Source organism: Xanthomonas sp. NCPPB 1128 (assembly GCF_001043115.1).
GTDB lineage: Bacteria > Pseudomonadota > Gammaproteobacteria > Xanthomonadales > Xanthomonadaceae > Xanthomonas_A.
This window is the reverse complement of record NZ_LFME01000007.1, coordinates 1-110159: the sequence shown is the minus strand read 5'-3', so window position 1 is coordinate 110159 and position 110159 is coordinate 1. Positions and strand designations below refer to the sequence as shown.

Below are 110159 nucleotides of genomic sequence, written 5' to 3'. Positions count from 1 at the left end.
TGCAGGGTGTTCGCCGCAGCGAGGACCTTGGAGCCGTCGGCGGTGAAGACCTGCGCGTACAGGTGCTGGCCGGTGCGCAGCACCGACAGGCGGGCGACGCCGAGCTCACGGATGTGGGCGCGGGTCGACTTGGCGCGACGCAGGCGGGCGATGTTCTTGTTGATGCTCATGGTATGTGTCCTAGGGAAGCTGAAGGAGAACAGGCTTTTGCATTGAAGAGTCCGGCCATGGATGGCCGGGCTCCTCGCAGAAGGACCTGCATTACGCCTTCTTGGCTTCCTTGCGAATGATGGCTTCACCGGCGTACTTCACACCCTTGCCCTTGTAGGGCTCCGGCGGACGGAAACCGCGGATCTTGGCGGCGACTTCGCCGACGCGCTGCTTGTCGGCGCCCTGCACCAGGATCTCGGTCTGCGTCGGCGCGGTCAGGGTGATGCCCTCCGGCGCGACGAACACGATCGGGTGCGAGAAACCGAGCGCCAGGCTCAGGTCCTTGCCCTGCATCGTGGCGCGGTAGCCGACGCCCACCAGCTCGAGCTTGCGCTCGAAGCCCGCGGACACGCCCTGCACCATGTTCGCCAGGATGGCGCGGACGGTGCCGGTGATGGCGATGTGCGACGGATCGTTCGCCGACAGCGTGGCGACTCCGTTTTCCTGCTTGATTTCGACGCCGGCCGGCTTCGGCAGCGACAGGGTGCCCTTCGGGCCCTTGACGCTGACCTGATCGGCCTGGACGGTGAGTTCGACGCCCTTCGGGAGGGAGATCGGCTTCTTGGCTACGCGGGACATGTGAGTGCTCCTTCCCTTAGGCCACGAAGCACAGGACTTCGCCACCGACGCCGGCCTGACGGGCCTGCGCATCGGTCATGATGCCCTTGGACGTGGAAATGATGGCAACGCCCAGACCGCCGAGAACCTTCGGCAGCTCGGTCTTGCCGCGATACTGACGCAGGCCCGAACGCGACACGCGCTTGAGCGTATCGATGACCGGACGGCCCTCGAAATACTTCAGCACGATTTCCAGTTCGGACTTGTTGTTCTCGATCGCGTTGACGCGCAGATCGCTGATGTAGCCTTCGGCCTTCAGCACTTCCGCGATCGCAACCTTGATCTTGGAGGACGGCATCTTCACCGTCGGCTTGCCAACCGCGGCCGCATTCTTGATGCGGACCAGCAGGTCGGCGATGGGATCAGTCATGCTCATGGTGTCTACCTTTGAGTGCACCGATATCCGCTTTCGCGAAAATCTTGTGTGGTGGAACGGTGGAATGACGCAAGGGGTGAAGCGCGCAGCCGCCGGAGGAACCCGCGGCGGCTGCCATACCCGTCCCTGCCGCGAGGCAAGGAGCGGGAGTATACGACAAAAAGTCCGACTTGCGTCGGACTCGTTGTCTGAACGACACGTGGGCGGCTAAGCCACCCTGCCCGGCCCCGCGAACGGGACCGGCGCCGCTGGAATTACCAGCTAGCCTTGCGCAGGCCCGGAACGTCGCCGTTCATGGTCGCCTTGCGCAGCATGTTGCGGCCCAGGCCGAACTTGCCGTACACGCCACGCGGGCGGCCGGACAGTTCGCAACGGGTGCGCTGGCGGCTCGGCGACGAATCGCGCGGCAGCTTCTGCAGCTTGGTCACGGCCTCGGCCTTCTCGTCGTACGAGGCGGTGCCGGAGGCGATGATCTTCTTCAGCGCATCACGCTTGTCGGCGAACTTCTTCGCCAGCTTCTTGCGCTTGATGTCGCGGTTGACCATGGAGGTCTTTGCCATCTGTAAATCCTCGGGATTCGAGATTGGGGATTTGAGATCTGCGGAACCCGGGGTGGCGGGCATGACGCCCATCCATCCCGAATCCCGAATCCCGAATCCCGGCGTCAATCAGTTACGGAACGGGAACTTGAACGCTTCGAGCAGCGCCTTGGCTTCGGCGTCGGTCTTGGCGGTGGTGGTGATGGCGATATCCATACCGCGGATCGCGTCGACAGCGTCGAAGTCGATTTCCGGGAAGATGATCTGCTCCTTCACGCCCATGTTGAAGTTGCCGCGGCCGTCGAACGAACGCCCCGAGACACCACGGAAGTCGCGCACGCGCGGCAGCGAGATGTTGATCAGGCGATCCAGGAACTCGTACATCTTGGCGCGACGCAGCGTGGTCTTGCAGCCGATCGGCCAGCCATCGCGGATCTTGAACGAAGCCACCGAGATGCGCGACTTGGTCACCACCGGCTTCTGGCCGGAGACCTTGGCCATGTCGGCGACGGCGTTTTCCAGGATCTTCTTGTTCGTCGCGGCCTCGCCCACGCCCATGTTCAGCGTGACCTTGACCAGCTTCGGCACTTCCATCGGATTGGTGTAACCGAACTTCTTCATCAGAGCCGGTACCACTTCTTCCTTGTAGATCTTTTCGAGACGGGAAGTCATTGTGTCATTCCTCAGGCGTCGAGCGCCTCACCGCTGGAGCGGAACACACGCAGTTTGCGTCCATCCTCCAGCACCTTGAAGCCAACGCGGTCGCCCTTGCCCGTCGCCGGGTTGAGGATCGCCACGTTGGAAATATGGATCGACGCTTCGCGCTCGACCACGCCGCCGGCGACGCCCGCCTGCGGGTTCGGCTTGGTGTGGCGCTTGACGATGTTCGCGTTGGAGACGACCACGCGGTCGCCGTCGACGCGGACGACTTCGCCCTGCTTGCCCTTGTCCTTGCCGGTGGTGACGACGACCTGGTCGCCCTTCTTGATACGGTTAGCCATGTGTATGTCCTCCGCTCACAGCACTTCGGGAGCGAGCGAGACGATCTTCATGAACTTCTCGGAACGCAGCTCGCGGGTCACAGGCCCGAAGATGCGCGTACCGATCGGCTCCTGCTTGTTGTTGAGCAACACCGCGGCGTTGCCATCGAAGCGGATCAACGAACCGTCCGGACGACGCACACCCTTGCGGGTACGCACGACGACGGCGTCGTAGACTTCGCCCTTCTTGACCTTGCCGCGCGGGATAGCGTCCTTGACGGTGACCTTGATGATGTCGCCAATGTGCGCGTAGCGGCGCTTGGAGCCGCCGAGCACCTTGATGCACATCACTTCCTTGGCACCGGAATTGTCGGCGACGTCGAGGTAGCTCTGCATCTGGATCATGATTCAGATCTCCCTTATTCGGCCGCGCGGGTGACGATTTCCACCACCCGCCAGTTCTTGGTCTTGGACATCGGCGCAATCTCGGTCACGCGCACGACATCGCCTTCGTTGCAGGCGTTGTCGGCGTCGTGGGCGTGGAGCTTGGTCGAGCGCTTGATGTACTTGCCGTACAGCGCATGCTTGACCTGACGCTCCACCAGCACGGTGACGGTCTTGTCCATCTTGTTGCTGACCACACGGCCTTCGACCGTGCGCAGCGTCTTGCTTTCGTTATTGTCGCTCATCGCGGCCATCCTTACTTCGTGCTGCCGAGCAGGTGCTTGACGCGAGCGATCTCGCGGCGCACCCGGCGGGTTTCGTGAGTCTTCGGCAGCTGCCCGGTGACCTGCTGCATGCGCAGGGCGAACTGCTCCTTGCGCAGATCGGTCAGGTGGGCCTTCAGATCGTCGGCCGACTTCTCGCGGAGTTGTTTGATGTCCATCAGCGTACCGTCCGGGTCACGAAGGTGGTGGTCACCGAAAGCTTGGCAGCGGCCAGGCGGAACGCCTCGCGCGCGACATCTTCGCCGACGCCTTCGATTTCATAGATCATGCGACCGGGCTGGATCTGCGCGACCCAGTACTCGACGTTACCCTTACCGGAGCCCATTCGCACTTCGATCGGCTTCTTGGTGATCGGCTTGTCCGGGAACACGCGGATCCACATCTTGCCGCCGCGCTTGACGTAGCGGCTGATCGAGCGGCGCGCCGCTTCGATCTGGCGCGCGGTCAGCTGACCGTGCGCCGTGGCCTTCAGCCCGTACTCGCCGAAGCTGACGGCGTTTCCGCTCCACGCCAGGCCGTCGTTACGACCCTTGTGCATCTTGCGGTATTTGGTTCGCTTGGGTTGCAACATTGCCGTTACCTCGCTTCACGGGCCGGACGCGACGGACGGTCGCCACGGTCGCCGCGATCGTTACGATCGTTGCGCGGGGAATCGTCCTGCTTTTCCTGGCCAACCTGGGAGAAATCGAAGATCTCGCCCTTGTAGATCCAGACCTTGATGCCGATGATGCCGTAGGTCGTCTTGGCTTCAGCGAAGCCATAGTCGATGTCGGCACGCAGCGTGTGCAGCGGCACGCGGCCCTCGCGGTACCACTCGGAACGGGCGATTTCCGCACCGTTCAGACGGCCGGCGACGTTGACCTTGATGCCCAGGGCACCCAGGCGCATCGCGTTGCCGACCGAGCGCTTCATCGCGCGGCGGAACATGATGCGACGCTCCAGCTGCTGCGCGATCGACTCGGCAACCAGCTGCGCGTCCAGCTCCGGCTTGCGCACTTCGGTGACGTTGATGTGGGCGGGGACACCCATCATCTCGCTCACTTCCTTGCGCAGCTTCTCGATGTCCTCACCGCGCTTGCCGATCACCACGCCCGGACGGGCGGTGTGGATCGTCACGCGCGCGGTCTTGGCCGGACGCTCGATCAGGATCTTGCTGATGCCCGCCTGCGCCAGCTTCTTGCGCAGCATTTCGCGGACCTTGAGGTCGGCTGCCAGGTAACCGGCGAACTCGGCCTTGTTGGCGTACCACTTGGAATTCCAGTCCTTGGCGATACCCAGGCGGATTCCGATCGGATGAACTTTATGACCCATCGTCTTTTCCTTTCCGCTTACTTGGCGGCGCCCACAACCACAGTGATGTGGCTGGTGCGCTTGAGGATGCGGGTACCGCGGCCTTTCGCCCGCGCCATGAAACGCTTCAGGGTCGGACCTTCATCAACCATGATGGTCTTGACCTTCAGCTCGTCGACATCCGCGCCTTGATTGTTCTCGGCATTGGCGATCGCCGACTCCACCACCTTCTTGATCAGGTGGGCAGCCTTCTTGTCCGAGAACTTCAGCAGGTTGACCGCCCGCTCGGCGGAAAGACCGCGCACCTGGTCAGCGACCAGGCGGGCCTTCTGCGGGGAGATGCGCGCGGTGCGCAGGATTGCTTTCGCTTCCATCGTCATCTCTCCTTACCGGCTCGACTTCTTGTCGCCACCGTGACCCTTGAAGGTCCGGGTGACGGCAAATTCGCCGAGCTTGTGGCCGACCATGTTCTCGTTGACCAGCACCGGAACGTGGTTCTTGCCGTTATGCACGGCGATGGTGAAACCCACCATCTCCGGCAGGATCATCGAACGTCGCGACCAGGTCTTGATCGGACGCTTGCTGCCGGCCGCGGCCTCCACCTTCTTGACGAGGTGGTGATCGACGAACGGGCCCTTCTTGAGTGAACGTGCCATGGTCGATTAGCCCCTACGATCGCGGACGATGAATTGTTCGGTGCGCTTGTTATGGCGCGTCTTGTAACCCTTGGTCGGGACACCCCACGGGGTGACCGGATGCGGATTACCCTGACCGGCCTTCGCCTCGCCACCACCGTGCGGGTGGTCGACCGGGTTCATGGCCGCACCGCGAACGGTCGGACGCACGCCGCGCCAGCGCTTCGCGCCCGCCTTGCCCAGCTTCTCGAGGTTGTGCTCGTCGTTACCGACTTCGCCGATGGTGGCGCGGCACTCGGACGGCACCTTGCGCATTTCGCCGGAGCGCAGACGCAGGGTGGCGTAGATGCCTTCACGCGCGACCAGCTGCACTGCGGCGCCGGCGGCACGCGCGATCTGCGCGCCCTTGCCCGGCTTCAGCTCGATCCCGTGGACGGTGGTACCGACCGGGATGTTGCGCAGCGGCAGGGTGTTGCCGGTCTTGATCGGCGCATCCGAACCCGCGATCACCTGGTCGCCGGCCTTCAGGCCCTTCGGCGCGATGATGTAGCGGCGCTCGCCGTCGGCGTAGCACAGCAGGGCGATATGGGCGGTGCGGTTGGGATCGTATTCGATCCGCTCCACGCGCGCCGGGATACCTTCCTTGTTGCGCTTGAAGTCGATGACGCGGTAGTGCTGCTTGTGGCCACCGCCGACGTGGCGGGTGGTGATGCGGCCGTGGTGGTTACGACCACCGGACTTGCTCTGCTTTTCCACCAGTGCAGCGTGCGGGGCGCCCTTGTGCAGATCGGGCGTGACCACGCGCACGGCCGAACGACGGCCTGCGGAGGTGGGCTTGAATTTCATCAATGGCATGGGATGTACCTCAGGCCTTGGCCGTTACGTCGATGGACTGGCCTTCGGCCAGACGCACGTACGCCTTGCGCCAATCGCCGCGACGACCGCTGCGCGAACGGAAGGACTTGTTCTTGCCCTTGACGTTCAACACGTTGACCGACTCGACCTTGACGTCGAACAGCTGCTCGACCGCGGCCTTGACATCGGCCTTGGTGGCTTCGTTCGAAATCTCGAAGACGTACTGATTGGAGAGTTCCTGCAGGCGCGCGGTCTTTTCGGAGACACGCGGAGCGCGCAGCACGCTGAAGATTTTTTCGTTGCTGCTCATGCCAGCCACTCCTCGACCTTCTTGACCGCATCGGCGGTGATCACGACCGTGTCGGCCCCGACCAGCGACACCGGATCCAGGCCCTGCACGTCGCGCACTTCCACGTAGGGAAGGTTGCGGGCGGACAGGTACAGATGCTCGGACGCTTCTTCGGTCACGATCAGCGGGCGCTTGCCCACTTCCAGACCCTTCAGCTTCTCGATCAGGCCCTTGGTCTTGCTGGCCTCGACGTCGAACGCGTCGACGACCATCAGGCGGCCCTGGCGGTTCAGTTCCGAGAGGATCGCGCAGATGGCCGCGCGGTACATCTTGCGGTTGACCTTCTGCTCGAAGCTGCGCGGCTTGGCCGCGAAGGTCACGCCACCGCCGACGAAGATCGGAGCGGTCAGCGCGCCGTGGCGAGCGCCACCGCCCTTCTGCTTCTTCGACTTCTTGGTGGTGCCGTTGACTTCCGAACGCGTCTTCTGCGCCTTGGTGCCGGCGCGGCCGGCGTTGCGATAGGCGACGACGACCTGGTGGACCAGATCCTCGCTGAAATCGCGGCCGAACACGGCGTCGGAGACCGAGACCTTGTTGTTGCTACCCGTGATAACGAGTTCCATCGTCATCTCTCCTTATGCCTTGCTAGCCGGACGCACGATCACGTCGCCACCGGCAGCGCCAGGCACAGCGCCGCGAATGGCGATCAGGCCACGCTCGACGTCGACCTTGACCACTTCCAGATTCTGCGTGCTCTGCTGCACCGCGCCCATGTGGCCGGACATCTTCTTGCCCGGGAAAACGCGACCCGGGGTCTGGCGCTGACCCAGCGAACCCGGCGCGCGATGCGACAGCGAGTTACCGTGGGTGGCGTCGCCCATGCGGAAGTTGTGCCGCTTGATGGTGCCCTGGAAGCCCTTACCCTTGGTGACGCCCTGCACATCGACCTTCTGGCCGACGGCGAAGATGTCCGCCTTGATTTCGCCGCCGACGGCGAACTCGCTCAGCTGCGCGTCCTCGACGCGGAACTCCCACAGGCCGCGACCCGCTTCGACCTTCGCCTTGGCGAAATGGCCGGACGCCGGCTTGTTGACCAGCGCGGCGCGACGGGCGCCCACGGTGATCTGCACGGCGCTGTAGCCGTCGGCTTCGACGGTCTTGAGCTGGGTGATGCGGTTCGGGGTCGCTTCGATCAGGGTGACCGGGATGGAGCGGCCGTCTTCGGTGAAGACGCGGCTCATGCCGGCCTTGCGGCCCACGAAGCCCAACGAATACTTCTTCGTCATGGTCGTAGTCCTCAGGTCAACTTGATCTGGACATCGACGCCAGCCGCGAGCTCGAGCTTCATCAGCGCGTCCACGGTCTTGTCGTTGGGGTCGACGATGTCGAGCACGCGCTTGTGCGTGCGGGTCTCGTACTGGTCGCGCGCGTCCTTGTCGACGTGCGGGGAAACGAGGATGGTGTAGCGTTCGATCTTGGTCGGCAGCGGGATCGGGCCACGCACTTGCGCGCCGGTCCGCTTGGCCGTCTCGACGATCTCGCTGGCCGAACGGTCGATCAAACGATGATCGAACGCCTTCAGCCGAATCCGGATCTTTTGGTCCGCCATGACGGTGGGTTCCTTCGTTAAAAGAGCGACGGGCAAGGCCTCTGGGATACCTGCCCCGGTTGTTTCCTGATGTCGTACCGCAGAGCATCCGGCTCGGCGGGGGCATTCCTTCCGCCCCAAAAACTGGGGCAGACCAGTCGACCCGGCCTGCCCAGACGGAAAAGTATAATGCGCAGCTAGAGCAGCGTCAACAACCCGAGGCTGTTGAGTGCTCCATGCGACGCGACCTTCCCGGTCCTGCGAACACGAGCGGCGTCCTGCCTCTCTTTTCGCTGTCTTGCCGGCGCCCTACCCAGGAACGCCGAGCCGCGCATTATAGCGGCGACTTCACGCCTCCGCAACACCTCGCAACAATAAATCGCAAGAACGCTTGCCATGCCCGGAAACGGCGAAGGGCCGGCTTGCGCCGACCCTTCGCGATGCCGGCGACCGACGTCGCTGGCGATTCCAGCTGGCGGCCTTGGCCGCCGGAGGGCATTACTTGATGATCTTGGCCACCACGCCGGCGCCGACGGTACGGCCGCCTTCGCGAATCGCGAAGCGCAGGCCTTCGTCCATCGCCACCGGGTTGATCAGCGTCACCACCATCTTGACGTTGTCGCCCGGCATCACCATTTCCACGCCTTCCGGCAGCTGCACCGCACCGGTGATGTCGGTGGTGCGGAAGTAGAACTGCGGACGGTAGCCCTTGAAGAACGGGGTGTGACGGCCGCCCTCGTCCTTCGACAGCACGTACACTTCGGCTTCGAAGTCGGTGTGCGGCTTGATCGAACCCGGCTTGCACAGCACCTGGCCGCGCTCCACGTCGTCACGCTTGGTGCCGCGCAGCAGCAGGCCCGCGTTGTCGCCCGCCTGGCCCTGGTCCAGCAGCTTGCGGAACATTTCCACGCCGGTCACGGTGGTCTTCTGCGTCGCACGGATGCCGACGATTTCGATTTCGTCGCCCACCTTGATGATGCCGCGCTCGATACGACCGGTCACCACGGTGCCGCGGCCGGAGATCGAGAACACGTCTTCCACCGGCATCAGGAACGGCTTGTCCACGTCGCGCTGCGGCTCCGGGATGAACGAGTCCAGCGCGTCCACCAGCTTCAGGATCGCCGGCACGCCGATCTCGCTCTGGTCGCCTTCCAGCGCCAGACGGGCCGAACCATGGATGATCGGGGTGTCGTCGCCCGGGAAGTCGTACTTGCTCAGCAGCTCGCGCACTTCCATCTCGACCAGCTCGAGCAGCTCGGCGTCGTCGACCATGTCGGCCTTGTTCAGGAACACCACGATGTGCGGCACGCCGACCTGGCGCGACAGCAGGATGTGCTCGCGGGTCTGCGGCATCGGGCCGTCAGCGGCCGAGCACACCAGGATCGCGCCGTCCATCTGCGCCGCACCGGTGATCATGTTCTTGACGTAGTCCGCGTGACCCGGGCAATCCACGTGCGCGTAGTGGCGCGTCGGGGATTCGTATTCCACGTGGGCGGTCGAGATCGTGATGCCGCGCGCCTTCTCTTCCGGCGCCGCGTCGATCGCGTCGTACGCCTTGAACTCGCCGCCGAAGCGCTCTGCGCCGATCTTGGTCAGCGCCGCGGTCAGCGTGGTCTTGCCGTGGTCGACGTGACCGATGGTGCCGACGTTGACGTGCGGCTTGGTGCGCTCGAACTTACCCTTTGCCATGTCTTCTCTACCTCGTGATTCGTATTGGGGGAACAGAGAGCGGGATGCGGCGCGGACCGGGTCCGCCGCACGCATCCCGTCGCTCTAGTCTCAGCTCTTCTTGATGACCGCTTCGGCGATGTTGGCCGGCGCTTCCGCGTAGTGGTCGAACTCCATCGAGAAGGTGGCGCGACCCTGCGACATCGAGCGCAGCGTGGTGGCGTAGCCGAACATTTCGCCCAGCGGCACCATCGCGTTGATCACCTTGCCCGACGGGCTGTCGTCCTGGCCCTGCAGGATGCCGCGACGACGGCTGACGTCGCCCATCACATCGCCCAGGTAGTCTTCCGGCGTCACCACCTCGACCTTCATGATCGGCTCCAGCAGCACCGGGTTGGCCTTGTTGAAGCCTTCCTTGAAGCCCATCGAGCCGGCGATCTTGAACGCCATTTCCGAGGAGTCGACGTCATGGTACGAACCGTCGATCAGGCGCACCTTGACGTCCACGATTGGGTAGCCGGCCATCACGCCGTTGGCCACCGCTTCCTGGATGCCCTTGTCCACCGCCGGGATGTATTCCTTCGGCACCACGCCGCCGACGATCGCGTTCTCGAAGGTGTAGCCCTGGCCACGTTCCTGCGGCTCGATCTCAAGCACGACATGACCGTACTGGCCCTTACCGCCGGACTGACGCACGAACTTGCCTTCCTGCTTGACCGCCTTGCGGATGGTCTCGCGGTAGGCCACCTGCGGCTTGCCGACGTTGGCTTCGACGTTGAACTCGCGCTTCATGCGGTCGACCATGATTTCCAGGTGCAACTCGCCCATGCCGCGGATGATGGTCTGGCCGGACTCTTCGTCGGTGTTGACGCGGAACGAGGGATCTTCCTGCGCCAGACGGCTCAGCGCGATACCCATCTTTTCCTGGTCCGACTTGGTCTTCGGCTCGACCGCCATCGAGATCACCGGCTCCGGGAACACCATGCGCTCCAGGATGATGATGTTGTCCTGCGCGCACAGCGTGTCGCCGGTGGTGACGTCCTTCAGGCCCACCGCCGCGGCGATGTCGCCCGCGCGCACTTCCTTGATCTCTTCGCGGTTGTTGGAGTGCATCTGCAGGATGCGACCCACGCGTTCCTTCTTCGACTTGACCGGGTTGTACACCTGGTCGCCGGAGTTCAGCGTGCCCGAGTAGACGCGGAAGAAGGTCAGCGAGCCGACGAACGGATCGGTCATGATCTTGAACGCCAGCGCGGAGAACGGCGCGGTGTCGGTAGCCGGACGGCTGTCTTCCTGGTCGTCCTCGTCGATGCCCTTGACCGGCGGACGGTCGCTGGGCGACGGCAGCATCTGGATCACGCCGTCGAGCATGGCCTGCACACCCTTGTTCTTGAACGCGGTGCCGCAGTACACCGGCACCACTTCCACCTTCAGGGTGCGCTCGCGCAGACCGCCCAGGATCTCAGCCTCGGACAGGTCGCCCTCGTTGAGGTACTTGTCCATCAGCTCTTCGTTGGCTTCGGCCGCGGCCTCGACCATGAACGCACGCGCCTCGGTGGCCTTGTCGACCAAGTGCGCAGGAATGTCGCGGTACTCGAACACGGTGCCCTGCGAGGCGGTATCCCAATGGATCGCCTTCATCTTGACCAGGTCGACCACGCCCTCGAAGCCGTCTTCGGCGCCGATCGGCACCTGCATCGGCACCGGGTACGCACCCAGACGCGACTTCAGCTGCTCGACCACCTTGTCGAAGTTGGCGCCGGTGCGGTCCATCTTGTTGACGAAGGCAAGGCGCGGCACCGCGTACTTGTTGGCCTGGCGCCACACGGTCTCGGACTGCGGCTGCACGCCGCCGACCGCGCACAGCACGAACACCGCGCCGTCGAGCACGCGCAGCGAACGCTCGACTTCGATGGTGAAGTCGACGTGCCCAGGGGTATCGATGATGTTGAAGCGGTGCTGCGGCAGCGACTTGTCCATACCGGTCCAGAACGCGGTGGTCGCGGCGGAGGTGATGGTGATGCCGCGCTCCTGCTCCTGCTCCATCCAGTCCATCGTCGCGGCACCGTCATGCACCTCGCCGATCTTGTGGCTGACGCCGGTGTAGAACAGGATGCGTTCGGAGGTGGTGGTCTTGCCGGCATCGATGTGGGCCATGATGCCGAAGTTGCGGTAACGCTCGATGGGAGTGGTACGGGCCACAGGGAGCCTCTCAAATTTCTTGGATTTCGGATGGCCGAACGCCGCCTTGCGGCGGCCTTCGGATTTGTGCCGCGCGCGACGGCGCAGCTAGCAGCACTTCTAGATAGTGCTGACGGGCCCCGTTTCCAAGGCCCGGAAGGTCACCAGCGGTAGTGCGCGAACGCCTTGTTCGCTTCCGCCATGCGGTGAGTCTCTTCGCGCTTCTTGATGGCGCCGCCACGGTTTTCCGAGGCATCGACCAGCTCGGCCGCGAGCTTGCGCGGCATCGAGTTCTCGCCGCGCTTGCGCGCCGAGTCGATCAGCCAACGCATCGCCAGCGCCATGCGACGGGAGGAACGCACCTCGACCGGCACCTGGTAGGTGGCACCGCCGACGCGGCGCGACTTGACCTCGACCGCCGGAGCGACGTTGTCCAGCGCCTTCTGCACCAGCTCGACGGCGTTGGGGTTCTTCTCACCGATGACGTCCATCGCGCCGTAGACGATCTTTTCGGCGACCGACTTCTTGCCGCTCAGCATCACCATGTTGATGAAGCGGGCAATGGTTTCGCTCCCGTGCTTGGGATCCGGGAGGACGGCGCGCTGCGGCGTATTACCTTTACGAGACATGTGGACTTCCCCTTACTTCTTCGGGCGCTTGGCGCCGTACTTGGAACGACCCTGGCGACGCTTGGCGACGCCGGCGGCATCGAGCGAACCGCGCACGGTGTGGTAGCGCACGCCCGGCAGGTCCTTGACGCGACCGCCGCGGATCAGGACCACGGAGTGCTCCTGCAGGTTGTGGCCTTCGCCGCCGATGTAGCTGATGACCTCTTCCTGATTGGTCAGGCGCACCTTGGCGACCTTACGCAGGGCCGAGTTCGGCTTCTTCGGGGTGGTGGTGTACACGCGCGTGCAGACGCCACGGCGCTGCGGGCACTTGTCCAGCGCCGGAGAGGCGCTCTTGTAGGTGGTCGCCTGCCGCGGCTTGCGGACCAGCTGGTTGATCGTCGCCATCAGTGGATTCTTCTGATTGAGGCCGTCGGGCCTGGATGCGTGAAAACGAAGGCAGGCCGAAGGACGGCCTGCCGAGACAGGAAAGTATAGCGGGCAAGTCAAAGCGCCGTCAACACAACGGACTTCACTTGCTGGCCCATCCGGGGCCGGAATACGGGGCGCTTCCGCTGCGCCCCCTTTCGCTTGGTAGACCGGCCCCGCGAGCGCGGGACCGGTCCGGCTTGCTGCTTACTCTTCGCTGCCGGCAGCCGTCGGCGCGGGAGCTTCGACCGCCTGCTCGGCGCTGCCGCCGGACAGGGTCTGCATTTCCGACTCGGTCAGGCCGCTGGCATTGCGGCGGCGCGTGTTGTGGTACGCCAGACCGGTACCGGCCGGGATCAGGCGACCCACGATCACGTTTTCCTTCAGGCCGCGCAGCGTATCGCTGGTGCCACGAACCGCCGCCTCGGTGAGGACGCGGGTGGTCTCCTGGAACGATGCGGCCGAGATGAACGACTCGGTGGCCAGCGAGGCCTTGGTGATGCCCAGCAGCACCGGGTCGTACTTGGCCGGCAGTTCGTTGCGGGTCGCCAGGCGGGCGTTCTCCTCGATGACGCGCTGGCGCTCGGCCTGCTCGCCGTTGAGGAACTTGCTGTTGCCCTGGTCGGTGATCTCGACCTTGCGCAGCATCTGCCGGGTGATGACCTCGATGTGCTTGTCGTTGATCTTCACGCCCTGCAGGCGGTACACGTCCTGGATTTCCTTGACCAGGTACGCGGCCAGCGGCTCGACGCCCAGCAGGCGCAGGATGTCCTGCGGGCTCGGCTCGCCGTCCACCACGGTTTCGCCCTTGGCCACGTGCTCGCCTTCGAACACGATGATCTGGCGGTACTTCGGGATCAGCTCTTCGTGCTCCGACCCGTCGGTGTCCTTGATGATCAGGCGCTGCTTGCCCTTGGTGTCCTTGCCGAAGCTGATGATGCCCGAACGCTCGGCCAGGATCGCCGGATCCTTCGGCTTGCGCGCTTCGAACAGGTCGGCCACGCGCGGCAGACCACCGGTGATGTCGCGGGTCTTGGACGCTTCCTGCGGGATCTTGGCGACCACGTCGCCCACGCCGACCGGCGCGCCGTCCTGCAGGTTGACGATCGAGCGCGGCGGCAGCAGGTACTGCGCCGGCAGATCGGTGCCCGGGATGGTCAGGTCGTTGCCCTTGCCGTCGACGATGCGCACGATCGGGCGCAGGTCCTTGGCCTGGGTGCCGCGACGCTTCGGATCGGTGATCTCGCGCGAGGCCAGGCCGGTCAGTTCGTCGGTCTTCTCGATGACGGTGACGCCGTCGATGAAGTCGATGAAGCGGATGAAACCGGCCACTTCCGACACGATCGGGTGATTGTGCGGATCCCAGTTCGCCACCGACTGGCCGGCCTTGACGGCATCGCCGTCCTTGGCGGTGATGGTGGCACCGTACGGCAGCTTGTAGCGCTCGCGCTCGCGGCCGTGGCCGTCGAGCACCGACAGTTCGCCCGAGCGCGACACCGCCACCAGCGAACCGTTGGCGTGCTCGACCGACTTCAAGTTGTTGAACTTGATCGAACCGGTGGTCTTGACCGTGATGTTGTCCACCGCCGCCGCACGCGAGGCCGCGCCGCCGATGTGGAAGGTACGCATGGTCAGCTGGGTACCCGGCTCGCCGATCGACTGCGCGGCGATGACGCCGACCGCTTCGCCGATGTTGACCAGGTGGCCACGGGCCAGGTCGCGGCCGTAGCAGCGCGCGCACACGCCGAACGCCGATTCGCAGGTGATGGTCGAGCGGACCTTGACCGACTGCACGCCGGCCTCTTCCAGCTTGGCCACCCACTGCTCGTCGAGCAGGGTGTTGCGGGTGACGATCGGATCCTCGTCGTTGCCCGGCAGGAACACGTCCTCGGCCACCACGCGGCCAAGCACGCGGTCGCGCAGCGGCTCGACCACGTCGCCGCCTTCCACGATCGGGGTCATGGTCAGGCCGTCGGTGGTGCCGCAATCGGGCTCGGTGATCACCACGTCCTGCGCCACGTCGACCAGGCGACGGGTCAGGTAACCGGAGTTGGCGGTCTTCAGCGCGGTATCGGCCAGACCCTTACGGGCACCGTGGGTGGAGTTGAAGTACTCCTGCACGTTCAGGCCTTCGCGGAAGTTCGCCTTGATCGGCGTCTCGATGATCGAGCCGTCCGGGCGGGCCATCAGGCCGCGCATGCCGGCCAGCTGACGGATCTGCGCCTGGCTACCACGCGCACCGGAGTCGGCCATGATGTACAGCGAGTTCATCGACTTCTGGTCGATGGTCTCGCCCTTGGCGTTGACCACCTTCTCGGTGCCGATGGTGTCCATCATCGCCTTGGCGATGCGCTCGTTGGTACGCGACCAGATGTCCACGACCTTGTTGTAGCGCTCGCCGGCGGTGACCAGACCAGACTGGTACTGCTCCTGGATTTCCAGCACTTCCTGCTCGGCTTCGCCGAGGATGCCCTTCTTCTCCGACGGGATCAGCATGTCGTCGATGCCGATCGACACGCCGGCGCGGGTCGCGTAGGCGAAGCCGGTGTACATCAGCTTGTCGGCGAACACCACGCTGTCCTTCAGGCCCAGCTGGCGGTAGCTGGAGTTGATCAGGCGGCTGATGTTCTTCTTGGTCAGCTCGGTGTTGGCCAGCGCGAACGGCAGGCCTTCCGGCAGGATCTCGGCCAGCAGCGCGCGCCCGATCGTGGTGTCCACGATCGAGGTCTTCTTGCTACGGTTGCCCTCTTCGTCGATCACCGTCTCGGTGATGCGGACCTTGACCTTGGCGTGCAGTTCGACCGCACGGTTGTCGTAGGCGCGCTTCACTTCGGCGATGTTGGCGAACACCATGCCCTCGCCCTTCTTGTTCTCCAGGGCGCGACTCATGTAGTACAGGCCCAGCACCACGTCCTGCGACGGCACGATGATCGGCTCGCCGTTGGCCGGCGACAGGATGTTGTTGGTGGACATCATCAGCGCGCGCGCTTCCAGCTGCGCTTCCAGCGACAGCGGCACGTGCACGGCCATCTGGTCGCCGTCGAAGTCGGCGTTGAACGCGGTGCAGACCAGCGGGTGCAGCTGGATCGCCTTGCCTTCGATCAGCACCGGCTCGAACGCCTGGATGCCCAGGCGGTGCAGGGTCGGCGCGCGGTTCAGCAGCACCGGGTGCTCGCGGATCACCTCTTCCAGGATGTCCCAGACTTCGGCTTCTTCGCGCTCGACCAGCTTCTTGGCGGCCTTGATGGTGGTGGCCAGGCCGCGGCGCTGCAGCTTGGCGAACACGAACGGCTTGAACAGCTCCAGCGCCATCTTCTTCGGCAGGCCGCACTCGTGCAGACGCAGGGTCGGGCCGACCACGATCACCGAACGACCGGAGTAGTCCACGCGCTTGCCGAGCAGGTTCTGACGGAACCGGCCCTGCTTGCCCTTGATCATGTCGGCCAGCGACTTCAGCGGGCGCTTGTTGGTGCCGGTGATGGCACGGCCGCGACGGCCGTTGTCCAGCAGCGCATCGACCGACTCCTGCAGCATGCGCTTTTCGTTGCGCACGATGATGTCCGGCGCGTTCAGCTCGAGCAGGCGGCGCAGGCGGTTGTTGCGGTTGATGACGCGGCGGTACAGGTCGTTCAGATCGGAGGTCGCGAAGCGGCCGCCGTCCAGCGGCACCACCGGGCGCAGATCCGGCGGCAGCACCGGCAGCACGGTCATCACCATCCACTCCGGACGGTTGCCGGACTCGATGAAGGCCTCGATCAGCTTGATGCGCTTGGTCAGGCGCTTGAGCTTGGTTTCCGAACCGGTGCTGGCGATCTCTTCGCGCAGGCGGGTCATTTCCGACTGCAGGTCGATGGTGCGCAGCAGTTCGTACACCGCTTCGGCGCCCATGGCGGCGTCGAAGTCGTCGCCGTGCTCCTGGCGCGCGGTCAGGTACTGCTCTTCGGTCAGCAGCTGGCGGCGCTCAAGCGCGGTCAGGCCCGGCTCGGTCACCACGTAGGCTTCGAAGTACAGCACGCGCTCGATGTCGCGCAAGGTCATGTCCAGCATCAGGCCGATGCGCGACGGCAGCGACTTCAGGAACCAGATGTGCGCGACCGGCGAGGCCAGGTCGATGTGGCCCATGCGCTCGCGACGCACCTTGGCCAGGGTCACTTCGGTGCCGCACTTCTCGCAGACCACGCCGCGGTGCTTCATGCGCTTGTACTTGCCGCACAGGCACTCGTAGTCCTTGATCGGGCCGAAGATGGCGGCGCAGAACAGGCCGTCGCGCTCGGGCTTGAAGGTCCGGTAGTTGATGGTTTCCGGCTTCTTCACTTCGCCGAAGGACCACGAACGGATCAGGTCCGGCGAGGCCAACGCGATCTTGATCGCGTCGAAGTCCAGCGTCTGGCGCTGCTGGTTGAAGAGGTTGAGCAGGTCTTTCATTGGGTATCTCCGGGTCGGAGGAATTTCGTATCGAGGACGGGGGCGGAAAGGGTTCTATCGGGACGCGGGACCCGGGACCGGGACCCGGAAAAGCAGAGCGGCTGCGCTCCTGGCTTTTCCGAGTCCCGGGTCCCGGACCCCGGGTCCCGGCCCCTCAGTCTTCCAGTTCCATGTTGATCGCCAGCGAGCGGATTTCCTTCACCAGCACGTTGAAGGACTCCGGCATGCCGGCGACCATCTCGTGCTCGCCGTCGACGATGTTCTTGTACATCTGGTTGCGGCCCTGCACGTCGTCGGACTTCACCGTCAGCATTTCCTGCAGGGTGTAGGCCGCGCCGTAGGCTTCCAGCGCCCAGACTTCCATTTCGCCGAAGCGCTGGCCGCCGAACTGCGCCTTGCCGCCCAGCGGCTGCTGGGTGACCAGCGAGTACGGGCCGGTGGAGCGCGCGTGCATCTTGTCGTCGACCAGGTGGTTCAGCTTCAGCATGTGCATGTAGCCGACCGTGGTGTGGCGATCGAACGCCTCGCCGGTGCGGCCGTCGTACAGCTGGGTCTGGCCGCTGATCGGCAGGTCGGCGAGTTCGAGCATGTGCTTGATCTCGGCCTCGGTGGCACCGTCGAACACCGGGGTGGCCATCGGCACGCCGTCGGTCAGGTTCTTCGACAACGCCAGCAGCTCCGCGTCGCTGAACTGGTCCAGATCCACGCGGTCCTCGCCCAGCTTCTGGTCGTGGTTGTAGATCTGCGCCAGGAACTTGCGCAGGTCGGCGACCTTGGCCTGGGCCTCGAGCATATTCTGGATCTTGCGACCCAGGCCCTTGGCGGCCCAGCCCAGGTGCACTTCCAGCACCTGGCCGATGTTCATACGCGACGGCACGCCCAGCGGGTTCAGCACGATGTCCACGGTCTCGCCGTTGGCCATGTACGGCATGTCCTCGATCGGCTGGATCATCGACACGACACCCTTGTTGCCGTGGCGACCGGCCATCTTGTCGCCGGGCTGGATGCGGCGCTTCACCGCCAGGAACACCTTGACCATCTTCAGCACGCCCGGAGCGAGGTCGTCGCCGGCGGTGATCTTGCCGCGCTTGTCGGCGAAGCGACGCTCGAACTCCTTCTCGTGCGCCTGGATCTGCTTCTGCGCGCGCTCGATCGCCTCGGAGGCGTCCTCGTCCTTCATGCGCAGCGCGAACCAGTCGGACTTCTTCAGGCCGTCCAGGTAGGCGTCGCTGACGGTGTCGCCCTTCTTCAGGTTCGGACCGCCGTTGGCGACCTTGCCGATCAGCTGGCCACGCAGACGCGCATAGATCGCGCTTTCCAGGATGCGGAACTGGTCGTCGAAGTCCTTCTTGACCCGCTTGATCTCGTTTTCCTCGATCTGGCGGGCGCGCTTGTCCTTCTCGATGCCGTCGCGGGTGAACACCTGCACGTCGATGACGGTGCCGTCCATGCCCGGCGGCACGCGCAGCGAGCTGTCCTTCACGTCCGAGGCCTTCTCGCCGAAGATCGCGCGCAGCAGCTTCTCTTCCGGGGTCAGCTGGCTCTCGCCCTTCGGCGTGACCTTGCCGACCATGATGTCGCCGGCGCGCACTTCCGCACCGATGTACACCACGCCGCTCTCGTCCAGGCGGTTCAGCGCCTGCTCGGACACGTTGGGGATGTCGGCGGAGATCTCCTCCGGCCCCAGCTTGGTGTCGCGCGCCACGCAGGTCAGTTCTTCGATGTGGATCGTGGTGTAGCGATCCTCTTCCACCACGCGCTCGGAGAGCAGGATGGAGTCTTCGAAGTTGTAGCCGTTCCACGGCATGAACGCGATCAGCATGTTCTGGCCCAGGGCCAGTTCGCCGATGTCGGTCGAGGGACCGTCGGCCAGCACGTCGCCGCGCGCGATCACGTCGCCCACGTTCACCAGCGGACGCTGGTTGATGCAGGTGTTCTGGTTGGAACGCGTGTACTTGATCAGGTTGTAGATGTCGACGCCGGCGTCGGTGCCGCCGCCGATCTCGGCCTCGTTGACCTTGACCACGATGCGGCCGGCGTCGATCTGCTCGATCACGCCGCCACGGCGCGCGTTCACGGTCACGCCCGAGTCGCGCGCCACCGCGCGCTCGATGCCGGTACCGACCAGCGGCTTCTGCGCACGCAGCGTCGGCACGGCCTGGCGCTGCATGTTCGCGCCCATCAGTGCGCGGTTGGCGTCGTCGTGCTCCAGGAACGGCACCAGCGCGGCCGCGATCGACACGGTCTGCATCGGCGACACGTCCATGAAGTGCACTTCCGCCGGCGGCTTCAGCAGCGACTCGCCCTGGTAGCGGCACGGCACGAACTGCTCGGTCAGGCGGCTCTTGGCATCGTGCAGCGCGTTGGCCTGCGCGATGACGTACTCGTTCTCTTCGATCGCCGACAGGTACTCGACCTCGTCGGTGATCTGGCCGTCCACGACCTTACGGTACGGCGTCTCCAGGAAGCCGTACTGGTTGGTGCGGGCATACACCGCCAGCGAGTTGATCAGGCCGATGTTCGGACCTTCCGGGGTTTCGATGGTGCAGACGCGGCCGTAGTGGGTCGGATGCACGTCGCGCACTTCGAAGCCGGCGCGCTCGCGGGTCAGGCCGCCCGGGCCCAGCGCGGAAACGCGACGCTTGTGCGTCACTTCCGACAGCGGGTTGTTCTGGTCCATGAACTGCGACAGCTGCGAGGAGCCGAAGAACTCCTTGATCGCGGCGGCCACCGGCTTGGCGTTGATCAGTTCCTGCGGGGTCAGGCCTTCGGACTCGGCCATGGACAAGCGCTCCTTGACCGCGCGCTCGACGCGGACCAGGCCCACGCGGAACACGTTCTCGGCCATTTCGCCGACCGAACGCACGCGACGGTTGCCCAGGTGGTCGATGTCGTCGACCACGCCGCGGCCGTTGCGGATCTCGGTCAGGACCTTGATCACGTCCAGGATGTCGGAGCTGTCGGCGTGCTCTGCGACCAGGCGCTTGGACTCTTCGTCGTTGCGCTCGCCGAAGTACTTCTTGTCGTACAGCACCGACTCGCCGGTGACTTCCTTGCGGCCGACACGACGGTTGAACTTCATGCGGCCGACCGTGGACAGGTCGTAGCGCTCGAAGGTGAAGAACAGGTTGTGGAACAGGTTCTGCGCGGCGTCCTTGGTCGGCGGCTCGCCCGGACGCATCATGCGGTAGATCTCGACCAGCGCCTCGAGCTGGGTCTTGGTCGGATCGATGCGCAGGGTGTTGGACAGGTACGGACCGCGATCCAGGTCGTTGACCCACAGCGTGCCCACGGCGTCGACGCCGGCCTTGCGGAAGGCATTGAGCTGGTCTTCGCTGATTTCGTCGTTGGCGCTGGCCAGCAGTTCGCCGGTCGAAGCATCGACCACGTCGTGCGACAGGATGCGACCGACCAGGTAGTCATCGGGCACGGCCAGTGCGGCGACGCCGGCGGCCTCGAGCTGCTTGACGTGGCGCGCGGTGATGCGCTTGCCGGCTTCGACGATGACCTTGTCGCCGTCGGCCAGGTCGAAGTTCAGGGTCTCGCCGCGCAGGCGCTCGGGCACCAGCTCCAGCTGCACGCCTTCCTTCGGGTCGATGTGGAAGGTGTTGATCTCGAAGAACTCGGACAACATCTCCTCGTTCGAGTAGCCGAGCGCGCGCAGCAGGATCGACACCGGCAGCTTGCGGCGGCGGTCGATACGGGTGAACAGCGCGTCCTTCGGGTCGAACTCGAAGTCCAGCCAGGAACCGCGGTACGGAATGATGCGGGCGCTGTACAGCAGCTTGCCCGAGCTGTGGGTCTTGCCGCGGTCGTGGTCGAAGAACACGCCCGGCGAGCGGTGCAGCTGCGAGACGATGACGCGCTCGGTGCCGTTGACGATGAAGGTGCCGTTGTCGGTCATCAGCGGGATTTCGCCGAGGTAGACCTCCTGCTCCTTGACGTACTTGATCGCCTTGGTCGAGGACTCGCGGTCGTAGATCACCAGGCGCACGGTCACGCGCAGCGGCGCGCCGTAGCTCATGCCGCGCTGACGGCATTCACGCTCGTCGAACACAGGTTCGCCGAGCTTGTAGCCGACGTACTCCAGCGCCGCGTTGCCGCTGTAGCTGGAGATCGGGAACACCGATTTCAGGGCCGCGTGCAGGCCGTGGTCCGAACGCTTGTTCGGGTCGGTGTTCTCCTGCAGGAACTCGCGGTAGGAATCCACCTGGATGGCGAGCAGGAACGGCACTTCGAGGATCGAGCGCTGCTTGCCGAAGTCCTTGCGGATACGCTTCTTTTCGGTGAACGAATAAGACGTCATGAGGTATCACCTTGGCTGATGCGGGCCACGCGTCCGCGGCCCTGAGTGAACATAAATTGTCAGTTGGAAGTCGCTGGTATTGCCGGCACCAGCACGCCTTCTCCCGCTACTTCCAACTACCAACTCGGTGAAGCCGAGATTGGGGATGACGGGATTCGGGATGGGTCGACGACCGCCCCTCGAATCTCCAATGCCGAATATCCAATCCCGGCGTTACAACAACGGCCAAAGGCCGGGGGCTTTCGCCCCCAGCCTTCAGTGCATCGCCTCGAACGGCTGGCGATGCAAGGGACTGCTTACTTGACTTCGACCTTCGCGCCAGCGGCTTCCAGGTCCTTCTTGAACTTGTCGGCGTCTTCCTTCGACACGGCTTCCTTCAGGACGCCGCCGGCCTCGGTGAGGTCCTTGGCTTCCTTCAGGCCCAGGCCGGTGATGGCGCGGACGGCCTTGATGACGTCGACCTTCTTGGCGCCGGCGTCGATCAGGATGACGTTGAACTCGGTCTGCTCTTCGACCGGCGCGGCGGCCACGGCCGGACCGGCAGCGGCGACCGGGGCGGCGGCGGAAACGCCGAACTTGTCTTCGATGGCCTTGACCAGCTCCATCACTTCCATGAGGGTCTTTTCGGCGATTGCGTCGACGATCTGCTCGTTAGACAGGGACATTGTGATTACCTTTGGAATTTTTTCTGGATGAGGTTCTAGTGAACCGTTTCAGGTGTCGCGAACTTAAGCCGTTTCAGCCGGGGCTTCCGCTTCGGCGTCGGCGGGAGCGGCGTCGCCGCCACCCTGCTTGTCGCCCACGGCCTTGACCGCACGGGCGAACATGCTCGCCGGCTCGGCCAGGACGCGTGCCAGCATGGCCAGCGCCTGCTCGCGGGTCGGCAGCGACGCCAACACCTCGAGATGAGCGGCCGGATACAGCTGACCACCCAGCGACACGACCTTGGCCTGCAGCTTGTCGTTACCCTTGGCGAATTCCTTGATCAGACGACCGGCAGCGCCGGGTTCTTCCGTCGAGAACGCATACAGCAGCGGACCGACCAGCGCGTCCTTGACGCACTCGTATTCGGTACCGGCAACGGCACGCGCGGCCAGGGTGTTCTTGACAACACGCAAGTACACACCGGTTTCGCGCGCCTTCTTGCGCATCGCGGTCATTTGCGAGACCGTGATGCCGGCGTACTCGGCAGCAACCAAGGAGTGGGCCTTCGCGGCGACGTCGGCCAGTTCGGCGACGACTTCTTGCTTCTGGGACAGATTGAGAGCCATTGCACTCCTCCGTTAAAGCCGGGAGTTGAAATGCGCGACCTGGGATGCGTCAGGAGCGATACCGCCGCTCTTGCCAATCCCCAATCGCGAATCCCGAATCCCTGCTTCAAACTTACTCCGCTCGCGGCTCCTGCCGCTTGCGGTCCTGGGCGGCCTCCGTCCTGGATGCCGGGGATGCCGCATGGCATCCCAGTTGGTGGCCGTTCCAGACCTGGAGTGAGCGCGCCCGGGACACCGGGCTGGCCTGCACCAGAAAAACTCCAGAAAGGCGGCACCATCTACGCCGGCGCGTCCCCGAGGGGACTGGATTAAGCGATCCCGCTGTACCGACGGCGACTCCTTGCCATTTCGAGCTTCCGTGCCCGTCGTCGGTGTGCGCAGACCGCGCCTGCGGTCTTTGACGGCTTCGCGTCGGGTTGCCCCGGGCGACGCCTTCAAAAGGGTGACACCGGCGCCGCACCTCGCGGGCGGCGCCGTGTTGCGATTACTTCAGGGACAGCGAAGCCTGATCGATGGTGACGCCCGGACCCATGGTCGAGCTCACCGAGATCTTCTGCAGGTAGGTGCCCTTCGAGGTCGCCGGCTTGGCCTTGACCAGGTCCAGCAGCAGCGCCTGCAGGTTGCTCTTCAGCGCGTCGTCTTCGAAGCTGGCCTTGCCGATGGTGCAGTGGATGATGCCGGCCTTGTCGGTGCGGTAGCGCACCTGGCCCGACTTGGCATTCTTTACCGCTTCGGCCGGGTTGGCGGACACGGTGCCGACCTTGGGGTTCGGCATCAGGCCGCGCGGGCCCAGCAGGGTGCCCAGCTTGCCGACGACGCGCATCGCGTCCGGGGTGGCGATGACCACGTCGTAGTTCAGGTCGCCGCCCTGCATCTTCTCGGCCAGGTCGTCCATGCCGACGGCTTCGGCACCAGCGGCCAGCGCCTCATCGGCCTTGGCGCCGGCGGGGGCGAACACCGCCACGCGCACGCTCTTGCCGGTGCCGGCCGGCAGCACGGTGGAACCGCGCACCTGCTGGTCGGACTTCTTCGCGTCCACGCCCAGGCGCACGGCCACGTCGACGGCTTCGACGAACTTGGCCTTGCTGGTGGTCTTGACGATCTTCAGCGCTTCGTCGATCGAATACGCCTTGCCCGGCTGCACGGCAGCACGGATCGCTTTCTGTCGCTTGGTCTGTGCCATTGCTTAACCCTCCACCGTCAGGCCCATGCTGCGGGCGGAACCCGCAATCGTGCGTACCGCCGCTTCCAGCTCCGCCGCCGTCAGGTCGGCTTCCTTCGCCTTGGCGATCTCTTCGAGCTGCTTGCGGGTCACCTTGCCCACCTTCTCGGTGTTCGGGCGCTTGGAGCCGGAGCTGACGCCCGCGGCCTTCTTCAGCAGCACGCTGGCCGGGGTGCTCTTGGTGACGAAGGTGAAGGTACGGTCCGAATAGGCCGTGATGATGACCGGAGTCGGCAGGCCCGGCTCCAGCTTCTGCGTGGCGGCATTGAACGCCTTGCAGAATTCCATGATGTTCAGACCACGCTGACCCAGCGCAGGACCGACCGGCGGCGAGGGGTTGGCCTGACCGGCCTTCACCTGCAGCTTGATGTAACCGACGACTTTCTTTGCCATTTTAGTGTCTCCGGGTGCTAGCGCCTGAACCGCAGGCTCCCCATCGCGACGGGAAAATCACGTGTCCCGCCATCACGTTTTTGAAGTGCGCAGAAAGCCGCCTTGCGGCGGCTTCCGTTCTGCCCGGCGGCTTGCCTGGACAGGGAGCCGCGCAGTATAGCAGAGATTTTGGCACCCGGCGCAGCCGCGCCGGGGCAGGCTCAGGCCTTCTCGACCTGGCCGAATTCCAGCTCCACCGGGGTGGAACGACCGAAGATCAGCACCGCCACGCGCAGGCGGCTCTTCTCGTAGTTGACTTCCTCGACCACGCCGTTGAAGTCGTTGAACGGACCATCGGTGACCCGGACCATCTGGCCCGGCTCGAACAGCACCTTCGGACGCGGCTTCTCCACGCCATCCTGGACGCGCTGCAGGATCGCATCGGCCTCTTCGTCGCGGATCGGCAGCGGACGGTCGGCGGTGCCGCCGATGAAGCCCATCACCTTCGGCGTTTCCTTGACCAAGTGCCAGCTTTCGTTGTCGATGCGCGGAATACCGCCCTCATCGTGGGTCTCGATCTGCACCAGCACATAGCCCGGGAAGAACTTGCGCTCGGAACGGCGCTTCTGGCCGGAGCGCATTTCGATCACTTCCTCGGTGGGGACCAGCACGTCGCCGAAGCGCTCCTGCATCTCGTCACGCACAATACGGTCGCGCAGCGCTTGTGCCACGGACTTCTCGAAGCCTGAATAGGCGTGAACGACATACCAACGCTTCACTGCTGCACTCTCCTCAACGGCTCACGAACCACTGCATCAGCTTCTGGATCAGGAAATCGAACCCGCCCAGCAACAGACTCAGAATGATCACCACCACGATCACCACCCAGGTGGTGCGGATGGCTTCCTGACGGGTCGGCCACACCACCTTGCGCAGTTCGAAGCGGGATTCGGACAGGAACTCGCGGCCTTCGCGCCCCTTGGCGGTCAGCAGGAACACCGCCGCGCCGGCAGCCAGGCCAGCGATCACCGCCAGTGCGCGCAGCGGACCGGACCAGCTTCCCAGCTGCGTCGCGCGGCTCGGCTCGCCGAACCAGAACCAGACGACCAGGCCCGCGATCACCAGCAGCGCTGCGATGACGTACTTGACGATATCGCCACCAGAAGACGCGGCGGGGCCTTTGGAATGCTCGATCTTGCTGTTCATCCGACTCTTGCTGCTATGCGACCGAGGTCACTGGATAGGGAGCGGCAGATTGGCACGCCAGGAGGGACTCGAACCCCCAACCTGCGGTTTTGGAGACCGCTGCTCTGCCAATTGAGCTACTGGCGTGTAGTAAGAACGACTGCACTTCCCTGAGACGGCGAAGGCGGACCGAAGGTTCCGGCCCGCCCTTCGCTGAACCCGGCGGCCGGAGCCGCCTGCACCTCGTCGGATTCCGGCGACCAAAGCCGCCGTCCTGCCGTCGAGCCCGGCGGCCTTGGCCGCCGGAGGGCATTACTTGATGATCTTGGCCACCACGCCGGCGCCGACGGTACGGCCGCCTTCGCGGATCGCGAAGCGCAGGCCTTCGTCCATCGCCACCGGGTTGATCAGCGTCACCACCATCTTGACGTTGTCGCCCGGCATCACCATTTCCACGCCTTCCGGCAGCTGCACCGCACCGGTGATGTCGGTGGTGCGGAAGTAGAACTGCGGACGGTAGCCCTTGAAGAACGGGGTGTGACGGCCGCCCTCGTCCTTCGACAGCACGTACACTTCGGCTTCGAAGTCGGTGTGCGGCTTGATCGAACCCGGCTTGCACAGCACCTGGCCGCGCTCCACGTCGTCACGCTTGGTGCCGCGCAGCAGCAGGCCCGCGTTGTCGCCCGCCTGGCCCTGGTCCAGCAGCTTGCGGAACATTTCCACGCCGGTCACGGTGGTCTTCTGCGTCGCACGGATGCCGACGATTTCGATTTCGTCGCCCACCTTGATGATGCCGCGCTCGATACGACCGGTCACCACGGTGCCGCGGCCGGAGATCGAGAACACGTCTTCCACCGGCATCAGGAACGGCTTGTCCACGTCGCGCTGCGGCTCCGGGATGAACGAGTCCAGCGCGTCCACCAGCTTCAGGATCGCCGGCACGCCGATCTCGCTCTGGTCGCCTTCCAGCGCCAGACGGGCCGAACCATGGATGATCGGGGTGTCGTCGCCCGGGAAGTCGTACTTGCTCAGCAGCTCGCGCACTTCCATCTCGACCAGCTCGAGCAGCTCGGCGTCGTCGACCATGTCGGCCTTGTTCAGGAACACCACGATGTGCGGCACGCCGACCTGGCGCGACAGCAGGATGTGCTCGCGGGTCTGCGGCATCGGGCCGTCAGCGGCCGAGCACACCAGGATCGCGCCGTCCATCTGCGCCGCACCGGTGATCATGTTCTTGACGTAGTCCGCGTGACCCGGGCAATCCACGTGCGCGTAGTGGCGCGTCGGGGATTCGTATTCCACGTGGGCGGTCGAGATCGTGATGCCGCGCGCCTTCTCTTCCGGCGCCGCGTCGATCGCGTCGTACGCCTTGAACTCGCCGCCGAAGCGCTCTGCGCCGATCTTGGTCAGCGCCGCGGTCAGCGTGGTCTTGCCGTGGTCGACGTGACCGATGGTGCCGACGTTGACGTGCGGCTTGGTGCGCTCGAACTTACCCTTGGCCATGGCTGCTTCTTCTCGGTGATCGTAGAAAGATTTGACGACTGAATATGGTGCTCACGAAAGGAATCGAACCTTCGACCTCCTCCTTACCAAGGAGGTGCTCTACCGACTGAGCTACGTGAGCGTTGTTCTATTGTGACACAAGCGCGTTCAATGGAGCGGGAGACGGGAATCGAACCCGCACCATCAGCTTGGAAGGCTGAGGTTCTACCGTTGAACTACTCCCGCTACGGGATGCCGCACTGCCACAACAAAATAACTGGTGGAGGGAGGTGGATTCGAACCACCGAAGGCGTAAGCCAGCAGATTTACAGTCTGCCCCCGTTGGCCGCTTGGGTATCCCTCCAACTTACCCGCTCGAACCCGGCTGCGAGGCCGAAATCAGAGAGGGGTGAAACAGCCCGCTATTCTTCCCTGACATCCCCGCCTTGTCAACAGTATTTTGACGCGATGTCGCAGGAAATCGTCGTGACCCGCATGCGCCCGGCCGGGGCGCACGCACGCATCAGACGTTGAAGCGGAAATGCAGGATATCGCCTTCCTGCACGCGGTATTCCTTGCCTTCCAGACGCAGGCGCCCGGCTTCCTTGGCCCCGGCCTCGCCCTTGTACTTGATGAAGTCGTCGTAGGCGATGGTTTCGGCGCGGATGAAGCCCTTCTCGAAGTCGGTGTGGATCACCGCTGCGGCCTGCGGCGCGGTCGACCCGGCCTTGACCGTCCAGGCGCGCACTTCCTTCACCCCGGCGGTGAAGTAGGTCTGCAGCCCCAGCAGGGTGTAGCCGGCGCGGATCACCCGGTTCAGGCCGGGCTCGTTGAGACCCAGATCGGCCAGGAACGCGTCGCGGTCGGCGTCGTCCAGCTGCGACAGCTCTTCCTCGATCGCCGCCGACACCGGCACCACCTCGGCACCTTCGGCGGCGGCATGCGCGCGCACCGCATTCAGGTGCGGATTGTTCTCGAACCCGTCTTCCAGCACGTTGGCGATGTACATCACCGGCTTGAGGGTGAGCAGGAACAGGTCGCGCACCAGCGCCTTCTCTTCCTCGTCCAGCCCGGCGTTGCGGCCGGCCTTGCCCTCGGCCAGCGCGGCCTGCAGCTTGGCCAGCACCGGCTTGCGCGCCGCCGCGTCCTTGTCGCCGCCCTTGGCCGAGCGCTCGGCACGGTTGAGCGCCTTCTCCACGCTGTCCAGGTCGGCCAGGGCCAGTTCGGTATCGATGGTCTCGATGTCGGAAACCGGGTCGACCTTGTTGTTCACGTGGATGATGTCGCCATGCTCGAAGCAGCGCACCACGTGGGTGATCGCATCAACCTCGCGGATGTGCGCCAGGAACTTGTTGCCCAGGCCCTCACCACTGGCCGCACCGGCGACCAGACCGGCGATGTCGACGAACTCGACCGCGGTCGGCACGACCTTCTGCGGATTGATGATCGCCGCCAGCGCGTTCAGGCGCGGATCCGGCACCGGCACCACGCCCACGTTCGGCTCGATGGTGCAGAACGGGAAATTGGCCGCAGCGATGCCCGCCTTGGTCAGCGCATTGAACAGGGTCGACTTGCCGACGTTGGGCAGGCCGACGATGCCGCATTTGATGCCCATGTTTCAGATTCCGGGATTTGGGATTCGGGATTGGAGATTCGCCCAGCCGCGCGGCCGCGAATCCCCAATCCCCAATCACGCGCCCCTGCCCGTATGCAACCGCTTCATCGCCTCGTTGAAGTCGCCCTGCACGGCCAGCGGCAGCACCTCGATGGCGTCGTCGATGGCACGGTCGATGAGCACCTGGTCGTCCTTGCCGGCGCGTCCCAGTACCCACGGCACCACCTTGTCCTTGTGGCCGGGATGGCCGATGCCGATGCGCAGGCGGTGGAAGCCGGCATGCCCGAGCAAGCGGATGGTATCGCGCAGTCCGTTCTGGCCGCCGTGGCCGCCGTCGAACTTGAGCCGCGCCGTGCCCGGCGCCAGGTCCAGCTCGTCGTGCGCCAGCAGCGCCTGCGCCGGTTCGATCTTCCAGAAGCGCAAGGCGGCCGTGACCGACTTGCCACTGAGATTCATGAAGGTGGCTGGCTTCAGCAGCCACACCGACTGCCCTGCGACCTCGACCTTGGCGGTCTCGCCGAACAGCTTGGCGTCCACGCTCCAGCGTGCGCCAGCCCGCTCCGCCAACGCGTCGACAAAACGAAACCCGGCGTTGTGCCGGGTATTCGCGTGTTCGGCGCCGGGATTGCCCAGGCCGACGATCAGACGCAGACCAGTCATGCGCAATGCATCGCCGCAGCGTCCGGACCGACGGCCCGGACGCTGCGCAGGCGATTACTTGCCGTCCTTCTTGGCCGGCTCGGCGGCAGCCGCCGCGTCGGTGGCTTCCGGCTCTTCCTCGACACGGCCGTGCTTGGCGATGACCACCGCCACGTCGTGCTCCTTGCCAAGCTTCAGTTCCGGCAGCTCGACGCCGGCCGGCAGCTTCAGGTCGGACAGGTGGATCACGTCGCCGACCGACAGCGCGGCCAGGTCGACTTCGACGAACTCCGGCAGGTCCTTCGGCAGGCACACGACCTGGATTTCGTTCAGCTCGTGGGTCACGACCACTTCGGCCGACTTGCCGGCCGGGGACACGTCCTCGTTGATGAAGTGCAGCGGCACCGAGGCGTGCAGGGCTTCGTTGTCGTTCACGCGCTGGAAGTCGATGTGCATGATCAGCTGCTTGAACGGGTGACGCTGCATATCGCGCAGCAGCACCTTCTGCACATCGCCATTCAGGCTCAGGCTGAGGATGGACGAATAGAACCAGTCGTTCTGGCTGGCCAGCCAGACTTCGTTGTGGTCGAGCTGGATGTTGACCGGCTTCAGATCGCCACCGTAGACGATCGCCGGGATCAGGCCGTCGCGACGGAGGCGGCGGCTCGCACCCTTGCCCTCGACTTCGCGGCGCTGAACCTTGATTTCATGCGTGGTTGCCATTTGCGTTTACTACCTTGGTTGAATGAACCGCCTCGCGGCGGTTTGAAGGACTCTTCCGCGACCAGAAGAGTCTGTGGGGCCGGGAGTGGGGAATCGGGAATGGAGAATCGGTCAAAGCGCGACACTGCGCCGTTGCGATTCCCTATTCCCGATTCCCCATTCCCAGCCTTTAATCGACGTACAACGAACTCACCGACTCGCCGAAGGCGATGCGGCGGATGGTTTCGGCCAGCAGTTCGGCGACGCTGAGCTGGCGGATCTTGCCGCAGGCGCGGGCGGCCTCCGACAGCGGAATGGTGTCGGTGACCACCAGTTCGTCCAGCTGCGAATTGCTGATGTTGCTCACCGCCGGGCCGGACAGCACCGCGTGCGTGCAATAGGCGGCGACCTTCAGCGCGCCGCGCTCCTTCAGCGCGGCCGCGGCGGCGCACAGGGTGCCGGCGGTGTCGACGATGTCGTCGACCAGCACGCAGGTCTTGCCCTCGACGTCGCCGATGATGTTCATCACCGTGGACACGTTGGCGCGCGGGCGGCGCTTGTCGATGATCGCCAGGTCGGCATCGTCCAGGCGCTTGGCCACGGCGCGGGCGCGCACCACGCCGCCCACGTCCGGCGACACCACGATCAGGTTGTCGGTGCCGTAGGCGCGCCAGATGTCGGCCAGCAGCAGCGGCGAGGCGTAGACGTTGTCGACCGGGATGTCGAAGAAACCCTGGATCTGGTCGGCGTGCAGGTCCACGGTCAGCACGCGGTCGGCGTTGACCGCGCTGAACATCTTCGCCGCGACCTTGGCGGTGATCGGCACGCGCGAGGAGCGCATGCGCCGGTCCTGCCGCGAGTAGCCGAAGTACGGCACCACCGCGGTGACGCTGGCGGCGCTGGCGCGCTTGAGCGCGTCGATGATCACCAGCAGCTCCATCAGGTTCTCTGCGCTGGGCGCGCAGGTCGGCTGGATCACGAACACTTCCTGCCGGCGCACGTTCTCCTCGATCTCCACCTGCACTTCGCCGTCGGAGAAGCTGGAGACCATCGCCTTGCCGGGGCGCACGCCAAGCTCGCGGCAGATGCTTTTGGCCAGGGGCTTGTTGGCGTTGCCGGAGAACACCAGCAGGTTGCGTTGGTCTTGCATGAGGAGTCTCTCGGGTGGCTGCAAAGAGCGTGTGGCGACGGAACGACGTGAATCGGAAAGCGGAAGAGGAGCGAGGCTTCTGGCTTCTACCTGTTGAACCCCCGCACATGGATGTGCGGGCTTTTGCAGAGGGATCTGCATACATTGGCAGGGGCGGTAGGATTCGAACCTACGAATGCCAGGATCAAAACCTGGTGCCTTGGGCCTCTTGGCGACGCCCCTGCGTAAACCTGTGTCAAGCCTCCAGCGCGTCGAGCAGCGCCGAACGCGGGACACCACCTGCCACCCAGGCGCGCATCCCATCCGGCAAGTCCGCCAGCGCGCGCACGGCGGCAGCGCGATCGGCGAACTCGACGAAACAACCGCTCCCCGATCCGGTCAGGCGTGGCGTGCCGATCCGAGCCAGCGCCTGGAACGTGGCCTGGACGGCCGGTTCGCGGCGAAGCAGGACCGGCTCGAACGCGTTACCGAGCAGGAAACCTGAAACGAAGTCCGCTATTTTCGCGGGCGCAGCATCCCGCGTCAAATCCGGGGACTGGAACAGCGCTGCGGTGGGCACGTGCACGCCCGGATCGGCCAGCACATACCAGGCCGGCGGCAGGGCGAGCGGGGTCAATTGCTCGCCCACGCCCTCGGCCCAGGCGTCGCGCCCGCGCACGAACACGGGCACATCCGCGCCCAGCGACAGACCGAGGCCGGCCAGGGCGTCCTCGTCCAGCCCGGCGCCCCATAGCGCATTCAGCGCCACCAGCGCGGTTGCCGCATCGGACGAGCCACCACCGAAGCCACCGCCGGCCGGAATGCGCTTTTCGACGCGGATATCCACACCTTGCGCGACGTTGGCAGCTTTTTGCAACAACCGCGCGGCACGCACCAGCAGATCGTCAGCCTCGGCGACACCGGCCACGGACGGGCCGAGCCGTGCGACCACCCCGTCCGCACGCGGCCGCAGGTGCACCGTATCGCCCCAGTCCAGCAGGCGGAACACGGTCTGCAACTGGTGGTAGCCGTCCGGCCGGCGGCCGGTGATCTGCAGGAACAGGTTCAGCTTCGCCGGGGCCGGCCAGGACGACCAGCCCCCCTCCATCGTCCGGCTCATTGCGCCGGAATGTCCCAGTGATCCACCAGCAAGCGCACCTTGGCGCCGCCGTTGCGCGCCTCGATGCGCCGCGGCAACGCCGGCTGGCCGTCGCTGGGCGGATACCACTCCTGGAAGTCGATGTCCCAGCCCATCTGCCGCAAGGTGCGCGGCCGCCCCTGGGCATCGTAGTCCACGTGCTCGGGCGCCTCGGTATCCGATGCCACCTGCCCGCGCACCCACTGCGGTAGCAGATTGACCGGAATTTCCCAGCCGGTCGCCTCCAGCAGCAGTTGCTCGGCGTTCTCGCCTTCGCGCGGCCCGCCCTCCATGCCTTCCAGGCGCCCGGCCTCGGAATGGCTGTCGCCGGTCAGGCGCCAGCTCTGCCGGGTCACCGGCGCGCTGAGCTGCACCTCGTACTGGCGATGCTGCTGCTTCCAGTCGATGCGGCCGCTGCCGCCGTTGCGGCCGTTGCTGATCGCCACACGCCCCTGGAACGCCCAGTCCGGATGCGCCTGCAGCCACTGCACACGCGCCGCCTCGACCTGCTGCGCGGCGGCATCGGGCGTGGCGGCGGCAACCGGCGCCGGAGTGCGTGTCGGCAGCGCGCTGCAGCCGGCCAGCAGCAGCCCGGCGGCCAGCGCCCACGCGGCGCGCAGGTTCTGACTCACGGCGTCACCTGTTCCAGGGCGCGGCGCAGCGCGCGATTGTCCGGATCGAGCTTGCGCGCCTCGTCGAAGTACTTGTTGGCCTCTTCGTGCTTGCCCTGCTCCCACAGCACCTGGCCGATGTGCGCGGCGATCTCCGGATCCTTCACCAGGCTCCAGGCACGACGCAGTTGCACCAGCGCCTCCTGGGTCTTGCCGAGCCGGTACAGCACCCAGCCGTAGCTGTCGATGATCGCCGCGTTGTCAGGATCGGCGGTGCGTGCGCGGTCGATCAGCTGCAGCGCTTCGCGATAGCGCTTGGTGCGGTCGGCCAGGGTGTAGCCGAGCGCGTTCAGCGCTGCCACGTTCTCCGGGTCGGTGACCAGGATCTTGCGCAGGTCGGCCTCGGCGCGGTCGATGCGATCGCGGCGCTCCCAGGACAGCCCGCGGGCGTACAGCAGCGCGTTGTCGTCCGGATACGCGGCCAGGCCGCGCTCGAACACCTGCAGCTCGCCGGCGTCGTCGCCGCTGCGCTGGCGCAGTTCCGCCTCCAGCACATAGGCGTCGCGGCGCGCGGCATCGTCGGCTTCGGCATCGTCCTGCAGCACGCGCGCCTCGGCGAAGGCGGCGTCCTTCTGACCGAGCGCGTACAGCGCACCGGCGGCGCGCAACCGCGCCTCACTACGTAGCGGGCCGCCCGGCACGCCGCGGTACCAGTCCACCGCCTCCTGATTGCGCTTGAGGAACTCGGCGATCTTGCCGAGCAGCAGGCGCCGCTCCGGATCGGGACGGTCGGCACCCTTGCGCAACTCGTCGTACAGCGCGGTCAAGGCCGCGTTGTCCTGCAGCTTGGCCAGCATCGAGGCGCGCAGGCCGTAGTTCTGTGTGGTCTGCGGCCCCAGCGCCAGCACCCGCGCGGCGGCGGCGGTGTCGCCGATGGCGTCGTAGGCATAGGCCAGCGCGGTGCGGAGTTCCGGGTCGCCCGACACCTTGGGTTCCACGCCCTGCAGCAGCACGCGCGCCTGCTCGGTCTTGCCCGCCTGCTGCAACTGGGTGGCATGCAGCAGCGCCACGCGCGGCTCCTGCGGGAAGCGCTTGACCAACTGGTCGACGATGCGCTCGGCCAGCTTGGGCTGATCCAGGCGCAGCGCCAGGCGCCCGAACTCCTGCCAGGCCTCGAGCTGGTTGGGAATGGCATTGGCATCGAGCAACTGGTCCAGGGCCTTGGCCGCCACTTCCGGATCGCGGTTGCCGCTGACCAGGGCGATCAGGGCGAAGCGCCAGCCGCGCGGATCCTTGTCGCGCAGCAAGGCCACCAGCAGGCTGCGCGCCTGCCGCAGGTTGCCGTTGCGCAGGGCCAGCGAGGCCTCGGCGCTGCGCATGGCCAGCGACTCGGGGGCGCGCTGCCGCCACAGCGCCAGGGCCTGGGCGGCGGCGGTGCTGTCGTTGGCCAGCATCGCGATACGGGTGGCGCGTTCCGCCAGGCCGGCGTCGCCGGGGCTGTCGTTGGCGGCCTGCAGGTACCAGCGCGAGGCGTCGGCCAGTTGTCCGGCCTGCAGGGCGAACTCGCCGGCCAGGACCGGGGTCATCACGTCCTGGGCGGGGCTCGGCGCTTTGGCCGCGGCCGGTGCGGCCACGGCGGCGATTGCGGACAGCAGCAGAATGGTACGGATGCGAATCAATGCGGGCATCGGAAGCGGCCGGGCCGTAAAATGGGGCCCTGAATGGCCAGCAGCTTATCGCAAGCAACTGAACAGATGACGTTGTGGGTGCTCGGATTGAACCACCAGACCGCGCCGGTCGACCTGCGCGAACGGGTGGCATTCGCCGGCGACGCATTGCCGCGCGCGCTGCAATCGCTGCGCGCGCTGCCCGACGTCGCCGAGGCGGCGCTGTTGTCCACCTGCAACCGCACCGAGCTGTACGCCATCGCCGGCGATGCGCAGCACCTGGCCGACTGGCTGGATTCGCACGCCGCCGGCCTGCACGCCTATCTGTACCAGCACCAGGATGCGGATGCGGTGCGGCACCTGTTCCGGGTCGCCACCGGGCTGGACTCGATGGTGCTGGGCGAGCCGCAGATCCTCGGCCAGGTGAAGGACGCCTGGTCGCTGGCGCGCGAGCACGGGGCGATGGGCGGCCGCCTGGACCGCCTGTTCCAGCAGACCTTCTCGGTGGCCAAGCGCGCGCGCACCGACACCCGGGTCGGCGCCAATCCGGTCTCGGTCGCCTCCACCGCGGTGCGCCTGGCGCAGAGTTCCTTCGCCCGGCTCAGCGAATCGACCGTGCTGCTGGTCGGCGCCGGCGAGACCATCGAGCTGGCCGCCAAGCATCTCAGCGAGGGCCGCGTGCGGCGCCTGCTGATCGCCAACCGCACCCTCGCCCACGCGCAGGAGCTGGCCAGCCGCCACGGCGGCGTGGCGCTGCCGCTGAGCGAGCTGGAGCGCCACCTGCACGAGGCCGACGTGGTGTTCTCGGCCACCGCCGCGCGCGAGCCGGTGGTGACCCGGGCGCAGGTCGAGCAGGCGCTGCGCGCGCGCAAGCACAAGCCGATGCTGCTGTTCGACCTGGCGGTGCCGCGCGACATCGAGGCCGGCGTGGCCGACCTGGCCGACGCCTACCTGTACACCGTCGACGACCTGGAGCGCGCGGTCGAGGACAACCGCCGCGGCCGCCGCGAGGCCGCCGAAGCGGCCGAGGCGATCATCGACCTGCAGGTCGTGCGCTACATGGAGGCGCTGCAGGCCAGCACCCGCCAGGCGCCGCTCAAGCGCCTGCGCGCGCATGGCGACAGCACCCGCGACGACGTGCTGGCCAAGGCGCGGCAGCAGCTGGCGCACGGCAAGCCCGCCGACGAGGTGCTGGAGTTCCTCGCCAACACCCTGACCAACCGCCTGCTGCATCCGCCCACCGCGGCGCTGCGCGAAGCGGCGCTGCGCGGCGACGCCGAGCTGGCCCGCGCCGCCGAGCGCCTGTTCCCGGAGAAGCCGGGCTATTTCCACCCCATCCTGAAGACCGATGACACCGACCCTGCGCCGTAAGCTGGAGGCGCTGGCCGAGCGTCGCGAAGAACTCGAACGCCTGCTGTCCGACCCCGAGGTGGTGAGCGACAACACCCGCTTCCGCGACTACTCGCGGGAGTTCGCGCAACTGGAGCCGGTCGCCGCCGCGCTGGCCGCCGAGGCCGCGGCCAAGGCCGACCTGGCCTCGGCCGAGGCGATGCGCGCCGATCCGGAACTGCGCGAACTGGCCGAGGAGGAAATCGCCGCCGCGCAGGCGCGCCTGGCCGAACTGGACGCGGAACTGGCGCTGCTGCTGGTGCCGCGCGATCCGCGCGACGACGGCAACCTGTTCCTGGAAGTGCGCGCCGGCACCGGCGGCGACGAGGCGGCGATCTTCGCCGGCGACCTGTTCCGCATGTACGCGCGCTACGCCGAGCGCCAGGGCTGGAAGGTGGAAGTGGAATCGGACAGCCCCGGCGAGCACGGCGGCTACAAGGAGGTCGTGGCGCGCATCGTCGGCCGCGGCGCCTACTCCAAACTCAAGTTCGAATCCGGCACGCACCGCGTGCAGCGCGTGCCGGCGACCGAGTCGCAGGGCCGCATCCACACCTCCGCGGCGACGGTGGCGATCATTCCCGAGGCCGACGACGTGGAGGAGATCGCGATCAACCCGGCCGACCTGAAGATCGACACCTTCCGCTCTTCCGGCGCCGGCGGCCAGCACGTCAACAAGACCGAGTCGGCGATCCGCATCACCCACGTGCCCAGCGGCGTGGTGGTGGAGTGCCAGACCGAGCGCAGCCAGCATGCCAACCGCGACAAGGCGCTGAAGCGACTCAAGGCGCAGCTGCTGGAGGCCGAGCGCAGCAAGCAGGCCGCGGCCGAGGCGCAGGACCGCAAGCTGCAGGTCGGCAGCGGCGACCGCAGCCAGCGCATCCGCACCTACAACTTCCCGCAGGGCCGCATCACCGACCACCGCGTCGAGGGCCTGACACTGTACGACCTGCCGAACGTGATCGAGGGCGACCTCGATGCGCTGATCGGACGCCTGAGCCACGAGCACCAGGTCGACGAACTGGCGCGCCTGAGCGACAGCCCATGAGCGTGCGCGTGCGCCAAGCCGATGCGCAGGACCTGCAGGCGCTGGCAGCGCTGTTCGACGCCTACCGACAGTTCTACGGGCAGGCGCCGGATGCGGCGACCGCGCACGCCTTCCTGGCCGCGCGCCTGGCCAACGCCGAATCGGTCGTGCTGCTGGCCGAGCGCGAGGCGCAGGCGGCCGGCTTCGCGCAGTTGTATCCGTCCTTCTCCTCGGTGCGGGCGGCGCGCGTGTGGATCCTCAACGATCTGTACGTGGCGCCTGCGCACCGCCGCCATGGCGTGGCGCAAGCGCTGCTGCATTCCGCCGAACGCCACGCCGCGGCCGATGGCGCGGTGCGCATCGTGCTGGAGACGGCGCAGGACAATCTCGTCGCGCAGGCCCTGTACCGCGCCTGCGGCTGGCAACAGGACCTGAGTGCGCAGCATTACGTCAAGGCGCTGGTGCCGTGAGTACGCGCCGCACGCGGTCGGTCGCGGCCATCACGGCCGCATGAACGACGGCGGCGCCGACGAACGCCTGCGATTGCAGGCCGCGGTACGGCGCGATCCGCAGGATTTCCTGGCCTGGGTGATGCTCGCCGACGCCGAACTCGGCGCCGGCGCCGTGGCGGCCGGCGAACAGGCGGCCCTGCGCGCGCTGCAGTTGCGCCCGGGCCATCCAGAAGCGCTGGCGCGCCTGGGACGGGTGCGCTGGACCCAGGGCCGCCATGCCGAGGCCGCGCAGGCGTTGCGCGGGGCGCTGCAGCAGGCGCCGCAGCACCCAGGCATCGCGGTGTGGCTGGGCCACGCGCTGGAAGACAACGGCGAGGCCGAAGCCGCGGCGCAGGCCTACGCGCATGCGCACGCCCTGCTACCGCAGGAACCGTCGATCGCCGCCTACCTGCTGAACTGGCGCCGCAAACTGTGCGACTGGCGCGGACTGGACGCGCTGTCGCAGCAGGTCCGCAGCGCGGTGCGGCAGGGACACCCGGCGATCGAACCGTTCGCCTTTCTCAACGAGGACGCGGGCGCGGACGAGCAACTGCGCTGCGCGCGCAACCGCGCCCAGGCGCTGGCGCGCACCCTGACGCCACTGCCGGCCACGCAGGTGCGCCGCGATGGCGGGCTACGCGTCGGCTTCCTGTCCAACGGCTTCGGCGCGCACCCCACTGGCCTGCTGACCGTCGCTCTGTTCGAGCACCTGCGCGCGCATGGCGACCTGCAGGTGCACCTGTTCGCGCTCAACGGCGACGACCGCAGCGCGCTCCGCGTACGCCTGCAGGCCGCCGCACACGCGTGGCACGACGTGGCCGGACTGCCGCATCGGCAGCTCGCCCAGTGCATCCGCGACGCCGGTATCGACCTGCTGTTCGATCTGCGCGGCTGGGGCGGCGGCGGCACGCCGGAAGTCCTGGCGCTGCGCCCGGCATCGGTGCAACTGAACTGGCTGGCCTACCCCGGCACCTCCGGCGCGCCGTGGATCGACTACGTGGTCGGCGACGCCTATGCGTTGCCGCCGGCACTGGCCGCGCACTACAGCGAGCGGGTGCTGCGGCTGCCACGCGCCTTCCAGCCGTCCGACGCCACCCGCCACGTCGGCGATCCACCTTCGCGCAGCGACTGCGGCCTGCCCGAGCACGGCACCGTGTTCTGCTGCTTCAACAACAGCTACAAGCTCGGCCCGCGCAGCATGGCGCGGATGCTGGAGGTGCTGCGGCAGGTGCCCGACAGCGTGCTGTGGCTGCTGTCCGGCCCGGGCCAAGCCGATGACCGACTGCGCGCGGCCGCCTCTGCGGCCGGCGTGGAGCCGACGCGCCTGCGCTTCATGCCCAAGCTGGCACACCCGGACTATCTGGCGCGCTACCGGCACGCCGACCTGTTCCTGGACACGCATCCGTACAACGCCCACACCACCGCCTCCGACGCCTTGTGGGCCGGCTGCCCGGTGTTGACCTGCCCCGGCAGCACCTTCGCCGCGCGCGTGGCCGGCAGCCTCAACCATCATCTCGGCCTGGACGAGATGAATGCCGCCGACGATGCGGCGTTCGTCGCCGCCGCGGTGCGCCTGGGTCGCGATTCCCCAGCGCTGCAGGCGCTGCGCGAGCGGCTGCACGCGCGGCGCGCGGACAGCGGCCTGTTCGACATGCAAGGATTCGCCGACGACTTCGCAACGCTGCTGCGCGACACCGCTTCGCGCCACGGTTGGCAAAGCGCAGCTTCGGCCTGATCGATCGTTTGCGGATGCGCCACAGGGCCGCGGCGGTGCATCAAACAACGCACTGCATGGCGACGTCGCCATCGGCATCGCCGCGGGTACATGCGCATCGCCGCCTCTCATCGCCCAGCGCACGCAAGGTCATGGCGCACCCATGGGATGAACGGCCCACCGCTGCAGGTCGCAGCGACGCGGCCAACGCAGTCTGTGAGGCGCATGTGCACGTTGTTCATCTCGCACGTCGAGCCACCGTAGCGCTTGACCTCAAGTCAACTTGAGGTCCGACACTGCGCGCATGCTCCCGTGCAGACCCCGCGATGTCGCTGCCGTTCCCGATCCCAACGCCCGTTTCTTCCGCACCCGCGCGCAGCATGCTGCTTGCCGAGGCGCCTCTTCCCGACCGCATCGCATTGCTCGATCGCGTGCGCGGCCTGTGCGACCACCGCCTGCATGCCCTGACCTGGATGGAGTCCCTGGGCGACACGCCCGACCTGCTGTATGCACGCTGCTGCTGCGACGCGGCGCCCGAACTGCATGAACTGCTGCGCACACGTCTGCCTGGGCTGCGTAGGACACTGCGCCGTTATCGGCGCATTCGCAGCGGCGTGTCCGATCCGCACCGTGCGCCATCCTGTGTGGTGGTGACACGCATCGCGACACGCGATGCAGCGCAGGCACAGGGTCGTGCCGATACCGCCTTCGCCGCTCTGCAGGATGGCGCGCATGCGCTGCGCGGGTTGATCGCCGCGCATCTGTATCTGTCCGACGACGGCCGCACCCTGCTCGAATGCACCGAGTGGCTCAGCGCCGACGCGCAGCGACGCGCCCTGCAGCGCGAGCCAGAGCGCCTGCCGCTGGCCGCCGATCGTGCCGCCAGCGTACGCCGCTTCCGGCCACGCACGCTGGCCCTGACATGAAAGATGGCAACCACGTCGCACGCAGGTCTGGATCGGCCGACACGCGCGACCATCCCGCTCCACCGCATCCGGGGCGATCGACTAGCGAAGCGGCCAACCGCTCCGGATGAACATTTCGATGCGCGACCATGCCGCAATCAGACGTTCGCCCCTCGGCAATCAGGCTTGCGCCGAGCGCCCCCTCCTCCCGCGCCAACGATAGTGGCCCTGTCGCGCTGCAACGCGCGGCGACCGGCGTGCCCTGCCGGGCCCCGCCCATACCCGTGCTGATCAATGAGGAGACTTGCCATGGCTTTCGAAGTGCTGATCGGCGTCGCGCGCAATGCCGACACCGCCGCAATCACCAACAACACCGCCGTCCGCATGACCGGCGCGGCGAACGGCAACGGCACCGTGTTCCTGCGCGCGGATCCCGATGGTTTCGCCGAAAAGGACACCACCTTCCTGCATATCCGCAGCCAGGACGCCTGGATTCACGTGGAGGGCGCAACCATCCTGCAATTCACCATCGGCAATCGCCTGATCAATACGCCGATCCTCAGCATGAAGCGGCTCGATCGCGATTAGGCGCCGGCATCGGCCTCACGCGGGGCCGACACGCCACGCGGCCTGCCTCTGCCGGGTGCGGGCCGGTCTCATCCGGCAGGCGATGGCCGCGGCGCCACCGCAGCTGAAGCGGCGGCGCAGGCAGGCTGTACGCCGGCCGGGCGAGCCGCTAGGCTGCCGCCATGAGCGCCAACGCCGACTTCATCGCCTTGAACCTGTGCGTGCTGACCGTCTCGGACACGCGCACCCTCGAACAGGACAGCTCCGGCGACTACCTGATCACCGCCCTCGGCGGCGCCGGCCATCGCCTGCACGCACGGGAGTTGCTGCCGGACGACCGCTACCGGATGCGCGCCACGGTCTCGGCCTGGATCGCCGCCCCCGAGGTGGACGGCATCCTGGTCACCGGCGGCACTGGCTTCACCGGCCGCGATTCCACGCCCGAGGCCCTGCTGCCGCTGCTGGACAAGCAGATGCCGGGGTTCGGCGAACTGTTCCGTGCGATCAGCGTCGAGGAGATCGGCACCTCCTCGCTGCAGTCACGCGCCTTCGCCGGCCTGGCCAACGCCACCTTCCTGTTCTGCCTGCCCGGCTCCACCTCGGCCTGCCGCACGGCCTGGGAGCGGATCATCGCTGCGCAACTGGATGCCCGCACCCGCCCCTGCAATCTGGCCACGCTGCGCCCGCGCCTGAAGGAATGACCTGGACTCCCGCATGCCCCTGGACACCACGTTGCGCCTGCTGGCCAAGGCCAGCGGCATGAGCGCCGCGGACATCGCCGCGGCCATTCCCCGCGCCGGCGCGGCCACGGTCAAGGCCTGGATGGCCGGCGAGAAACTGCCCGGACGCGCCCAGCTCACCGCGCTGGCGCGCACCTTCGGCGTCCCCGCCGGCGCCCTGCTCGGCGAACTGGCCAGCCAGTTGGACCCGGCGCGCACCCGCGGCGAACACGACCTGCTGCAGGCCTACCGCGCCCTCGACGCCCGCCAGCAGGGCGCGCTGCTGGAAGTGGCGCGCAGCATGGCCGGCACCGGCACCCGCAAGCGGAGCAGCAAATGAGCCATCTCAAGCGCAAGCAGTACAAGGCCCTGATGCAGCCGCTGCAGCTGGAACTGATGGCGATGGCGCAGGCGGTGCAGCACAGCGGCGAGCGCGTGCTGGTGCTGTTCGAAGGCCGCGACACCGCCGGCAAGGGCGGCGCGATCCAGGCCATCGCCGAACACCTGAATCCGCGCCAGTGCCGGGTGGTGGCCCTGCCCAAGCCGACCGACCGCGAAGCCACGCAGTGGTATTTCCAGCGCCACGTCGCGCACCTGCCGGCCGCCGGCGAGATCGTGCTGATGGACCGCAGCTGGTACAACCGCGCCGGCGTGGAACGGGTTATGGGCTACTGCAGCGATGCCGAGTACCACGCCTTCCTGCGCCAGACCCCATTGTTCGAGCGGCTGCTGGTGGACGATGGCATCCGCCTGTTCAAGTACTGGCTGTGCGTGGACCAGGCGCAGCAGGAAAAGCGCTTCGCCGAGCGCCTGCACGATCCGCTGAAGGGCTGGAAGCTGTCGCCGGTGGACCTGAAGTCGCGCAGCCAGTACGCCGACTACACCCGCGCGCGCGAAGCGATGCTGGAAGCCACCCACCGCGACTACGCGCCGTGGACCCTGGTGGATTTCAACGACCAGAAGCGCGGCCGCCTGACCCTGATCCGGCACCTGCTCGACCAGTTGCCGGAAACCCGCCTGCACGAACCGGACCTGGAACTGCCGCCGCTGAAGCACAAGCTGCACAAGGAAAAGTTCGGACTGCTGCAGCCGATTCCGTCGTATGAGATCGGGAGTGGGGACTAGGGATTGGGTGCGGCGTGCAGCCATCGTCCGACCGCACGCTGTTGGGCACCCGCGGTTCGCCGCTTCGGGGAAACCGGTCGCGGCTGAAGCCGCTCCTACGCTGGATCTCGGCTACCGAAGTGCAAGGCAGGCGCCTGCCTCCTGTAGGAGCGGCTTCAGCCGCGACGAGCGAAGCCATCCCATCGTCCCGTCGCGCAAGGCGTCGGGACTGAAGTCCCTCCCACAAAGACTGCCCTCGGTTTCCGACGCATCGAATGGAGGTCGGGTTTAGCCGCGGCGCCACCATCGGTCAGCCTTCCGGGTCGCGGCTGAAGCCGCTCCTACGGCGATTCGATAGCGATTCGACGGCGACCTGATGGCGACCTGATGGCGCTTCCGCATGCACGGAAGCGCGCATTCCAATCCCCAATCCCGAATGCCCAATCCCGGGCGGCAGCGGCCACGCCACCTAGCCAGACACCCTCACCCCGCCGCCTTCGCCCTCCCCTTGCCCTGCCCGGGCGCCGGGCCACCGGCGGCGGCAATCGCGGTTTCGATGTCGTGGGCGGTGACTGGCCCCAGGAACTGCTTGGCGACCTTGCCGTCGGGCGCGATCAGGTAGGTCATCGGCAGGCCGCGCGGGGTGGCGAAGTCGGCCGGCGGCGCATAGGTGTCGACGATGACGATCGGGTAGGCGACCGGATGCTGCTTCAGGAACGCCTGCATCTCCGCCGGCTCGATGTCCTCGTAGGCCAGGCCCACCACCTCGATGTTGTCGCGCATCACGTGCAGGGCCGACAACTCCGGCATCTCCTTCAGGCACGGCGCGCACCAGGTGGCCCAGAAATTCACCACCACCCATTGCCCGCGGTGCGCGGCCAGGTCGTACTCGCGCCCATCCACCGCCTTCATCTTCAGGGTCGGCTCGGGGCGGGTCTCCTGCACCACGGACGGTCCTGCCGCCGGAGCGGCCGGGGCCTCCGGCGCTGGCGGGGCGGTCGGCGCCTTGGGCGCGGATGGCGCTGCGGACGTGGCAGTGCCGTCGGCCGGCTTGGGCGTGGGCTGGCGGTCGCACCCGGCGAGCAGGGCGGCGGCGGCGAACAGCGGGAACAACAGGCGCATGGCGGTCATGCAAGGTCTCCGATCTCGGTGTAGAGGTCGCCGACGCGACGCTTGAGCACGTCGCGCAACGGCAGGCGCAGTTCGTCCAGCGCGCGGCACGCCGCCTGTCCCAGGGCGTCGTCGCGGCACGGCAGATAGGTCTCGACGACAGGGATGCGCAGTTGGCAGTTCTCGTACAGCTCGGCCACCGGCAGGTCGCTCAGGTCGCGGGCCAGCAGCCAGTCGCCCTGCTCGGTGCGGCGGAGCAGGCGGATGCGTTCCAGTTCGCACAGCAGCTGCTGCATCAGCGAATCGGTCAGCATCGGCTCCAACTGCAGGATCTGGTCCTCCTGCAGTCCGCTGCCCTGCTTGCGCGCCTGCGCGAAGCGCCCGAGCAGGCGCAGCAGGCCATAGATCTCGTAGCCGGCCGGCAGGCGCATCGAGGCCGGTTGATAGCGGAACGCGGCGATCGAGGACGACACCGAGGCGCCGAGCAGGATGGCGATCCAGCTCAGGTAGATCCACAATAGGAAGATCGGCACGAACGCCACCGTGCCGTAAATGCGCTGGTAGGACTGGAAGCTGCCCAAGTACAGGCTCAACCCCCACTTCACCAGTTCCAGCAGCAGCACTGCCAGCAGCGCGCCTGGCACCGCGTGGCGCAGCTTGACCGTATGGTGCGGCACCACCCGGTACACCAGGGTGATGCAGACGAACTCGATCAGCACCGGCGCCACGCTCAGCACCACCTGCGCCAGCAGCCGGCCCTCGCTGGTCTTGAACAGCGGCAGCGCGAAGAACCGCGCCGACACCGCCAGCGACGCCGCGGCCAGCAGCGCGCCGAGGGTCAACACCGTCCAGTACACCAGGAAGCGGGTCAGCTGCGGCCGCGCCGAGACCACCCGCCAGATCTGGTTGAAGGTCTGCTCGACGCTGTTGAGGGTGATCAGCAACGAGACCACCAGCGCGATCACACCGGCGGTGGTCAGTTGCCCGGCACTGGCCGAGAACTGCCGCAGGTAGGACTCCACCGAGCGCGCCGCGGCGGGCACGAAGTTGGAGAAGATGTAGTCGCTGAGCTGGTCGCTCCACTTGTCGAACACCGGGAACGCCGACAGCACCCCGAACACCACCACCGCCAGCGGCACCAGCGCGAAGATGGTGGTGTAGGCCAGCGAGGCCGCGGCCTGGAACAGCCGGTCGTCGATGAAGCGCCGCCACAGGAAGCCGGCGAAGCTGCGCATGCGCGCGCGGTCGCGCAGGCGATCGGCCCAGAGATTGACGGTGTCCAGCGGCTGCATCGGGCAAGGGTACCCGATGCGCATGGACGCCGGCATCGTCGATACTGACCGCCGTTTCGATCCACGAGAGGGCCGCATGGCCGAGATTCTGGTCCTGTACTACAGCCGCGGCGGCTCGGTGGCGCGCCTGGCGCGGCAGATCGCCCGCGGCGTCGGCGAGGTGCCGGGCATGGCCGCGCGCCTGCGCACCGTGCCACCGGTGGCCGCGGTCACCCAGACCAGCGCACCGCCGGTACCCGACAGCGGCGCGCCGTACGTGGACGCCAGCGACCTGCACGAGTGCGTGGGCCTGGCGTTGGGCAGCCCGACCCGCTTCGGCAACATGGCCGCACCGGTCAAGCACTTCATCGACGGGCTCGGCGCCGACTGGGCCAGCGCCACCCTCGCCGGCAAGCCCGCGGCGGTATTCACCTCGACCGCGTCGCTGCACGGCGGCCAGGAAGCCACCCTGCTGTCGATGCACCTGCCGCTGCTGCACCACGGCTGCCTGATCGTCGGCATTCCCTACACCGAACCGCTGCTCAGCAGCACCCGCAGCGGCGGCACGCCGTACGGGGCCAGCCATGTCGCCGGTGCCGACGACGATCCGCAGCCCAGCGAGGAAGAAGCGCAACTGGCACGCGCGCTCGGCCGGCGCCTGGCCGACATCGCACAACGACTGGCGGCGCCATGAGCGGCGCGCGCCTGCGGGTGGCGCTGGGGGCGACGCTGCTGGCGCTGGCGGCGCTGTTCGCAGCCTGGTTCCACGACGACCGCCACCGTCTCGCCGCCCTGCTGGTGTTCGCGCTGCCGCCGTTGCTGCTCGCCGTGGGCGTGCTGCGCGGCTCGGCGCTGGCGCGGTTCTGGAGCGGCGTCGGCGCGCTGCTGTGGTTCAGCCACGGGGTGATGACCGCCTGGAGCCACCCGCCGCAGCGCGGCTATGGCTGGGCCGAGCTGCTGCTGGCGCTGCTGGTGGTGGGTCTGTCCAGCGCGCCGGGCATCCGCGCGCGCTTCGCCCGCCGTCGCGGCACGGCCGGGCGCGACTGAGCGGCCGCCCCGCCGCGCCCGGTATCATGGACGGCCTGCGCGGCCACGGCCGCGTCCCGACATGCTTCTAGGAACGGCAATGGAAGAACTCCTGATCGTCACCACCGGCGGCACGATCGACAAGATCTACTTCGACGACAAGTCCGACTACCAGATCGGCGACCCGCAGATCGGCCAGATCCTCAAGGAACTGGGCGTGACCTTCCGCTTCACCGTGATCCCGATCATCCGCAAGGATTCGCTGCACATCACCGACGAAGACCGCGAACTGATCCGCGCCACCATCGCTGCGCAGTCGGCGCGGCACGTGCTGATCACCCACGGCACCGACTCGATGGTGCAGACCGGCAAGGTGCTGCAGGCGATCGAGGGCAAGACCATCGTGATGACCGGCGCGCTGAACCCGGCGCGCTTCCGCGGCTCGGACGCCGAGTTCAACATCGGCTGCGCGGTCGGTGCGGTGCAGTCGCTGCCGGCCGGCGTCTACATCGCCATGAACGGGCGCATCTGGGATCCGCAGAAGGTGCGCAAGAACGTGGCGGCGAACCGCTTCGAAGCCGCCTGAGCGACCGCGATGTCCAAGGCCACGCGCGCGACCAAGGCATTGGACGCAGCCGGCGTCGTCTATCGGCTGCATCCCTACGACTACGCCGCCGAAGCCGGCGCCAAGGGCCTGCAGGCCGCGCAAGCGCTGGGCCTGCCGCCGGAGCGGGTGCTGAAGAGTCTGATGGCCTGGGTCGACACGCGCGCGGTCTGCGTGGTGGTGCCGTCCGACCGCCGCGTGCAGTTGAAGAAGCTGGCCGCCGCGGCGGGCGGCAAGGCGGCACGGATGATGGAGGCCGCAGAGGCCGAGCGCCGCACCGGCTACAAGGTCGGCGGCATCAGCCCACTGGGCCAGCAACGGCCGGCGCCGGTGCTGGTGGAGCAATCGGCGCTGGGCGCGGGCAGCGTGTGGTTCAACGCCGGACAACGCGGCCTGCTGCTGGAGATGGACGCCGCGCAGGTCCTCGACGCTCTGCAGGCGCGCGCCTGCGATCTGTGCGAGTGATGGCGACGCCGGAGCGGGTGGCGTAGATCGCGATCCTTCCGATCGCCGCGCCGGCCAGCGGCCTGCGCCGTCGCAGCGGCGGGCAGCAAGCTCCACGCGGTCGTGCCATCGACCGGATCCGCGCGACAACTACCGCGATGGCCGGCAGGGCGTAGCGCCATGGCGCGCCCCGCGACAGCGCATGCACTGCCCGCATAAAAAAGCCCCGCGCCGAAGCGCGGGGCGACCGAGAGTGGCAGCATCGGCATCGTCCTGGCCGACCGCTGCGATCCGGCACCGGGAGGTGCGCGGCGGCCATCACGCGGCCGCCGCGACGGAGTGCCTCAGTAGTCGGCCTTCAGGCTGAGCCCGGAGAACGTGCTGTACGCCTTCACCCGCACGTAGTAGGTGCCGGCCTGCGGGGAGTTGAAGGTGCAGCTCTCGTTGTTGCCGTTCTTGTACGGACGGCAGTCGTAGGCCGAATCGGTCGGCGCGCTGCCGAAACGCACGTACAGGTCGGCATCGCCGCTGCCGCCGGAGGTGGTGACCACCAGGCTGCTGGCACCGGACGGCACCTTGACCGTGTAGTTCAGCGAGGAGCCGCTGTTGGCGCTGAGGTTGGTGACCGCCACGCCGTCCTGCAGCTCGTTGCTGCTGCCACCACCGCCGCCGCCGCCACCGCTGCTGCCGCTCTGCGCCGCAGTGACCGCTGCGTTGGCATCGAGCAGGCCGGCGCCGCAGCCCTGCGAGCAGGAGAAGCTGGCGGCGGTGTTCTTGATGGTGCTTTCCACCTGCGCCGGGGTCAGCGCGGTCGGCGCCACCGACTGCATCAGCGCGACCACGCCGGCCACGTGCGGGGTCGCCATCGAGGTGCCGTTGTACGAGGCATAGCTCGGGTTGCCCGGGGTGGTGGTGCCGTCGTTGAGCGTGGACAGGATGTTCGAGCCCGGCGCGGAGATGTCGATGCCCGCGCCGTAGTTCGAGTAGCTGGCCTTGGCCCGCGAGGACGTGGTAGCCGCCACCGCGATCACGTTGTTGCAGTTGGCCGGCACCGAGCTGGACACGTTGGTCGAGCTGTTGCCCGCCGCGACCACCACCGTGGTGCCACGGCTGACCGCACCGTTGATGGCGTTCTGGTAGGTGCTCGAGCAGGTGCCGCTGCCGCCCAGCGACATGTTGATCACTTCGGCCGGGTTCTGGTTGGCCGGCACGCCACTGACGGTGCCGCCGGAGGCCCAGGTGATCGCATCGGCGATGTCGGAGGTGTAGCCGCCGCACTTGCCGAGCACGCGCACCGGCAGGATCTTGGCCTTGAACGCGGTGCCGGCGACGCCGGTGCCGTTGTTGGTGACCGCGGCGATGGTGCCGGCCACATGGGTGCCGTGCCAGCTGGAATTCGAGGCAGGCGAGCCGGAGTAGCACTCGCCGGCGGCGGCCCAGTCGCCTTCGTCGGCCGGGTTGCTGTCGCGGCCGTTGCCGTCGCGCGCGGAATCCGCATCGCTGATGAAGTCGTAGCCTTGCAGGACGTTGGCGTTGAGATCGGGATGGCTGGTGATGCCGGTGTCGATCACGGCCACGACCACGCCGTCGCCGGTGGCCTTGTCCCAGGCCGAACGCACGTTGATGCCGGCGTTGGTGGTGCCGAACGCCCACTGGTCGCCCAGGCGCGGATCGTTCGGGGTCAGCGCGATGGTCATGCGCTGGTCGACCTCGACGTATTCGACGTTCGGGTCGGCGGCGATCTGCCGCATCAGCGTCTCGGCCTCGGCGCGGTCCAGCGGACGGCTGGCCTTGACCACTTCCGGCCCCACCGCCAGGCGGCGCAGGCTGGTCAGGCCGAGCGCGCGGCCGTTCTTGGCCGGCATGGCGGCGGCGGCCGATTGCAGCGTCGCGCGCAGTGCCGCCGAGGGCGCCGCAGCGGCGGCGGAAGCGCTGGAGATGCTGACCGGCGCGGCGTCACGGGTCTTGACGATGAAGCGCTGCACGGTCGGTTCGGAAGACAGGCCTGAGAGGTTCACGTCACCGGCGAAGGCTGGGGTGGCCAACAGCAGCGAGGTGAGAGCGGAGGCGCCCAGCACCACCAGCCACGGACGCTGGCGCGAACCACGATGCGACATTTCGGACATTCGGACTTCCTTTCGGTTGAGTAGCCGCCTGGATGGCGGTGTTCCGCGCCGCACCGATTCGGCCTCAACCTGAATCCGGCGTGCATTGCGAGCCCGGTCGACCCACGCGTTGCCGACCATTCATCGAACCTAGCTCAGTACAACCGCGTATGGAGCAAGCCGTGACGGAAATCCGTTGTACAAAACGATGAAATGCTATGAATGTCGATGTCACAAAGAGATGTACACCTCGTTTTTGCTGCATTGCAACATAGCAAAACGCCAAATTTGGCAAACAAGGGGCAGCTTTTTGGCTCCCGCGCGACACACGGGACAAGAAAAGGAGACATCGGATACAGACGACAGAGATGGTCTGCAGGACAGCGCCACATCGGGATGGACACGGAATGTCCAGGGAGCGGACTCCCGGAGAGGCGGGGAAGGCGCGGCACGGAGGCGGCGGCGACGCATCACACGCCGCGGCGCACCAGCGCGGACGCCGAATGCGATGGCTGACGCCATCATCGGACCATGCGCCCCGGGGCATGAGGTCCATTCGCCAGGGCGGCCGACAGCCGCCCCGGCGTTGGGCGTTGGGCTCAGCCCAGCCGCACCAGCCAGCCGTGGCGGTCGGCCACGCGACCGTACTGGATGTCGGTCAGTTCCTGGCGCAGCGACAGCGTCACCGGGCCAGCCGGGGCGGTCAGATCGCCGACGGCGAAGTCCTTGCCCTTGAGCTGGCCGATCGGGGTCACCACCGCGGCGGTGCCGCAGGCGAACACCTCGGCGATCTCGCCCGAAGCCACGCCGTCGCGCCACTCGTCGATGCTGACCTGCCGCTCCACCACCTGCATGCCGCGGTCGCGGGCCAGTTGCAGGATGCTGTCGCGGGTGATGCCTTCCAGGATGCTGCCCGACAGCGCCGGGGTGACCAGGCTGCCGTCGCGCATCACCAGGAACACGTTCATGCCGCCCAGTTCCTCGATGTACTTGCCTTCGACCGGGTCGAGGAACAGCACCTGCGAGCAGCCCTGCGCCTGCGCCTGCTGCTGCGGCAGCAGCGAGGCGGCGTAGTTGCCGCCGCACTTGGCCGCACCAGTGCCACCCTTGGCGGCGCGCGCGTAGTCGGTGGACAGCCAGATCGCCACCGGCGCCACGCCCTTGGCGAAATAGGCACCGGCCGGGCTGGCGATGACGTAGTAGCCGGCCTTCTGCGCGGCGCGCACGCCCAGGAACGCCTCGTTGGCGATCATGAACGGGCGGAAATACAGGCTGGTCTCCGGCGCCGACGGCACCCAGGCCGCATCCACCGCGATCAGTTGCCGCAGCGATTCCACGAACAGCTCCACCGGCAGCTCCGGCAGCGCCAGGCGCTGCGCCGAGCGTTGCAGGCGCTTGCCGTTGGCCTCCGGGCGGAAGGTCCAGATCGAGCCGTCGGCATGGCGGTAGGCCTTGATGCCTTCGAAGATCTCTTGGCCGTAGTGCAGCACCGAGGCGGCCGGATCCAGCGCCAGCGGACCGTAGGCGCGCACTTGCGCGTCGTGCCAGCCCTGCTCGCGGCTCCATTCGATGGCGACCATGTGGTCGGTGAAGTAGTTGCCGAAGCCCGGCGCGGCAAGGATCTGCGCGCGCGCCTCGGCGCTGCGCGCGGTGGTGGACGGGGTCAGGCGGAACTGCGTGGACGGCTCGGTAGCGGACACCGGGAATTCCTGTGGTAGTCGAGGGATGGCCAGGGCCGCGGCGTCGTGGCGACGGCAGCGGCGACGACGCCCGATCGGGCTCCGGCACGACGCGCGAGGCGTCGCGCGCGGGTTCAGAGCATGCCGGTTTCCAGGCGCGCGGCCTCGGACATCATATGCCGGCCCCACGGCGGATCGAACACCAGCTCGACGTCGGCCTCGGCGATGGTCGGGATCATTTCCAGCTTGCTGCGCACGTCGTCGACCAGGATCTCGCCCATGCCGCAGCCCGGCGCGGTCAGGGTCATCTTGACCTCGACGGTACGCTGGCCATCCTCGCGCGCGTGCATGGTCACGTCGTAGATCAGGCCGAGATCGACGATGTTGAACGGGATCTCGGGGTCGAAGCAGGTGCGCAACTGCTGCCAGATCAGGGCTTCGACCTGCTCGTCGCCGGCGTCCTCGGGCAGTTCCAGCCCGGGTGGCGGCTCCTTGCCGATGGCGTCGCCGTCCTTGCCGGCGATGCGGAACAGGTTGCCCTCCACGAATACCGTGTAGCTGCCGCCCAGCGCCTGGGTGATGTAGCCGTAGCTGCCGGCGGGCAGGGTCACCGCGTCGCCCTGCGGCACCATCACCGCGGCGCAATCGCGTTCGAATTGGACAGGTTCGCTGCTGCGTGAGTACATGGGGGCGATATGGGGACAGGCCCCGCCGGTGCAAGTCGTGCAGTTTATCCGAGTGCGCGGGGCGCGCGCCGGAAGTATCCTGTACGCCTTCTCCGGGAACATCGAATGCCGCCTTCCTCCACGCCGGCCAGGCCCTCGCACTGGCTGTGGCCCCTGCTGCTCGCCATGGGCTGTTTCACCGCACTGATCGCCTGGTTGCTGGTGGCGCTGTCGCTGGGTCGCCAGGCCGGCTGGATGGCCGTGGTGGTGGCGCTGGAGATCGCCTGGATGCTGCGCCTGGGCAACCTGCCGCGCGGCCCACTGCGCATCGCGGTGGCGATGATCGCCACGGTGCTGGTGATCGTCGCCGCCAACTGGGGCATCGCCGCCGCGCAGATGGGTGCTGGGCTGGGCCTGAACGTGTGGGATTCATCGCTGAAGATGGGCGCCTACTACGCCTGGACCCTGACCCTGCTGGCCAACAGCCCCGGCGATCTGCTGTGGCTGGGCATCGGCGTGGCCGCGGCGTATTTCAGCGCGCGCTGAGGCGGCCGTGGCCGTGGCAGACGCCACGCCTGCCGGGAGACGGGAACAAGCCAGCTGCGCGCGCGGCGTCAGGTCACCTCTCACCCCCTGCTTTCGCCGCATGACATTGCTTTCGTAGAAGCGGCTTTAGCTGCGAGAGCATTACCGGTAACGCCCCTCGCGGCTGAAGCCGCTCCTACGACTCCTGCTGTCGCTGCGTCACCCTGTCCCGCCATCCCGCCGCAACGGCTCAATGCCCGCCACCGTCCAGCGCCTTCAGCTCGCTGACCAGGGCGCCGGCCGCCTCGGCGCCGTCGCCGTAGAGCATGCGGGTGTTGTCCGCGTAGAACAGCGCGTTCTCGATGCCGGCGAAGCCGGTGCCCTTGCCGCGCTTGATGACGATGACGTTCCTGGAATTGACCACGTCCAGGATCGGCATGCCGTAGATCGGGCTGGCCGGGTCGGTCTTGGCCACCGGGTTGACCACGTCGTTGGCGCCGATCACAAGCGACACGTCGGTGCTGGCGAACTCGGGGTTGATGTCGTCCATGTCGGCGATCAGGTCGTAGGGCACGCCGGCTTCGGCCAGCAGCACGTTCATGTGCCCGGGCATGCGTCCGGCCACCGGGTGGATCGCGAACTTGACCTTGACCCCGCGTTCGATCAGCCGCTGCGCCAGCTCCCAGATCTTGTGCTCCGCCTGCGCCACCGCCATGCCGTAGCCCGGCACGATCACCACGCGCTCGGCGTAGGCCATCATCGCCGCCACGTCGCCGGCCTCGATCGGTTTCTGGCTGCCGGCGATCGCCTGCGCCTGACCGCCGCCGCCGAAGTTGGAGAACAGCACGCCGCGGATCGGCCGGTTCATCGCCTTGGCCATCAACCGGGTCAGCAGGATGCCGGCCGCGCCGACCATCATGCCGGCGATGATCAGCGCCTCGTTGCCGAGCACGTAGCCCTCGAAGGCCACCGCCAGGCCGGTGAACGCGTTGTAAAGCGAGATCACCACCGGCATGTCGGCGCCGCCGATCGGCAGCGTCATCAGCACGCCCAGGGCCAGCGCCAGCACGAAGAACAGCACGATCGCCAGCGGACTCAGGCTGATCGCGGCCCAGGCGCCCACGCCCAGCATCGCCACGCACACCAGCAGGTTGAACGCCTGCTGCGCGGGGAACGTGACGCGCTTGTCCAGGCGCCCGTCGAGCTTGGCCCAGGCGATGATCGAACCGGACAGCGACACCGCACCGATCGCCGAGCCGATCACCGCCAGCGCCAGCGTGGTCGCCTCCGGCTGGCGCGCGGCCAGCGCGGCGATCGCAGCCTCGCTCCAGTGCGTGGTGTCGCGACGCATCAGGAACGAGAAGCGCAGCAGTTCCACCGCGCCGATCGCCGCCGCCGAGCCGCCGCCCATGCCGTTGTACAGCGCGACCATCTGCGGCATGTCGGTGATCGCCACCTTCTTGGCCGAGATCCACGCCGCGGCGGTGCCGAGCGCGATCGCCAGCACGATCAGCGGCAGGTTGTGCAGGCCCGGCAGCAGGAAGGTGGCGGCGGTCGCCAAGAGCATGCCGAAACCGGCCCAGCGGATGCCGCTGCGCGCGGTCCTGGGCGAGGCCATGCGCTGCAGGCCGAGCAGGAACAGGGTGGCGGCGACCAGGTAGCTGCTCTTGATCAGGATCGGCAACAGTTCCATCAGCAGGCGTGCTCCGAAAAAGGACATCTGCCCGAGCGGCAGCAAGTGGGAGAGAACGCCCGGCGCGATGCCGAGCAGCAGCGCGAGCGGGACGGCGGCGGCCAGCGCCGCGACGATGCGCGGGTACCGCGCATTCAATCCTTCGCCTTGGTCTTGGCGGCGTCCGGCTTGCTGGACTTGAACATGTCCAGCATGCGCTCGGTCACCACGTAGCCGCCGGCGGCATTGCCGGCGCCGAGCAGCACCGCGACGAAGCCGATGGCTTTTTCCAGGGTGGTGTCGGCATGGCCCAGTACCACCATCGCGCCGATCAGGACGATGCCGTGGATGAAGTTGGAACCGGACATCAGCGGGGTGTGCAGGATCACCGGCACCCGCGAGATGATCACATGCCCGGCAATGGCCGCCAGCATGAAGATGTACAAGGCCACGAACCCGTCGCTCATCGCACCGTTCTCCCGGGCGCCGCGCCCGTCCGTTGCATCATAACCGCCTGCTGAACCACTGTGCGATGCCGCCGTGCCATTCCACCAGGCCCGCCGAGTCCGGTCGGTCAACCGCGGCCGCCGCGGCGCGTTAACCACGGCATTCCCCCGCCAGGAAGCTAAGCTGTGCTGGTGAGCACGCCCGCCCTCGCACCACCGTCCACCGATGCCGACACCGCGCAGCGCCCGCTACCGGCGTCGCTGGACGCGTTCCTGGCCGAGATCGGACCGCGCGCGTTCCGCTTCGCCGAAGCCGGCCTGCGCCAGCGCGAGGACGCGTTGGACGCGGTGCAGGACGCCATGATCAAGCTGCTGGCCTACCGCGAGCGCCCGGCGCAGGAATGGACGCCGCTGTTCTGGAGCATCCTGCGCCGGCGCATCATCGACCTGCAGCGCCGCCGCAACTTCCGCCTGCGTTTCTGGGCGCCGACCAGCGAACGCGAAGCGGACAGCCCGCCGGACTGGGCCGACGACGGCCCCAATCCGTCCGAGCAGCACGAACGCCGGCAGACCCATGCGCGGCTGGTGACGGCGCTGCGCGCGCTGCCCGCCCGGCAGCGCGAGGCCTTCACCCTGCGCGTGCTGGAAGAGCTGGACGTGGCCACCACCGCACGCGCGATGGGCTGCTCGGAAGGCTCGGTGAAAACCCATCTGTCGCGCGCCCGTGAGGCGCTGCAGAAACATCTGGAGGACGTCCGATGACATCCGATTCCACCCGCTCCGCGAACTTCGACGCGCGCCTGCGTGCCGTCCACCAGACCGGTTTACAGGCCCTGCCCGCGCCGACCCTGGCGCGGCTGCGCGCCGCGCGCCAGCAGGCCAGCCGGACGCACACGGCGCCGGGCCGCCGCTGGGGCTGGCTGCTGGCGGCGGTGCCGGCGTTGCTCGGTGCAGCGTTGGGCGTGCATCTGCTGCTGCGCCCGGCACCCTCGGTGCCGACCAGCACCGCCAGCGTTGCCGCCGGCACGACTGCGGCCACAACCACGTCGGCGCGCGCCGGCGCGGGTGCCGACACCGACCAGGCCGCAACCGCGATGCTGGACGAAAATCCCGACCTGTACCTGTGGCTGGGCTCCGATACCTCGCTGGCAATGGAATGAACCCGATGACTCGCCTGATCCGTCTCTCCCTGGCCCTGGCACTGCTGGCCGGCAGCGCCGTCCCGGCCGTGTTCGCCGCGCCGCCGCCCGGGCCGCCGCCGCCGAATGCAGCCGACCGCGACGACGATGCCGGCCCACCGCTGCCCGACTGGGAGCATCTGAGCCCGCAACAGCGCGAGTTGCTGATCGCGCCCCTGCGCCAGCGCTGGAACGATGCCCCGCAACAACGCCGGCGCATGTTCGAGCATGCGCAGCGTTGGCAATCGATGACCCCCGAGCAGCGCGACCGCGCGCGCAAGGGCGCTCGCCGCTACGAAGACATGACTCCGCAGCAGCGCGAGGAGGCGCGCGTGCTATTCGACCGCATGCGCGCGCTGCCGCCGGACCAGCGCAAGGCGCTGCGCGACCGCTGGGAAGCGATGACGCCGGCGCAACGCGCCGCCTGGATCCGCGCCAATGCCGGCCCGGACGACCGGCCACCGCCGGAGTCTTCCAGGTAAGCGGACGGCGGCACCGGTCGAAGCGTGATGCGCATGGCGCACGGCGCTCGCCGTGTGCCACGCAATGGCGTCCAGCGGCCGCAGCGACACCCTGTAGGAGCGGCTTCAGCCGCGACGGGCTTTACCGGGAACGCCCGTCGCGGCTGAAGCCACTCCTACATGAGCAAGCAGATCGCGAGGCGCTGGGCGACGCGCTCACTGGCCCAGGCCTACATCGCCTTGAACAGGTTGACTTAGGCCCGCTCACCGGCAGCGCGCCGCTGTACCTGCGCATGCGCAGGAACCGGCGGCAGGCCTCGTTGCGACGCGTGCCATCCAGCCAGGCGATATTGATCCGCGTGGAACGGTGCACCTGCCAGAAGTGCGCGGGGTCGAGCTGCGCGCGCAACTCCGCAATCGGCGTCCGGGTGAGGAACTCGCCCTGACCGCTGACCACCACAATGTACTTTCCTCGGCGCGGAAGAAACGCATATCGGCCACGTCGACATGGTGCGTACGGTTCCCGTGCGCCGCATCACTACCAAGCTCGAGGCGCGGGATCGCGGCGAGACAAGATCCGCGCCGGGACAGCTAACGCCCGACCGTCGCGTCCACGCTTATCCCGTCCAGCGTGTCTTCGCCAGCAACTCGTCGTTCCAGTCGTAGGCGATCGCACCGTCCTTCAGGAACAGGGCGACGAAGTTGTAGACGTTGCGCGCGTACATCTCGCTCGCATGCACCGCGCCCATGCTGGCCAGGTCCAGCGGCCCGGCGATGGTCACGCCGGCGTGTTCGATGGTCTCGCCCGGCCGGGTCAGTTCGCAGTTGCCGCCGGTCTCGGCGGCCAGGTCGACCACCACGCTGCCCGGTTTCATGCCGGCGACCATCGCCGCGCTGAGGATCTTCGGTGCCGGCCGCCCCGGCACCGCGGCGGTGCACACCACCACGTCGATGCCCTTCAGGTGTTCGGCCAGCCGACGCTGCTGCTCCGCACGTTCGTCGTCGGTGAGTTGCCGCGCATAGCCGCCCTCGCCCGCCGCGCTGACTCCGAGGTCGAGGAACTTGCCGCCCAGCGATTCGATCTGCTCGCGGGTTTCCGGGCGCACGTCGAAGCCTTCCACCTGCGCACCCAGGCGCTTGGCGGTGGCGATGGCCTGCAGCCCGGCCACGCCGGCACCGACGATCAGCACCTTGGAGGGGCGGATGGTGCCGGCCGCGGTGGTCAGCATCGGGAAGAAGCGCGGCGCCAGCTGCGCGGCGATCAGGGTCGCCTTGTAGCCGGCCATGCCGGCCTGCGAGCTGAGCACGTCCATTGCCTGCGCACGGGTGGTGCGCGGCAACCGTTCCAGCGGGAAGGCGACCAGTTGCCGCGCCTGCAGCGCCGCCGCGCGCGCCGGATCGGCCTGCGGCTGCAGGATGCCGACCACGCCGGCGCCCTCCTTGAGCTGCTCCAGCGCCACCTCCGGCAGCGGCTGCACGCACAGCACCAGATCCGCCTGCGCCGGGCTCTGCGCATCGGCCAGCTGTGCGCCTGCGGCCAGATAGGCGTCATCGACGAACCCGGCCGAGACCCCGGCCTGCGGCTCGACCTGCACCTGCGCGCCCAGGGCGACCAGTTTCCTGACCGTCTCCGGCGTGGCCGCCACGCGGCGTTCGCCCTGCGCCGATTCCTTCACCACCAGCACCTGCACTGCCATGCGATTCCCCGTGCCTTGCCCGTCGTCCGCGCCGATCCTACAGGGTCTGCACGCCAGGTGGAGGCGGACCCGGCGTCGTTGGCCAGGCGCGAGGGCGACGCGAACGCGAGGGCGCCCGCCGCGCGCCGCGTCGGCGAAGGAGTGTTCTGGGCCGATGCGGCCAGGCGCATGGCCGAGTCGGGAAGGACGCTGCTCGCAAGGAAAACGCGCAACACCGAGTGCAAATTGCCGACGCGGGTCGAGTGTAGGAGCGGCTTCAGCCGCGAACGGCAGCGCGAGGAAACCCAGTTGCGGTTGATGCCTCCCATCGCTAGGCAAGGCGCACGGATAGGAGCGGTTCCATTCGAAGAGGTTATCGGGAACGCCCGTCACGGCTGAAGCCGCTCCTACGGTCGCGATGGCATATCGACCAACGGCCGCCAGAACGTGTCGTCAGTGATGCGCTGACGGCGCCGATACGGGCAGCCGAACAACACGTGACACGTGCAACGCCACGGCAGCGATCGCCCGCGCCGCGGCAGTGCCCTCAGTGCAAGGTCGCGCTATGCGGATCCAGGCGGTCGATGACGCCCTGCATGGCGCTGTCGAAGGCGCCGTCGTCGACGTGCGCGCGCAGCCGGCCCAGCCGCACCATCACCGCCAGTTCTTCCGGCGAGGCCACGCAGAAGCGCACGCCGCGCCGGTTGACGAACAACAGCCGCGAGGAGATCGGGCTCACCCACGACAGCTTGCCGGCCTGCATCTTGCCGTCGCGGTCGACGAAATCCAGCCAGGTGCCGATGGGCATCGCGCGAAAGCGGTCGGCATCGGCGTTGTCGAAATCGTCCATGGTCTGCGGCGGCGCCACCTCCACCGGTTGCGCCTCCTGCACCGGCGGCTGCGGCAGCGCCACCTGCGGCAATTCCGGCAGCGGCCGCTCCAGTTCCGGGCGCAGTTCGGCCACCGCCTGCTGCGTGTCGTGCAGCGCATCGATCGCCGCCGTGGCCGCCTCGGCATGCAGACCGACGCCGGCGAAGACCCGCTGCAGCGCCCCCTGCCAGGCCTGCAGCCAGGGCTTGCCGACGATGTGCCGCTGCGCCTCGGCGGCTTCCTCGAGCAGGCCGTCGGCCAGCGCCAGCGCATCGCGCACGCCGGGGCCGCCCTCGCCTTCGCGCAGCATCGCCATGGTCAGGTGGTGCTGCCACGGCTGGCGCAGGAAGTCCTGCAGCGCCTGCGGCAATTGCCGGCCCTGCAGGCGCAGCTGCAATTCGGCCTCGGCGCGCTGCCGCGCTAGTTCCAGCTTCTCCTGGCCGCGCTGGGTTTCGGCGGCGCGGCGCTCGGCGATCTCGATGCGGCGGCGGTGCTGCGCCAGGAAATCGCGGAATTCCTCTTCCAGGGTCAGGAAGATCGCCAGGTTCTCGTTGAAGTCGGCGACCAACCGGTCGATGATCTCCTCGACCTTGCCCATCAGCACGCGCTCGGCCTGGCTTTCGCCGGTATTGCCCTCGCAGGCCTCGGCCAGGGAATTGAGCAGGCGCCGCGCCGGATGGGTCTTCTGCACGAACATGCGCCGGTCCAGCAGCGCGACCTTGACGAACGGCACCACCAGCCGGCCGATCAGTTCGCGCGAACGGCCCTCCAGGTCGCGCTCGTCGAGCATCACGTCGAACAGCATGCCGACCAGGTCGATCGCGTCCTCGTCGACCGGATCCAGCCGCGCATGCGCCGGGTCCACGCCGAACTGGGTGGCGTTGGACAGCACCTCGCTCTTGAGCCGCTGCGCCAGCGACTCGCTGTCGTCGCCGATCGCCGCGCGCAGCGTGGCGCTGGGCGTGGCCTGCAGCAGCGACAGCACCGACATCATCTCGCGCTGGCTCAGCGGCCGTTGCTGGCCGACCGCCGCGGTCGCCGCGGAGGTGGCGCTTTCGCGCGCGTTGCGGGTCTGCTGCAGCAATTCGTGCAGCGCCTCCAGCAACACGCCCTGGCTGCCGCCGGGCAGGCGCGCCTCGGCATCGTCGTAGCGCTCGCCGGCCTGCAGGCTGCCGCGGCGCTCGGCCCAGCGGTTGACGAAGCGGTTGGCCCAGGCCGGCGCGTAATGTTCTTCGTCCTCGCCGAGCTCGGCACCGATGCCGGCATCGACTGCAGAGCCGGCCTCGCGCGGCGCGCGCGGCTCCGGTGGCGGCGGCGCGCGGCGCGGCGGCGGCGTGCGTGGCCGCGAGATCTCCGGCATCACCCCGGCCTGGGCGAGGCTGTCGTCGAGGTCCTGATAGAGCTTGCCGACCCCGGCAGTGAAATCGCGCTCGCACAGCTTGATCAGCACCAGCCGCACTTCCGGGGCCAGGTCGCTGGTGGAGAACGCGGCATGCACGGCCACGCCGATGTGTTCGGGGCCGACGGGGTTGGTGTCCGCGTCCAGTTCCAGGCCGCCGGCGATCCAGCCCAGGCGGCGGTCGATGCGGGTCAGCACCGGCTTCCACTCGCGCAACAGCACGCTGGCCAGGTTGCGCACCGCCAGCCGCGATTCCAGCTCGTGTTCGGAGATCAAGCTCAGGCCTTGCCCGTAGCCGGCCAGGGCGACCTCGGCCGACAGCGGCGCACCGGCCTCCAGCGCCTCCCAGGCGGTGTGCAGCTGTGCACGGAAGCGCGCGGCGATCTCGTCGCGGCGGCGCCGCAGTTCGCGCATGCCGTCCAGGAACAACAACTGCGACGCGCCGGCGCTCTCGGCACGGTCGAACAGCACGTCGTCGAAATGCGCCAGCGCCGCGGCGAAGGCCTGGCCCAGCACCGGCAGCATGCCCTCGCGCGCCTGCGTCAACAGGCGCGGGTCACGCGCCGGGTGTGCGTGCGGGCTGGGGCTGAAACTCATGCGCGACGGCTCCGCGCCATGGACGGCGCCAGATAAGAGAATGGTGGAGAACGAACAGACGCGGCCCCTGTTTCCGCTCCTGCATGGTAGGCAAGGTAGCTGAATATGGACCGTGATGGGCTACGCATTTCTCGCTCCAGAACGTGACCTCGAGCAGAATCGTCGTGCGTGACGGCGTAATCCCACGTGCAGCGCGGCCTGAATACGCACACGCTCAGGCCGCGACCGCCACCCGTTCCAGGCGATCGACCACGCCCTGCATGGCGCTGTAGAAGGCATCGTCGTCGCGGTGCAGGCGCAGCCGGTCCAGCCGCGCCATCACCGCCAGCGCCTCGGCCGAGGCGACGCACAGCCGCCCGCCGCGACGGTTGACGAACAGCAGCCGCGCCGAGATCGGACTGACCCAGGTGAGCTTGCCGGGCTGCACGCGACCTTCGCGATCGACGAAGTCCAGCCAGGTACCCAGCGGCAGGGTGCGGAAATAATCGGCGGTGATGTGGTCGAAATCGGTGGGCTGGGCCGGCTCCGGCAGCGCCGGCACCGTCTCGCCGGCAGGCGGCTCCGGCGTTTCGACGCTGGCCACGGGCGCCGCGGCCTGCAGCGGCCGCGCATGCGCCAGATCGTCCAGCGCCGTATGCAGGGACTGCCAGGCAGCCTCGGCCGCCGCCGCGTCCAGGCCGACACTGGTCCACAGCCGGGTCAGCTCGGCGTGTTGCGGCTGCAACCAGCCTTCTGCCGGCGCCGCGCCGGTCTGGGCCTGGCGGCACTGCGCCAGCACCGCGTCGCCCAGCGCCAGTGCCGCGGCGAGCGCACTGCCCTGGCCGTCGTCACGCAGGGCCGACTGCTGCACGTACTGGCACCAGGACTGGCGCAGGAAGGCCTCGATCGGCGGCGGCAGGGTCAGGTCGTCGCCGGCCTGCTGCAGCAGTTCGTGCACGGCCTGCGCGGCGCGCTGGCGGGCGACCTCGCGGCGCTCTTCGGCCCGCTGCAGTTCGGCCGCGCGGCGTTCGGCGATCTCCACCCGGCGTCGGTACTGCTCGTAGGCGCTGCCGAATTCGGCCTCCAGCGCCAGGAACACGGCCAGGTGCTCGTCGAAATCGCGCACCACCCGCTCCACCACCGCCTGTGCCTGCGCCAGCAGCGCCTGCTCCGGGCCGGTGCTGCCGGCATTGCCGTCGCAGGCGTCGGCCAGCAGGTTGAGCAGGCGCCGCGCCGGATGTCCGTCGCGCACGAACAGGCGCCCGTCGATCAGGGCCACCTTGGCCATCGGCACCAGCATCTGGCCCAGCAGTTCGCGCTGCGCCGGCTGCAGCACGCACTCCTCGAGCATCACATCGAACAGCAGGCCGACCAGGTCCAGCGTGTCCGCGTCGGCCGGGTCCAGGCAGGTGCTCGCCGGGTCCAGACCGAGCGAGGCGCCGACGCCGGCGATCTGTCGGCGCAGCCCCTGCGCCAGCGGGCCTCCGTGCTCGCAGACGGCGGCGAATCCGGCCAGCGGCATCGTCTGCAGGAGCGACAGCACCGACAGCAGCTCGCGTGGCGACAGGCAGCGCCGGCCATCGCCAGGGCCCGGGTCCGGCTGCGCCTCGTGCAGCAGCGCGCGCAACGCCGGCGGCAGCACCTCCTGCTCGTTGCGCGCATGCGCGTCCAGGGCGCGCGCGGCACGGCGTTGTGCCGCCGACAGCGGCGCGGCAGTTTCCCAGTTCTCGAAGAAGCGGCTGATCCAGTCCGGCGCCGCCTCGTCCTCGCTCGCGCCCAGGCGCGGGATGGCACGACGGCGAGCGCGCCCGCTCGGCAGCGCGCGCGCGCGCGCGACCTCGTTCAAGCGCTGCTCCAGTTGCGCATACAGTTCGCCGACGCGCTCCTGCAGTTCCTGCTCGCAGATCTTGACGATCGCCAGTTGCACCTGCGGCGCCAGCACCAGCCCGTGCAGCGCCGCGTACACCGCCGCACCCACGTGCTCGGGGCCGAACGGATTGTTGTCGGCATCGATGCGCTGGCCACCGGCGATGAAGCCGAGGAACCGGTTCAGCCGCATCAGCTCGGGCCGCCAGCGGTGCTGGATCGCCCCGGCCAGGTTGCGCACCGCCAGGCGCACGTCCAGTTCCTGTTCCGAGACCAGGCTGAGGTCGCCGCGCTCGCGCGCCAGGCTGCGCTCCACCGACAGCGGGCGGCCGGCCTCCAGCGCCTGCCAGGCCTGGGCCAGGTGCGCGCGGAAACGCGCGGCGATCGGTTCGCGCTGCTGGCGCAGCAGCTGGATCGCCTCGAAATAGTCGTTCTGGGTCGGGCCGGCACGCTCGGCCATGCGGAACAGCGCCTCGGCGAGCACGTCCAGCACCTCGCCGAAAGCACCGGCGAGCGGAACCGACACCACATCCCGGACCTGCTCGAGCAGATCCGCGTTGCGGCTGGGCGACAACTCTTCAGCGTATTCAGCAAGGGTCATGGCAGTGTGATACGCAGGCAGCAGTGAGACCGACGTCAATTCGGAAGCTAGCGGCAGATCAGCAACGCAAGGCGATTGTCCGTGTAACCGCGGCATCCGCTGCCGCCTGCGAGCGCCCGACTATAATTTCGCGCCCGTCCCACGGAATCGAGACTATGCGCACAATTCATTCGCTGCAAGCGCTGGATGCGCGCCGTTCAGTGCCATCCAAGCAACTCGGCGAGCCCGGGCCGGACGCGGACACGCTATTGGCCATGCTGCAGTCGGCCGTGCGTGTCCCCGATCACGGAAAGCTGGTGCCGTTCCGCTTCCTGCGTATCGCCGGCCCGGCGCGCCTGGCGCTGGGCGACATCCTCGCCGCGCGCACCCTGCAGCGCGACCCCGGCGCCGCGCCGGCGGCGGTGGAGAAGGACCGCGAACGCTTCGCGCATGCGCCGGTGGTGATCGCGGTCATCGCCTGCCTGCAGCGCGGGCACAAGGTGCCGGAAATCGAGCAATGGCTGACCGCCGGTTCGGTGTGCTTCGCGCTGCTGCAGGCGGCGCAGGCCTACGGCTTCGGCGCGCAGTGGCTGACCGGCTGGATGGCGTATGACGAAACGGTGACCGCACGGCTAGGCCTGGCCGAGCACGAGCACGTCGCCGGCTTCATCCACATCGGCACCGCCCGCCTCGACGCGCCGGAGCGCGAGCGGCCCGATCCACGCGCACTGCTCAGCGACTGGACGCCGTGAACGCAGGGCTGCCCCTGTCGCGGCCGCTGTACCTGGTCGACGCCAGCCTGTACGTGTTCCGCGCCTGGCATTCGATCCCGGACGAGTTCCAGGACGCGCAGGGCTGGCCGACCAATGCGGTACACGGTTTCGCCCGTTTCCTGCTCGACCTGCTCGAGCGCGAACGCCCGCAGCACATCGTGATCGCCTTCGACGAAGCGCTGGACAGCTGCTTCCGGCATCGCCTGTACGCCGCCTACAAGGCCAACCGCGCTCCGGCGCCGGATGCGCTGCGCCGCCAGTTCGCGCACTGCAAGGCGCTGTGCGCAGCCCTGGGCCTGGGCGTGCTGGCGCACCACGACTACGAGGCCGACGACCTGATCGGCAGCGCCCTGCACCGTGCGCGCGGCGACGGCTTCCACGGCGTGATCGTCTCCGCCGACAAGGACCTGTCGCAGTTGCTGCTGGAGTTCGACGAACAGTGGGACTACGGCCGCGGCCAGCGGTGGGGTGCAGCCGGGGTCAAGGCGCGCCACGGCGTGCATGCGCACCAGATCGCCGACTACCTGGCGCTGACCGGCGATGCGATCGACAACATTCCCGGCGTCACCGGCATCGGCGCCAAGTCGGCGGCGATCCTGCTGGCGCATTTCGGCGACCTGGACACGCTGCTGGCGCGGGTCGACGAAGTGGCGTTCCTGCGCCTGCGCGGCGCCGCGCAGATGGCCGTGCGCCTGCGCGAGCAGCGCGAGCACGCGCTGCTGTGGCGACAGTTGACCACCATCGCCCTGGACGCGCCGCTGCACACCGCTGCGCCCGGGTTCGCCCGCGGCGTGGCCGATGCCGACATGCTGCAGGGCCTGTGCGAGGCGCTGCGCTTCGGGCCGCTGACCCGGCGCCGGCTGCTGCAGGCCGCCGGCCTGGAGTTGGCGGCCGGCTGAGCGCCGCCGTCGCCGCTGCGAGCCGGCAGCGCTGCCGGTCGCAACGGGTGCGCTCGTCGAGGCGAGATGCGTCGGCTATGCACGACCTGCCGTGGCCGACGCCAGCGCAAACCGCGCGACGGCGCCCAGGCGTGGCGCCCACCCAAACCGCGGGCCGCCTGGCGCACATCAAAAGTACATCGCACGCTCTACACTGCACCGCATCGCCCAACCGCGCCGCGCGCGACCGCGCCTTCTTCCTCCGTTACCTGCGAGCTACCCATGCCCCGCCATGATTCCCCGCCCCGCGTCGTCTACGAAGGCAAGTACCAGCGCATGGTCGTGCGCGGCACCTGGGAGTATTCCGAACGCGTGCATGCCGGCGGCCTGGCCGCGATCATCGTGGCGGTCACGCCGGACGACGAGGTGCTGTTCGTCGAACAGTTCCGCGTGCCGCTGCAGGCGCGCACCATCGAGATGCCGGCCGGGCTGGTCGGCGACATCGATGCCGGCGAATCGATCGAAGTGTCGGCGGTGCGCGAACTGGAAGAGGAAACCGGCTGGACCGCCGACCACGCCGAAGTGCTGCTGATCGGCCCGACCTCGGCCGGCGCCAGCAACGAGAAGATCGCCTTCGTCCGCGCCAGCGGGCTTCGCAAGGTCGGCAATGGCGGTGGCGACGCCAGCGAGGACATCACCGTGCATTCGGTGCCGCGCACGCGCGCCGCCGCATGGCTGGTGCAGAAGATGGGCGAAGGCTACGCACTGGACGCAAAGCTGTGGGCGGGCCTGTGGATGATCGAACACCACTTGGACGGCACGCCACGTGTCTGAGCCGCACGCGTCCGACCTGCCGCCGCTGCTGGGAGCGGACGATCCTGCGGTCTTCACTGTCCACAACGCGGATGGCACCTCGCCGTTCGTGCTGCTGGCCGACCACGCCGGGCAGGCGGTGCCACGCGCGCTGCACGGCCTGGGCCTGGCGCAGGCGGAACTGGACCGGCACATCGGCTGGGACATCGGTATCGCCGGCACCACCCGCGCGCTGTCCGCGCTGCTCGACGCCTGGGCGATCGAACAGACCTATTCGCGGCTGCTGATCGACTGCAACCGACCGCTGGCCTCGCCAACGCTGATCCCGTCCGTTAGCGACCGCACCGTGGTACCGGGCAACGCCGCTCTCACGGCGGCGCAGCGGCAGCAGCGCATCGATGCCGTGCATGCGCCCTACCACGCACGCATCGCCGCCGAACTGGACGCGCGCCACGCCGCCGCCCGGCCCACCGTGCTGGTGATGATGCACAGCTTCACCCCGGTGCTGGACGGCGTGCCGCGGCCCTGGCATGCCGGCGTGCTGTATCACCGCGACACCCGCTTCGCCCACGCGCTGCTGCAGGCGCTGCGCGCGGAAGACGACCTGCTGGTCGGCGACAACGCGCCGTACGCGGTCAGCGACAGCAGCGACTACGCGGTGCCCGTACATGGCGAAGGCCGCGGCCTGGCGCATGTGGAACTGGAGATCCGCCAGGACCTGATCGCCGATGCCACCGGCCAGCAGGCCTGGGCGCAGCGGCTGGCGCGGATCTTCACCGCACTGCAGCCGCAGTTGCTGGCGCTGGGCTGAGTGCCAGGCGCAAGCGAGAAAGCCGGCGTGCGCCGCCAGCAGCGATGCCGGCGCAGTCCAGCGCCAATCTGGGCCGCCGCGCTGGAACGGCCCACGTCACCAAGGCATGCGGCTCTGTAGGAGCGGCTTCAGCCGCGACCGGGTCTTATCGGGAAAGCTGTCGCGGCCGAAGCCGCTTCTACCGATCTACGCAATGTGCCTCGCTGGGTCGTGAAAGACGAATAAGGGTGCGTCAGCGTTTTCGCAACAATCCGCGCGATGCGTTGCGGCCACTGCGGCCCAGGGCCTACCGCTCTTGCACTGCGGTCCACATCGGCCGTCGTCACTACGGCCATCCGGCATGCACCGGCCGTCGCGCCACTCAGCATGCTGAATCGGCTGCCGCCTGCCTTCACGCCAAGCTGAGCGCGGCCTGCGCAGGCTCGGGCTGGACCGGTCCGCGCCGGAAACCCTCCCCGCACCGGACACCCCATGCTCATCCGCCTCGGCTACGAGATCCGCTACCGCTTCGCGCAGGCGACACCGATGCTGGCGATGCTGGACATCCACGACAGCCGCCGCGACGACATCGTCGCCGCCACCGCCCTGCACAGCGTGCCAGCGACGCCGTTGCACACCTATCGCGATGGCTTCGGCAACCGCTGCACACGCCTGCACGCGCCCGCCGGCGGCCTGACCCTGCACGCCGATGCGGTGGTGCGCGACAGCGGCCTGCCGGACGTGTGGCACCCCGGCGCTGCGCAGTTGCCGGTGGAGCAGTTGCCCGACGCTGCCCTGGTGTACCTGCTCGGCAGCCGCTACTGCGAGACCGACCTGCTCAGTGGCATGGCCTGGGAACTGTTCGGCGGCACGCCGCCCGGCTGGGCACGGGTGCAGGCGATCTGCGACTACGTGCATACGCGCATCGCCTTCGGCTATGCCCATGCCTGCGCCACCAAGAGCGCCGCGCAGGCGCTGCAGGAAGGGCGCGGGGTATGCCGCGACTTTGCCCATGCGGCCATCGCGCTGTGCCGCTGCATGAACATCCCGGCGCGCTACTGCACCGGCTATCTGGGCGACATCGGCGTCCCGGTCTCGGACGCACCGATGGATTTTTCCGGCTGGTTCGAGGCCTTCCTCGAGGGGCGCTGGTACACCTTCGATGCACGCCACAACATGCCGCGCATCGGCCGAGTGCTGATCGCGCGCGGCCGCGACGCCGCCGACGTGGCGATCAGCACCACCTTCGGCGACAACGTGCTCGAATCGTTCGTGGTGTGGACCGACGAGACCACGCAGGCACAGCTCGACACGCGCCCCTCCGCGGCGGCCGCTGCCATCACCGCCGCCGGATGGGAACCGGGCGACGCGCTGGCCTGCTGAATCATTGCAGTGGACGGTGCCGCCATGCGCGGCACCGTCGTTCCGTGAACCCGCTACACAGCCCTGCGCGGACTCAGGCGAAGCCGTCGGTCGCGCACACCAGCGCGTCGACGTTCTCCGGCTCGAACGCGGAGTGGCCGGAAGCCGGCGTGATCTGCAGCGTCGCCTTCGGCCAGGCCTTTGCGAGGTCCCAGGCGTTGGCCAGCGGGCAGACCACGTCGTAGCGGCCGTGCACGATCACGCCCGGGATGTCGGCGATGCGGTGCGCGTCGCGCAGCAACTGGTCCTCGACCTCGAAGAAACCGCCGTTGACGAAGTAGTGGTTCTCGATGCGCGCGAAGGCCAGCGCGAAGTGCGGGTCCTCGTGACTGTCGACGAAATCGGCATCCACGTGCAGGAAGCTGGTCGCGCCTTCCCACACGCTCCAGGCCTTGGCCGCGGCCAGGCGGGTGGCCTCGTCGTCGCTGGTCAGGCGCCGGTGGAAAGCCGAGATCAGGTCGGCGCGCTCCACCGGCGGAATCGCCGCGACGTAGTGCTCCCACGCGTCCGGGAACAGGCGGCTGGCGCCTTCCTGGTAGAACCACTCCAGTTCCCAGCGACGCAGCATGAAGATGCCGCGCAGCACCAGCTCGGTGACGCGCTCCGGATGCGTCTGCGCGTAGGCCAGCGCCAGGGTCGAGCCCCAGCTGCCGCCGAACACCTGCCAGCGGTCGATGCCCAGGTGCGTGCGCAGCCGCTCGATGTCGGCGACCAGGTCCCAGGTGGTGTTGTCGACGAGATCGGCATGCGGCGTGGAGCGGCCGGAGCCGCGCTGGTCGAACAGCACGATGCGGTACTTGGCCGGGTCGTGGAAGCGGCGCATCTTGGCGTTGCAGCCGCCGCCCGGACCGCCATGCAGCAGCACCACCGGCTTGCCGTGCGGATTGCCGCACTGCTCGTAGGACAGGGTATGCCGTGCGTCCACCGGCAACATGCCGCTGTCGAACGGCTCGATCTCGGGATACAGCGTGCGCATGGCGACTCCTGCAGGAAAACCGCGATTCTACCCATCGACCGCTTGGCGGCGGGATCGCACGCTCCCCAGGGCTGCTACGCCGCCGCCAGTCGGGTTCGGCCCGCGGCGGCAAGCGGGGCCGGCCACGGAGGCTCAGCCGCGCGGAATGCAGCCCAGCGTGACCCGGTCGCGCGCCTCCAGGTCCTGATAGGTCGCCACCTCCGCGAAGCCGGCCGCCTCCAGCAGCGCGCGCACCGCCGCGCCCTGGTCCCAGCCATGTTCCAGCAGCAGCCAGCCGCCGGGCAGCAGGTGCGCCGGCGCATCGGCGACGATCCGGCGCAGATCGTCCAGGCCGTCCGGGCCGGACGCCAGCGCGCTGGCCGGTTCGTAGCGCAGGTCGCCCTGCTGCAGGTGCGGGTCGCCGGCGGCGATGTACGGCGGGTTGCTGGCGATCAGATCGAAGCGTTGGCCGGCCAGCGGCGCCAGCCACGGCCCATGCGCGAAGGCGACGTTGCCCAGGCCATGTGCGAGCGCATTGGCCTGCGCCACTGCCAGGGCGGCCGCACTGAGGTCGGTGGCCGTCACCTGCGCCCGCGGGCGCTCGCTGGCCAGGGCCAGGGCGATCGCGCCGCTGCCGGTGCCGAGGTCGGCGACGCGCCGGCCCGGCGCCGTGTCCAGCCGCTCCAGCGCCAGTTCCACCAGCCGCTCGGTGTCCGCGCGCGGGATCAGCGTGGCCGGCCCGACCGCCAGGTCCAGGGTCCAGAAGCCGCGCCGGCCGGTCAGGTAGGCCACCGGCTCGCCCTGTGCACGCCGCGCCAGCAGCGCCTGGAACCCAGCGACCACGCCGTCCGGCAGCGACTCGCGTGCATGCGCGAACAGCCACGCGCGGTCGCGTTGCAGGGCGTGCAGCAGCAAGGCTTCGGCATCGCCGCGCTCGACCTGGGTGCAGGCGTCGCGCAGCAGGGATTCGGGAGTAGGCGCATTCATCGCTGTCACGATGACGCAGCGAGTCTGGAAAAGCCAACGTGGTAGAACGGACCGACGCCCATGCGCCATGGGCGGCTGCCGCGCCATTCGCGCGGCAGTGCAGCAAAGAGCCAGGCTTGGGAATCGATAGAGGAAATCTATCTATTCAATTCCATCAATCGATTTGAGGGATCTATCGGCGCCCCCTATCATGAGCCTCGTTCCATCCCCCGACCCCTATTGCAACCACGAGGAAACTCCATGTCGTCTTTGATCAACACCCAGGTCCAGCCGTTCAAGGCCAACGCCTACCGCAATGGCGAATTCATCGAAGTCACCGACGCGGACCTGAAGGGCAAGTGGTCGGTGCTGATCTTCATGCCGGCTGCCTTCACCTTCAACTGCCCGACCGAAGTGGAAGACGCCGCCGAGCATTACGCCGAGTTCCAGAAGATCGGCGCCGAGGTCTACATCGTCACCACCGACACCCATTTCTCGCACAAGGTGTGGCACGAGACCTCCCCGGCGGTGGGCAAGGCCCAGTTCCCGCTGATCGGCGACCCGACCCACCAGCTGACCCGCGCCTTCGGCGTGCACATCGAGGAAGAAGGCCTGGCCCTGCGCGGCACCTTCGTGATCAACCCGGAAGGCGTGATCAAGACCCTCGAGATCCACGACAACGCGATCGCCCGCGACGTCACCGAGACCCTGCGCAAGCTCAAGGCCGCGCAGTTCGTCGCCTCCCACCCGGGCGAGGTGTGCCCGGCCAAGTGGAAGGAAGGCGAGAAGACCCTGAAGCCGTCGCTGGACCTGGTCGGCAAGATCTAAGCCGCCCTCGCTCCCATCTCCGCCTCGCGGCGGGGGTGGGGGTGAACCGCAGCCGGCATCCTCCGCCGGCGCCGGCTGCGGTTCATCCCTCCTCCCATTCGCGGCGTGCTGCTCCGGCAGCGTGCCTCCCCCTCGCTTTGCCCAACGTCAGGAGTCCGCCATGTTGGATGCCGATCTGAAAACCCAGTTGAAGGCCTACCTGGAGCGGGTCGTCCGGCCCATCCACATCACCGCGTCGGTGGACGATGGCGCCAAGTCGCGCGAGATGCTCGACCTGCTCGAGGACCTGGTGCTGCTGTCGGACAAGATCACGTTGGACGTGCACCGCGACAGCGGCGAGCGCGCGCCCTCGTTCGCGCTGAACAGCCCCGGCCAGGACATCCACCTGCGCTTCGCCGGCCTGCCGATGGGCCACGAGTTCACCTCGCTGGTGCTGGCGCTGCTGCAGGTCGGCGGCCACCCGTCCAAGGCCACCGCCGAGCTGATCGAGCAGGTGCGCAACCTGCCCGGCGAGTACCGCTTCGAAACCTATTTCTCACTGTCCTGCCAGAACTGCCCGGACGTGGTGCAGGCGCTGAACCTGGCCGCGGTGCTGAACCCGAACATCCAGCACGTGGCGATCGACGGCGCGCTGTTCCAGGACGAGGTCGAGGCGCGGCAGATCATGTCGGTGCCCACCGTCTACCTCAACGGCGAAGTGTTCGACCAGGGCCGCATGACCCTGGAGCAGATCGTGGCCAAGCTCGACACCGGCGCGGCCAAGCGCGATGCGGCGGCGATCGCGGCTAAGGCGCCGTTCGACGTGCTGGTGGTCGGCGGCGGCCCGGCCGGCGCGGCGGCGGCGATCTACGCCGCGCGCAAGGGCATCCGCACCGGCGTGGCGGCCGAGCGCTTCGGCGGCCAGGTGCTGGACACCATGGCGATCGAGAACTTCATCTCCGTGCAGGAGACCGAAGGCCCGAAGATGGCCGCGGCACTGGAGCAGCACGTGCGCCAGTACGACGTGGACATCATGAACCTGCAGCGCGCCGAACAGCTGGTGCCGGCCGGCGCCGACGGCCTGGTCGAGGTCAGGCTGGCCAACGGCGCCTCGCTGAAGAGCCGCACGGTGATCCTGTCCACCGGCGCGCGCTGGCGGCAGATGAACGTGCCCGGCGAAGATCAGTACCGCAACAAGGGCGTGGCCTACTGCCCGCACTGCGACGGCCCGCTGTTCAAGGGCAAGCGCGTGGCGGTGATCGGCGGCGGCAACTCCGGCGTGGAAGCGGCGATCGACCTGGCCGGCATCGTCAGCCACGTCACCCTGGTCGAGTTCGACAGCAAGCTGCGCGCCGACGAAGTGCTGCAGCGCAAGCTGCGCAGCCTGGGCAACGTCGACATCCTGGTCAACGCGCAGAGCACCGAGGTGCTGGGCGACGGTCAGAAGGTCACCGGCCTGGTGTACAAGGACCGCGTCGGCGGCGATGTGCATCGCCTGGCCTTGGAAGGCATCTTCGTGCAGATCGGGCTGTTGCCGAACACCGAATGGCTACAGGGCATGGTGGCGCTGTCGCCGCGCGGCGAGATCGTGGTCGACGACCGCGGCCAGACCTCGCTGCCGGGCGTGTTCGCCGCCGGCGACGTGACCACGGTGCCGTACAAGCAGATCATCATCGCCATGGGCGAAGGCTCCAAGGCAGCGCTGAGCGCGTTCGACCACCTGATCCGCCACAGCGCACCGGTCGCCAGCGGCAGCGTGGCCGAAGCGGCCTGAGCTGCCCCCGCCCCGCGCCGCGCTGCCGGCGCGGGACCAGGGCGTGCGGCCCGCACCGCGCACGCCCCATCTGTCTCGCCGTCATGTGCGTCACACGCTCTATGCTGTGACTCCGCGTCACCTCCCCGCCACTGCGTCTCAAGGAATCCGCCGATGAACCTGCGTGATCTGAAGTACCTGGTGGCGCTGGCCGATCACAAGCATTTCGGGCGCGCCGCCGCGGCGTGCTTCGTCAGCCAGCCGACGCTGTCCACGCAGATCAAGAAACTCGAGGACGAACTGGGCGTGCCGCTGGTCGAACGCGCCCCGCGCAAGGTCATGCTGACCCCGGCCGGGCGCGAGGCGGCCAGCCGCGCGCGCGGCATCGTCGCCGAGATCGAGCAGATGAAGGAGGCGGCGCGGCGCAGCCAGGATCCGGAAGCCGGCACCGTGCGCCTGGGCATCTTTCCCACGCTCGGCCCGTACCTGCTGCCGCACGTGATCCCGCGCATCCGCGCGCGCTTCCCGCAGCTGGAACTGCTGCTGATCGAAGAGAAGAGCGACGTGCTGCTGACTCGCCTGCGCGAGGGCCGGCTGGACGCGGCGCTGCTGGCGCTGCCGCTGCACGACGAGCAATTGCACGCCGAATTCCTGTTCGAGGAACCGTTCGTGCTGGCGGTGCCCGAGCAGCATCCGCTGGCGCGGCGGCCGACGCCGCTGACCATGGACGAACTGCACGCGCAGCGCCTGCTGCTGCTCGAGGACGGGCACTGCCTGCGCGACCAGGCACTGGACGTGTGCCATCTGTCCGGCGCGCTGGAGAAGGCCGAGTTCCAGGCCACCAGCCTGGAAACGCTGCGGCAGATGGTCGCCGCCAACGTCGGCGTGACCCTGTTGCCGCTGCTGGCGGTGCAGCCGCCGGTGGCCAATCCGCCGAACCTGCGCCTGCTGCCGTTCGCGCCCGACGGCGGGCCGAGCCGGCGCATCGCCATGCTGTGGCGGCGCAGTTCGGCGATGGGTGCGTTCCTGCAGCAACTGGCGCACCTGTTCGGTGCGCTGCCCGAGGAACTGTTCACGCTGCCGGACCAGGCGCCGCGCCAGGTGGCCTGAACAGGCCAACCGGCCGCGGCGTCGCATCGGCGCCGGCTTGCTTGCACAATGGGAACGGGGGCGGCGCGGTGCCGCCCCCGTTCGTTGTGCCATCCAACCGGAGCCTGTCCATGACCTCGCAACACCACAGCGGCCTGCCGCCATCGTTGATCGTCTCCAGCCGCGACCTCGCGCGCCTGGAAGCCCTGCTCGATTCCCCTGCCTTGCACCAGCACCCGGCCGCGCAAGCGCTGGGCGCAGAACTCGATCGCGCCACCGTGATGGCGCCCGACCAGATTCCCCCCGGCATCGTCACCATGCATTCCCGCGTGGAGTGCGAAGACGAACTGCACGGCGAACGCCATCAGCTGACCCTGGTCTATCCGCACGAAGCCGATGCCGCGCATGCGCGCATCTCGGTGCTGGCCCCGGTCGGCAGCGCCCTGCTCGGCCTGGCCGTGGGCCAGTCCATCGACTGGCAGGCGCCCGGCGGACGCCCGCTGCGCCTGCGCGTGACCGCGGTGCAGCGCACCGACGACGACAACGCGCCCGCAGCGCGTTAACGTGCGCGGCCCTATCCTTGTCCCCACTCGTTTCCGAGAGATACCGATGACCTCTTCCGCCCCCTCCAAGCTCGCCCAGTTGCGCGAGTTGTCCGTGGTCGTGGCCGATACCGGCGACTATGACGCGATCAAGCGGCTCAAGCCGGTGGACTGCACCACCAATCCGACCCTGGTGAAGAAGGCGCTGGACCTGCCGGTCTACGCCGACCTGATCGACGAGGCGCTGGCCTGGGCGCGCGGCCAGGACGGCGACCATGCCGCCCTGGTCGACGAGATCGCCGACCGCCTGACCATCGGCGTCGGCGCCAAGCTCAGCGCGCTGGTGCCAGGCCGCGTGTCCACCGAGGTGGATGCCGACCTGGCCCACGACACCGCCGCCACCATCGCCAAGGCGCACAAGTTCATCGCCATGTACGCCGAGCGCGGCATCCCCAAGGACCGCATCCTGATCAAGGTCGCCGCGACCTGGGAAGGCATCGAGGCGGCGCGGCAGCTGCAGCGCGACGGCATCGACTGCAACCTGACCCTGATCTTCAACCGCACCCAGGCGCTGGCCTGTGCCGAGGCCGGGGTATTCCTGATCTCGCCGTTCGTCGGCCGCATCCTCGACTGGTACGTGGCCAAGGGCCAGACCCCGGCGACCATCGACGAAGATCCGGGCGTGCAGTTCGTGCGCGGCGTGTACGACGAGTTCAAGCGCCGCGGTTCGCAGACCGTGGTCATGGGCGCCTCGTTCCGTTCCACCGCGCAGATCGAAGCACTGGCCGGCTGCGACCGCCTGACCATCTCGCCGGACCTGCTGGAGAAGCTCGACGCCGACCACGGCCCGCTGCCGCGCAAGCTCTCCCCCAGCCAGGCCGACGGCGCCAAGATCGAGCCGATCGACGCCAAGCGCTTCGCCGCCGACCTGGCCGCCGACCCGATGGCCACCGAGAAGCTGGCCGGCGGCATCGACACCTTCGCCAAGGACCTGCAGGCCCTGCGCGACACGATCCGGCACAAGCTGATCGGCTGAGTGGTGCAGCCCCAAGCGCGGCGATGCCGCGCTTGGGGTGGGGGAATCGAGAAACGGGAATGGGGAATCGGTAAAGCGGATCCCTGGCTCGCTGCGATCTTCCCGCTTGATCGGATACCATCGGGGCGGGCTGTCGCACCGCGCGAGCAAGACTGCGCACTGCACACGGAACCCTGAGAACAAGCGCAGGTGCAGCGCATCTCACCCACGATGCTTTCGACGCCACGTTGGCGCGGCCACAACTTTTCCCGGGCTATGCTGCGCGCCCGAGTGCAGAGGCAAGGCAATGGCAACGATCGCAGTGGTGATGGTGGACGGCGTGGCGGACTGGGAGATCGGCACCATCCTGCCGGCGGCGCGGGCCTGGTTCGGCGACACGATCCAGATCGCCAGCATCGACGGCAAGCCCATCACCTCGATCGGCGGCCTGGAGCTGCACCCCACCTATGCGCTGTCGGACCTGGCGCCGTTGGACGCCGACCTGTGGCTGCTGCCCGGCAGCGATCGCTGGCAGGCCGGCGAGATCCCAGGACTGAGCGCATTGCTGCAGCAGCGCCTGGAGGCGGGCCGCGGCGTGGCGGCGATCTGCGGTGCAACCCTGGCGCTGGCCTACGCCGGCCTGCTCGATACCCGTCCGCACACCAGCAATTCCGAAGCCTTCCTGCGCGAGCACGCCGGCGTCTATGCCGGCAGCGCGCATTACCAGGAACGCCGCGTGGTCAGCGCTAGCGGTCTGATCACCGCTCCCGGCACCAGCCCGGTCAGCTTCGCCGAGGAATGCCTGCGGCTGCTGCACCCCGAACGCGAGGAGCAGATCGCGCAGATGCGGCAGATGTTCGCGGCCGAGTTCGTCTAGCGCGACCAGTGCCACCTGTCATGCAGACGGCGGCGGCGCCGCATGCCTACACTTGTCGTCACACCCTGCAACCCGCCATCGGCGGCTGCCCGCGGCGTCGCGGTCGATCCGCGGCGGGCGTGACGTAACGGCGGTCACGCACGCCAGCGCGCCGGCAGGGTGCTTCCACGGCCTGGACAGGAGAGAGTGCATGCGCGGATGGGTGGCGCGTTGGTTGTTTTCGCTGACGCTGGCTGCCGCCAGCGCCACCGGCATGGCCGCCACGCCGGCACCGACCCGGGTCGCGATCCTGGGCGTGGAGCACGCGGCGCAATTGGTCTCCGAACGCGACCAGCCGGGCGTGCTCGCGGCGTTCCTGGAGCAACTCGCGCCGGACGCGATCTGTATCGAACGCCCGCCGGAGCAGGCGGCGCGCGGCGATTACTACGAATACACCTACGAGGTGCAGGGCGTGATCCTGCCGTACGCTGCGACGCATCCAGTCGCTCTCTGTCCGATCGACTGGATGCCGCCGGTGGAGGACGCCAGACTCGGCTTCGGCATGGATCTGGACACGCCGCTGGAACTGCGCCGCGCGCAGGGGTTCCAGGGCTTCCTGTCGTTCCCCGACAAGGCCGCCCTGCAGCGCGATTTCTTCGCGGCGGATGTGGCCGAGAACGTGGCCGCGGTGCGGAAGTGGGCGCAAACCCCGGCACCGCGCGCCGACCAGGACCTGCCGCGGCGCCTGTACCTGTACCGCACCTTCCTGCAGGCCCAGCGCATCCGCGCCGCGGCGCTGGCGCACCCGGGCAAGACCGTGCTGGTGGTGGTCGGCTACTTCCACAAACCGGACCTGGAGGCGATCCTCGCGCACGACCCGGCGATCGCGCTCGTACAGCCGTCGACGCTGGGGCGCCCCACTGCGGACGCGGTCGAGCGCGCCACCACCGCGACGCAGCGCGCTGCGATCCTCGCCTTCAACCTGCTCGGCACCCAGGCCGACACCGGCAACGTCGATTGGGCGTGGATGGGCCGCGTCCTGGAGACGTACGCGACCGAGGCGCCGGCCGCCGAAACGGCGCTGTTGCGAACCCGCCTGGCCCTGCTGAGCGGCCAGATCGCGCAGGCCGAAGCGCGGCGCCGCTACGCGCAGCTCGCCGAGGAAACCCCGGCCGAGCTGGCATTCGGCTGGACCGGCGTGCAGGACCGCACACGCGTGGATTCGTTCTTCGATCCCTTCGGCAACCTGACGGTCCGCCAGCGCGCGACGCTGGAACTGGCACGGACCGACTATGCGCTCGGCCGCAGCCGCGACGGCGATGCGGCGATCGCACGGCTCAAGGCCGGCCTGTCGCCACGCAAGGCGCTGCAGTTGTCCGGCTATGCGGCACGGCTGCGGCCCGCCGCCGACAAACCCGACACGGACATCGCCAAGTAGGCAGGCGGCGTCGGCCGATGGGCGCTGCTGCGTCCCGGCGCGCTTCAGTCTCGTTTCTTGAGAGCGTGCCGTGGCTTCATGCGGCCGAGTTCAGTCCAGAGGCGCGTCATGTCACTCGTCGAATTCGCAAGCCGCTACAGCAACCTCGCCGGCGTCATCGCAGCAGCCGGAGCCCTTCCCATGTTTTTTCTGAAATGGAGGACCGGCTTTCTCAGTCTCTCCGTGAAACGCACGCAACGCCTTTACGCGCTTTCCCTGGATGGTGGCTGGCGAACCGCGGATGCGGCTGCGTTGCAAATCGCGGTCGGCAATGCCATCGGCGGCAATCTCGACGGCGACGAAATCAGGATCGCGTTGGAACGCAGCAATGCGGCGAAGGTGCTGACTTACTGCAAGATGGCCAAAGGCATGATCGGGGTGTCGGACGACAAGTCGCACTTCGTGCCCAAAGGGATCTGGAAATCAGCCAGGAGCTATCGAAAAGGAGCCATTGCGCTATACGCGGCCGCATTCGTCCCCTGGTTGCTTGCACCGGCCGCCTTCAATCTCTTTGCGCCATCCAACCAGAGTGCTGGTGGGATTGCGCTGGCGATGTTGCTATCGACCCTCGTCCTGGCATGGCTCTCCGCGTGTGCGGAAGCCGCTTACCGTCTCACGAGCGACTTTGATCGGAGATACCCCAGGCTCCAGCCGCTCCCAGCCAGCAAAGGACGGACGAGGGCAGCGCGCAAGAAGCGTGCAGGCGCGCCGCAGCCGAGCGCGGGTCGGCCGCGGCGCAATCTCCGCGTTGAGACTCAGGCCTCCAGCCCGATCGGACAACTCACTCCGGTCCCGCCCAGCCCGCAGTAGCCACCCGGGTTCTTGGCGAGGTATTGCTGGTGCTCGTCCTCGGCATAGTAGAACGGCGGCGCCGGGAAGCGGATCTCGGTGGTGATGGGGCCGTAGCCGGCAGCGTCCAGGCGCTGCTGATAAGCGTCGCGGCTGGCCAGCGCGGCGTCGTACTGCGCCTGGGTGGTGCAGTAGATCGCCGAGCGGTACTGGGTGCCGGTGTCGTTGCCCTGGCGCATGCCCTGGGTCGGGTCGTGGCTTTCCCAGAAGGTCTGCAGCAACTGCTCGAAGCGCACGGCCTGCGGGTCGAACGCCACCAGCACCGCCTCGGTGTGGCCGGTCTGGCCCGAGCAGACCTCGCGATAGGTGGCATTGGGCGTCTCGCCACCGGCATAGCCGACCGCGGTGCTGAACACGCCGGGCAGCGACCAGAACTTGCGTTCGGCGCCCCAGAAACAGCCCAGGCCGAACTGCACCTGCTCCAGGCCGGCGAAGGCATCGCGCAAGGGATGGCCGTTGACGAAGTGGCGGTTGTGCAGCGGCAGCGGCTGCGCGCGTCCCGGCAGGCTCTCGCCCGGGCGCGGCAGGCGCTGCTTGAAGGCACCGATTCCCAACATGGCATGGACTCCTGGCAGCGACGGCGATGCCTTGTGGATGGCGCTGCCGGAGTCCGCTTTCAAGTGCGCCCGGCCACCGCGGCGGCGGTGACGGACGCGACGCTCACTTCGCTGCGGTGCTGGCCGTGGCCGCGGCGACCGGCTCCGGCATCGCCGAGCTGTGGTGGTTGATGATCAGCCAGCGCCCGTCGCGCTTTTCGTAGACGAAGGTGTAGCGCGCCTGCACCTGGCGGGTGCTGCCGTCGGGATTGTTCAGGGTGAAGGTGTAGACGCCGGCGTCGACCGCGCTGTCGTCGTCGAGCAGCCGCACCTGGCGGTAGTTGATGGCGCCGCGCGGCTTGGCGGCGAGGAAGTGGCTGAAGTAGTCCTCGATCTCGGCGCGGCTGGCGCGGACCTGGTTGGACACCGTGGGCAGCAGCACGCCGTCGCGGGCGTACAGGTCGGCCACGCGCTGCGGATTGCCGGTGGCCAGCGCCGCGTTCCAGCGGTCGAACAGGCCGGCGATCTCACGCTCGGCGCTGCTGGCCGGTGTCGCCGGCTGGCCGTCGTAGTGCATCGCCGGCGCGGCCAGCGCGGTGGAGGTGGTGGTCAGGCCCAGTGCCAGGGCGAACAGGATGCGACGCATGGGAAGTCTCCGCTTGCTGAGGGAATGCCGTCTCGAGGCGAAGCGAGTATCGGCAGCGGCGGCTTGCGCAAAATCCGCTGGGCGGCATATCCTCGAATATGCCGTTCGGCATACGGAGACGCGCCCGTGCACAGTCCTTCCAATGCAGGCCAGTGGCGTGAGGCACTGCGCCGCGACGCCGCCGACGCCGCGCGCTGGCAGGCCGTGGCCGCCGCCGCCACGGCGCTGCGCGAAGCCGGCGATGCCGCGCAGGCCGCTGCGCACGTCCTGGTACCCGCCAGCGCCCTGGTCGCGGCACCGCACGCCGCGGTGCTGGCGGTGCGCGGCGAGCGCTGCCTGGTGCTGGCCAGCCAGGGCGATGCCTTGCCGCCCGGTGCCAGCGTCGCCATCGAGGCGCCCGCCCATGCCTGGCGCCTGCGCGGCAATCCCGCCACCGAAGCCGGCGAACTGTGCCTGCCGATCGCCACGCTGGGCGTGCCGCTGGGCCCGCTGTGCCTGGGCTGGGACGCGCGCACCGTGCCGGCGCCGGAGGACGTGCAGGCGCTGTCCGCGATCGCCGGGTTGCTGGCGCCGCTGGCCGCCGAACCACCGCGTGCGCCGCGGCGGCGCAAACCGGCGCAGGCCGACCGCCTGGCCGTGCTCAGCGCGCGCGAGCGGCAGGTGCTGGCGCTGCTGTCGCGCGGGCTGACCAATGCCGCACTCGGCGCCGAACTGGGCATCAGCGCCGGCACCGCCAAGGTCCACGTCGAGCGCATCCTGCACAAGCTGCAGGTGGCCGACCGCACCCAGGCCGCGGTGGTCGCGGTGCAGGCGGGGGTAGCGATGTGAGGGCGCTGGCGCGGCGCTGGAACGACTGGCCGCTGACCCGCAAGAGTCTGGCGCTGGTGGCGCTGCCGCTGTTGCTGCTGGTGGCGGCGCTGGTGGCGATCTACAGCGTCGAGCGGCAGAACATCGCCGCCGAGAACGACGTGCGCCGCACCCTGCAGTTGCTCAGCGATCTGCACGAGGCGCATGCGTTGCTGGCAGAGACCGCCGCCGGCGTGCGCGGCTACCGGCTGGTGCGCCAGGACGCGTTCCTGACCCCGTACCGCGACGCCGAGCCGCGGCTGAAGACCGTGGTGCAGCGCCTGTCGCAACGCATCACCGACCCGCGCCAGGCGCAGCGCTTCGCCCGCATCCAGCCGCTGTTCGAGGAGAAGATGCAGGGCTGGCGGCGGCTGCTGGCGCCGGACCTGAGCCGCGAAGAAGAGATCCGCCAGTTGCGCGAGGGCAAGGTCACCCTCGACATCCTGCGCGCGGAGCTGCGCGAACTGCGCAACTACGAGACCGCGCAGTTGCAGGTGCGCACCGCCACGGCGCAGGCGCTGCGCCAGCGCAACCTGCTGATCACCCTGTGCGCGGCGATGCTGGGCGGACTCGGTGCGGTGCTCGCGGTGGCCTGGTTCGCCTCGTCGCTGTCGCGACGCCTGCGCCAGCTCTCGGCCAATGCCGACCGCCTCGGCGACGGCCGGCCGCTGGCGCCACAGCCGCCGGCCGGCGACGAACTAGGCCAGGTCGCGCAACGCCTGCAGCAGGCCAGCACCCTGCTCGCCGCGCGCGCCGAGGAAGCGCAGTCGGCGCGCCGCGAGGCCGAGAGCGCCAACCGCGCCAAGACCGAATTCCTCTCGCGCAGCAGCCACGAACTGCGTACGCCGCTCAACGCCATCCTCGGCTACGCGCAGGTGCTGGAGATGGACCTGCCGGGCGCGGCGCAGCGCGACCACCTGCAGCACATCCTCGGCGCCGGCCGGCACCTGCTGGGACTGATCACCGAACTGCTGGACATCGCCCGCATCGAGGCCGACCAGCTCGACCTGAGCCCGCGGCCGGTGCCGGTACATGCCGCACTGGAAGAGGCGCTGGGCCTGGTCGCACCGGAGGCGCAGGCGCGCGGCATCGTGCTGCGGCCGCCGCAGTTGCCGCCGGAGTGGACCGTGCGCGCCGATCCGCAGCGGCTGCGCCAGGTGCTGATCAACCTGCTGTCCAACGCGATCAAGTTCAATCGCCCGGGTGGCGCGGTGTGGGTGAGCGCGGTGCCCGAAGGCCAGTCCCTGGCGCTGAGCGTGCACGACCAGGGCCACGGTCTGACGCCGGCGCAGGTGGAACGATTGTTCACGCCGTTCGAGCGGCTCGGCGCCGAGCGCTCGGCGATCGAGGGCACCGGTCTGGGTCTGGCGCTGAGCAAGCGCCTGACCGAGGCGATGGGCGGGCGCATCGCCGTGGACAGCGGCCCGGACGGATCGCGCTTCACCATCGCACTGCCGCTGGACCGCCCACAGGCAGCGGCACTGCCGGACCCCGCCGTGATGGCGACGACGGCGAGCGGGATCCAGCGCCAGTTGCTGAGCGTGGAGGACAACCCGTCCAACCAGGCGCTGATCCGTACCCTGGTCGAACGCCGCCCGCACTGGCGCCTGCACGAGGCCGCCAGCCTGGCGCAGGCGCGCGCGCATCTGCAGCAGGCCACGCCCGACCTGATCCTGCTCGACCTGCACCTGAGCGACGGCAACGGCGAGGAACTGCTGCAGGCGCTGCGCGCGCAGCCGCACACCGCGGCGATCCCGGTGGTGGTGATCAGCGCCGATGCCACCGCGACCACGCTGGCGCGCGTGCAAGGCGAGCCGGTGCGCGCCTACCTGACCAAGCCGCTGGACGTGGCCGACTTCTTCTCCGTTCTGGACCAACACCTCGCATGACCCGCAACGATGTCCTCGCCGCGCGCATCCTGATCGTCGACGACGAACCGGCCAACGTCCGCCTGCTGGAAGAACTGCTGCAGCGCGAAGGCTTCCGCCAGGTGGTGGCGACCACCGACCCGCAGCGGGTGCTGGGCCTGGTCGCCGCGTTCGCGCCGGACCTGATCCTGCTCGACCTGATGATGCCGGAGGTGGACGGCTACGCGATCCTGGAGCAACTGGCGCGGCTGGCCGGCCCGTCCAGCTTCCTGCCGGTGATCGTGCTCACCGCCGACCCCAGCCGCAGCGCCCGCCACCGCGCCCTCGGCCTGGGCGCCAAGGATTTCCTGACCAAGCCGCTGGACACCTTCGAGGTGGCCCTGCGGGTCTGGAACGTGGCCGAGACCGTGGTGCTGTTCAAGCGCCTGCGTGCGCTGGCCGTGGCCGATGCCGCGCCGCCGGGATGGCTGACAGCCGGGATTGGGGATTAGGGATTGGGGATTCGCAACGGCAGCCCCCCGCTTTTGCCAATCCCCAATCCCGACTCCCCAATCCCAGCCCCCAAACTACATCGCCCTCGTCACTTGCCCGCCCAGGCCCAGCGTCATCAGCACTTCCTGGGCTTTTTCCAGCAGTTCGTCTGCCACGCAGACCTGGACCACGCCGAACGGCAGTTCGCCGGCGCCGCCAAGCAGGGCCTCGCCGAACACGAAGGCGGTAATGCCGGCGTCCTCCAGCGCGTGCTTGGCCAGGTGCGCGTCGATCAGGTGCTGGGCGCGGTAGGCGATCTGCATGGTCGGTCTCTCAACCGTGAGCCGCGGCCCCAGGCATGACCTGGAGCGAAGACAAGCAAAACAGGCCCATATACGGGTACGCCGACCGAGAAGGACGCATGACGCCAAGGGCAAGACGGAACGCCGGCATGCGGGCTTCTCTTGGGTGAATTGTTCCGCAGCCTACGCGCCAGGACGGCCGCCGACCAGCCCGGCCAAGCTAAAGCAGCGCTTTACTTACTATAAACTTGCGCTTTACTTAGTCTCCGACGCGCGCATGTCCGACACCCCCGCCACCGACGCCTCCGCCGCGGCCGAGAAGAAAGACTTCATCCGCCAGATCGTCCGCGAGGACCTGGCCAGCGGCAAGCACACGGCCATCCGCACCCGCTTCCCGCCCGAGCCCAACGGCTACCTGCATATCGGCCACGCCAAGGCGATCTGCCTGGACTTCGGCATCGCCGCCGAGTTCGCCGGGCGCTGCAACCTGCGCTTCGACGACACCAACCCGGCCAAGGAAGACCCCGAATTCGTCGCCGCGATCCAGGACGACGTGCGCTGGCTGGGCTTCGACTGGGCCGAGTTGCGCCACGCCTCGGACTATTTCGAGGTGTACTACCTGGCCGCCGAGAAGCTGATCCGCGACGGCCACGCCTTCGTCTGCGACCTCTCCGCCGAGCAGGTGCGCGAGTACCGCGGCACCCTCACCGAGCCGGGCCGCGACTCGCCGTACCGCACCCGCAGCGTCGAGGAGAACCTGGACCTGTTCCGGCGCATGCGCGCCGGCGAGTTCCCGGACGGTGCGCGTACCCTGCGCGCCAAGATCGACATGAGCAGCGGCAACATCAACCTGCGCGACCCGGCGCTGTACCGGATCAAGCACGTCGAACACCAGAACACTGGCAATGCCTGGCCGATCTACCCGATGTACGACTTCGCGCACTCGCTGGGCGATGCGGTGGAAGGCATCACCCACTCGCTGTGCACGCTGGAGTTCGAAGACCACCGCCCGCTGTACGACTGGTGCGTGGACAAGGTCGACCTGGCTGGCCACCCGGAGCTGCTGCAGCCACTGCTGGACAAGGGCCTGCCGCGCGAGGCGGCCAAGCCGCGGCAGATCGAGTTCTCGCGGCTCAACATCAACTACACGGTGATGAGCAAGCGCAAGCTGACCCAACTGGTGACCGAAGGCCTGGTCGACGGCTGGGACGACCCGCGCATGTACACCCTGCAGGGCCTGCGCCGCCGCGGCTACACGCCGGCCGCGCTGCGCCTGCTGGTGGATCGCGTGGGCATCAGCAAGCAGAACTCGGTGATCGATTTCTCGGTGCTGGAAGGCTGCCTGCGCGAAGACCTGGACGCGCACGCCGCGCGGCGCATGGCGGTGATCGAGCCGCTGAAGCTGGTGCTGAGCAACCTGCCGGAAGGCCACAGCGAGACGCTGACCTTCTCCAACCATCCCAAGGACGAGGGCTTCGGCACGCGCGAAGTGCCGTTCTCGCGCGAGCTGTGGATCGAGCGCGAGGACTTCGCCGAAGTCCCGCCCAAGGGCTGGAAGCGGCTGGTGCCGGGTGGCGAAGTGCGCCTGCGCGGGGCCGGCATCGCTCGCGTCGACGAGGTGATCAAGAACGACGCCGGGCAGATCGTGGAACTACGCGGCTGGCTCGACCCGGAATCGCGTCCGGGCATGGAAGGCGCCAACCGCAAGGTCAAGGGCACCATCCACTGGGTCAGCGCCGCGCACGCGGTGGAGGCCGAGATCCGCCTGTACGACCGCCTGTTCTCGTTGGAAAAGCCCGACGACGAGTCCGACGGCAAGACCTACCGCGACCACCTCAACCCCGACTCCAAGCGCAGCGTGCGCGGCTACGTCGAACCCGCCGCCGCACAGGCCGCGCCGGAGCAGGCGTTCCAGTTCGAGCGCACCGGCTACTTCGTCGCCGACCGCTACGACCACCGCGCCGACGCGCCGGTGTTCAACCGCAGCGTGACCCTGCGCGATACCTGGAGCGGCGGCCAGGTCGGCGCCTGACGCAGTGCGCGTGCGGTCCTTGCGGCCGCACGCGCCAGCACCACATGCGGGGTCGGCGCTGGCCGATAGAACAGCAGGTCCCCGCACCACATCGCCGGCACCCGCCGCGGTGAAACGCTTGAAGCGTCTGTAGGAGCGGCTTCAGCCGCGAGGGGCCTTACCGGGGACCCAGGGTCGCGGCTGAAGCCGCTCCTACGACGACAGCGCCCCATCCGGCTGTTGCGAATCTCGAATTCCGAATCCCCAATCCCGGCCCTTCCCCCGCCACCACCCGCGCGCTAGCGTAACGGGCATGTCCCCCGCCCCGTCCTTCAGCCTGCGCAGCTACGGCCGCGATGGCGCCGCCCATCAGCATGGCCACGTGCAACTGGTGCTGCCGCTGCACGGCACGCTGGAACTGGAAGTGGACGGCCGCGGCGGCTATCTGGACCGTTTCCGCGCCGCGGTGGTCGCGCCGCAGACGCGGCATGCGCAGTCCGCGCTGGACGCCAACCGCTTCCTGGTCGTCGATTGCGCCGCCGATGCCTTCGGCGACGACGCGCTGGAGCGCCTGCGGCGGCGGCCCTTCCTCGACCTGCCCCCATCCTTGCAGGAGCTGCTCGCCGCGCAGGCGCCGCATCCCAACCTCGCAATGGCCCATGCCCAGGCCGGCGCCGCCGTGTTGGCCTGGCTGCAGGCAGACACCGCGCCGCGCGGCTGGCATCGACTGCAGGCGCTGTGCCGATGCATCGAAGCCGCGCCCGGCCAGGACTGGCCGGTGCGGCGCATGGCGCAGCTGGCGCACCTGAGCCCGAGCCGCCTGCATGCGCTGTTTCGCGCTGCGTTCGGGCGCACGCCGCAGGACTGGGTGGCGGCACGGCGGCTGGACTGGGTGCGCCGACAGCTGGCGCATGGCAACCGGCCGATCGCCGACCTGGCCCAGGACAGCGGCTATGCCGACCAGAGCGCGCTGACCCGCGCGCTGAAGCGCAGCACCGGGCAGACTCCGGCGGCCTACCGCCGCCGCCATCGCCCGGCGCCAGGACAGGAGTCTGGGACAAGCCGGCGCCCGCCGCCGGCGCCATGCTGAGCGCAACGGCTGGAACGGAACCGGAACGCATGCGCGAACGTCTATGGGCAGGAGTCGGCAGCGGCATGGCCGCGGGCGCGCTGTGGGGCCTGGTGTTCCTGGCGCCGCAATTGCTGAGCGCCTTCTCGCCACTGCAACTGGCGGTCTCGCGCTACCTGGCCTATGGCGCCATCGCCGCCGTGGTGCTGCTGCCGCGCTGGCGCGCCGCGACCGCGCCGTTGGGCGCCGCCGAATGGTGGGCGCTGGTACGCCTGAGCCTGCTCGGCAACATCGTCTACTACGTGCTGCTGGGCAGCGCCGTGCAGTGGGCCGGCGGCGCCGCCACCGCGCTGATCATCGGCCTGTTGCCGGCGGCGGTCACGGTGATCGGCTCGCGCGCGGCCGGCGCGGTGCGGTTGCGCCGGCTGGCCGCGCCCTGCGCGCTGTGCGTGCTCGGGGTGGCGCTGGTCGCGGTGCAGACCCTGGCCGTGGCGCGGCCGCACATTCCGGCCAGCCTCGGCCTGCGCGCCGCCGGCCTGGCCTGTGCGGTCGGCGCGCTGGCGTGCTGGACCGCCTATTCGATCAAGAACGCGCGCTGGCTGCGGCGGCGCCCGGACCTGTCCGGCCGCGACTGGTCGCTGCTGACCGGCGTGGTCACCGGCGCGCTGGCCCTGACCCTGGCGCTGCCGGCCTTCGCCCTGGCCGGCACGGTTCATGCCGGCGCCGACTGGATGCGCTTCTGGGGCATGGCGCTGGTGCTGGCGCTGTTCGCCTCGGTGATCGGCAACGCCTGTTGGAACCACGCCAGCCGGTTGCTGCCGCTGACCCTGGTCGGGCAGATGATCGTGTTCGAGACCGTGTTCGCGCTGCTGTACGGCTTCCTCTGGGAGCAGCGCTGGCCGACCGCGCTGGAACTGCTGGCGATCGCCTGCCTGCTCGGCGGCGTCCTATGGTGCACCCTGGTGCACGCGCGGCCGCAACCGGCTGCGCATGAAGCCAAGCCCGGTTAAGCCGCGCTGCCTAGACTGGCGCAGATCCTCCCCACGGGAATCGCGCCATGCATACCGTCCTGCGCCGTTGCAGTCCCGCCCTCGTCCTGGCCATCGCACTGGCCGGCTGCAGCAGCGCCTCCACCGCACCTCCCGGCGCGGCGCCGGAGTCGGCCAACAGCGCCAGCGCGCCCGCGGCGACCGGCAAGTGCGACGCCGTCCCCGACCATGCCTACGACCTGCCGGCCGGGCGCTTCGATGAGGTCTCGCAGCAACTGGCCCACGCCACCGGCTGCGTGGTCGTGTACCGCGATCCCGGCCTCGCCTCGCTGCCGGTCAACGCGGTGAAGGGACAGATCAGCATCCGCCAGGCACTGCACCAGGCGCTGGACGGCACGGCGCTGCGGATCGCGCAGGACGACGCCAACGCGATGACCGTCGTGCGCCGCTGACCCGGCGGCGGCGCGGTGGGTTGCTACCATGGCCGCACTCCACCGCACGGAAGATCGCCATGCCCCGCCATTTCGCGTCGTTGCTGTGCTCCCTGTGCCTGCTCGCCGGCATGCTGCTGTCCAGCGCCTGCGCGCGCAGCGAAACCGCCAAGCCGTCGGAGCCGACACCGGCGCCGGCACCCGCGGCATCCGCGCCCGGCCTGCCGGTGAAGGTCGACAGCAGTTGCCGCACCGATGCCGACTGCACGGTCAAGAACGTCGGCAACTGCTGCGGGGCGATGCCGGCCTGCGTCAACCGCGACAGCCCCACCGATCCGCAGGGAGTGATGGCGCAATGCCAGGCCAGCGGGCGCATGAGCGTGTGCGGCTCGCGCGCGATCGCCGGCTGCTCCTGCGTGGCCGGACAATGCAGCGCGCGCCCCGCGCAAGCCGATACACTGCGCGCCCCCCAGCCTGCCGAACCCGTCCGCTGATGCTCTACGCGCAAGTCCATCTCACCCTGCCCGCCTGGATCCACGACGCGGTCGATCCGCAGGCCGTCTACGCCAGCGACGCCGACAAGGTCGCGCTGGCGGTGGAACTGTCGCGGCTGAACGTGGATGCCGGCAGCGGCGGCCCGTTCGGCGCGGCGGTGTTCGGCCCGGACCACCGCATCATCGCCGTCGGCGTGAATCGCGTGGTGCCGCAGACCACCTCGCTGGCGCACGCCGAGAACATGGCCTACATGCTGGCCCAGCAGCGCCTGCAGACCCCGCGGCTGAACGCGGTGCTGTCGCCGGTGACCCTGGCCACCTCCTCGCAGCCATGCTGCCAGTGCTACGGCGCGACCATCTGGGCCGGGATCGACCGCCTGCTGATCGGCGCCAGCGCCGAGGACGTGATGGCGCTGACCCCGTTCGACGAAGGCCCGCTGCCGGCGGACTGGGTGGGCGAACTGCAGCGCCGCGGCATCGAGGTGGTCCGCGGCCTGCATCGCGACGCCGCCTGCGCGGTGCTGCGCCGCTACGGCGAACTCGACAGCCCCCGCTACTGACCCCGCCGGAAGGCTTGCCCATGTCCTTCGAGAACGGCCCGCTGGTCCATGGCCTGCTGTGCTACTGCCGGCCCGGCTTCGAACCGGAGCTGGCGGCCGAACTCAACGCGCGCGCCGGCGAGGCCGGGCTGGCCGCCTACGCGCGCACCGAGCGCAACAGCGGCTACGCGCTGCTGCTCAGCGACACGGCGGTGCCGGCGCAGGCGCTGCCCTGGCGCGGGCTGATCTTCGCCCGGCAGAAGCTGCAGTTGCTGGCCGAACTGCGCGAGTTGCCGGCCAGCGACCGCATCGCGCCGATCCTGCAGGCGCTTGCCGGACAGCCGCGCTTCGGCGACCTGTGGGTCGAACATCCGGACTCGGATGCCGGCAAGCCGCTGTCTGGCCTGGCGCGCAGCTTCGGCAACGCGCTGCGCCCGGCGCTGCGCAAGGCCGGCCTGCTCAGCGACAAGCCGCAACCGCGGCTGCCGCGCCTGCACGTGTGCTTCGTGACCGGCACCCACGCCCTGCTGGCGGTGGCCGACAGCGAGGACAGCGCGCCGTGGCCGCTGGGCATCCCACGCCTCAAGCTGCTGCCCGAGGCGCCCTCGCGCTCGGCACTGAAACTGGAGGAAGCGCTGCTGGCGCTGCTGACTCCGCACGAGCGCGAGGCGCTGCTGCGCCCGGGCATGCGCGCCGCCGACCTCGGCGCCGCCCCCGGCGGCTGGACCTGGGTCCTGACCCGTCAGCACCTGCACGTGACCAGCGTGGACAACGGCCCGCTGCGCCAACACGTGCTCGACAGCGGTCTGGTCGATCACCTGCGCGCCGACGGCTTCCACTGGAAACCGCCGCAGCCGCTGGACTGGATGGTCTGCGACATGGTCGAGCAACCGCGCCGCGTCGCCGAGCGCATGGCCACCTGGTTCCGCGAGGGCTGGTGCCGGCACGCGATCTTCAACCTGAAGCTGCCGATGAAGAAGCGCTGGGACGAGACCCGGCTGTGCCTGGACCTGTTCGCCGAGCGTGCCGAGCGCCCGCTGCAGCTGCGCGCCAAGCAGCTCTACCACGATCGCGAAGAGATCACGGTGCTGGCGATCCCGGACTGAGCGGCGGCTAGCACAACACATCTAGTTTTTCGTAGGAGCGGCTTCAGCCGCGATGGGCATTACCGGGAAAGCCCGTCGCGGCTGAAGCCGCTCCTACGAGAAGCACATCGCGCCACCAACGGCTACAGCACGATCCGCGCTCCATGCGCGCGCGCCGAGTGCTGGATCGCCTCGACGATGCGGATGTCGCGCAGGCCTTCTTCGCCGGGCACCCGCAGCGGCGTGCCCTGCAGGATCGCCAGCGCGTCCTCGTCCATCTGCAGCGCCTGCTGGTGGCGCACTCGCGCGTCGAACAGACGGCCGTCGCTGGCCCGGCCGCGCACGCCGTCGTAGGCCTGGAACGGCGCCAGTTCGTACCAGCCGTTCGCGCACTCGGCGCGCAGCAGGTTCATGGTGCGGCCGAAGCTTGCCGCGCAGGTGGCGGTCACCTCGTGCGGGAATTCCAGGGTGAAGTGCATGTGCTCGTCGACCTCGTCGAACAGCGCCGGCCGCTCCGTGGACCGCCGCGCGCTGACCGCCAGCGGCTCGGCGCCGGTCGTGTAGCGCGCCGCGTTGAGCGGATACACGCCCATGTCGTACATCGCGCCGCCGCCGCACTCCGCGCGCAACCGCCACGGCCGCTGCGCCGGGTCGGTGTCGCCATAGCCGGCGTAGCCCGCCTCCGCGCGCACGCTGCGCACCGCCCCGAACGGACGTTCGCCGGCCAGGGCGATGACGCGCCGGGTATTGGGCTCGTGCTGCATGCGGTAGCCGATGCTCAGCCGCACCTTGTTGCGTACGCAGGCATCGATCATCGCCTGCGCCTGCTCGGCGTGCAGCGCCATCGGCTTTTCGCACCACACGTGCTTGCCGGCGGCGGCGGCGCGGATGCTCAGCGGCGCGTGCAGGTGCGGCGGCGTGACCACGTAGACGACGTCGATGTCCGGGTTGTCGGCGATGCGCTCCAGGTCGTCGTAGCTGTAGACGTTGCGATCCGGGATGCGGTAGCGCGCCTGCCACGGCGGGATCTTCTGCGGCGAGCCGGTGACGATGCCGGCCAGCCGGCAGTGCCTGGTCAGGGTGAGGCCCGGTGCCAGACGGCTGCTGGCGTACTCGCCCAGCCCGACCAGGGCCACGCCCAGCGGCTTGCGCCGTCGTGCCGGCGTGTCGCCCCACGCCGGCGACCCCAACAGGCCAGCGGCACCGGCGGACAGGCCGGCCAGCAACAGGCGGCGGCGATTCGGCGAGGACGGCTCCATGCGCAACTCCGACCGGAAGGATTCTCCACCCTAACCGCTTGCGCGGCATCGGCACTGTGAGCGCCATCGCGCGATGCGCCGAGGCCTCTGGCACACTGCCGCCTCCGCTTTTCCCGGAGACGCCGATGCGCTGCCGCCCACTGCTCGCCGCCCTCGCCCTGCTGCTGGCTGCCCCGGCCGGTGCGCAGGAGACGCTGTTCCAGGCCCGCGACCTGGTCGGCGATGGCGTGTTCACCGACAAGATCGAAGGCCCGGCCACCGGCCCGGACGGTGCGCTATACGTGGTCAACTTCGCCCACGACGGCAGCATCGGCCGGGTCCAGCGCGATGCCGACGGCCACGCGCAGGCGAGCCTGTTCGTGGATCTTCCCGCCGGCAGCATCGGCAACGGCATCCGCTTCGATCGCCGCGGGCGCATGCTCGTGGCCGACTACGGCCGGCACCGCATCCTGCGCATCGCCTTGCGCAGCAAGCGCATCGAGGTCTACGCCACGCTGCCGGGCGCGTTCCAGCCCAACGACATCGCGATGGCGCCGGACGGCACCCTGTACGCCAGCGACCCGGACTGGAAGCACGACGGCGGCCAGCTGTGGCGCATCGACCGCGACCGCAGCGCGCACCTGATCGAGACCGGCATGGGCACCACCAACGGCATCGAGGTCAGCCCCGACGGCAAGCGCCTGTACGTCAACGAGAGCGTGCAGCGGCGGATCTGGGTCTACGACCGTGCCGCCGACGGCACCGTGTCCAACAAGCGGCTGTTCGCCAGCTTCGCCGACGCCGGCCTGGACGGCATGCGCTGCGACGTCGACGGCAACCTGTACGTGGCCCGCTACGACGCCGGCAAGGTGATCGTGCTGGCGCCGGACGGCACGCTGCTGCACGAGGTCGCGACCAAGGGCCGCAAGCCCACCAACCTGGCCTTCGGCGGCGCCGACGGACGCGATGTCGACGTGACCCTGCAGGACCGCGGCGCGATCGAAACCTTCCGCAGCGACCGCCCCGGACGCGAGCACGGACGCTGAGGGGACGGATGGGATGCGTATCGCAGCGGCGTCTCAGTCCGCGCAATGGCCGCCTGGCATCCTGGCTGCACTGACTAGAGGGCCGCGCACATGCAGCCGATCGAACTGAACAACCCGGCCGGCTTCGCCGACGAATTCCTGCGCCTGACCCTGCTGCAGGGCTTCCAGTCGCTGACCAAGCGCGACCTGGAACTGCTGATCTTCGTGTTGCTGGAACGCGACGGCGCGATCTCGCGCAGCGATTCCAACAACGCGGTGGCGATGCGCCTGCGGGTGACCCCTGCCAAGGTCAAGGGCCTGCGCCGCGATGGCTACGCGCGCTGGCGCGCGCTGGTGCCGGAGGACAACGAGGCAGCGCTGCAGCGCATCGTCGCCACGGTGCTCACCGAGGACAACCTGCGCGCCGGGGCCAAGCACGTCAGCGAGCGCAGCAAGAAGGACGGCTTCCTGGCGATCCGCATCGAACACCCGGACGACCAGCAGCGCTTCGAACAGGCCATCGTCGACGTCGGCGCCATGCCCGTGTACGAGCGCAACCGCGACGTGATGGCGGTGCGCTTCGACACGCTGCTGAAGATCGCCGAACGCTGGGGCTACCTGCAGCCGGAGCCGGAGAAGGTGATGCACGAACTGCAGAAGCTGGCGCCCACCGCCGAAGAGGTCGCCGACCTGTTGAAGAAGGACGTGAGCAAGCTACGCTGGGAGGACGTGCGCCGCGCGCTCAACAGCCTCGGCGCCAAGGCCGTCGCCAGCACCGCCGAGGGCGGGCTGAAGGGCCTGTTGAAGCTCGCGTTTCCGTTCATCCCCGGCTGAGCGCCGGGGCCATCATTCCATCGTCGTCCCGGAGTCCGTCGTGTCCATGCCCTGCCGTTCCCTCGTCCTGCTCTGCTGCCTGTGCGCCTGCACCGCGCCGGCCGCGGCGCAGAACCTCAACGCCACCTCCAGCGCCACCACCGAGCCGCTGCGCGATGCGCCGGTCAACGTGCGCGCGCAGCCGCTCAGCAACGGCGTGGTGACCCACCAGGTGCAGTTGCCGGCCACGCCCGGCGAAGCGCAGGTGACCGTGCGCAGCATCCAGCCCGACCGCGTCGCCGGCAGCTATCGCATCGACTTCGAGGCGCTGGACACCGACCACGACGGCTACATCAGCCGCAGCGAAGCGCAGGCCAATCCGTCGCTGGCCGACGAGTTCGACGCGTTGGACACCTCCCACAGCGGCCGTCTCAGCCGCGCGCAGCTGGCCGGCTGGCTGTAGGGCGTCTCGCATCACGCCGGGATGCGTTCTGTAGGAGCGGCTTCAGCCGCGACGGGGCGTTATCAGTAAACCCGTCGCGGCTGAAGCCGCTCCTACAGGCAAGCTGCATCCGGCTTGCGTGTCGCGGAAGCAGATCGTGCGAAGCGTGCTGTCGCCGCGCCGACGTGCGTCCGGCACCGCCATGGCGGACGCCGTGGCAGCGTGAGCCGCGTTGGAGCACGCAGTGGAAACGCTTGCTAAATGGCGCCTGCGCGCACGTGCGAATGCCCGATTTTTTTAGTGTCGATTAATTTGGCCGGGCTTATGTTCTTGACTCCTTCCCAGCAACAGGAGTCGTGCCATGAACCGCATCGTTCCTCGTCTCGTCCCGTTCGCGTTCGCGCTGCTTGCCGCGCCGGCGCTTGCCATGGCGCAGTCGGCGCCGGACGAAGTGACGCTCCACCAGAACGGCCAGATCATCAACGTCACCTCGGTCGAACCCAACTCGATCGTCGGCGATTACCACATCGATTTCGCCAAGCTCGACCGCAACCATGACGGCTACATCAGCCGCGCCGAGGCCAAGGCCGATCCGACGCTGTACGCCGAGTTCGACGCCGTCGACGTGCATCACCATGGCCGCCTGAGCAAGGCCGACCTGGAAGGCTGGATGTCCACGTGACGCGAGCCACGCGTCGACCGACCCGCACCCTTTCCACCACACGCGCCGCCTGCGGCCTTTCTGCCGCATGCGGCGCGATTGTTTTCTGACGCAGCAACATCGCAAACACCGGCAATGCGAGCGCCGCAGCTTCGCGCAACCGCCTCATCCAAGCGGCCACCGCCAGCGCCGCTGCATCGGCCCCATCTCTTCGCAGCGCGTGTGGTCCACCAAGCCGTGCCGCTCCACCGCTCGGCCTCGCCCACCGCGCTGACGATGGCTACAGCATTCCTTCCAGCAGCGGCGCATCCTGTGCCCCGCCCCAGGGATCGTCTAGCAGATAGCACGCCGTCACCGGCTGCGTTGCCGGCACCAGGGTGAGCCGGTAATACACCTCGTCGTCGCCTTCGCAGACTTCGTAGTACAGCGCGTAGTCGCCAGGCTGCAGCGCCAGCGTCACATCGAAGGCCTCGGCGGCAGACGCCACCTGCACCCGTGCGTCCGCATTCACCCGGAACGGCACCTGCATGCGCCGCTGCGCACGCGGGTCGGGCGCGAACGCCGTGGCCAGGGTCAGGTGCACGTGTGCGCCGAACGCGTCCTCGGGCAACGGGTCGAACACCACGTAGTCGCGATGCAGGATCGCCCCCTGCTCCAGGTTGCGCGGCCCCCAGCGGCAGGCGGCGGCGTCGAAGGCGCGGGCGCGCAGCTGCAGCTGGCTGTGGGAAATCAACAGATCCACGGTCTGTGTCGCGTCTTGCATCGTCATCCTTCATGGCAGGGCGCGGCCTGCGTGCGGCGCTTCGCGCCCTACCCTCACCCCAACCCCTCTCCCGAGGGGAGAGGGGCTCAAGCAAACCAGCCGAAGCTGGCTCTTCCTTCTCCCTCCGGGAGAAGGTGCCCCGAAGGGGCGGATGAGGGTACGGGCGCCGCTCGGCGCGTGGTCAAATCCTGCGGCCTCCGCGTCCGGCCGGAGCGTGGGCTCACACGCCGGAAGCGCGCTTCCAGAAACCGTGCATCAACAACGGCAACTTGCCGGCCAGGCCCAGCAGCGGCCCGCGCAGCAAAGTCAGGTGCAGCTCGTCGTTGGAGAACAGGCGGTTGATCGCATCGAAGCCATAGGCGGCCACGGTGTTGTCGCTGCGGCGGCCGCGCGCCCAGCGCGCCAGCCGCTGCGGCGCCGCCCAGTCGACCCGCTGCGCCTGCGCCTGCCGCACCAGCGCCGCCAGCGCGGCGACGTCGCGCAGGCCGAGGTTGACCCCCTGCCCGGCCAGTGGGTGCACCACGTGCGCGGCATCGCCCAGCACCAGCAGGCGGCCGCGCTGGTAGGCCTCCACCAGTTGCCGGCGCAGCGGGAAGCCCAGCCGCGGCGACAGCGCGCGCACCGCGCCCAGGCGGGCGCCGAAGGCCTGGGTCAGTTCGGCGCCGAACGCCGCATCGTCCAGCGCCAGCACCCGCGCCGCCTCGGCCTCGGGCAGGGTCCACACGATCGAGCTGCGGCCGTCGGCGAACGGCAGGAATGCCAGCGGCCCGCTCGGCAGGAAGCGCTGCCAGGCGGTGTCCTGGTGCGGCTGTTCGGTCTGCACGAAGGCGACCACGCCGCGCTGGCCGTAGTCGTGCGCCGGCGCATCCAGCCCGGCCAGGCCGCGCAGGGTGGAATCGGCGCCGTCGGCGGCGATCGCCAGGCGCGCATCCAGGCGGCTGCCGTCGTCCAGGCGCAGGCGCGCGCGTTCGGCCGACGGCTCCAGCGCCTCCACCCGTGCCGGGCAATGCACCTGCACACCAGCCGCCGGCAGCGCCGCCCACAGCTGTTCGACCAGCAGATTGTGTTCGACGATCCAGCCGAGCTGGTCGCGGCCCAGCGTATCGGCATCGAAGGCCAGTTCGCCACCGCCGCCGGCATCCCACACGCGCATGCGCCGGTACGCGCTGGCGCGCTGCGCCAGCACCTGCGGCCACACGCCCAGGCCCTGCAGCAGGGCCGCGTTGTCCGGAGCGAAGGCGTACACGCGCAGGTCTGGCGTGTCGGCCGACCAGCGCGGCGGTTCGCGGCCCTCGACCAGCGCCACCGCCAGGCCTTCGCCGGCCAGGGCAAGCGCACAGGCCGCGCCGACCACGCCGCCGCCCACCACCACCACATCCAGCACGCCGCGCCGGCTCATGCGCGCGCCTCCCGGCACAGCTGCGGCACATCGCCGCGGAAGCCCATCGCGCCGCCGACCAGGAACGACTGCAGCGGCGCGGCCTGCGCCGCGGCCAGCAGGCCCAGGCTGCGCAGCGGGCGCAGCAGCGGGGTCGGATTGGCGGTCAGCCGCGCCAGCCCGCCGGAGAACGTCACCGTGCGCTGGCGATCCTGCTCGCGGCGCTGCGCGTACTGCTGCAGCAGCGCCGGCGCGCCCGGGTCGGTGCCGTCGCGCTCGATCAGTTCGGCCAGGGTCAGCGCATCGCGCAGGCCCAGGTTGAAGCCCTGCGCGCCCAGCGGGTGCAAGGTTTGCGCGGCATTGCCCAGCAGCACCGCGCGCGCGTCGGTCAGCCGCTCGGCCAGCACCTGCACGATCGGGTAGGCGCTGCGCTCGCCGCTGCCGAGCAGACGGCCGACGCGCCAGCCCAGGGCATCCTGCAGCCGCTGCAGCCAGGCACCTTCGTCCAGCGCCGCCACCGCATCGGCGTCCTCGGCGGCCACCGCGTGGATCGCGCCGTAATGGCGGTCGCCGCGCGGCAACAAGGCGGTCGGGCCGTCGTCGCGGAAGCGCTCGTAGGCGGTGCCGTCGGGCTGGCGGCTGCCGCGTACCCGCGCCACGAACAGGGTCTGCTGGAAATCGTGGCGCGTTGCGGCGATGCCCAAGGCTTCGCGCACCGCGCTGGCGCTGCCGTCGGCACCGACCAGCAAGCGCGTGTGCAGGACCTCCTCGCTGCCATCGCACACGATGCGCAGGCGGCGCACGCCCTCTTCGGTGTCGGCCTCCAGCGCCACGAACTGCGCCGGGCGGTAGCGGGTCAGCCGCGTGGTCGCCGCCAGGCTCGCCTCCAGCGCCTCGCCGAAGTCGCGCGCGACGACCACCTGGCCGAAAGCCTCGCGTCCGTAGTCGGCGGCTTCCAACCGCACCCGGCCGAAATCGCCCGCGCGGCTGACGTGGATGCGGCGGATCGGTCCGGTCGGCGCGCGCAGCCGCTGCATCACCCCCAACGCGCCCAGCGCGTTGATCGTGGCGGCGGCGAAGCTGAGGTTGCGCTGGTCGAACACCGGCGGCAACGCGCCCGGCGGTGCGGCCTCGACCAGGCCCACGTCCACCCCCAGCCGGTCCAGGGCGATGGCCAGGCTGGCGCCGACCAGGCCGCCGCCGACGATCACTACGTCATGTCGTTTGCTCATCCGGCCATGATACGACCCGCACCCGTCTGCCCGGTGAGCGCCACCGCCCAGTCGGCGTGCCGTGGCGGCAGCGGCGCACAGCGCTCGCGCGCGCCGCGCTTCCAGTAGAATCCGGGGTCTTACGTGCACCGGTGCCCGCCGCCATGACGCCTTCCGCCCACCGCCTCCCCGCCCTGCTGCTGTTGACCGCGCTGCTGGCCGCGACCCGCATCAACCACTTCGGGGCGATCCCGGACGCGTCGTGGGCGGCGTTCTTCGTCGGCGGCTTCTACCTGCGCAGTTGGACCCGCTGGGCGTTCCCGCTGCTGATGGCGCTGGCGGTGCTGGTCGACTACCTGGTCATCCGCAGCCAGGGCATGGATTTCTGGCAGCACTACTGCGTGTCGCCGGCCTACTGGTGCCTGATCCCGGCCTATTTCGTGCTGTGGGCCGGCGGCGCCTGGCTGGCGCGGCGCTACCACGGTGCCGGCTGGCGCGCCCTGGGCCTGGCCGCCGCCAGCCTGCTGGTGGCGGTGGCGCTGTGCCACCTGCTGGCGCAGGGCAGCTTCTACTGGGTCAGCCGCAGCGTGCCGAACCCGACCCTGGCCGGCTGGTGGCAGAACTACAGCGACTGGCTGCTGCCGTACCTGGGCAGCGCCAGCCTCTACGTGGCGCTGGCCGCGGCGATCCAGGTCGGCGTCGAGCAACTGGCGCGGCTGGGCCAGCGCGGCCAGCCGGTCGGTCACTGACCGGGATGGGCAACCGCCTCTCCAAGATCTACACCCGCACCGGCGACGACGGCAGCACCGGCCTGGGCGACGGCAACCGGGTCGGCAAGGACTCGGCGCGGGTCGCCGCCTACGGCACCGTGGACGAGGCCAACTCGGCGATCGGCGTGGTCCTGGCCTGCCCGCTGGCCGAGGACGTGCGGCACCTGCTGACCGCGATCCAGCACCAGTTGTTCGATCTCGGCGGGGAGCTGTGCATCCCCGGCCATGCCGCCATCCATGCCGCCGACATCGACGCACTGGAACGGCACCTGGACCGCTACAACGACACCCTGCCGCCGCTGCAGGACTTCATCCTGCCCGCCGGCGGCGAGGCCGCGGCGCGCTGCCACCTGGCCCGTACCATCGTGCGCCGCGCCGAGCGCGAGACGGTGGCACTGTCGCGCCAGGACGCGGTGCGCCCGGAAGCGGTGCGCTACCTCAACCGCCTCTCCGACCTGCTGTTCGTGCTGGCGCGGGTGCTGGCGCGGGCCGACGGCCACGGCGAAGTACTGTGGCGCCACGACCGGCGCCAGGCCTGAGCGACGCCCGGGCCGCGGCCACGCATGCTGATCTACACCCATCCTGCCTGCCTGGGTCACGCGCCGGGACCGGAGCATCCGGAACGGCCGCAGCGCCTGGAGGCGGTCACCACCGCGCTGCGCGAGGCCTTTCCCACGCTGGAATGGCGCGAGGCGCCGCTGGCCAAGCTCGGCGACCTGGCCCGGGTCCATGAGCGCGAGCTGATTGATCGCGTCCTGGCCGACCTCGACGGCCCGCAGATGCTCGACGTGGACACGGTGCTCTCGCCCGGTTCGCGCGCGGCCGCACTGCGCGCCGCCGGTGCCGGCGTGGCCGCGGTGGACGCGGTGATGCACGGTGTCACCGACACCGCATTCTGCGCGGTCCGCCCCCCCGGCCACCACGCCACCGCCGACACCGCGATGGGTTTCTGCCTGTTCAACAACGTGGCCGTGGCCGCCGCCCACGCCCGCGACGCGCATGGGCTGGAGCGGATCGCCATCGTCGATTTCGACGTGCACCACGGCAACGGCACCCAGGCGATCTTCGAGCGCGAACCCAAGGTGCAGTACCTCAGCACCCACCAGTCCGGGCTGTTCCCGCACACCGGCGGGGTCCACGACCGCGGCGTCGGCAACCTGCACAACGCCTTGCTGCCGCCGGGCAGCGGCGGCTTCCGCTTCCGCAACACCTGGGCCGACCAGATGCTGCCGCTGCTGGACGCGTTCAAGCCGCAGCTGCTGCTGATCTCGGCTGGCTTCGACGCGCACATGCGCGACCCGCTGGCCGATCTGATGCTGGAAACCGAAGACTTCGGCTGGATCACTGCCGAACTGCGCACGGTGGCGCAACGGCATGCGCGCGGCCGGGTGGTGTCCCTGCTGGAAGGCGGCTACGACCTGCAGGCGCTGCGCGAGGGCAGCGTCGCCCACGTCGACGCGCTGCGCTGAGGGCGCGTCATCCAGCCCAAGTAGTGCCACGCCGTGGCTGGGCGCCGTCGGCCAGCCAACACGGCGTCCTCAGGAATCGATGGCACCCTGGACACCGATGAACCCCGTCCCCCGGCCCCGGGACGCCTTCATTGCCCCTATGCACGGGATGGGGCAAGCTAGCGACCGTTTTCGCCCGATACCTGACGCGCGTGCGCCGAACCCTTCGCCTGCTCCCTCTTCCGTTCAGTATCGCCCTCTGCCTGCCGGCCGTGGCGGCTGAAAAGCCGCCGAACTGGGGCCTGTGCCCGACCCCGGACGTGCTGCCCAAGTTCGACGACGCGCAGCAGCCGGACCCCAAGCTCGCGCAGAACCGCGACCAGCAGCCGACCAATATCGAAGGCGACCAGCTGTCGGGCACCACCACCATCCCGAACTACACGGGCAACGTCGCGCTCAAGCGCGGCGACCAGTTCATGGGGACGGACAGCCTGCGGGTGGACACCGAGACCGGCAACTACATTGCCGAGGGCCATGTGCGCTACCAGGATTCGTCGATCCGCATGATCGCCGACCGGGCCGAAGGCAATCAGGACACCGACACCCACAAGATCACCAACATCCGCTACCAGCTGCTGGCCCGCCGCGGCAACGGCAAGGCCGATTCGGTCGACCTGCAGGGCGCGCTCGGGCAGATGCACCGCTCCACCTACACCACCTGCGACCCTTCGCAGCGGGTATGGGAACTGCATGCGCCGGAAATCGACGTCGACAACGACGAAGGCTTCGGTACCGCGCGCAACGCGATCCTGAAGATCTACAACGTTCCGATCCTGTACGCGCCCTGGTTCAAGTTCCCGATCGACGATCGCCGCACCAGCGGCTTCCTGTTCCCGGCGATCGGCATGTCCAGCCGTAACGGCTTCGACTACACCCAGCCGTACTACCTGAACCTGGCGCCGAACTACGACGCCACGCTGTATCCGCGCTTCATGGCCCGCCGCGGCCTGATGCTGGGCAGCGAATTCCGCTATCTCTACGATGGCGGCAAGGGTGAGCTGCAGGCCGCCTACCTGCCCGACGACAAGCTGCGCGACAAGGATCGCGGCCGGTTCGGTTATCAGGGCTACCACAACATCAATTCCCAGTGGCACGCGCGCGCCTCGCTGGCCTGGGTCAGCGACGAGCGCTACACGGAGGATTTCTCCAACCGCTTGCTCGGCAATGCGGTGTCCAACATTCAAAGCCAGATCGGCGTCTACGGCACCGGCGACACCTGGACCGCGGGCGTGATGGCCGACCGCTGGCAGCTGACCGACTACACCCTGACCGAGGACGCGCTGCCGTACAACCGCCAGCCGCGCGCCTTCTTCAACTGGGACCAGTCGTTCGGCAACTACTTCGAAGCCGGCCTGTACAGCGAAGCCGTGCGCTTCGTGCACGACGACATCCACGCCAAGGATGCACTGTACGAACGCACCGGCGTGGTCACCCCACGCCCCGGCGGCAGCCGCCTGGACCTCAAGCCCTACCTCTCGATGCCGCTGGCCGGCGCCGCGTGGTTCCTCAAGCCGACCCTGGCCTGGCGCTATACCGCCTACCAGTTGGACAAGGACCTGGCGGCCACGCTCGGCGGCGACACCACGCCCTCGCGCAGCCTGCCGATCGCCACCGTCGACGCGGGCCTGTACTTCGACCGCGATACCAAATGGGGCAACACCAACTATCTGCAGACCCTGGAACCGCGGCTGTTCTACCTCTACACGCCGTACCGCGACCAGAGCGACCTGCCGATCTTCGATACCCGCGAGTTCACCTTCAGCTGGGGCCAGTTGTTCCGCGACTCGCGCTACACCGGCGCCGACCGCCAGAACGACGCCAACCAGCTGACCATGGCGCTGAGTTCGCGCCTGCTGCGCCAGGACGACGGCAAGGAGAAGCTGTCGGTCAGCCTCGGCCAGATCCTGTATTTCAGCGATTCGCGGGTCAGCCTGCCGGACAGCGACACCACCATCGAGCAGGGCAAGTCGGCCTGGGTGGCCGATGCCAACTACATGATCAACGACCGCTGGAACCTGGGCGCCACCTATCAGTGGGATCCCAAGTACCACCGCAAGGACCTGGCCAGCTTCCGCACCCGCTACCTGCTGCCCGGCGACGGCATCATCAACCTCAGCTACCGCTACCGCCGCGACCTGCTGGAACAGGCCGATGTGTCGTTCCTGTACCCGATCAATCCGACCTGGAGCCTGGTCGGGCGGCATTACTACTCGCTGATGGACAAAAAGCCGCTGGAGAGCATCCTCGGCGTGCAGTGGGACAGTTGCTGCCTGGCCGTGCGGGCGCTGGCGCGGCGCTACGTGCGCAACCGCACCGGCGCGCTGGATACCGCGTTCCAGATCGAGTTCGTGCTCAAGGGCCTGTCGTCCCTGGGCCAGGACACGGACCGTGTTCTGCGCCGTGCTATTCTCGGCTACAACCGCGACGACCTGTACTTGGTCCCGCCCAGCAACACCACGACCGATCCGGACGCTTACGATCCGAACCAGATTCCATGACCAAGACCCTTTCTGTTTTTCTCGCCGCTCTGATGGCGATCGCTGGCGTGTCCGCTCCGGCCGCCGCGCAACAAACCCAACCGCTGGACCGCATTGCCGCGGTGGTCGACGAGGATGTCGTGCTGCAGAGCGAGCTGGATCGTGCCGTGCGCAACGTGAAGGCGCAGTATGCCGGCCGCGAGGCGCAGCTGCCGCCGGATAACGTGCTGCAGCGGCAGGTGCTCGAGCGCCTGGTCCTGGTCAAGCTGCAGGTCGCGCGCGCCAACAGCACCGGCATCCGCGTCGGCGACGACGAGTTGAACCGTGCCATCGCCAGCATCGCCCAGCAGAACGGTACCGACGTGGACGGCCTGCGCAAGAAGCTGGCCGCCGACGGCATGTCCTACACCGACTTCCGCAACTCGGTGCGCGACGAGATCACCGTGCAGCGCCTGCGCCAGAGCTTCGCGCAGAGCCGCATCAACGTCAGCGAGGCCGAAGTCGACGCGGCGCTGGCACAGCAGGCCACCACCGGCACCCAGTACCACCTGGCGCACATCCTGGTCGGCCTGCCGGAAGGCGCCACCGCCGAGCAGATCAAGACCGCGCAGGGCAAGATCGACGGGGTCAAGAACCTGATCGACAAGGGCGAGATCGACTTCAACGCCGCGGCGGTGCGCTACTCCGACAGCCCCAACGCGCTGGAAGGCGGCGATCTGGGCTGGCGCAGCCTGGACGAAATCCCCAACGCGTTCGCGCAGTTGATCCGCGACATGAAGCCGGGCCAGGTCGCCGGCCCGCTGCGCGGCCCCAGCGGCTTCCAGTTGCTGAAGCTGGTCGAAGTGCGCGACGCCTCGGCCAACCCGGAAAAGAAGACCGTCACCGAGTACCACGCCCGCCACATCCTGATCCGGGTCAACGACGCGCAGCCCGATGCGGCCGCCAAGGCCAAGATCGAGACCCTGCGTGCGCGCATCGCCGGCGGCGCCGACTTCCAGGCCGTGGCCAAGGAAGCGTCGGAAGACACCAACAGCCGCAGCCAGGGTGGCGATCTGGGCTGGTTCCCGGCCGACGCGTTCGGCCCGGACTTCGGCCAGCACGTCGCGAGCCTCCAGGACGGCCAGATTTCGCAGCCGTTCCGCACCGAGGCCGGCTGGCACATCGTGCAGCGCGTCGCCGAGCGCCAGACCGACGTGACCAGCGATACCCAGCGCGCCCAGGTCCGCGAGACCATCGGCCGCCGCAAGCTGGAAGAGGAATACAACCGCTTCCTGCAGGAAATGCGCGGCGAAGCCTACGTCGACCTGCGCGTGGGCAACACCGACGCCGCCACTGCGCCGGCGGCCACGCCCGCGCCGGCGCCCGCCGCCAAGCCCTGATCCATGCGCCCCTCGCTCGCGCTGGTGCCGGGCGAGCCGGGCGGGATCGGCCCGGAGCTGTGCGTGCGGCTGGCGCAGCAGCCGCGCCACGACTGCCAGCTCCTGGCCTTCGCCGATCCCGACACCTTGCGCGCCGCCGCCGCGGCGCTGTCGCTGCCACTGCAGTTGCTGCCCGAATCCAGCCCCGCCCTCGCCCCTGGCGACCTGCGCCTGCGCACGGTCGCCAATGCCGTGCCCAGCCGCTTTGGCGCGACCGAACCGGCCAACGCGGCCGCGGTGATCGCCGCACTGACCCAGGCCGCCGATGCCTGCCTGAGCGGGGAACTGGACGGCGTGGTGACCGGCCCGGTGCACAAGGCGGCGATCAACGCCGGCGGCATCGCCTACACCGGCACCACCGAGCTGTTGGCCCAACACGCCGGCCGCGAGGTGGTGATGATGCTGGCCAACGCCATCGTGCGCGTGGCCTTGGTCACGACCCATCTGCCGCTGCGCGCCGTCGCCGATGCGCTCACGCCGGCCCTGCTGGAACGCAGCCTGCGCATCACCGAAGCCGCCTTGCGCAATGAGTTCGGCATCGCCACGCCGACCATCGCGGTGCTGGGGCTGAACCCGCATGCCGGCGAGGATGGGCACCTGGGCCTTGAGGAGATCGAGGTGATGCAGCCGGTGCTGGACGCCTTGCGCGCGCAGGGCATGCGCCTGCTCGGCCCGTTGCCGGCCGATACCGCGTTCCTGCCGCAGAAGCTGGCGACCGTGGACGCGGTGCTGGCGATGTATCACGACCAGGGCCTGCCGGTGCTCAAGTACAGCGGCTTCGAGCAGGCGGTGAACCTGACCCTGGGCCTGCCCTATCCACGCGTGGCGGTCGACCACGGCACCGCACTGGAGCTGGCCGGCCGCGGCGTGGCCGACCCGTCCAGCCTGTTCGCTGCCACTGCGCTGTGCGCGCAACTGGCGGCGCGCCGCGCGCAGTCCTAGGCGCATCTCCGGGCGGCGTTCGGCATCTGCCGCAACCAGGGCACGCCCGGTGATGCCGGTCGCGGCTGAAGCCGCTCCTGCGTCACTGCAAGCGCGCGCCACCCCGCGCATGCCGATAAACTGCCCGCCATGACTTCCTCTTCCGGCTTCGGCGCCCCGGCCAAGAAATCCCTTGGCCAGCACTTCCTCAGCGACCGCCACTACATCGACAGCATCGTCCGCGCGGTCGATCCCAAGCCGGGCGACCGGCTGGTCGAGATCGGCCCCGGCCAGGGCGCGATCACCTTCCCGCTGCTGCGCCGGCATGGCCAGCTGACCGTGATCGAATTCGACCGCGACCTGATCGCGCCGTTGACCGCGGCGGCCGCCGACGTCGGCGAACTGACCATCCTCAACCGCGACGTGCTGTCGGTGGATTTCGCCGCCCTGGCCGAGGGCGCGCGCATCCGCCTGGTCGGCAACCTGCCCTACAACATCTCCTCGCCGATCCTGTTCCATGCGCTGGACCACGCCACGGCGATCGCCGACATGCACTTCATGCTGCAGAAGGAAGTGGTCGACCGCATGGCCGCCGACCCCGGCAGCAAGGTCTACGGCCGGCTCAGCGTGATGCTGCAGGCCTACTGCGAGGTGACCTCGCTGTTCGTGGTGCCGCCGGGCGCGTTCCGGCCGCCGCCGAAGGTGGATTCGGCCGTGGTGCGGCTGGTGCCGCGGCCGCCGCAGACGGTGGGCATCGCCGATCCCAAGCGCTTCGCCGATGTGGTCCGCGCCGCATTCGGGCAGCGCCGCAAGACCCTGCGCAACGCCTTGAACGGCGTCTGCGATGCCGCGCAGTTCGAGGCCGCGGGCGTGCGTCCGGACGCGCGCGCCGAGCAGCTCGAGGTCGGCGACTTCGTGCGCCTGGCCAACCTGCCCCTGGCCTGACGCGCCTGCGCCGCTCCCGCGGCGCCGGGCGCTCCACGAGCACGGAGGCGATGCCGGCACCGACACGCCTCAGAGCGGCATTTGGACATAGCGACGACGCCTTTGCCGTCTGCTAACAAGACGCGCGAACGTCGACCTCGCACGCCACGCTCCGCCTTCCCGCAAGCCGACCGCCCGCGGCGCGAAGCCACTCCACGCGGCGCGCCTGGGCCGTGGACAAGGCCGCTGGCGCACGCCACCCGCTTCGCAACGCGAACCGCTCACGCATCTCGCCTCAAACGGCAAAACACGCTCTAAACTGTGGGGATGAACGATGACGCCCCCTATCGGATCGAGGTCGAAGTGTCGCCCCGATTCCTCGACGACCAATCGGCGCCGGAGGACGGACGCTACACGTTCGCCTACACGATCCGCATCCACAACCGTGGCCGCGTCGCCGCGCGCCTGATCGCTCGCCACTGGGAGATCACCGACGGCAACGGCCGCATCGAACGCGTCGACGGCGACGGCGTGGTCGGCGAACAGCCGCGGCTGCGCCCGGGCGAGGATTTCCGCTACACCTCCGGGCTGGTACTGGAGACCGAACACGGCACGATGCGCGGCCACTACGACATGGAAGCCGACGACGGCACCCAGTTCATCGCCGCGATCGCGCCGTTCGTGCTGTCCGTCCCGCGGACCCTGCACTGATGGCGGTCTGGGCGATCGGCGACCTGCAGGGTTGCTACGACATCACCCAGCAGTTGCTGGAGAAGATCCGCTTCGATCCGGCGGTGGACCGGCTGTGGTTCTGCGGCGACCTGGTCAACCGCGGCGGGCAATCGCTGGAGACCCTGCGCCTGGTGCACTCGCTGCGCGAGCACAGCGTGGTGGTGCTCGGCAACCACGATCTGTCGCTGCTGGCGATCGGCGAGCGCAGCCCGGACGAACAGCGCAAGGTCAATCCGGACCTGCAGCGCATCGTGCTGGCCGAGGACCGCGACGAGCTGCTGACCTGGCTGCGCATGCAGAAGCTGCTGCACGCCGACCGCGAGCTCGGCTGGATGATGATCCACGCCGGCCTGGCGCCGAAGTGGACCACCGCGCTGGCCGAGAAGCATGCACGCGAGGTCGAGCAGCAACTGCACGGCAACGGCTATCGCAAACTGTTCCGCAACATGTACGGCGACCGCCCGGCGTGGTCGCCGGGGCTGACCGGCTACGACCGCTCGCGCGCGATCATCAACCTGTTCACCCGCGCCCGCTACTGCACCCCGCGCGGGCGCATCGCGATCGAGGAAAAGGGCACGCCCGGCACCCAGGCGCAGGGCCTGTACCCGTGGTTCGAGGTGCCGGGACGGGTCGAGCGCGACCTGAAGATCGTCTGCGGGCACTGGTCGACGCTGGGCCTGACCATCACCCAGGGTGTGCACGCGATCGACACCGGCGCGGTCTGGGGCGGCAAGCTCACCGCGTTGCGTCTGGACAGCGAGGACCTGCAGGTGGTGCAGGTCCCGGGCCGACCGGTGCAGGGACCGCCGCCGGCGGCGCGCAGCGGCACCCCGCGGCGGCGCAGCGCGCCGCACCGTGGCCCGGCCCCCGCTGCGCACGCACCTGCGCCTGCGCCAGAACAGGATTGATTCCCCAGATCGCCATACGAACGTGTGGGAGTCGCCTGTCACGCAGCCGCGACAAACGAAGCCGAAAGCCGACTGACATCTTCATCGTCGGGACTGAAGTCCCAGTACAGTCCTCCGACAAGGCTAGCGCCGCACCTGTGGGAGCGGCTTCAGCCGCGACGAGCGAAGTACAAAACTACTTGGAACCTTCATGCGTCAGGACTGAAGTCCCTCCCACAGTGCACCCGGCAAGCTCGCCGCAAGACCCTGTGGGCGGCTTTAGCCGCGACGGGCTTTCGCTGTGTAACGTCCGTTGCGGCTAAGTCGCCCCAACCACGCTCCTGGCTCTATGGCGTCAACGCCGCGAGCGGGCCTTTACACCGCGCCAGACTGGCGCCGGTAATCCACGAACTCGAAGGCCAGCGCATGCCGCGCGTCGGCCGGATGCGCCTGCCGCGCCACTACGTCCCACTGCGCCGGATCGAACACGGGAAAATGCGCATCGGCGCCGTCGACCACGGTGTCGACATGGGTCAGGTACAGCACCTCGGCCAACGGCAGCGCCAGGGCGAAGATGTCGCCGCCGCCGATCACCGCCAGCTCCGTGGCACCGGCTGCGCGCACCGCGTCGAGCGCCGCCTGCAGCGACGCCACCGGCTGCATGTCCGCAAAAGGCACCTGCCCCGAACGCGTCATCACCAGGTTCAAGCGCCCGGGCAGCGCGCGCCCCAGCGACTGCGCGGTCTTGCGCCCCATCAGCACCGGCTTGCCGAGCGTGAGTGCCTTGAACCGCTTCAGATCGTCCGGCAAGCGCCACGGCAAATCATTGTCGCGACCGATCGCATTGGCCCGATCCAGCGCCGCGATCAGGCTCAGTTGCAGAGGGTGGCGCGTAAGCGGCGCCGCATCCGTCCCCGTCGCGACGGCGGCGCTCGCCGATTCCCGATTCTCCATTCCCGATTCCCAGCTGCTGTTCACACCGCCACCGGCGCCTTGATCGCCGGATGCGGGTCGTAGCCCTCGATGGCGATGTCGTCGTAGGTGAAGGCGAACAGATCGGTGACCGCCGGGTTCAGCCGCAACTGCGGCAACGGCCGCGGCGTACGCGCCAGTTGCTCGCGTGCCTGCGCGAAGTGATTGGAATACAGGTGCGCGTCGCCCAGCGTGTGCACGAAATCGCCCACGCCCAGGCCGGTGGCCTGCGCCACCATGTGGGTCAAAAGCGCGTAGCTGGCGATGTTGAACGGCACGCCCAGGAAGATGTCGCCGCTGCGCTGGTACAGCTGGCAGCTGAGCTTGCCGTCGACCACGTAGAACTGGAACAGGCTGTGGCACGGCATCAGCGCCATCTGCGGCAACTCGGCCACGTTCCAGGCGCTGATCACCAGCCGCCGCGAATCCGGGTTGCGCTTGATCTCGTCCACCAGCCACTGCATCTGGTCGATCTCGCGGCCGTCGGCGCCGGTCCAGCGCCGCCACTGCTTGCCGTACACCGGGCCGAGTTCGCCCTGCGCATCGGCCCACTCGTCCCAGATGCTGACCTTGTTGTCCTTGAGATAGGCGATGTTGGTCTCGCCTTTCAGGAACCACAGCAGCTCGTGCACGATCGAGCGCAGGTGCAGCTTCTTGGTGGTGACCAGGGGGAAGCCGTCGTTGAGGTCGAAGCGCATCTGCCAGCCGAACACGCTGCGCGTGCCGGTGCCGGTGCGGTCGGCTTTCTCCGCGCCGCGCTCCAGCACGTGCTGCAGCAATTCCAGGTACGGCTTCACTTGGCCACCTCCGGCGGCGGCACCGGCTGCAGTACCGGCGCGCTGCGCGAGCGCCACAGCAGGAACAGGCCGAGCAGGATCAGCGGGATGCTCAACTGCTGGCCGCGGGTCAGCCAATGGAACGCCAGGTAGCCGAGCTGCGCATCCGGCACCCGCACGAACTCCACCGCGAAACGGAACACGCCGTACAGCAACGCGAACAGGCCGGACACCGCATAACGCGCGCGCGGCTTCATCGAGAACGTCCACAGCACCACGAACATCACCAGCCCTTCCAGCGCTGCTTCGTACAGCTGCGACGGATGGCGGGCATAGCGGTCGAGCAGGCCTGCGGCGTACTGCTGCTGCAGTTGCGCGGTGCTCATCAGACTCTCCAGCGCGGGTGCGTTGGCCACCCCGTCCGTCGCTGGCGCGTGCGGAAAGATCACGCCCCAGCCGGCGTGGGTCAACTTGCCCCACAACTCGCCGCCGACGAAATTGCCGATGCGGCCGAAGCCCAGGCCCAGCGGCACCAGCGGCGCGATGAAATCGACGGTGTCGAAGAAATGCAGGCGCGCCTTGCGCGTCCACCACAGGCAAGCCGCCAGCACGCCCAACAGGCCGCCGTGGAAGCTCATGCCACCGTCCCACACCTTGAAGATCAGCAGCGGGTCGGCCAGGAAATCGGACAACGCGTAGAACAGCATGTAGCCGATGCGCCCGCCCAGCACCACGCCGAGCATCGCGTAGAACAGCAGGTCGGAGAAGCCGTCCTCGTTCACCCCGGGCAGGCGCCCGGCGCGAATGCGGCGGCGGCCCAGCCACCAGGCCGAGATGAAGCCGGCCAGATACATCAGCCCGTACCAATGCACCTTCACCGGCCCGAACGAGAAGGCGATGGGATCGATCTGGTGGAGATAGGTCATGCGCAAGCGTCGGCCGGGGGGCAAAGAGTGCCTATTCTGCCACTGACTCCGTTGGTTGCCGCGATTTGCGGACGGTACATCGGGGTGGCGCTTCATCTGCCGGCAGGCGCACGCGTCTGCCACTGACTCCGCTGGTTGCCGCGATTTGCGGACGGCACAGCGGAGTGGCGCTTCATCTGCCGGCAGGCGCACGCGTCTGCCACTGACTCCGCTGGTTGCCGCGATTTGCGGACGGCACAGCGGGGTGGCGCTTCATCTGCCGACAGGCGCACGCGCCTGCCACTGACTCCGCCAATTGCCGCGATTGCGGACGGTACAGCGGGGTGGCGCTTCATCTGCGGGCAGGCGCATACGTCCACCGCCGGCTCTGCGCGTGACCGCTGCACAGTCGGACGCGTTGCGCAGTCCCGTAGGAGCGGCTTCAGCCGCGACGGGCGTTACCGAGAAGGCCCGTCGCGGCTGAAGCGCTCCTACGGGGGGATGCGTCGGCAGCAAGGTCGGTGCACAAACCCCCAACCAAGCAAATGGCTCTGATCGGCAGCATGTGGATAGCGCATTCCGCGGCCGCCCGCATGCTTGCGGAAGCCAGGCGTACTGGAATCCACCACATCGGCGACAAAACGCCGCATGTCATCTACCGGCAGGACACATCCCAGATCCAGCCGCGCTAATCCAGCACCTGCGGCAGGTTCGGCAATTCGTTATTGCCCTGCTGGCCCGGCTGCGCCGGGAAGTGCGCGGCCAGCAACGCCGAGACCGCGCCGACGCCGGCGATCACCGCCTGCTCGGGCTGGCCTGCGCGCATCTCGCGCTCGATCAGTGCGCAGACCTGGCGCCACTGTGCGGCGTCCACGCGCCCGTGCAGGCCGCGGTCGGCGACGATCTCGATGTGATGATCGGCCAGCAACAGGTAGATCAGCACGCCGTTATTGGCCTCGGTATCCCAGGTGCGCAACTGCGCGAAGGCCTGCTCGGCGCGCAGCAGTGGCGACATGCCACGCAGCACCTGCGCCGGCGCCAGGCCCGACTCCACCGCGAACATCACCTGCCCGCGGTGCAGGCGCTCGCCCTCGGCGATCGCCGCGCCGATGCGCTCCAGGCTGGCCGCCGGAAACAGACGCTGTGCGGACGGCGCAAACAGGTGCCGGAGCAGGCGCATCACCAGCTCCCCGAGGCGCCACCGCCTCCGGAACTGCCACCACCACCGCCCCAGCCGCCTCC

114 protein-coding genes and 5 tRNA genes (1 of these 119 running past the window's edge) are annotated in these 110159 nt (G+C 68.6%); 53 read left to right on the top strand and 66 right to left on the bottom strand.

The annotated features are described in order from the left end of the window. From rplR to ACP93_RS07065, 43 genes are all read right to left on the bottom strand, one after another. A protein-coding gene (rplR, locus tag ACP93_RS07275; protein WP_010340448.1) for a 50S ribosomal protein L18 crosses the window boundary here: on the bottom strand, positions 1-170 show its beginning. The gene continues 190 nt to the left of window position 1, outside the view; only the first 170 of its 360 coding nucleotides appear in the window; the start codon lies at positions 168-170; its stop codon lies off the left edge, out of view. Positions 171-261: 91 nt separating this feature from the next. Further along, positions 262-789: a 50S ribosomal protein L6 gene (gene rplF, locus ACP93_RS07270; protein WP_048490052.1), complete on the bottom strand. Its 528-nt coding sequence runs from the start codon at positions 787-789 to the stop codon at positions 262-264. Between the two features lie 16 nt (positions 790-805). Continuing rightward, positions 806-1204, bottom strand: coding sequence for a 30S ribosomal protein S8 (gene rpsH, locus ACP93_RS07265; RefSeq protein WP_010340446.1), 399 nt, complete (start codon positions 1202-1204; stop codon positions 806-808). A 254-nt stretch (positions 1205-1458) separates the two neighbouring features. Continuing rightward, positions 1459-1764 carry a 30S ribosomal protein S14 gene (rpsN, locus tag ACP93_RS07260; RefSeq protein ID WP_010341607.1) on the bottom strand — a complete coding sequence of 102 codons (306 nt, stop codon included), beginning with the start codon at positions 1762-1764 and terminating at the stop codon, positions 1459-1461. A gap of 108 nt (positions 1765-1872) precedes the next feature. Then, positions 1873-2415, bottom strand: coding sequence for a 50S ribosomal protein L5 (gene rplE / locus ACP93_RS07255; protein WP_010341606.1), 543 nt, complete (start codon positions 2413-2415; stop codon positions 1873-1875). Positions 2416-2426: 11 nt separating this feature from the next. Beyond that, complete coding sequence (gene rplX / locus ACP93_RS07250; protein WP_010341604.1) at positions 2427-2744, bottom strand: 50S ribosomal protein L24; 318 nt, start codon at positions 2742-2744, stop codon at positions 2427-2429. A 15-nt stretch (positions 2745-2759) separates the two neighbouring features. Further along, entirely contained in the window at positions 2760-3128 is a 369-nt protein-coding gene (rplN, locus tag ACP93_RS07245; RefSeq protein ID WP_003486699.1) for a 50S ribosomal protein L14, read from the bottom strand. A gap of 14 nt (positions 3129-3142) precedes the next feature. Further along, positions 3143-3412 carry a 30S ribosomal protein S17 gene (rpsQ, locus tag ACP93_RS07240; protein WP_010341599.1) on the bottom strand — a complete coding sequence of 90 codons (270 nt, stop codon included), beginning with the start codon at positions 3410-3412 and terminating at the stop codon, positions 3143-3145. Between the two features lie 11 nt (positions 3413-3423). Next, the gene (gene rpmC / locus ACP93_RS07235; protein ID WP_010341597.1) at positions 3424-3609 is read right to left on the bottom strand and encodes a 50S ribosomal protein L29; all 186 of its coding nucleotides are present in this window, start codon (positions 3607-3609) and stop codon (positions 3424-3426) included. Continuing rightward, the gene (gene rplP, locus ACP93_RS07230; protein WP_003470657.1) at positions 3609-4022 is read right to left on the bottom strand and encodes a 50S ribosomal protein L16; all 414 of its coding nucleotides are present in this window, start codon (positions 4020-4022) and stop codon (positions 3609-3611) included. The genes rpmC and rplP overlap by 1 nt, the downstream gene beginning before the upstream one ends. A 5-nt stretch (positions 4023-4027) precedes the next feature. Beyond that, positions 4028-4762 (bottom strand): 30S ribosomal protein S3, encoded by a 735-nt coding sequence (gene rpsC / locus ACP93_RS07225; protein ID WP_010341595.1) that lies wholly within the window; start codon positions 4760-4762, stop codon positions 4028-4030. 17 nt (positions 4763-4779) lie between these two features. After that, positions 4780-5115 carry a 50S ribosomal protein L22 gene (rplV, locus tag ACP93_RS07220; protein ID WP_003470663.1) on the bottom strand — a complete coding sequence of 112 codons (336 nt, stop codon included), beginning with the start codon at positions 5113-5115 and terminating at the stop codon, positions 4780-4782. A 12-nt stretch (positions 5116-5127) separates the two neighbouring features. Then, positions 5128-5397, bottom strand: coding sequence for a 30S ribosomal protein S19 (gene rpsS, locus ACP93_RS07215; RefSeq protein WP_003470666.1), 270 nt, complete (start codon positions 5395-5397; stop codon positions 5128-5130). A 6-nt stretch (positions 5398-5403) separates the two neighbouring features. Then, on the bottom strand, positions 5404-6231 hold the full coding sequence (gene rplB, locus ACP93_RS07210) for a 50S ribosomal protein L2 (protein ID WP_010341593.1): 828 nt from the start codon (positions 6229-6231) through the stop codon (positions 5404-5406). Positions 6232-6241: 10 nt separating this feature from the next. Next, positions 6242-6541, bottom strand: a complete 300-nt coding sequence (gene rplW / locus ACP93_RS07205; protein ID WP_010341592.1) for a 50S ribosomal protein L23 — start codon at positions 6539-6541, stop codon at positions 6242-6244. Continuing rightward, positions 6538-7143: a 50S ribosomal protein L4 gene (gene rplD / locus ACP93_RS07200; RefSeq protein WP_048490092.1), complete on the bottom strand. Its 606-nt coding sequence runs from the start codon at positions 7141-7143 to the stop codon at positions 6538-6540. The genes rplW and rplD overlap by 4 nt, the downstream gene beginning before the upstream one ends. 12 nt (positions 7144-7155) lie before the next feature. Beyond that, the gene (gene rplC / locus ACP93_RS07195; RefSeq protein ID WP_048490051.1) at positions 7156-7806 is read right to left on the bottom strand and encodes a 50S ribosomal protein L3; all 651 of its coding nucleotides are present in this window, start codon (positions 7804-7806) and stop codon (positions 7156-7158) included. A gap of 11 nt (positions 7807-7817) precedes the next feature. Beyond that, positions 7818-8129, bottom strand: a complete 312-nt coding sequence (gene rpsJ, locus ACP93_RS07190) for a 30S ribosomal protein S10 (RefSeq protein ID WP_010341589.1) — start codon at positions 8127-8129, stop codon at positions 7818-7820. A 477-nt stretch (positions 8130-8606) separates the two neighbouring features. Beyond that, positions 8607-9797, bottom strand: coding sequence for an elongation factor Tu (tuf, locus tag ACP93_RS07185; protein WP_048490041.1), 1191 nt, complete (start codon positions 9795-9797; stop codon positions 8607-8609). Positions 9798-9887: 90 nt separating this feature from the next. After that, the gene (gene fusA / locus ACP93_RS07180) at positions 9888-11978 is read right to left on the bottom strand and encodes an elongation factor G (RefSeq protein ID WP_048490050.1); all 2091 of its coding nucleotides are present in this window, start codon (positions 11976-11978) and stop codon (positions 9888-9890) included. A 140-nt stretch (positions 11979-12118) separates the two neighbouring features. Next, entirely contained in the window at positions 12119-12586 is a 468-nt protein-coding gene (rpsG, locus tag ACP93_RS07175) for a 30S ribosomal protein S7 (protein WP_048490049.1), read from the bottom strand. A gap of 12 nt (positions 12587-12598) precedes the next feature. Continuing rightward, positions 12599-12973: a 30S ribosomal protein S12 gene (rpsL, locus tag ACP93_RS07170; RefSeq protein ID WP_048490048.1), complete on the bottom strand. Its 375-nt coding sequence runs from the start codon at positions 12971-12973 to the stop codon at positions 12599-12601. Between the two features lie 228 nt (positions 12974-13201). Further along, the gene (rpoC, locus tag ACP93_RS07165) at positions 13202-17419 is read right to left on the bottom strand and encodes a DNA-directed RNA polymerase subunit beta' (protein ID WP_048490047.1); all 4218 of its coding nucleotides are present in this window, start codon (positions 17417-17419) and stop codon (positions 13202-13204) included. Between the two features lie 154 nt (positions 17420-17573). Beyond that, complete coding sequence (rpoB, locus tag ACP93_RS07160; protein ID WP_048490046.1) at positions 17574-21725, bottom strand: DNA-directed RNA polymerase subunit beta; 4152 nt, start codon at positions 21723-21725, stop codon at positions 17574-17576. A 296-nt stretch (positions 21726-22021) separates the two neighbouring features. Continuing rightward, positions 22022-22390 carry a 50S ribosomal protein L7/L12 gene (gene rplL, locus ACP93_RS07155; protein ID WP_010341338.1) on the bottom strand — a complete coding sequence of 123 codons (369 nt, stop codon included), beginning with the start codon at positions 22388-22390 and terminating at the stop codon, positions 22022-22024. Positions 22391-22453: 63 nt separating this feature from the next. Next, entirely contained in the window at positions 22454-22996 is a 543-nt protein-coding gene (rplJ, locus tag ACP93_RS07150) for a 50S ribosomal protein L10 (protein WP_048490045.1), read from the bottom strand. A 484-nt stretch (positions 22997-23480) separates the two neighbouring features. Then, on the bottom strand, positions 23481-24179 hold the full coding sequence (gene rplA / locus ACP93_RS07145; RefSeq protein WP_048490044.1) for a 50S ribosomal protein L1: 699 nt from the start codon (positions 24177-24179) through the stop codon (positions 23481-23483). A 3-nt stretch (positions 24180-24182) separates the two neighbouring features. Beyond that, the gene (rplK, locus tag ACP93_RS07140) at positions 24183-24611 is read right to left on the bottom strand and encodes a 50S ribosomal protein L11 (protein WP_010341342.1); all 429 of its coding nucleotides are present in this window, start codon (positions 24609-24611) and stop codon (positions 24183-24185) included. Between the two features lie 200 nt (positions 24612-24811). Continuing rightward, the gene (gene nusG / locus ACP93_RS07135) at positions 24812-25369 is read right to left on the bottom strand and encodes a transcription termination/antitermination protein NusG (RefSeq protein ID WP_048490043.1); all 558 of its coding nucleotides are present in this window, start codon (positions 25367-25369) and stop codon (positions 24812-24814) included. Positions 25370-25382: 13 nt separating this feature from the next. After that, positions 25383-25796: a preprotein translocase subunit SecE gene (gene secE, locus ACP93_RS07130; RefSeq protein ID WP_048490042.1), complete on the bottom strand. Its 414-nt coding sequence runs from the start codon at positions 25794-25796 to the stop codon at positions 25383-25385. A gap of 50 nt (positions 25797-25846) precedes the next feature. After that, positions 25847-25922 (bottom strand) — tRNA-Trp (locus tag ACP93_RS07125). Positions 25923-26087: 165 nt separating this feature from the next. Next, the gene (tuf, locus tag ACP93_RS07120; protein WP_048490041.1) at positions 26088-27278 is read right to left on the bottom strand and encodes an elongation factor Tu; all 1191 of its coding nucleotides are present in this window, start codon (positions 27276-27278) and stop codon (positions 26088-26090) included. 45 nt (positions 27279-27323) lie between these two features. Then, a tRNA-Thr gene (locus ACP93_RS07115) sits at positions 27324-27399 on the bottom strand. A 30-nt stretch (positions 27400-27429) separates the two neighbouring features. Beyond that, positions 27430-27503 (bottom strand) — tRNA-Gly (locus tag ACP93_RS07110). Positions 27504-27535: 32 nt separating this feature from the next. After that, a tRNA-Tyr gene (locus tag ACP93_RS07105) sits at positions 27536-27621 on the bottom strand. A 159-nt stretch (positions 27622-27780) separates the two neighbouring features. Next, a complete protein-coding gene (ychF, locus tag ACP93_RS07100) occupies positions 27781-28872 on the bottom strand; it encodes a redox-regulated ATPase YchF (protein WP_048490040.1) in 1092 nt (363 codons plus the stop codon). Positions 28873-28947: 75 nt separating this feature from the next. Beyond that, positions 28948-29532 (bottom strand): aminoacyl-tRNA hydrolase, encoded by a 585-nt coding sequence (pth, locus tag ACP93_RS07095; protein WP_048490039.1) that lies wholly within the window; start codon positions 29530-29532, stop codon positions 28948-28950. A 54-nt stretch (positions 29533-29586) separates the two neighbouring features. Next, a complete protein-coding gene (locus ACP93_RS07090) occupies positions 29587-30234 on the bottom strand; it encodes a 50S ribosomal protein L25/general stress protein Ctc (protein ID WP_017907366.1) in 648 nt (215 codons plus the stop codon). Positions 30235-30403: 169 nt separating this feature from the next. Continuing rightward, on the bottom strand, positions 30404-31363 hold the full coding sequence (locus tag ACP93_RS07085; RefSeq protein WP_017907365.1) for a ribose-phosphate diphosphokinase: 960 nt from the start codon (positions 31361-31363) through the stop codon (positions 30404-30406). Between the two features lie 145 nt (positions 31364-31508). Further along, a tRNA-Gln gene (locus tag ACP93_RS07080) sits at positions 31509-31585 on the bottom strand. 13 nt (positions 31586-31598) lie between these two features. After that, positions 31599-32462 (bottom strand): 4-(cytidine 5'-diphospho)-2-C-methyl-D-erythritol kinase, encoded by an 864-nt coding sequence (gene ispE / locus ACP93_RS07075; RefSeq protein WP_048490038.1) that lies wholly within the window; start codon positions 32460-32462, stop codon positions 31599-31601. Next, positions 32459-33112: a lipoprotein insertase outer membrane protein LolB gene (gene lolB / locus ACP93_RS07070; RefSeq protein WP_048490037.1), complete on the bottom strand. Its 654-nt coding sequence runs from the start codon at positions 33110-33112 to the stop codon at positions 32459-32461. Before lolB ends, ispE begins: the two co-directional genes overlap by 4 nt. Next, the gene (locus ACP93_RS07065; protein WP_048490036.1) at positions 33109-34779 is read right to left on the bottom strand and encodes a tetratricopeptide repeat protein; all 1671 of its coding nucleotides are present in this window, start codon (positions 34777-34779) and stop codon (positions 33109-33111) included. Before ACP93_RS07065 ends, lolB begins: the two co-directional genes overlap by 4 nt. Positions 34780-34845: 66 nt before the next feature. Here ACP93_RS07065 and hemA point away from each other — a divergent pair, with 66 nt between their 5' ends. From hemA to ppk2, 9 genes are all read left to right on the top strand, one after another. Next, the gene (hemA, locus tag ACP93_RS07060) at positions 34846-36129 is read left to right on the top strand and encodes a glutamyl-tRNA reductase (RefSeq protein ID WP_048490035.1); all 1284 of its coding nucleotides are present in this window, start codon (positions 34846-34848) and stop codon (positions 36127-36129) included. Further along, the gene (gene prfA / locus ACP93_RS07055) at positions 36107-37192 is read left to right on the top strand and encodes a peptide chain release factor 1 (RefSeq protein ID WP_010341257.1); all 1086 of its coding nucleotides are present in this window, start codon (positions 36107-36109) and stop codon (positions 37190-37192) included. Before hemA ends, prfA begins: the two co-directional genes overlap by 23 nt. Further along, entirely contained in the window at positions 37189-37641 is a 453-nt protein-coding gene (locus ACP93_RS07050) for a GNAT family N-acetyltransferase (protein WP_048490034.1), read from the top strand. Before prfA ends, ACP93_RS07050 begins: the two co-directional genes overlap by 4 nt. A 40-nt stretch (positions 37642-37681) precedes the next feature. Continuing rightward, positions 37682-39397 (top strand): O-linked N-acetylglucosamine transferase, SPINDLY family protein, encoded by a 1716-nt coding sequence (locus ACP93_RS07045; RefSeq protein WP_048490033.1) that lies wholly within the window; start codon positions 37682-37684, stop codon positions 39395-39397. A 305-nt stretch (positions 39398-39702) separates the two neighbouring features. Then, positions 39703-40302: a hypothetical protein gene (locus tag ACP93_RS07040; protein WP_228135972.1), complete on the top strand. Its 600-nt coding sequence runs from the start codon at positions 39703-39705 to the stop codon at positions 40300-40302. Positions 40303-40602: 300 nt separating this feature from the next. Then, the gene (locus tag ACP93_RS07035; RefSeq protein ID WP_131721595.1) at positions 40603-40869 is read left to right on the top strand and encodes a hypothetical protein; all 267 of its coding nucleotides are present in this window, start codon (positions 40603-40605) and stop codon (positions 40867-40869) included. Positions 40870-41030: 161 nt separating this feature from the next. Next, positions 41031-41549 (top strand): molybdenum cofactor biosynthesis protein B, encoded by a 519-nt coding sequence (gene moaB, locus ACP93_RS07030; protein WP_048490030.1) that lies wholly within the window; start codon positions 41031-41033, stop codon positions 41547-41549. A 13-nt stretch (positions 41550-41562) separates the two neighbouring features. Beyond that, on the top strand, positions 41563-41907 hold the full coding sequence (locus tag ACP93_RS07025; protein WP_010341252.1) for a helix-turn-helix domain-containing protein: 345 nt from the start codon (positions 41563-41565) through the stop codon (positions 41905-41907). Next, positions 41904-42692, top strand: a complete 789-nt coding sequence (gene ppk2, locus ACP93_RS07020) for a polyphosphate kinase 2 (RefSeq protein ID WP_048490029.1) — start codon at positions 41904-41906, stop codon at positions 42690-42692. The genes ACP93_RS07025 and ppk2 overlap by 4 nt, the downstream gene beginning before the upstream one ends. Positions 42693-43154: 462 nt before the next feature. On the opposite strand, the gene ACP93_RS07015 is transcribed toward ppk2, so the two are convergent. Together ACP93_RS07015 and ACP93_RS07010 are read right to left on the bottom strand one after the other, a co-directional pair. After that, positions 43155-43757, bottom strand: a complete 603-nt coding sequence (locus ACP93_RS07015) for a TlpA family protein disulfide reductase (protein WP_048490091.1) — start codon at positions 43755-43757, stop codon at positions 43155-43157. A 41-nt stretch (positions 43758-43798) separates the two neighbouring features. After that, entirely contained in the window at positions 43799-45073 is a 1275-nt protein-coding gene (locus ACP93_RS07010; RefSeq protein ID WP_010341248.1) for a YihY family inner membrane protein, read from the bottom strand. A gap of 76 nt (positions 45074-45149) precedes the next feature. Between ACP93_RS07010 and wrbA the strand changes: the two genes are divergently transcribed. The 4 genes from wrbA to ybaK all read left to right on the top strand — a co-directional run bounded on the left by wrbA (position 45150) and on the right by ybaK (position 47147). Continuing rightward, on the top strand, positions 45150-45746 hold the full coding sequence (gene wrbA / locus ACP93_RS07005) for an NAD(P)H:quinone oxidoreductase (protein ID WP_048490090.1): 597 nt from the start codon (positions 45150-45152) through the stop codon (positions 45744-45746). Beyond that, positions 45743-46099: a DUF2069 domain-containing protein gene (locus ACP93_RS07000; RefSeq protein WP_048490028.1), complete on the top strand. Its 357-nt coding sequence runs from the start codon at positions 45743-45745 to the stop codon at positions 46097-46099. Before wrbA ends, ACP93_RS07000 begins: the two co-directional genes overlap by 4 nt. A 79-nt stretch (positions 46100-46178) precedes the next feature. Further along, a complete protein-coding gene (locus ACP93_RS06995; RefSeq protein WP_017909075.1) occupies positions 46179-46664 on the top strand; it encodes an asparaginase domain-containing protein in 486 nt (161 codons plus the stop codon). A 9-nt stretch (positions 46665-46673) separates the two neighbouring features. Further along, entirely contained in the window at positions 46674-47147 is a 474-nt protein-coding gene (gene ybaK, locus ACP93_RS06990) for a Cys-tRNA(Pro) deacylase (protein ID WP_048490027.1), read from the top strand. A gap of 323 nt (positions 47148-47470) precedes the next feature. Here ybaK and ACP93_RS06985 read toward each other — a convergent pair whose 3' ends face one another. The 3 genes from ACP93_RS06985 to sufT all read right to left on the bottom strand — a co-directional run bounded on the left by ACP93_RS06985 (position 47471) and on the right by sufT (position 51596). Beyond that, positions 47471-49243 carry a S8 family peptidase gene (locus ACP93_RS06985; protein ID WP_048490089.1) on the bottom strand — a complete coding sequence of 591 codons (1773 nt, stop codon included), beginning with the start codon at positions 49241-49243 and terminating at the stop codon, positions 47471-47473. 587 nt (positions 49244-49830) lie between these two features. Beyond that, positions 49831-50931 (bottom strand): branched-chain amino acid aminotransferase, encoded by a 1101-nt coding sequence (locus ACP93_RS06980; RefSeq protein ID WP_048490026.1) that lies wholly within the window; start codon positions 50929-50931, stop codon positions 49831-49833. Between the two features lie 113 nt (positions 50932-51044). After that, complete coding sequence (gene sufT, locus ACP93_RS06975; RefSeq protein ID WP_017909071.1) at positions 51045-51596, bottom strand: putative Fe-S cluster assembly protein SufT; 552 nt, start codon at positions 51594-51596, stop codon at positions 51045-51047. Between the two features lie 105 nt (positions 51597-51701). Between sufT and ACP93_RS06970 the strand changes: the two genes are divergently transcribed. Next, positions 51702-52121: a hypothetical protein gene (locus ACP93_RS06970; RefSeq protein ID WP_048490025.1), complete on the top strand. Its 420-nt coding sequence runs from the start codon at positions 51702-51704 to the stop codon at positions 52119-52121. Positions 52122-52350: 229 nt separating this feature from the next. Here ACP93_RS06970 and ACP93_RS06965 read toward each other — a convergent pair whose 3' ends face one another. Beyond that, positions 52351-53820, bottom strand: a complete 1470-nt coding sequence (locus ACP93_RS06965; RefSeq protein ID WP_048490088.1) for an NAD(P)(+) transhydrogenase (Re/Si-specific) subunit beta — start codon at positions 53818-53820, stop codon at positions 52351-52353. Positions 53821-53927: 107 nt separating this feature from the next. After that, positions 53928-54239, bottom strand: a complete 312-nt coding sequence (locus tag ACP93_RS06960; RefSeq protein WP_010341238.1) for an NAD(P) transhydrogenase subunit alpha part 2 — start codon at positions 54237-54239, stop codon at positions 53928-53930. Positions 54240-54404: 165 nt separating this feature from the next. Here ACP93_RS06960 and ACP93_RS06955 point away from each other — a divergent pair, with 165 nt between their 5' ends. The 3 genes from ACP93_RS06955 to ACP93_RS06945 are packed head-to-tail and all read left to right on the top strand — an operon-like array spanning position 54405 to position 55878. After that, the gene (locus ACP93_RS06955; RefSeq protein ID WP_048490024.1) at positions 54405-54980 is read left to right on the top strand and encodes an RNA polymerase sigma factor; all 576 of its coding nucleotides are present in this window, start codon (positions 54405-54407) and stop codon (positions 54978-54980) included. Continuing rightward, complete coding sequence (locus ACP93_RS06950) at positions 54977-55378, top strand: hypothetical protein (RefSeq protein ID WP_048490023.1); 402 nt, start codon at positions 54977-54979, stop codon at positions 55376-55378. The genes ACP93_RS06955 and ACP93_RS06950 overlap by 4 nt, the downstream gene beginning before the upstream one ends. A gap of 5 nt (positions 55379-55383) precedes the next feature. After that, positions 55384-55878: a DUF3106 domain-containing protein gene (locus ACP93_RS06945; protein WP_048490087.1), complete on the top strand. Its 495-nt coding sequence runs from the start codon at positions 55384-55386 to the stop codon at positions 55876-55878. 596 nt (positions 55879-56474) lie between these two features. Here ACP93_RS06945 and ACP93_RS06940 read toward each other — a convergent pair. The 3 genes from ACP93_RS06940 to ACP93_RS06925 all read right to left on the bottom strand — a co-directional run bounded on the left by ACP93_RS06940 (position 56475) and on the right by ACP93_RS06925 (position 62845). Further along, on the bottom strand, positions 56475-57554 hold the full coding sequence (locus ACP93_RS06940; RefSeq protein ID WP_048490022.1) for an NAD(P) transhydrogenase subunit alpha: 1080 nt from the start codon (positions 57552-57554) through the stop codon (positions 56475-56477). 526 nt (positions 57555-58080) lie between these two features. Further along, positions 58081-60399, bottom strand: coding sequence for a DUF1631 domain-containing protein (locus tag ACP93_RS06930; protein WP_048490020.1), 2319 nt, complete (start codon positions 60397-60399; stop codon positions 58081-58083). 214 nt (positions 60400-60613) lie between these two features. Continuing rightward, positions 60614-62845: a DUF1631 family protein gene (locus ACP93_RS06925; RefSeq protein WP_048490019.1), complete on the bottom strand. Its 2232-nt coding sequence runs from the start codon at positions 62843-62845 to the stop codon at positions 60614-60616. Positions 62846-63000: 155 nt separating this feature from the next. Here ACP93_RS06925 and ACP93_RS06920 point away from each other — a divergent pair, with 155 nt between their 5' ends. From ACP93_RS06920 to ACP93_RS06900, 5 genes are all read left to right on the top strand, one after another. Beyond that, the gene (locus ACP93_RS06920) at positions 63001-63576 is read left to right on the top strand and encodes a nitroreductase family protein (protein WP_048490018.1); all 576 of its coding nucleotides are present in this window, start codon (positions 63001-63003) and stop codon (positions 63574-63576) included. Beyond that, positions 63573-64496, top strand: coding sequence for a 5'-3' exonuclease (locus ACP93_RS06915; RefSeq protein ID WP_048490017.1), 924 nt, complete (start codon positions 63573-63575; stop codon positions 64494-64496). The genes ACP93_RS06920 and ACP93_RS06915 overlap by 4 nt, the downstream gene beginning before the upstream one ends. Positions 64497-64757: 261 nt before the next feature. After that, positions 64758-65309, top strand: coding sequence for an NUDIX hydrolase (locus ACP93_RS06910; RefSeq protein ID WP_048490016.1), 552 nt, complete (start codon positions 64758-64760; stop codon positions 65307-65309). Then, positions 65302-66099, top strand: a complete 798-nt coding sequence (locus ACP93_RS06905; RefSeq protein ID WP_228135971.1) for an N-formylglutamate amidohydrolase — start codon at positions 65302-65304, stop codon at positions 66097-66099. The genes ACP93_RS06910 and ACP93_RS06905 overlap by 8 nt, the downstream gene beginning before the upstream one ends. A gap of 471 nt (positions 66100-66570) precedes the next feature. After that, positions 66571-67461, top strand: coding sequence for a transglutaminase-like domain-containing protein (locus ACP93_RS06900; RefSeq protein ID WP_048490015.1), 891 nt, complete (start codon positions 66571-66573; stop codon positions 67459-67461). Positions 67462-67534: 73 nt separating this feature from the next. Here the strand turns inward: ACP93_RS06900 and pip are convergent, their stop codons facing one another. Both pip and prmC read right to left on the bottom strand, forming a co-directional pair. Further along, the gene (gene pip / locus ACP93_RS06895; protein ID WP_048490014.1) at positions 67535-68476 is read right to left on the bottom strand and encodes a prolyl aminopeptidase; all 942 of its coding nucleotides are present in this window, start codon (positions 68474-68476) and stop codon (positions 67535-67537) included. Positions 68477-68608: 132 nt separating this feature from the next. After that, entirely contained in the window at positions 68609-69442 is an 834-nt protein-coding gene (prmC, locus tag ACP93_RS06890; RefSeq protein ID WP_048490013.1) for a peptide chain release factor N(5)-glutamine methyltransferase, read from the bottom strand. Between the two features lie 240 nt (positions 69443-69682). On the opposite strand from prmC, the gene ahpC reads away from it, so the two are divergent. From ahpC to ACP93_RS21695, 8 genes are all read left to right on the top strand, one after another. After that, positions 69683-70249, top strand: a complete 567-nt coding sequence (ahpC, locus tag ACP93_RS06885) for an alkyl hydroperoxide reductase subunit C (RefSeq protein WP_026143367.1) — start codon at positions 69683-69685, stop codon at positions 70247-70249. A gap of 160 nt (positions 70250-70409) precedes the next feature. Further along, the gene (gene ahpF / locus ACP93_RS06880) at positions 70410-72002 is read left to right on the top strand and encodes an alkyl hydroperoxide reductase subunit F (protein WP_048490012.1); all 1593 of its coding nucleotides are present in this window, start codon (positions 70410-70412) and stop codon (positions 72000-72002) included. 153 nt (positions 72003-72155) lie between these two features. Next, positions 72156-73091, top strand: coding sequence for a LysR substrate-binding domain-containing protein (locus ACP93_RS06875; protein WP_048490011.1), 936 nt, complete (start codon positions 72156-72158; stop codon positions 73089-73091). Between the two features lie 110 nt (positions 73092-73201). Next, the gene (gene rnk, locus ACP93_RS06870; protein WP_048490010.1) at positions 73202-73633 is read left to right on the top strand and encodes a nucleoside diphosphate kinase regulator; all 432 of its coding nucleotides are present in this window, start codon (positions 73202-73204) and stop codon (positions 73631-73633) included. A gap of 46 nt (positions 73634-73679) precedes the next feature. After that, entirely contained in the window at positions 73680-74648 is a 969-nt protein-coding gene (gene tal / locus ACP93_RS06865; RefSeq protein WP_048490009.1) for a transaldolase, read from the top strand. A gap of 286 nt (positions 74649-74934) precedes the next feature. Continuing rightward, entirely contained in the window at positions 74935-75504 is a 570-nt protein-coding gene (locus ACP93_RS06860) for a type 1 glutamine amidotransferase family protein (RefSeq protein WP_048490008.1), read from the top strand. Between the two features lie 190 nt (positions 75505-75694). Next, entirely contained in the window at positions 75695-76921 is a 1227-nt protein-coding gene (locus ACP93_RS06855; RefSeq protein ID WP_048490007.1) for a hypothetical protein, read from the top strand. Between the two features lie 108 nt (positions 76922-77029). Beyond that, on the top strand, positions 77030-77770 hold the full coding sequence (locus ACP93_RS21695) for a hypothetical protein (RefSeq protein ID WP_131721593.1): 741 nt from the start codon (positions 77030-77032) through the stop codon (positions 77768-77770). Here the strand turns inward: ACP93_RS21695 and msrA are convergent. Beyond that, positions 77716-78366 (bottom strand): peptide-methionine (S)-S-oxide reductase MsrA, encoded by a 651-nt coding sequence (gene msrA, locus ACP93_RS06850; RefSeq protein ID WP_048490006.1) that lies wholly within the window; start codon positions 78364-78366, stop codon positions 77716-77718. The two genes, ACP93_RS21695 and msrA, sit on opposite strands and share 55 nt — an antisense overlap. 103 nt (positions 78367-78469) lie before the next feature. Then, on the bottom strand, positions 78470-78991 hold the full coding sequence (locus ACP93_RS06845; RefSeq protein WP_048490005.1) for an SgcJ/EcaC family oxidoreductase: 522 nt from the start codon (positions 78989-78991) through the stop codon (positions 78470-78472). Positions 78992-79117: 126 nt separating this feature from the next. Between ACP93_RS06845 and ACP93_RS06840 the strand changes: the two genes are divergently transcribed. Genes ACP93_RS06840 through ACP93_RS06830 form a run of 3 tightly spaced genes read left to right on the top strand, consistent with a single transcriptional unit; the run spans position 79118 to position 82196 of the window. Then, on the top strand, positions 79118-79819 hold the full coding sequence (locus ACP93_RS06840; protein ID WP_048490004.1) for a helix-turn-helix transcriptional regulator: 702 nt from the start codon (positions 79118-79120) through the stop codon (positions 79817-79819). After that, entirely contained in the window at positions 79816-81726 is a 1911-nt protein-coding gene (locus ACP93_RS06835) for an ATP-binding protein (RefSeq protein ID WP_048490003.1), read from the top strand. The genes ACP93_RS06840 and ACP93_RS06835 overlap by 4 nt, the downstream gene beginning before the upstream one ends. After that, positions 81723-82196, top strand: a complete 474-nt coding sequence (locus tag ACP93_RS06830; protein ID WP_048490002.1) for a response regulator — start codon at positions 81723-81725, stop codon at positions 82194-82196. The genes ACP93_RS06835 and ACP93_RS06830 overlap by 4 nt, the downstream gene beginning before the upstream one ends. 75 nt (positions 82197-82271) lie before the next feature. Here the strand turns inward: ACP93_RS06830 and ACP93_RS06825 are convergent, their stop codons facing one another. Further along, positions 82272-82499, bottom strand: coding sequence for a putative signal transducing protein (locus ACP93_RS06825; RefSeq protein ID WP_017912582.1), 228 nt, complete (start codon positions 82497-82499; stop codon positions 82272-82274). A 256-nt stretch (positions 82500-82755) separates the two neighbouring features. Between ACP93_RS06825 and ACP93_RS06820 the strand changes: the two genes are divergently transcribed. The 7 genes from ACP93_RS06820 to rlmM all read left to right on the top strand — a co-directional run bounded on the left by ACP93_RS06820 (position 82756) and on the right by rlmM (position 89117). Then, complete coding sequence (locus ACP93_RS06820) at positions 82756-84510, top strand: glutamine--tRNA ligase/YqeY domain fusion protein (RefSeq protein ID WP_048490001.1); 1755 nt, start codon at positions 82756-82758, stop codon at positions 84508-84510. 292 nt (positions 84511-84802) lie between these two features. Next, on the top strand, positions 84803-85579 hold the full coding sequence (locus tag ACP93_RS06815; protein ID WP_048490000.1) for a helix-turn-helix transcriptional regulator: 777 nt from the start codon (positions 84803-84805) through the stop codon (positions 85577-85579). Between the two features lie 29 nt (positions 85580-85608). After that, positions 85609-86568 (top strand): DMT family transporter, encoded by a 960-nt coding sequence (locus ACP93_RS06810; RefSeq protein WP_048489999.1) that lies wholly within the window; start codon positions 85609-85611, stop codon positions 86566-86568. A 47-nt stretch (positions 86569-86615) separates the two neighbouring features. After that, the gene (locus ACP93_RS06805) at positions 86616-86999 is read left to right on the top strand and encodes an STN domain-containing protein (RefSeq protein ID WP_048489998.1); all 384 of its coding nucleotides are present in this window, start codon (positions 86616-86618) and stop codon (positions 86997-86999) included. 59 nt (positions 87000-87058) lie between these two features. Further along, a complete protein-coding gene (locus ACP93_RS06800; protein WP_048489997.1) occupies positions 87059-87472 on the top strand; it encodes a hypothetical protein in 414 nt (137 codons plus the stop codon). Continuing rightward, positions 87472-88032: a nucleoside deaminase gene (locus tag ACP93_RS06795; RefSeq protein WP_010340017.1), complete on the top strand. Its 561-nt coding sequence runs from the start codon at positions 87472-87474 to the stop codon at positions 88030-88032. Before ACP93_RS06800 ends, ACP93_RS06795 begins: the two co-directional genes overlap by 1 nt. 20 nt (positions 88033-88052) lie before the next feature. After that, positions 88053-89117 (top strand): 23S rRNA (cytidine(2498)-2'-O)-methyltransferase RlmM, encoded by a 1065-nt coding sequence (rlmM, locus tag ACP93_RS06790; RefSeq protein WP_048489996.1) that lies wholly within the window; start codon positions 88053-88055, stop codon positions 89115-89117. Positions 89118-89239: 122 nt separating this feature from the next. Here rlmM and ACP93_RS06785 read toward each other — a convergent pair whose 3' ends face one another. Further along, entirely contained in the window at positions 89240-90355 is a 1116-nt protein-coding gene (locus ACP93_RS06785; protein WP_048489995.1) for a Gfo/Idh/MocA family protein, read from the bottom strand. Positions 90356-90480: 125 nt separating this feature from the next. Between ACP93_RS06785 and ACP93_RS06780 the strand changes: the two genes are divergently transcribed. The 4 genes from ACP93_RS06780 (at position 90481) to ACP93_RS06765 (ending at position 93296) form a co-directional block, all read left to right on the top strand. After that, positions 90481-91380, top strand: coding sequence for an SMP-30/gluconolactonase/LRE family protein (locus ACP93_RS06780; protein WP_048489994.1), 900 nt, complete (start codon positions 90481-90483; stop codon positions 91378-91380). Positions 91381-91470: 90 nt separating this feature from the next. Next, on the top strand, positions 91471-92193 hold the full coding sequence (locus ACP93_RS06775) for a hypothetical protein (RefSeq protein WP_048489993.1): 723 nt from the start codon (positions 91471-91473) through the stop codon (positions 92191-92193). A gap of 46 nt (positions 92194-92239) precedes the next feature. Continuing rightward, a complete protein-coding gene (locus tag ACP93_RS06770) occupies positions 92240-92635 on the top strand; it encodes an EF-hand domain-containing protein (protein WP_048489992.1) in 396 nt (131 codons plus the stop codon). A 340-nt stretch (positions 92636-92975) separates the two neighbouring features. Next, positions 92976-93296 (top strand): EF-hand domain-containing protein, encoded by a 321-nt coding sequence (locus ACP93_RS06765; protein ID WP_010340011.1) that lies wholly within the window; start codon positions 92976-92978, stop codon positions 93294-93296. Between the two features lie 259 nt (positions 93297-93555). Here the strand turns inward: ACP93_RS06765 and comJ are convergent, their stop codons facing one another. The 3 genes from comJ to ubiH form a co-directional block, all read right to left on the bottom strand. After that, on the bottom strand, positions 93556-94038 hold the full coding sequence (gene comJ, locus ACP93_RS06760; RefSeq protein WP_048490085.1) for a competence protein ComJ: 483 nt from the start codon (positions 94036-94038) through the stop codon (positions 93556-93558). 220 nt (positions 94039-94258) lie between these two features. Continuing rightward, positions 94259-95437 (bottom strand): UbiH/UbiF family hydroxylase, encoded by a 1179-nt coding sequence (locus ACP93_RS06755; protein ID WP_048490084.1) that lies wholly within the window; start codon positions 95435-95437, stop codon positions 94259-94261. After that, a complete protein-coding gene (ubiH, locus tag ACP93_RS06750) occupies positions 95434-96648 on the bottom strand; it encodes a 2-octaprenyl-6-methoxyphenyl hydroxylase (RefSeq protein WP_048489991.1) in 1215 nt (404 codons plus the stop codon). The genes ACP93_RS06755 and ubiH overlap by 4 nt, the downstream gene beginning before the upstream one ends. A gap of 143 nt (positions 96649-96791) precedes the next feature. Here ubiH and ACP93_RS06745 point away from each other — a divergent pair, with 143 nt between their 5' ends. From ACP93_RS06745 to ACP93_RS06705, 9 genes are all read left to right on the top strand, one after another. Beyond that, positions 96792-97376 carry a hypothetical protein gene (locus ACP93_RS06745; protein WP_048489990.1) on the top strand — a complete coding sequence of 195 codons (585 nt, stop codon included), beginning with the start codon at positions 96792-96794 and terminating at the stop codon, positions 97374-97376. 5 nt (positions 97377-97381) lie between these two features. Next, a complete protein-coding gene (locus ACP93_RS06740) occupies positions 97382-97936 on the top strand; it encodes a cob(I)yrinic acid a,c-diamide adenosyltransferase (RefSeq protein WP_017913876.1) in 555 nt (184 codons plus the stop codon). 24 nt (positions 97937-97960) lie between these two features. Continuing rightward, the gene (locus ACP93_RS06735) at positions 97961-98866 is read left to right on the top strand and encodes a histone deacetylase family protein (RefSeq protein WP_048489989.1); all 906 of its coding nucleotides are present in this window, start codon (positions 97961-97963) and stop codon (positions 98864-98866) included. Between the two features lie 191 nt (positions 98867-99057). After that, a complete protein-coding gene (gene lptD / locus ACP93_RS06730) occupies positions 99058-101403 on the top strand; it encodes an LPS-assembly protein LptD (protein ID WP_082143388.1) in 2346 nt (781 codons plus the stop codon). Further along, on the top strand, positions 101400-102761 hold the full coding sequence (locus ACP93_RS06725; protein WP_048489987.1) for a peptidylprolyl isomerase: 1362 nt from the start codon (positions 101400-101402) through the stop codon (positions 102759-102761). The genes lptD and ACP93_RS06725 overlap by 4 nt, the downstream gene beginning before the upstream one ends. Positions 102762-102764: 3 nt before the next feature. Then, positions 102765-103742 carry a 4-hydroxythreonine-4-phosphate dehydrogenase PdxA gene (gene pdxA, locus ACP93_RS06720; protein ID WP_048489986.1) on the top strand — a complete coding sequence of 326 codons (978 nt, stop codon included), beginning with the start codon at positions 102765-102767 and terminating at the stop codon, positions 103740-103742. Between the two features lie 129 nt (positions 103743-103871). Then, complete coding sequence (gene rsmA / locus ACP93_RS06715; protein WP_048489985.1) at positions 103872-104666, top strand: 16S rRNA (adenine(1518)-N(6)/adenine(1519)-N(6))-dimethyltransferase RsmA; 795 nt, start codon at positions 103872-103874, stop codon at positions 104664-104666. 306 nt (positions 104667-104972) lie between these two features. Further along, complete coding sequence (apaG, locus tag ACP93_RS06710; RefSeq protein WP_043093104.1) at positions 104973-105356, top strand: Co2+/Mg2+ efflux protein ApaG; 384 nt, start codon at positions 104973-104975, stop codon at positions 105354-105356. Further along, on the top strand, positions 105356-106285 hold the full coding sequence (locus ACP93_RS06705) for a symmetrical bis(5'-nucleosyl)-tetraphosphatase (RefSeq protein WP_048489984.1): 930 nt from the start codon (positions 105356-105358) through the stop codon (positions 106283-106285). Before apaG ends, ACP93_RS06705 begins: the two co-directional genes overlap by 1 nt. Before the next feature lie 354 nt (positions 106286-106639). Here the strand turns inward: ACP93_RS06705 and ACP93_RS06700 are convergent, their stop codons facing one another. The 4 genes from ACP93_RS06700 to ACP93_RS06685 form a co-directional block, all read right to left on the bottom strand. Next, the gene (locus ACP93_RS06700) at positions 106640-107146 is read right to left on the bottom strand and encodes a dihydrofolate reductase (protein ID WP_204243653.1); all 507 of its coding nucleotides are present in this window, start codon (positions 107144-107146) and stop codon (positions 106640-106642) included. Positions 107147-107238: 92 nt separating this feature from the next. Further along, positions 107239-108033, bottom strand: a complete 795-nt coding sequence (locus ACP93_RS06695) for a thymidylate synthase (RefSeq protein WP_048490082.1) — start codon at positions 108031-108033, stop codon at positions 107239-107241. Beyond that, on the bottom strand, positions 108030-108938 hold the full coding sequence (lgt, locus tag ACP93_RS06690) for a prolipoprotein diacylglyceryl transferase (protein ID WP_048489983.1): 909 nt from the start codon (positions 108936-108938) through the stop codon (positions 108030-108032). Before lgt ends, ACP93_RS06695 begins: the two co-directional genes overlap by 4 nt. Positions 108939-109605: 667 nt before the next feature. Next, positions 109606-110097 carry a TPM domain-containing protein gene (locus ACP93_RS06685; protein WP_048489982.1) on the bottom strand — a complete coding sequence of 164 codons (492 nt, stop codon included), beginning with the start codon at positions 110095-110097 and terminating at the stop codon, positions 109606-109608. Positions 110098-110159: the final 62 nt, after the last annotated feature.

What these genes read in the sequence shown, in the direction of transcription:
- ACP93_RS06940 (WP_048490022.1), bottom strand. Translation starts at nt 57,554, where the DNA reads ATGGCAGTGCAGGTGCTGGTGGTGAAGGAATCGGCGCAGGGCGAACGC.
- apaG (WP_043093104.1), top strand. Translation starts at nt 104,973, where the DNA reads ATGAACGATGACGCCCCCTATCGGATCGAGGTCGAAGTGTCGCCCCGA.
- ACP93_RS07025 (WP_010341252.1), top strand. Translation starts at nt 41,563, where the DNA reads ATGCCCCTGGACACCACGTTGCGCCTGCTGGCCAAGGCCAGCGGCATG.
- ispE (WP_048490038.1), bottom strand. Translation starts at nt 32,462, where the DNA reads ATGAGCCGGACGATGGAGGGGGGCTGGTCGTCCTGGCCGGCCCCGGCG.
- ACP93_RS06845 (WP_048490005.1), bottom strand. Translation starts at nt 78,991, where the DNA reads ATGCGTCGCATCCTGTTCGCCCTGGCACTGGGCCTGACCACCACCTCC.
- rsmA (WP_048489985.1), top strand. Translation starts at nt 103,872, where the DNA reads ATGACTTCCTCTTCCGGCTTCGGCGCCCCGGCCAAGAAATCCCTTGGC.
- ACP93_RS06855 (WP_048490007.1), top strand. Translation starts at nt 75,695, where the DNA reads ATGCGCGGATGGGTGGCGCGTTGGTTGTTTTCGCTGACGCTGGCTGCC.
- rplD (WP_048490092.1), bottom strand. Translation starts at nt 7,143, where the DNA reads ATGGAACTCGTTATCACGGGTAGCAACAACAAGGTCTCGGTCTCCGAC.
- ybaK (WP_048490027.1), top strand. Translation starts at nt 46,674, where the DNA reads ATGTCCAAGGCCACGCGCGCGACCAAGGCATTGGACGCAGCCGGCGTC.
- ACP93_RS06685 (WP_048489982.1), bottom strand. Translation starts at nt 110,097, where the DNA reads ATGCGCCTGCTCCGGCACCTGTTTGCGCCGTCCGCACAGCGTCTGTTT.
- ychF (WP_048490040.1), bottom strand. Translation starts at nt 28,872, where the DNA reads ATGGGCATCAAATGCGGCATCGTCGGCCTGCCCAACGTCGGCAAGTCG.
- rpsN (WP_010341607.1), bottom strand. Translation starts at nt 1,764, where the DNA reads ATGGCAAAGACCTCCATGGTCAACCGCGACATCAAGCGCAAGAAGCTG.
- hemA (WP_048490035.1), top strand. Translation starts at nt 34,846, where the DNA reads ATGACGTTGTGGGTGCTCGGATTGAACCACCAGACCGCGCCGGTCGAC.
- rplA (WP_048490044.1), bottom strand. Translation starts at nt 24,179, where the DNA reads ATGGCACAGACCAAGCGACAGAAAGCGATCCGTGCTGCCGTGCAGCCG.
- sufT (WP_017909071.1), bottom strand. Translation starts at nt 51,596, where the DNA reads ATGTACTCACGCAGCAGCGAACCTGTCCAATTCGAACGCGATTGCGCC.
- secE (WP_048490042.1), bottom strand. Translation starts at nt 25,796, where the DNA reads ATGAACAGCAAGATCGAGCATTCCAAAGGCCCCGCCGCGTCTTCTGGT.
- ACP93_RS06765 (WP_010340011.1), top strand. Translation starts at nt 92,976, where the DNA reads ATGAACCGCATCGTTCCTCGTCTCGTCCCGTTCGCGTTCGCGCTGCTT.
- ACP93_RS07045 (WP_048490033.1), top strand. Translation starts at nt 37,682, where the DNA reads ATGAACGACGGCGGCGCCGACGAACGCCTGCGATTGCAGGCCGCGGTA.
- rplF (WP_048490052.1), bottom strand. Translation starts at nt 789, where the DNA reads ATGTCCCGCGTAGCCAAGAAGCCGATCTCCCTCCCGAAGGGCGTCGAA.
- ACP93_RS06785 (WP_048489995.1), bottom strand. Translation starts at nt 90,355, where the DNA reads ATGGAGCCGTCCTCGCCGAATCGCCGCCGCCTGTTGCTGGCCGGCCTG.
- ubiH (WP_048489991.1), bottom strand. Translation starts at nt 96,648, where the DNA reads ATGAGCAAACGACATGACGTAGTGATCGTCGGCGGCGGCCTGGTCGGC.
- tal (WP_048490009.1), top strand. Translation starts at nt 73,680, where the DNA reads ATGACCTCTTCCGCCCCCTCCAAGCTCGCCCAGTTGCGCGAGTTGTCC.
- ACP93_RS06745 (WP_048489990.1), top strand. Translation starts at nt 96,792, where the DNA reads ATGACGCCTTCCGCCCACCGCCTCCCCGCCCTGCTGCTGTTGACCGCG.
- tuf (WP_048490041.1), bottom strand. Translation starts at nt 9,797, where the DNA reads ATGGCAAAGGGTAAGTTCGAGCGCACCAAGCCGCACGTCAACGTCGGC.
- rplL (WP_010341338.1), bottom strand. Translation starts at nt 22,390, where the DNA reads ATGTCCCTGTCTAACGAGCAGATCGTCGACGCAATCGCCGAAAAGACC.
- ACP93_RS06960 (WP_010341238.1), bottom strand. Translation starts at nt 54,239, where the DNA reads ATGAGCGACGGGTTCGTGGCCTTGTACATCTTCATGCTGGCGGCCATT.
- ACP93_RS06965 (WP_048490088.1), bottom strand. Translation starts at nt 53,820, where the DNA reads ATGTCCTTTTTCGGAGCACGCCTGCTGATGGAACTGTTGCCGATCCTG.
- rplW (WP_010341592.1), bottom strand. Translation starts at nt 6,541, where the DNA reads ATGAGCAGCAACGAAAAAATCTTCAGCGTGCTGCGCGCTCCGCGTGTC.
- rpsC (WP_010341595.1), bottom strand. Translation starts at nt 4,762, where the DNA reads ATGGGTCATAAAGTTCATCCGATCGGAATCCGCCTGGGTATCGCCAAG.
- ACP93_RS06810 (WP_048489999.1), top strand. Translation starts at nt 85,609, where the DNA reads ATGCGCGAACGTCTATGGGCAGGAGTCGGCAGCGGCATGGCCGCGGGC.
- ahpC (WP_026143367.1), top strand. Translation starts at nt 69,683, where the DNA reads ATGTCGTCTTTGATCAACACCCAGGTCCAGCCGTTCAAGGCCAACGCC.
- ACP93_RS21695 (WP_131721593.1), top strand. Translation starts at nt 77,030, where the DNA reads ATGTCACTCGTCGAATTCGCAAGCCGCTACAGCAACCTCGCCGGCGTC.
- ACP93_RS06970 (WP_048490025.1), top strand. Translation starts at nt 51,702, where the DNA reads ATGCCGCCTTCCTCCACGCCGGCCAGGCCCTCGCACTGGCTGTGGCCC.
- ACP93_RS06825 (WP_017912582.1), bottom strand. Translation starts at nt 82,499, where the DNA reads ATGCAGATCGCCTACCGCGCCCAGCACCTGATCGACGCGCACCTGGCC.
- rpsQ (WP_010341599.1), bottom strand. Translation starts at nt 3,412, where the DNA reads ATGAGCGACAATAACGAAAGCAAGACGCTGCGCACGGTCGAAGGCCGT.
- prmC (WP_048490013.1), bottom strand. Translation starts at nt 69,442, where the DNA reads ATGAATGCGCCTACTCCCGAATCCCTGCTGCGCGACGCCTGCACCCAG.
- ACP93_RS07085 (WP_017907365.1), bottom strand. Translation starts at nt 31,363, where the DNA reads ATGCAAGACCAACGCAACCTGCTGGTGTTCTCCGGCAACGCCAACAAG.
- ACP93_RS06910 (WP_048490016.1), top strand. Translation starts at nt 64,758, where the DNA reads ATGCCCCGCCATGATTCCCCGCCCCGCGTCGTCTACGAAGGCAAGTAC.
- ACP93_RS06800 (WP_048489997.1), top strand. Translation starts at nt 87,059, where the DNA reads ATGCCCCGCCATTTCGCGTCGTTGCTGTGCTCCCTGTGCCTGCTCGCC.
- ACP93_RS07040 (WP_228135972.1), top strand. Translation starts at nt 39,703, where the DNA reads ATGTCGCTGCCGTTCCCGATCCCAACGCCCGTTTCTTCCGCACCCGCG.
- rpoC (WP_048490047.1), bottom strand. Translation starts at nt 17,419, where the DNA reads ATGAAAGACCTGCTCAACCTCTTCAACCAGCAGCGCCAGACGCTGGAC.
- rpsL (WP_048490048.1), bottom strand. Translation starts at nt 12,973, where the DNA reads ATGGCGACGATCAACCAGCTGGTCCGCAAGCCGCGGCAGGCGACCACC.
- ACP93_RS06860 (WP_048490008.1), top strand. Translation starts at nt 74,935, where the DNA reads ATGGCAACGATCGCAGTGGTGATGGTGGACGGCGTGGCGGACTGGGAG.
- rpsH (WP_010340446.1), bottom strand. Translation starts at nt 1,204, where the DNA reads ATGAGCATGACTGATCCCATCGCCGACCTGCTGGTCCGCATCAAGAAT.
- ACP93_RS07010 (WP_010341248.1), bottom strand. Translation starts at nt 45,073, where the DNA reads ATGCAGCCGCTGGACACCGTCAATCTCTGGGCCGATCGCCTGCGCGAC.
- rpsJ (WP_010341589.1), bottom strand. Translation starts at nt 8,129, where the DNA reads ATGGCGGACCAAAAGATCCGGATTCGGCTGAAGGCGTTCGATCATCGT.
- ACP93_RS06925 (WP_048490019.1), bottom strand. Translation starts at nt 62,845, where the DNA reads ATGACCCTTGCTGAATACGCTGAAGAGTTGTCGCCCAGCCGCAACGCG.
- rplN (WP_003486699.1), bottom strand. Translation starts at nt 3,128, where the DNA reads ATGATCCAGATGCAGAGCTACCTCGACGTCGCCGACAATTCCGGTGCC.
- ACP93_RS07050 (WP_048490034.1), top strand. Translation starts at nt 37,189, where the DNA reads ATGAGCGTGCGCGTGCGCCAAGCCGATGCGCAGGACCTGCAGGCGCTG.
- pdxA (WP_048489986.1), top strand. Translation starts at nt 102,765, where the DNA reads ATGCGCCCCTCGCTCGCGCTGGTGCCGGGCGAGCCGGGCGGGATCGGC.
- ahpF (WP_048490012.1), top strand. Translation starts at nt 70,410, where the DNA reads ATGTTGGATGCCGATCTGAAAACCCAGTTGAAGGCCTACCTGGAGCGG.
- ACP93_RS06830 (WP_048490002.1), top strand. Translation starts at nt 81,723, where the DNA reads ATGACCCGCAACGATGTCCTCGCCGCGCGCATCCTGATCGTCGACGAC.
- rplP (WP_003470657.1), bottom strand. Translation starts at nt 4,022, where the DNA reads ATGTTGCAACCCAAGCGAACCAAATACCGCAAGATGCACAAGGGTCGT.
- rpsS (WP_003470666.1), bottom strand. Translation starts at nt 5,397, where the DNA reads ATGGCACGTTCACTCAAGAAGGGCCCGTTCGTCGATCACCACCTCGTC.
- rplV (WP_003470663.1), bottom strand. Translation starts at nt 5,115, where the DNA reads ATGGAAGCGAAAGCAATCCTGCGCACCGCGCGCATCTCCCCGCAGAAG.
- ACP93_RS07090 (WP_017907366.1), bottom strand. Translation starts at nt 30,234, where the DNA reads ATGGCAACCACGCATGAAATCAAGGTTCAGCGCCGCGAAGTCGAGGGC.
- rpsG (WP_048490049.1), bottom strand. Translation starts at nt 12,586, where the DNA reads ATGTCTCGTAAAGGTAATACGCCGCAGCGCGCCGTCCTCCCGGATCCC.
- ACP93_RS06950 (WP_048490023.1), top strand. Translation starts at nt 54,977, where the DNA reads ATGACATCCGATTCCACCCGCTCCGCGAACTTCGACGCGCGCCTGCGT.
- ACP93_RS06755 (WP_048490084.1), bottom strand. Translation starts at nt 95,437, where the DNA reads ATGAGCCGGCGCGGCGTGCTGGATGTGGTGGTGGTGGGCGGCGGCGTG.
- ppk2 (WP_048490029.1), top strand. Translation starts at nt 41,904, where the DNA reads ATGAGCCATCTCAAGCGCAAGCAGTACAAGGCCCTGATGCAGCCGCTG.
- rnk (WP_048490010.1), top strand. Translation starts at nt 73,202, where the DNA reads ATGACCTCGCAACACCACAGCGGCCTGCCGCCATCGTTGATCGTCTCC.
- pth (WP_048490039.1), bottom strand. Translation starts at nt 29,532, where the DNA reads ATGACTGGTCTGCGTCTGATCGTCGGCCTGGGCAATCCCGGCGCCGAA.
- lgt (WP_048489983.1), bottom strand. Translation starts at nt 108,938, where the DNA reads ATGACCTATCTCCACCAGATCGATCCCATCGCCTTCTCGTTCGGGCCG.
- msrA (WP_048490006.1), bottom strand. Translation starts at nt 78,366, where the DNA reads ATGTTGGGAATCGGTGCCTTCAAGCAGCGCCTGCCGCGCCCGGGCGAG.
- rpmC (WP_010341597.1), bottom strand. Translation starts at nt 3,609, where the DNA reads ATGGACATCAAACAACTCCGCGAGAAGTCGGCCGACGATCTGAAGGCC.
- ACP93_RS06985 (WP_048490089.1), bottom strand. Translation starts at nt 49,243, where the DNA reads ATGTCGCATCGTGGTTCGCGCCAGCGTCCGTGGCTGGTGGTGCTGGGC.
- ACP93_RS06780 (WP_048489994.1), top strand. Translation starts at nt 90,481, where the DNA reads ATGCGCTGCCGCCCACTGCTCGCCGCCCTCGCCCTGCTGCTGGCTGCC.
- ACP93_RS06770 (WP_048489992.1), top strand. Translation starts at nt 92,240, where the DNA reads ATGCCCTGCCGTTCCCTCGTCCTGCTCTGCTGCCTGTGCGCCTGCACC.
- comJ (WP_048490085.1), bottom strand. Translation starts at nt 94,038, where the DNA reads ATGCAAGACGCGACACAGACCGTGGATCTGTTGATTTCCCACAGCCAG.
- ACP93_RS07065 (WP_048490036.1), bottom strand. Translation starts at nt 34,779, where the DNA reads ATGCCCGCATTGATTCGCATCCGTACCATTCTGCTGCTGTCCGCAATC.
- rplB (WP_010341593.1), bottom strand. Translation starts at nt 6,231, where the DNA reads ATGCCATTGATGAAATTCAAGCCCACCTCCGCAGGCCGTCGTTCGGCC.
- ACP93_RS06815 (WP_048490000.1), top strand. Translation starts at nt 84,803, where the DNA reads ATGTCCCCCGCCCCGTCCTTCAGCCTGCGCAGCTACGGCCGCGATGGC.
- ACP93_RS06930 (WP_048490020.1), bottom strand. Translation starts at nt 60,399, where the DNA reads ATGAGTTTCAGCCCCAGCCCGCACGCACACCCGGCGCGTGACCCGCGC.
- moaB (WP_048490030.1), top strand. Translation starts at nt 41,031, where the DNA reads ATGAGCGCCAACGCCGACTTCATCGCCTTGAACCTGTGCGTGCTGACC.
- ACP93_RS06945 (WP_048490087.1), top strand. Translation starts at nt 55,384, where the DNA reads ATGACTCGCCTGATCCGTCTCTCCCTGGCCCTGGCACTGCTGGCCGGC.
- wrbA (WP_048490090.1), top strand. Translation starts at nt 45,150, where the DNA reads ATGGCCGAGATTCTGGTCCTGTACTACAGCCGCGGCGGCTCGGTGGCG.
- ACP93_RS07000 (WP_048490028.1), top strand. Translation starts at nt 45,743, where the DNA reads ATGAGCGGCGCGCGCCTGCGGGTGGCGCTGGGGGCGACGCTGCTGGCG.
- ACP93_RS06805 (WP_048489998.1), top strand. Translation starts at nt 86,616, where the DNA reads ATGCATACCGTCCTGCGCCGTTGCAGTCCCGCCCTCGTCCTGGCCATC.
- tuf (WP_048490041.1), bottom strand. Translation starts at nt 27,278, where the DNA reads ATGGCCAAGGGTAAGTTCGAGCGCACCAAGCCGCACGTCAACGTCGGC.
- ACP93_RS06735 (WP_048489989.1), top strand. Translation starts at nt 97,961, where the DNA reads ATGCTGATCTACACCCATCCTGCCTGCCTGGGTCACGCGCCGGGACCG.
- rplE (WP_010341606.1), bottom strand. Translation starts at nt 2,415, where the DNA reads ATGACTTCCCGTCTCGAAAAGATCTACAAGGAAGAAGTGGTACCGGCT.
- rplX (WP_010341604.1), bottom strand. Translation starts at nt 2,744, where the DNA reads ATGGCTAACCGTATCAAGAAGGGCGACCAGGTCGTCGTCACCACCGGC.
- rpoB (WP_048490046.1), bottom strand. Translation starts at nt 21,725, where the DNA reads ATGACGTCTTATTCGTTCACCGAAAAGAAGCGTATCCGCAAGGACTTC.
- ACP93_RS06725 (WP_048489987.1), top strand. Translation starts at nt 101,400, where the DNA reads ATGACCAAGACCCTTTCTGTTTTTCTCGCCGCTCTGATGGCGATCGCT.
- ACP93_RS06920 (WP_048490018.1), top strand. Translation starts at nt 63,001, where the DNA reads ATGCGCACAATTCATTCGCTGCAAGCGCTGGATGCGCGCCGTTCAGTG.
- ACP93_RS06875 (WP_048490011.1), top strand. Translation starts at nt 72,156, where the DNA reads ATGAACCTGCGTGATCTGAAGTACCTGGTGGCGCTGGCCGATCACAAG.
- ACP93_RS06820 (WP_048490001.1), top strand. Translation starts at nt 82,756, where the DNA reads ATGTCCGACACCCCCGCCACCGACGCCTCCGCCGCGGCCGAGAAGAAA.
- ACP93_RS06795 (WP_010340017.1), top strand. Translation starts at nt 87,472, where the DNA reads ATGCTCTACGCGCAAGTCCATCTCACCCTGCCCGCCTGGATCCACGAC.
- rplC (WP_048490051.1), bottom strand. Translation starts at nt 7,806, where the DNA reads ATGACGAAGAAGTATTCGTTGGGCTTCGTGGGCCGCAAGGCCGGCATG.
- rplK (WP_010341342.1), bottom strand. Translation starts at nt 24,611, where the DNA reads ATGGCAAAGAAAGTCGTCGGTTACATCAAGCTGCAGGTGAAGGCCGGT.
- ACP93_RS06900 (WP_048490015.1), top strand. Translation starts at nt 66,571, where the DNA reads ATGCTCATCCGCCTCGGCTACGAGATCCGCTACCGCTTCGCGCAGGCG.
- prfA (WP_010341257.1), top strand. Translation starts at nt 36,107, where the DNA reads ATGACACCGACCCTGCGCCGTAAGCTGGAGGCGCTGGCCGAGCGTCGC.
- ACP93_RS06995 (WP_017909075.1), top strand. Translation starts at nt 46,179, where the DNA reads ATGGAAGAACTCCTGATCGTCACCACCGGCGGCACGATCGACAAGATC.
- ACP93_RS06705 (WP_048489984.1), top strand. Translation starts at nt 105,356, where the DNA reads ATGGCGGTCTGGGCGATCGGCGACCTGCAGGGTTGCTACGACATCACC.
- rlmM (WP_048489996.1), top strand. Translation starts at nt 88,053, where the DNA reads ATGTCCTTCGAGAACGGCCCGCTGGTCCATGGCCTGCTGTGCTACTGC.
- rplJ (WP_048490045.1), bottom strand. Translation starts at nt 22,996, where the DNA reads ATGGCTCTCAATCTGTCCCAGAAGCAAGAAGTCGTCGCCGAACTGGCC.
- pip (WP_048490014.1), bottom strand. Translation starts at nt 68,476, where the DNA reads ATGCGCACGCTGTATCCCGAGATCGAGCCGTTCGACAGCGGCATGTTG.
- ACP93_RS06775 (WP_048489993.1), top strand. Translation starts at nt 91,471, where the DNA reads ATGCAGCCGATCGAACTGAACAACCCGGCCGGCTTCGCCGACGAATTC.
- ACP93_RS06740 (WP_017913876.1), top strand. Translation starts at nt 97,382, where the DNA reads ATGGGCAACCGCCTCTCCAAGATCTACACCCGCACCGGCGACGACGGC.